The sequence below is a fragment of the Rhizobium sp. CB3060 genome (assembly GCF_025200735.1).
Classification (GTDB): domain Bacteria; phylum Pseudomonadota; class Alphaproteobacteria; order Rhizobiales; family Rhizobiaceae; genus Rhizobium.
On record NZ_CP104161.1, the window covers coordinates 173,015 to 276,058 of the forward strand.

The 103,044-nt window shown below is 58.9% G+C and carries 105 protein-coding genes, 1 tRNA gene and 5 pseudogenes (1 of these 111 running past the window's edge); 54 read left to right on the forward strand and 57 right to left on the reverse strand.

The genetic code is table 11. The annotated features are described in order from the left end of the window. The 3 genes in view from N2601_RS32960 to N2601_RS32970 are tightly spaced (at most 48 nt apart) and all read left to right on the forward strand, a layout consistent with a single transcriptional unit that may run on beyond the window. A protein-coding gene (locus N2601_RS32960) for a hypothetical protein (protein WP_260305880.1) crosses the window boundary here: on the forward strand, positions 1-181 show its 3' portion. Its footprint begins 437 nt before the window's first position; the window shows 181 of its 618 coding nt (coding positions 438-618); its start codon lies beyond the left edge, outside the window; its stop codon occupies positions 179-181. Between the two features lie 9 nt (positions 182-190). Then, a complete protein-coding gene (locus N2601_RS32965; protein ID WP_260305881.1) occupies positions 191-838 on the forward strand; it encodes a cytochrome b/b6 domain-containing protein in 648 nt (215 codons plus the stop codon). A gap of 48 nt (positions 839-886) precedes the next feature. Then, positions 887-1,639 carry a molybdopterin-dependent oxidoreductase gene (locus tag N2601_RS32970; RefSeq protein WP_260305882.1) on the forward strand — a complete coding sequence of 251 codons (753 nt, stop codon included), beginning with the start codon at positions 887-889 and terminating at the stop codon, positions 1,637-1,639. A 14-nt stretch (positions 1,640-1,653) separates the two neighbouring features. On the opposite strand, the pseudogene N2601_RS32975 reads toward N2601_RS32970, so the two are convergent. The 5 genes and pseudogenes from N2601_RS32975 to N2601_RS32995 form a co-directional block, all read right to left on the reverse strand. Continuing rightward, positions 1,654-1,901: pseudogene (locus tag N2601_RS32975) on the reverse strand (acetyl-coenzyme A synthetase N-terminal domain-containing protein); the annotation flags it as partial. 40 nt (positions 1,902-1,941) lie between these two features. Then, positions 1,942-2,670: a glutamine ABC transporter ATP-binding protein GlnQ gene (glnQ, locus tag N2601_RS32980; protein ID WP_260305883.1), complete on the reverse strand. Its 729-nt coding sequence runs from the start codon at positions 2,668-2,670 to the stop codon at positions 1,942-1,944. Then, positions 2,667-3,323 carry a glutamine ABC transporter permease GlnP gene (gene glnP / locus N2601_RS32985; protein ID WP_260305884.1) on the reverse strand — a complete coding sequence of 219 codons (657 nt, stop codon included), beginning with the start codon at positions 3,321-3,323 and terminating at the stop codon, positions 2,667-2,669. The genes glnQ and glnP overlap by 4 nt, the downstream gene beginning before the upstream one ends. Positions 3,324-3,413: 90 nt before the next feature. Continuing rightward, positions 3,414-4,145 (reverse strand): glutamine ABC transporter substrate-binding protein GlnH, encoded by a 732-nt coding sequence (gene glnH / locus N2601_RS32990; RefSeq protein ID WP_260305885.1) that lies wholly within the window; start codon positions 4,143-4,145, stop codon positions 3,414-3,416. A gap of 184 nt (positions 4,146-4,329) precedes the next feature. Beyond that, the gene (locus N2601_RS32995) at positions 4,330-5,676 is read right to left on the reverse strand and encodes an ArgE/DapE family deacylase (RefSeq protein ID WP_260306112.1); all 1,347 of its coding nucleotides are present in this window, start codon (positions 5,674-5,676) and stop codon (positions 4,330-4,332) included. A 146-nt stretch (positions 5,677-5,822) separates the two neighbouring features. Between N2601_RS32995 and N2601_RS33000 the strand changes: the two genes are divergently transcribed. Next, entirely contained in the window at positions 5,823-6,239 is a 417-nt protein-coding gene (locus tag N2601_RS33000) for an Lrp/AsnC family transcriptional regulator (protein WP_260305886.1), read from the forward strand. A gap of 153 nt (positions 6,240-6,392) precedes the next feature. Here N2601_RS33000 and N2601_RS33005 read toward each other — a convergent pair whose 3' ends face one another. Then, a complete protein-coding gene (locus N2601_RS33005) occupies positions 6,393-7,802 on the reverse strand; it encodes an aldehyde dehydrogenase family protein (protein WP_260305887.1) in 1,410 nt (469 codons plus the stop codon). Between the two features lie 148 nt (positions 7,803-7,950). Continuing rightward, positions 7,951-9,354 (reverse strand): aspartate aminotransferase family protein, encoded by a 1,404-nt coding sequence (locus N2601_RS33010; RefSeq protein WP_260305888.1) that lies wholly within the window; start codon positions 9,352-9,354, stop codon positions 7,951-7,953. A 177-nt stretch (positions 9,355-9,531) separates the two neighbouring features. Here N2601_RS33010 and N2601_RS33015 point away from each other — a divergent pair, with 177 nt between their 5' ends. Next, complete coding sequence (locus N2601_RS33015) at positions 9,532-9,999, forward strand: Lrp/AsnC family transcriptional regulator (RefSeq protein WP_260305889.1); 468 nt, start codon at positions 9,532-9,534, stop codon at positions 9,997-9,999. A gap of 81 nt (positions 10,000-10,080) precedes the next feature. Here the strand turns inward: N2601_RS33015 and N2601_RS33020 are convergent. The 4 genes and pseudogenes from N2601_RS33020 to pdxR all read right to left on the reverse strand — a co-directional run. Beyond that, positions 10,081-10,203, reverse strand: a pseudogene (locus N2601_RS33020) (XRE family transcriptional regulator); the annotation flags it as partial. Between the two features lie 42 nt (positions 10,204-10,245). Next, a complete protein-coding gene (locus tag N2601_RS33025; RefSeq protein WP_260305890.1) occupies positions 10,246-11,148 on the reverse strand; it encodes a dihydrodipicolinate synthase family protein in 903 nt (300 codons plus the stop codon). A 12-nt stretch (positions 11,149-11,160) separates the two neighbouring features. After that, positions 11,161-11,793, reverse strand: coding sequence for a LysE family translocator (locus tag N2601_RS33030; RefSeq protein WP_260305891.1), 633 nt, complete (start codon positions 11,791-11,793; stop codon positions 11,161-11,163). 119 nt (positions 11,794-11,912) lie between these two features. Beyond that, positions 11,913-13,352 (reverse strand): MocR-like pyridoxine biosynthesis transcription factor PdxR, encoded by a 1,440-nt coding sequence (pdxR, locus tag N2601_RS33035; protein WP_445945079.1) that lies wholly within the window; start codon positions 13,350-13,352, stop codon positions 11,913-11,915. Positions 13,353-13,428: 76 nt separating this feature from the next. Here pdxR and N2601_RS33040 point away from each other — a divergent pair, with 76 nt between their 5' ends. From N2601_RS33040 to N2601_RS33050, 3 genes are all read left to right on the forward strand, one after another. Next, positions 13,429-14,052 carry an FMN-binding negative transcriptional regulator gene (locus N2601_RS33040; RefSeq protein ID WP_260305893.1) on the forward strand — a complete coding sequence of 208 codons (624 nt, stop codon included), beginning with the start codon at positions 13,429-13,431 and terminating at the stop codon, positions 14,050-14,052. Between the two features lie 95 nt (positions 14,053-14,147). Then, positions 14,148-15,356 (forward strand): trans-sulfuration enzyme family protein, encoded by a 1,209-nt coding sequence (locus N2601_RS33045; protein ID WP_260305894.1) that lies wholly within the window; start codon positions 14,148-14,150, stop codon positions 15,354-15,356. 41 nt (positions 15,357-15,397) lie between these two features. Next, positions 15,398-16,564, forward strand: coding sequence for a M20 aminoacylase family protein (locus N2601_RS33050; RefSeq protein WP_260305895.1), 1,167 nt, complete (start codon positions 15,398-15,400; stop codon positions 16,562-16,564). A gap of 102 nt (positions 16,565-16,666) precedes the next feature. On the opposite strand, the gene N2601_RS33055 is transcribed toward N2601_RS33050, so the two are convergent. Beyond that, positions 16,667-17,290 (reverse strand): helix-turn-helix transcriptional regulator, encoded by a 624-nt coding sequence (locus N2601_RS33055; protein ID WP_260305896.1) that lies wholly within the window; start codon positions 17,288-17,290, stop codon positions 16,667-16,669. Positions 17,291-17,337: 47 nt separating this feature from the next. Between N2601_RS33055 and N2601_RS33060 the strand changes: the two genes are divergently transcribed. The 14 genes from N2601_RS33060 to N2601_RS33125 all read left to right on the forward strand — a co-directional run bounded on the left by N2601_RS33060 (position 17,338) and on the right by N2601_RS33125 (position 29,658). Continuing rightward, complete coding sequence (locus N2601_RS33060; protein ID WP_260306113.1) at positions 17,338-18,021, forward strand: B3/B4 domain-containing protein; 684 nt, start codon at positions 17,338-17,340, stop codon at positions 18,019-18,021. A gap of 181 nt (positions 18,022-18,202) precedes the next feature. Next, positions 18,203-18,985 carry an ABC transporter ATP-binding protein gene (locus N2601_RS33065; protein ID WP_260305897.1) on the forward strand — a complete coding sequence of 261 codons (783 nt, stop codon included), beginning with the start codon at positions 18,203-18,205 and terminating at the stop codon, positions 18,983-18,985. A gap of 31 nt (positions 18,986-19,016) precedes the next feature. After that, positions 19,017-19,778 carry a transporter substrate-binding domain-containing protein gene (locus N2601_RS33070; RefSeq protein WP_260305898.1) on the forward strand — a complete coding sequence of 254 codons (762 nt, stop codon included), beginning with the start codon at positions 19,017-19,019 and terminating at the stop codon, positions 19,776-19,778. A 64-nt stretch (positions 19,779-19,842) separates the two neighbouring features. Continuing rightward, complete coding sequence (locus tag N2601_RS33075; protein ID WP_260305899.1) at positions 19,843-20,565, forward strand: ABC transporter permease; 723 nt, start codon at positions 19,843-19,845, stop codon at positions 20,563-20,565. Between the two features lie 9 nt (positions 20,566-20,574). After that, positions 20,575-21,264 carry an ABC transporter permease gene (locus N2601_RS33080; RefSeq protein WP_260305900.1) on the forward strand — a complete coding sequence of 230 codons (690 nt, stop codon included), beginning with the start codon at positions 20,575-20,577 and terminating at the stop codon, positions 21,262-21,264. A 37-nt stretch (positions 21,265-21,301) separates the two neighbouring features. Continuing rightward, the gene (locus tag N2601_RS33085; RefSeq protein ID WP_260306114.1) at positions 21,302-22,507 is read left to right on the forward strand and encodes a trans-sulfuration enzyme family protein; all 1,206 of its coding nucleotides are present in this window, start codon (positions 21,302-21,304) and stop codon (positions 22,505-22,507) included. Between the two features lie 82 nt (positions 22,508-22,589). Further along, entirely contained in the window at positions 22,590-22,907 is a 318-nt protein-coding gene (locus N2601_RS33090) for a DMT family transporter (RefSeq protein ID WP_260305901.1), read from the forward strand. Between the two features lie 72 nt (positions 22,908-22,979). Beyond that, positions 22,980-23,264 carry a LysR family transcriptional regulator gene (locus N2601_RS33095; RefSeq protein WP_260305903.1) on the forward strand — a complete coding sequence of 95 codons (285 nt, stop codon included), beginning with the start codon at positions 22,980-22,982 and terminating at the stop codon, positions 23,262-23,264. 305 nt (positions 23,265-23,569) lie between these two features. Further along, positions 23,570-24,631: a homoserine dehydrogenase gene (locus tag N2601_RS33100; protein WP_260305904.1), complete on the forward strand. Its 1,062-nt coding sequence runs from the start codon at positions 23,570-23,572 to the stop codon at positions 24,629-24,631. After that, complete coding sequence (locus N2601_RS33105) at positions 24,631-26,049, forward strand: aldehyde dehydrogenase family protein (RefSeq protein WP_260306115.1); 1,419 nt, start codon at positions 24,631-24,633, stop codon at positions 26,047-26,049. The genes N2601_RS33100 and N2601_RS33105 overlap by 1 nt, the downstream gene beginning before the upstream one ends. Before the next feature lie 41 nt (positions 26,050-26,090). After that, complete coding sequence (gene dapA, locus N2601_RS33110) at positions 26,091-26,969, forward strand: 4-hydroxy-tetrahydrodipicolinate synthase (protein WP_260305905.1); 879 nt, start codon at positions 26,091-26,093, stop codon at positions 26,967-26,969. Positions 26,970-26,982: 13 nt separating this feature from the next. Continuing rightward, a complete protein-coding gene (locus tag N2601_RS33115; protein WP_260305906.1) occupies positions 26,983-28,410 on the forward strand; it encodes an aspartate ammonia-lyase in 1,428 nt (475 codons plus the stop codon). Position 28,411: 1 nt separating this feature from the next. Beyond that, positions 28,412-29,197, forward strand: a complete 786-nt coding sequence (locus N2601_RS33120; protein WP_260305908.1) for a phosphotransferase — start codon at positions 28,412-28,414, stop codon at positions 29,195-29,197. Positions 29,198-29,214: 17 nt separating this feature from the next. Continuing rightward, on the forward strand, positions 29,215-29,658 hold the full coding sequence (locus N2601_RS33125) for an Lrp/AsnC family transcriptional regulator (RefSeq protein WP_260305910.1): 444 nt from the start codon (positions 29,215-29,217) through the stop codon (positions 29,656-29,658). Between the two features lie 209 nt (positions 29,659-29,867). Here N2601_RS33125 and purU read toward each other — a convergent pair whose 3' ends face one another. The 4 genes from purU to N2601_RS33145 all read right to left on the reverse strand — a co-directional run bounded on the left by purU (position 29,868) and on the right by N2601_RS33145 (position 35,069). Then, the gene (gene purU / locus N2601_RS33130) at positions 29,868-30,752 is read right to left on the reverse strand and encodes a formyltetrahydrofolate deformylase (protein WP_260305911.1); all 885 of its coding nucleotides are present in this window, start codon (positions 30,750-30,752) and stop codon (positions 29,868-29,870) included. A gap of 37 nt (positions 30,753-30,789) precedes the next feature. Continuing rightward, the gene (locus tag N2601_RS33135; protein WP_260305912.1) at positions 30,790-31,719 is read right to left on the reverse strand and encodes an electron transfer flavoprotein subunit alpha/FixB family protein; all 930 of its coding nucleotides are present in this window, start codon (positions 31,717-31,719) and stop codon (positions 30,790-30,792) included. A 127-nt stretch (positions 31,720-31,846) separates the two neighbouring features. Next, entirely contained in the window at positions 31,847-32,596 is a 750-nt protein-coding gene (locus tag N2601_RS33140; protein WP_260305913.1) for an electron transfer flavoprotein subunit beta/FixA family protein, read from the reverse strand. Positions 32,597-32,627: 31 nt separating this feature from the next. Next, entirely contained in the window at positions 32,628-35,069 is a 2,442-nt protein-coding gene (locus N2601_RS33145) for a GcvT family protein (RefSeq protein ID WP_260305914.1), read from the reverse strand. Positions 35,070-35,161: 92 nt separating this feature from the next. On the opposite strand from N2601_RS33145, the gene N2601_RS33150 reads away from it, so the two are divergent. Next, on the forward strand, positions 35,162-36,106 hold the full coding sequence (locus N2601_RS33150; RefSeq protein ID WP_260305915.1) for a LysR substrate-binding domain-containing protein: 945 nt from the start codon (positions 35,162-35,164) through the stop codon (positions 36,104-36,106). Here the strand turns inward: N2601_RS33150 and N2601_RS33155 are convergent. From N2601_RS33155 to N2601_RS33200, 10 genes and pseudogenes are all read right to left on the reverse strand, one after another. Beyond that, positions 36,103-37,374, reverse strand: coding sequence for an NAD(P)/FAD-dependent oxidoreductase (locus N2601_RS33155; RefSeq protein WP_445945080.1), 1,272 nt, complete (start codon positions 37,372-37,374; stop codon positions 36,103-36,105). The genes N2601_RS33150 and N2601_RS33155 overlap by 4 nt on opposite strands. After that, positions 37,304-38,399: pseudogene (locus tag N2601_RS33160) on the reverse strand (aldo/keto reductase). The gene N2601_RS33155 and the pseudogene N2601_RS33160 overlap by 71 nt, the downstream one beginning before the upstream one ends. Positions 38,400-38,429: 30 nt before the next feature. Further along, entirely contained in the window at positions 38,430-39,164 is a 735-nt protein-coding gene (locus tag N2601_RS33165) for an aspartate/glutamate racemase family protein (protein ID WP_260305916.1), read from the reverse strand. 71 nt (positions 39,165-39,235) lie between these two features. Beyond that, positions 39,236-40,075, reverse strand: coding sequence for a substrate-binding periplasmic protein (locus tag N2601_RS33170; protein WP_260305917.1), 840 nt, complete (start codon positions 40,073-40,075; stop codon positions 39,236-39,238). Positions 40,076-40,099: 24 nt separating this feature from the next. Beyond that, positions 40,100-40,762, reverse strand: coding sequence for an amino acid ABC transporter permease (locus tag N2601_RS33175; RefSeq protein ID WP_260305918.1), 663 nt, complete (start codon positions 40,760-40,762; stop codon positions 40,100-40,102). Then, the gene (locus N2601_RS33180; protein WP_260305919.1) at positions 40,762-41,406 is read right to left on the reverse strand and encodes an amino acid ABC transporter permease; all 645 of its coding nucleotides are present in this window, start codon (positions 41,404-41,406) and stop codon (positions 40,762-40,764) included. The genes N2601_RS33175 and N2601_RS33180 overlap by 1 nt, the downstream gene beginning before the upstream one ends. After that, positions 41,403-42,167, reverse strand: coding sequence for an amino acid ABC transporter ATP-binding protein (locus tag N2601_RS33185; protein ID WP_260306117.1), 765 nt, complete (start codon positions 42,165-42,167; stop codon positions 41,403-41,405). Before N2601_RS33185 ends, N2601_RS33180 begins: the two co-directional genes overlap by 4 nt. 345 nt (positions 42,168-42,512) lie before the next feature. Continuing rightward, positions 42,513-45,776: an error-prone DNA polymerase gene (locus N2601_RS33190; RefSeq protein ID WP_260305920.1), complete on the reverse strand. Its 3,264-nt coding sequence runs from the start codon at positions 45,774-45,776 to the stop codon at positions 42,513-42,515. Continuing rightward, positions 45,776-47,290: a Y-family DNA polymerase gene (locus N2601_RS33195; protein ID WP_260305921.1), complete on the reverse strand. Its 1,515-nt coding sequence runs from the start codon at positions 47,288-47,290 to the stop codon at positions 45,776-45,778. Before N2601_RS33195 ends, N2601_RS33190 begins: the two co-directional genes overlap by 1 nt. Further along, on the reverse strand, positions 47,211-47,972 hold the full coding sequence (locus N2601_RS33200; protein WP_260305922.1) for an ImuA family protein: 762 nt from the start codon (positions 47,970-47,972) through the stop codon (positions 47,211-47,213). Before N2601_RS33200 ends, N2601_RS33195 begins: the two co-directional genes overlap by 80 nt. A gap of 351 nt (positions 47,973-48,323) precedes the next feature. On the opposite strand from N2601_RS33200, the gene N2601_RS33205 reads away from it, so the two are divergent. Further along, complete coding sequence (locus N2601_RS33205; RefSeq protein WP_260305924.1) at positions 48,324-48,692, forward strand: VOC family protein; 369 nt, start codon at positions 48,324-48,326, stop codon at positions 48,690-48,692. 112 nt (positions 48,693-48,804) lie between these two features. Here N2601_RS33205 and N2601_RS33210 read toward each other — a convergent pair whose 3' ends face one another. After that, the gene (locus tag N2601_RS33210) at positions 48,805-49,065 is read right to left on the reverse strand and encodes a hypothetical protein (RefSeq protein ID WP_260305925.1); all 261 of its coding nucleotides are present in this window, start codon (positions 49,063-49,065) and stop codon (positions 48,805-48,807) included. Between the two features lie 625 nt (positions 49,066-49,690). Between N2601_RS33210 and dinB the strand changes: the two genes are divergently transcribed. Continuing rightward, entirely contained in the window at positions 49,691-50,779 is a 1,089-nt protein-coding gene (gene dinB / locus N2601_RS33215) for a DNA polymerase IV (protein ID WP_260305926.1), read from the forward strand. On the opposite strand, the gene N2601_RS33220 is transcribed toward dinB, so the two are convergent. Further along, positions 50,776-51,273 carry an SOS response-associated peptidase family protein gene (locus N2601_RS33220; protein WP_260305927.1) on the reverse strand — a complete coding sequence of 166 codons (498 nt, stop codon included), beginning with the start codon at positions 51,271-51,273 and terminating at the stop codon, positions 50,776-50,778. The two genes, dinB and N2601_RS33220, sit on opposite strands and share 4 nt — an antisense overlap. 56 nt (positions 51,274-51,329) lie before the next feature. Between N2601_RS33220 and N2601_RS33225 the strand changes: the two genes are divergently transcribed. The 5 genes from N2601_RS33225 (at position 51,330) to N2601_RS33245 (ending at position 54,852) form a co-directional block, all read left to right on the forward strand. Beyond that, positions 51,330-51,920 carry an SOS response-associated peptidase gene (locus N2601_RS33225; protein WP_260305928.1) on the forward strand — a complete coding sequence of 197 codons (591 nt, stop codon included), beginning with the start codon at positions 51,330-51,332 and terminating at the stop codon, positions 51,918-51,920. 181 nt (positions 51,921-52,101) lie between these two features. After that, entirely contained in the window at positions 52,102-53,157 is a 1,056-nt protein-coding gene (gene ligD / locus N2601_RS33230) for a non-homologous end-joining DNA ligase (protein ID WP_260305929.1), read from the forward strand. Beyond that, a complete protein-coding gene (locus N2601_RS33235) occupies positions 53,154-53,354 on the forward strand; it encodes a hypothetical protein (protein WP_260305930.1) in 201 nt (66 codons plus the stop codon). The genes ligD and N2601_RS33235 overlap by 4 nt, the downstream gene beginning before the upstream one ends. A gap of 100 nt (positions 53,355-53,454) precedes the next feature. Further along, positions 53,455-54,678: a hypothetical protein gene (locus N2601_RS33240; protein ID WP_260305931.1), complete on the forward strand. Its 1,224-nt coding sequence runs from the start codon at positions 53,455-53,457 to the stop codon at positions 54,676-54,678. An 82-nt stretch (positions 54,679-54,760) separates the two neighbouring features. Then, positions 54,761-54,852, forward strand: a tRNA-Arg gene (locus N2601_RS33245). A 419-nt stretch (positions 54,853-55,271) separates the two neighbouring features. Here the strand turns inward: N2601_RS33245 and N2601_RS33250 are convergent. Genes N2601_RS33250 through N2601_RS33270 form a run of 5 tightly spaced genes read right to left on the reverse strand, consistent with a single transcriptional unit; the run spans position 55,272 to position 58,919 of the window. Beyond that, positions 55,272-55,871 carry a GTP cyclohydrolase II gene (locus N2601_RS33250; protein WP_260305932.1) on the reverse strand — a complete coding sequence of 200 codons (600 nt, stop codon included), beginning with the start codon at positions 55,869-55,871 and terminating at the stop codon, positions 55,272-55,274. Between the two features lie 55 nt (positions 55,872-55,926). After that, positions 55,927-57,525 (reverse strand): IS66 family transposase, encoded by a 1,599-nt coding sequence (gene tnpC, locus N2601_RS33255; RefSeq protein ID WP_104825542.1) that lies wholly within the window; start codon positions 57,523-57,525, stop codon positions 55,927-55,929. Positions 57,526-57,569: 44 nt separating this feature from the next. After that, complete coding sequence (gene tnpB, locus N2601_RS33260; RefSeq protein WP_104825480.1) at positions 57,570-57,923, reverse strand: IS66 family insertion sequence element accessory protein TnpB; 354 nt, start codon at positions 57,921-57,923, stop codon at positions 57,570-57,572. Further along, positions 57,907-58,341 (reverse strand): IS66-like element accessory protein TnpA, encoded by a 435-nt coding sequence (gene tnpA / locus N2601_RS33265; RefSeq protein WP_104825481.1) that lies wholly within the window; start codon positions 58,339-58,341, stop codon positions 57,907-57,909. Before tnpA ends, tnpB begins: the two co-directional genes overlap by 17 nt. A gap of 35 nt (positions 58,342-58,376) precedes the next feature. After that, positions 58,377-58,919 (reverse strand): DUF4231 domain-containing protein, encoded by a 543-nt coding sequence (locus N2601_RS33270; RefSeq protein WP_260305933.1) that lies wholly within the window; start codon positions 58,917-58,919, stop codon positions 58,377-58,379. A 309-nt stretch (positions 58,920-59,228) separates the two neighbouring features. Between N2601_RS33270 and N2601_RS33275 the strand changes: the two genes are divergently transcribed. The 5 genes from N2601_RS33275 to N2601_RS33295 all read left to right on the forward strand — a co-directional run bounded on the left by N2601_RS33275 (position 59,229) and on the right by N2601_RS33295 (position 66,221). Next, positions 59,229-60,341, forward strand: a complete 1,113-nt coding sequence (locus N2601_RS33275; RefSeq protein ID WP_260305934.1) for a phosphoribosyltransferase-like protein — start codon at positions 59,229-59,231, stop codon at positions 60,339-60,341. 3 nt (positions 60,342-60,344) lie between these two features. Continuing rightward, a complete protein-coding gene (locus N2601_RS33280) occupies positions 60,345-62,246 on the forward strand; it encodes a hypothetical protein (protein ID WP_260305935.1) in 1,902 nt (633 codons plus the stop codon). Continuing rightward, positions 62,247-63,353: a hypothetical protein gene (locus tag N2601_RS33285; RefSeq protein WP_260305936.1), complete on the forward strand. Its 1,107-nt coding sequence runs from the start codon at positions 62,247-62,249 to the stop codon at positions 63,351-63,353. After that, complete coding sequence (locus N2601_RS33290; RefSeq protein ID WP_260305937.1) at positions 63,350-65,290, forward strand: HAD hydrolase family protein; 1,941 nt, start codon at positions 63,350-63,352, stop codon at positions 65,288-65,290. Before N2601_RS33285 ends, N2601_RS33290 begins: the two co-directional genes overlap by 4 nt. Positions 65,291-65,354: 64 nt before the next feature. Continuing rightward, on the forward strand, positions 65,355-66,221 hold the full coding sequence (locus tag N2601_RS33295) for a PfkB family carbohydrate kinase (RefSeq protein WP_260305938.1): 867 nt from the start codon (positions 65,355-65,357) through the stop codon (positions 66,219-66,221). 6 nt (positions 66,222-66,227) lie between these two features. Here N2601_RS33295 and N2601_RS33300 read toward each other — a convergent pair whose 3' ends face one another. Further along, a complete protein-coding gene (locus tag N2601_RS33300) occupies positions 66,228-66,722 on the reverse strand; it encodes an NADAR family protein (RefSeq protein WP_260305939.1) in 495 nt (164 codons plus the stop codon). Between the two features lie 575 nt (positions 66,723-67,297). On the opposite strand from N2601_RS33300, the gene N2601_RS33305 reads away from it, so the two are divergent. Continuing rightward, on the forward strand, positions 67,298-68,752 hold the full coding sequence (locus tag N2601_RS33305; protein WP_260305940.1) for a caspase family protein: 1,455 nt from the start codon (positions 67,298-67,300) through the stop codon (positions 68,750-68,752). A 333-nt stretch (positions 68,753-69,085) separates the two neighbouring features. On the opposite strand, the gene N2601_RS33310 is transcribed toward N2601_RS33305, so the two are convergent. Next, positions 69,086-69,841 carry a DUF4145 domain-containing protein gene (locus tag N2601_RS33310; RefSeq protein WP_260305941.1) on the reverse strand — a complete coding sequence of 252 codons (756 nt, stop codon included), beginning with the start codon at positions 69,839-69,841 and terminating at the stop codon, positions 69,086-69,088. A gap of 228 nt (positions 69,842-70,069) precedes the next feature. Between N2601_RS33310 and N2601_RS33315 the strand changes: the two genes are divergently transcribed. After that, the gene (locus N2601_RS33315; RefSeq protein ID WP_260305942.1) at positions 70,070-70,282 is read left to right on the forward strand and encodes a hypothetical protein; all 213 of its coding nucleotides are present in this window, start codon (positions 70,070-70,072) and stop codon (positions 70,280-70,282) included. 168 nt (positions 70,283-70,450) lie between these two features. Here the strand turns inward: N2601_RS33315 and N2601_RS33320 are convergent, their stop codons facing one another. Both N2601_RS33320 and N2601_RS33325 read right to left on the reverse strand, forming a co-directional pair. Beyond that, positions 70,451-71,335, reverse strand: a complete 885-nt coding sequence (locus N2601_RS33320; RefSeq protein WP_260305943.1) for a hypothetical protein — start codon at positions 71,333-71,335, stop codon at positions 70,451-70,453. Positions 71,336-71,503: 168 nt separating this feature from the next. Further along, positions 71,504-72,565 (reverse strand): RHE_PE00001 family protein, encoded by a 1,062-nt coding sequence (locus tag N2601_RS33325; RefSeq protein WP_260305944.1) that lies wholly within the window; start codon positions 72,563-72,565, stop codon positions 71,504-71,506. A 122-nt stretch (positions 72,566-72,687) separates the two neighbouring features. Between N2601_RS33325 and N2601_RS33330 the strand changes: the two genes are divergently transcribed. The 5 genes and pseudogenes from N2601_RS33330 (at position 72,688) to N2601_RS33350 (ending at position 77,164) form a co-directional block, all read left to right on the forward strand. Beyond that, positions 72,688-74,337: a Mu transposase C-terminal domain-containing protein gene (locus tag N2601_RS33330; protein WP_104825316.1), complete on the forward strand. Its 1,650-nt coding sequence runs from the start codon at positions 72,688-72,690 to the stop codon at positions 74,335-74,337. Positions 74,338-74,342: 5 nt separating this feature from the next. Next, a complete protein-coding gene (locus tag N2601_RS33335) occupies positions 74,343-75,221 on the forward strand; it encodes a TniB family NTP-binding protein (protein ID WP_104825315.1) in 879 nt (292 codons plus the stop codon). Continuing rightward, complete coding sequence (locus tag N2601_RS33340) at positions 75,218-76,273, forward strand: TniQ family protein (RefSeq protein ID WP_104825314.1); 1,056 nt, start codon at positions 75,218-75,220, stop codon at positions 76,271-76,273. The genes N2601_RS33335 and N2601_RS33340 overlap by 4 nt, the downstream gene beginning before the upstream one ends. Positions 76,274-76,489: 216 nt before the next feature. After that, positions 76,490-76,627 (forward strand): annotated as a pseudogene (locus tag N2601_RS33345) (oxidoreductase); the annotation flags it as partial. A 282-nt stretch (positions 76,628-76,909) separates the two neighbouring features. Further along, complete coding sequence (locus N2601_RS33350; RefSeq protein WP_104825313.1) at positions 76,910-77,164, forward strand: DUF982 domain-containing protein; 255 nt, start codon at positions 76,910-76,912, stop codon at positions 77,162-77,164. A gap of 247 nt (positions 77,165-77,411) precedes the next feature. On the opposite strand, the gene N2601_RS33355 is transcribed toward N2601_RS33350, so the two are convergent. The 3 genes from N2601_RS33355 to N2601_RS33365 are packed head-to-tail and all read right to left on the reverse strand — an operon-like array spanning position 77,412 to position 78,715. Next, positions 77,412-77,960 carry an alpha/beta hydrolase gene (locus tag N2601_RS33355; RefSeq protein ID WP_260305946.1) on the reverse strand — a complete coding sequence of 183 codons (549 nt, stop codon included), beginning with the start codon at positions 77,958-77,960 and terminating at the stop codon, positions 77,412-77,414. Positions 77,961-78,017: 57 nt separating this feature from the next. After that, positions 78,018-78,197, reverse strand: coding sequence for a hypothetical protein (locus N2601_RS33360; protein ID WP_104825311.1), 180 nt, complete (start codon positions 78,195-78,197; stop codon positions 78,018-78,020). Beyond that, positions 78,194-78,715 carry an NUDIX hydrolase gene (locus tag N2601_RS33365; RefSeq protein ID WP_104825310.1) on the reverse strand — a complete coding sequence of 174 codons (522 nt, stop codon included), beginning with the start codon at positions 78,713-78,715 and terminating at the stop codon, positions 78,194-78,196. The genes N2601_RS33360 and N2601_RS33365 overlap by 4 nt, the downstream gene beginning before the upstream one ends. A gap of 309 nt (positions 78,716-79,024) precedes the next feature. On the opposite strand from N2601_RS33365, the gene N2601_RS33370 reads away from it, so the two are divergent. After that, the gene (locus N2601_RS33370; RefSeq protein WP_260305947.1) at positions 79,025-79,930 is read left to right on the forward strand and encodes a c-type cytochrome; all 906 of its coding nucleotides are present in this window, start codon (positions 79,025-79,027) and stop codon (positions 79,928-79,930) included. A 5-nt stretch (positions 79,931-79,935) separates the two neighbouring features. Here the strand turns inward: N2601_RS33370 and N2601_RS33375 are convergent, their stop codons facing one another. From N2601_RS33375 to N2601_RS33410, 8 genes are all read right to left on the reverse strand, one after another. After that, positions 79,936-80,265 (reverse strand): c-type cytochrome, encoded by a 330-nt coding sequence (locus tag N2601_RS33375; RefSeq protein ID WP_445945081.1) that lies wholly within the window; start codon positions 80,263-80,265, stop codon positions 79,936-79,938. Positions 80,266-80,329: 64 nt separating this feature from the next. After that, positions 80,330-81,241, reverse strand: coding sequence for a cytochrome c oxidase assembly protein (locus N2601_RS33380; RefSeq protein WP_260305950.1), 912 nt, complete (start codon positions 81,239-81,241; stop codon positions 80,330-80,332). Then, entirely contained in the window at positions 81,214-81,525 is a 312-nt protein-coding gene (locus N2601_RS33385) for a hypothetical protein (protein ID WP_104825306.1), read from the reverse strand. Before N2601_RS33385 ends, N2601_RS33380 begins: the two co-directional genes overlap by 28 nt. After that, positions 81,522-82,124, reverse strand: a complete 603-nt coding sequence (locus N2601_RS33390; protein ID WP_104825305.1) for a cytochrome c oxidase subunit 3 — start codon at positions 82,122-82,124, stop codon at positions 81,522-81,524. The genes N2601_RS33385 and N2601_RS33390 overlap by 4 nt, the downstream gene beginning before the upstream one ends. Continuing rightward, positions 82,121-84,034 carry a cytochrome c oxidase subunit I gene (ctaD, locus tag N2601_RS33395; protein ID WP_260305952.1) on the reverse strand — a complete coding sequence of 638 codons (1,914 nt, stop codon included), beginning with the start codon at positions 84,032-84,034 and terminating at the stop codon, positions 82,121-82,123. The genes N2601_RS33390 and ctaD overlap by 4 nt, the downstream gene beginning before the upstream one ends. Beyond that, the gene (coxB, locus tag N2601_RS33400; protein WP_260305953.1) at positions 84,031-85,029 is read right to left on the reverse strand and encodes a cytochrome c oxidase subunit II; all 999 of its coding nucleotides are present in this window, start codon (positions 85,027-85,029) and stop codon (positions 84,031-84,033) included. Before coxB ends, ctaD begins: the two co-directional genes overlap by 4 nt. Next, positions 85,026-85,631, reverse strand: coding sequence for a c-type cytochrome (locus tag N2601_RS33405; RefSeq protein ID WP_104825302.1), 606 nt, complete (start codon positions 85,629-85,631; stop codon positions 85,026-85,028). The genes coxB and N2601_RS33405 overlap by 4 nt, the downstream gene beginning before the upstream one ends. Before the next feature lie 26 nt (positions 85,632-85,657). Beyond that, positions 85,658-88,060 (reverse strand): FdhF/YdeP family oxidoreductase, encoded by a 2,403-nt coding sequence (locus N2601_RS33410; RefSeq protein ID WP_260305954.1) that lies wholly within the window; start codon positions 88,058-88,060, stop codon positions 85,658-85,660. A 390-nt stretch (positions 88,061-88,450) separates the two neighbouring features. Between N2601_RS33410 and N2601_RS33415 the strand changes: the two genes are divergently transcribed. The 3 genes and pseudogenes from N2601_RS33415 to N2601_RS33425 form a co-directional block, all read left to right on the forward strand. Continuing rightward, a complete protein-coding gene (locus tag N2601_RS33415; RefSeq protein WP_260305956.1) occupies positions 88,451-89,359 on the forward strand; it encodes a hypothetical protein in 909 nt (302 codons plus the stop codon). A gap of 136 nt (positions 89,360-89,495) precedes the next feature. Next, positions 89,496-89,993 (forward strand): YciE/YciF ferroxidase family protein, encoded by a 498-nt coding sequence (locus N2601_RS33420; RefSeq protein WP_260305957.1) that lies wholly within the window; start codon positions 89,496-89,498, stop codon positions 89,991-89,993. A gap of 84 nt (positions 89,994-90,077) precedes the next feature. Then, positions 90,078-90,383: pseudogene (locus N2601_RS33425) on the forward strand (catalase); the annotation flags it as partial. A 126-nt stretch (positions 90,384-90,509) separates the two neighbouring features. Here N2601_RS33425 and N2601_RS33430 read toward each other — a convergent pair. Then, a complete protein-coding gene (locus N2601_RS33430) occupies positions 90,510-90,755 on the reverse strand; it encodes a hypothetical protein (protein ID WP_260305958.1) in 246 nt (81 codons plus the stop codon). Positions 90,756-91,121: 366 nt separating this feature from the next. Between N2601_RS33430 and N2601_RS33435 the strand changes: the two genes are divergently transcribed. From N2601_RS33435 to N2601_RS33455, 5 genes are read left to right on the forward strand one after another with little or no spacing between them, the layout of a single operon-like run. Next, complete coding sequence (locus N2601_RS33435) at positions 91,122-91,502, forward strand: hypothetical protein (RefSeq protein WP_260305959.1); 381 nt, start codon at positions 91,122-91,124, stop codon at positions 91,500-91,502. Continuing rightward, entirely contained in the window at positions 91,499-92,716 is a 1,218-nt protein-coding gene (locus N2601_RS33440; RefSeq protein ID WP_260305963.1) for an Nramp family divalent metal transporter, read from the forward strand. Before N2601_RS33435 ends, N2601_RS33440 begins: the two co-directional genes overlap by 4 nt. A 1-nt stretch (position 92,717) precedes the next feature. After that, positions 92,718-93,083: a hypothetical protein gene (locus N2601_RS33445; protein WP_260305967.1), complete on the forward strand. Its 366-nt coding sequence runs from the start codon at positions 92,718-92,720 to the stop codon at positions 93,081-93,083. Then, complete coding sequence (locus N2601_RS33450; RefSeq protein ID WP_104825295.1) at positions 93,080-93,394, forward strand: hypothetical protein; 315 nt, start codon at positions 93,080-93,082, stop codon at positions 93,392-93,394. Before N2601_RS33445 ends, N2601_RS33450 begins: the two co-directional genes overlap by 4 nt. Positions 93,395-93,436: 42 nt before the next feature. Next, a complete protein-coding gene (locus N2601_RS33455; protein ID WP_104825294.1) occupies positions 93,437-93,610 on the forward strand; it encodes a BA14K family protein in 174 nt (57 codons plus the stop codon). Positions 93,611-93,678: 68 nt separating this feature from the next. On the opposite strand, the gene N2601_RS33460 is transcribed toward N2601_RS33455, so the two are convergent. The 4 genes from N2601_RS33460 to N2601_RS33475 all read right to left on the reverse strand — a co-directional run bounded on the left by N2601_RS33460 (position 93,679) and on the right by N2601_RS33475 (position 96,286). After that, positions 93,679-94,608, reverse strand: a complete 930-nt coding sequence (locus N2601_RS33460) for a DUF3618 domain-containing protein (RefSeq protein WP_260305968.1) — start codon at positions 94,606-94,608, stop codon at positions 93,679-93,681. Further along, on the reverse strand, positions 94,605-95,024 hold the full coding sequence (locus tag N2601_RS33465) for a phage holin family protein (protein ID WP_260305969.1): 420 nt from the start codon (positions 95,022-95,024) through the stop codon (positions 94,605-94,607). Before N2601_RS33465 ends, N2601_RS33460 begins: the two co-directional genes overlap by 4 nt. A gap of 19 nt (positions 95,025-95,043) precedes the next feature. Next, positions 95,044-95,604, reverse strand: a complete 561-nt coding sequence (locus N2601_RS33470) for a nutrient deprivation-induced protein (RefSeq protein WP_104825291.1) — start codon at positions 95,602-95,604, stop codon at positions 95,044-95,046. 448 nt (positions 95,605-96,052) lie between these two features. Then, positions 96,053-96,286, reverse strand: a complete 234-nt coding sequence (locus N2601_RS33475; protein WP_104825290.1) for a hypothetical protein — start codon at positions 96,284-96,286, stop codon at positions 96,053-96,055. A gap of 456 nt (positions 96,287-96,742) precedes the next feature. On the opposite strand from N2601_RS33475, the gene N2601_RS33480 reads away from it, so the two are divergent. Further along, on the forward strand, positions 96,743-96,970 hold the full coding sequence (locus tag N2601_RS33480) for a hypothetical protein (RefSeq protein ID WP_104825527.1): 228 nt from the start codon (positions 96,743-96,745) through the stop codon (positions 96,968-96,970). Positions 96,971-97,093: 123 nt separating this feature from the next. On the opposite strand, the gene scpB is transcribed toward N2601_RS33480, so the two are convergent. Further along, on the reverse strand, positions 97,094-97,786 hold the full coding sequence (scpB, locus tag N2601_RS33485; protein ID WP_104825289.1) for an SMC-Scp complex subunit ScpB: 693 nt from the start codon (positions 97,784-97,786) through the stop codon (positions 97,094-97,096). Between the two features lie 10 nt (positions 97,787-97,796). Continuing rightward, positions 97,797-98,750: a DUF1403 family protein gene (locus tag N2601_RS33490; protein WP_260305970.1), complete on the reverse strand. Its 954-nt coding sequence runs from the start codon at positions 98,748-98,750 to the stop codon at positions 97,797-97,799. 127 nt (positions 98,751-98,877) lie between these two features. On the opposite strand from N2601_RS33490, the gene N2601_RS33495 reads away from it, so the two are divergent. Continuing rightward, complete coding sequence (locus N2601_RS33495) at positions 98,878-100,005, forward strand: site-specific integrase (RefSeq protein WP_260305971.1); 1,128 nt, start codon at positions 98,878-98,880, stop codon at positions 100,003-100,005. Between the two features lie 175 nt (positions 100,006-100,180). Next, a complete protein-coding gene (locus N2601_RS33500; RefSeq protein ID WP_260305972.1) occupies positions 100,181-101,002 on the forward strand; it encodes a recombinase family protein in 822 nt (273 codons plus the stop codon). Here the strand turns inward: N2601_RS33500 and N2601_RS33505 are convergent. Both N2601_RS33505 and N2601_RS33510 read right to left on the reverse strand, forming a co-directional pair. Then, positions 100,989-101,279: a hypothetical protein gene (locus N2601_RS33505; RefSeq protein WP_260305973.1), complete on the reverse strand. Its 291-nt coding sequence runs from the start codon at positions 101,277-101,279 to the stop codon at positions 100,989-100,991. The two genes, N2601_RS33500 and N2601_RS33505, sit on opposite strands and share 14 nt — an antisense overlap. 500 nt (positions 101,280-101,779) lie before the next feature. After that, positions 101,780-101,986: a cold-shock protein gene (locus N2601_RS33510; protein WP_260305974.1), complete on the reverse strand. Its 207-nt coding sequence runs from the start codon at positions 101,984-101,986 to the stop codon at positions 101,780-101,782. Between the last annotated feature and the right edge of the window lie 1,058 nt (positions 101,987-103,044).

Sequence of the window (103,044 nt, forward strand, 5' to 3'; positions counted from 1 at the left end):
TGATGCCGAACGGAAAGTCTCAGTGCCGGCGGATGTTCCTGTCGTCAGCATGGAACCTGCAGATCAAACAGCTCTGTCAGTGGGTTCCAAAGCCCTTTTGCTGGCGGTCAAGGAAACGGACGGTTCATCCTCTGCCCGTTTCGTGATTGTTGGCAAGGACGGCCTCGCCCCTCCGATGTGAGAACATGAAATGCTGCCGAACCGCCCGCTAGCCAAGTCTCATAGCCATCCCATTCTCGTTCGAGCAACTCACTGGTTGAACGTGATTGCCATGGTCCTGCTGGCTATGAGTGGGATGGGCATCTACAATGCGCACCCTATTCTTCCCTTTGCCTTCCCCGAGGTTGTCACGCTCGGGGGGTGGCTGGGGGGCCATACGGCCTGGCATTTCGCAGCGATCTGGTTGCTGGTCGGAAATGGGCTCCTCTATATTTTTCATGGTATCGGCAGCGGATCATTGCATCGTCGCTTGTTACCCATTCGGCTTGGAGACGTTGTTCGTGAAATCAAGTTGGCTTTGGCGTTTCGCCTCCAGCACGATACCGGCTCCTACAATGCCACCCAAAAGCTTCTCTACATCACGGCCCTACTCCTGGGCGCCTTGATGGTCGCTTCCGGGTTAGCGATCTGGAAGCCAGTGCAATTCTGGTGGCTCACAAAGGCCTTCGGAGGCTTCGATTTTGCACGCGTAGTTCATTTCGCCGGCATGGCTTCCATGATGGCCTTCGTGGCGCTGCACCTGGTCATGGTCCTCCTTGTGCCGAGAACACTGCTATCGATGACGATCGGACATCGCTCGAGATCCGAAGGGCGCTGCAGCGACGAAGAGAGGCCCTGATCACATGCTGATGCCAAGAGCCTTCACGAGAGCAAAGGATCGCCGAACATGGTGAAACGCAAAGCTATAGATATAACCGATCACCGAAGAGAACTCGGGAGTTTGCAGCGGCGGCTCTTTCTTCGCGGAACGCTGTCGCTCGGGGCGGTTTCGATGCTGTCTGGTTGCAATCTCCAAAACGGAGATTCTGTCGACAGAGTCCTGTGGGCAATGTCGCGGTGGAATGACCGAGTGCAGGCGTGGCTATTTAGCCAGGAAAAGCTCGCTCCGACATACACTGAAGCTCAAATCACACGGCCCTTTCCATTCAATGCTTTCTACCCTGAAGACAGCGTTCCGGAAATCGACGGCGCCGATTACAAGCTCGAGGTCTCGGGCCTTGTCGATAACAGGCGTTCCTGGAGTCTCAGTGAGTTGCGACGGCTTCCCCAAGTTTCGCAGATTACGCGGCACATCTGCATCGAGGGCTGGAGCGCGGTGGGCCAATGGGCAGGTGTGCCACTGGGCACTTTCCTCAAAACGATCGGAGCAGATTTGACTGCTCGCTACGTCGGCTTCAGGTGCGCAGATCGCTACTATACGAGTCTCGACATGGCGACCGCTCTTCATCCGCAGACCATCCTCGCGCTCGATTTCGGCAAGGACCCTCTACCAGAAAAATATGGTTATCCTCTGAAGTTAAGAGTTCCGACCAAACTCGGGTTCAAGAATCCTAAACATATTGGAGCCCTGTTCGTGACGAATGATTACCCAGGCGGATATTGGGAAGATCAGGGCTACAATTGGTTCAGTGGCCTATAAGCTATTGCGACTTAGATGGTGAAGCGATCGCCCTTCTTGATGCCGTGCTCCTTCAAGACGCTCGCCATCCGGCAGAGATGGCGGTCGATGCAATTGTAGGAAACGTTGGTCTGGCCGTCCCTCGAACCACTTTGATCGAAACCTTGCCGGTAAAGGAGGCGTTCTTGACGGCGCTTTCCTCGTACCATTTCAGCTAGTTTTCCTTATTGATCAGGGCGCGCGCCTTCATCGGTTTGGTCATCGGATAAATCTTCTCCGACATAAGGCACGCGTTTTATGTCGTCTGATAAAACGAATGTCGCTTAGTGGACATGTTGGAGGAAGTCCCTGAGCCTCGGGTTCTCCGGATTGTCCAGCAGCACCTTCGGGTCGCCATCAACGGAGATTTTGCCACCCTCCATGAAAATCAGCCGGGTGCCAACTTTTCTTGCGAACCCGATTTCATGGGTGACGACAACCATCGTCATGCCTTCCTCCGCCAGCGACTGCATCACGCGAAGGACCTCGTGCCGAAGTTCCGGATCGAGAGCTGAGGTCGGTTCATCAAACAGCATGATCTTTGGCTTGACGGCCAGTGCGCGAGCAATGGCTACGCGCTGCTGTTGTCCGCCCGACAGTTCTGCTGGAAAATGATCCGCCCTTTCGAGAAGCCCCACCTTTTTCAACAGGTCGCGGGCAAGTTCTTCGGCTTTGCGTTTCGGTACACCTCTGACCCATCGGGGGCCGCAGGCAACATTCTGTAGCGTAGTCAATTGTGGGAAGAGATTGAATTGCTGGAACACCATCCCGGCTTCCTGCCTGATCAACCGCACCTTGTTCTTGCCGTCATGGACACTGATCCCATCCACGATAAGATCGCCTCCGTTTATTCTCTCCAAAGAATTGATGCACCTCAGGAGGGTCGATTTTCCTGATCCCGAGGGGCCAATGAGAACCAGGACTTCACCCTTGTGGATTTCGAGATCCACATTTGTCAGCACCTTTATGCTGCCGAACTCCTTGGTCACATTCTTAAACTGGACAATACTCATAGCACGCGCATCCTTTTTTCCGCGACCCGCAACAGGAATGACAGCACACCGGTCATGATGAGGTAGATGACGGCCACGGCGCTCCAGATTTCCACCGCTCTGAAATTGGTCGCCATGATTTCCTGGCCCGCCCTTGTAAGCTCGGCGACACCGATTACGATAAAGAGTGATGTGTCCTTGATACTCACAATAAACTGGTTCCCGAGCGGTGCTAAAACACGCCGTAATGCAAGCGGGCCGACGATATTTGTGAGAACCTTCCAGCCCGGCATGCCCAGGGCCAAGCCGGCCTCGGATAGTCCCCTGTTGATTGAAAGCAGGGCGCTCCTGAAAATCTCGGCAATGTAAGCGCCCGAGTTGATGACAACGGCGATGACCGCAGCAATGAACGGATCGATTCGGATGTCGACCAGCAGCGGCAAGGCGAAATAGATAAACATCACCTGCACCAGCATGGGCGTGCCGCGGATCACCTCGATATATACGAATGCGATCGCGTTCAATATGACACCGCCATAGACGCGGCAGAGGCCCGCCGCGGCACCGACAGCTGATCCGCCAAAGAGGCCTATGAGTGCGATGACGATTGTAATTCGTGCACCCGCCAGAAGTTCTGGCAACGCTGTCGCTACGACAGACCAATCAAGTTCCATTTCTCCCCCTGTGAAGTGTCATGCGGAGCCTGCTCCGCATGACATCTTCCTTGCTCCAGAAAATTCAGCCGTCTCTACAGCCGCTGAGCTTCAGTTGAACCACTTCTTGTAGATTGCGTCGTAGGTTCCGTTGGCCTTCAGCTTGGCGAGCGAAACATTCACCTTGTCGCAAAGTTCACTGCCCTTGGGGAAGGTGATCCCATATTCCTCGGACTGCTTCGCATCGCCGATGGCTTTGACCTTGCCCTGGCCATTGGTTTTGATGAAGTAGAGAATGTTCGGCTTGTCATGGAGTGCAGCGTCGGCCCTGCCAGTCACGACTTCCAAGAACATGTTGTCACCATTCGGGAACTGCCGAAGCTCCGTCTTCGGAAGGTTTTTCTTGGCATAGGCCTCGCTAGTCGTTCCCGTCTTGACGGCAAGAACTTTCCCTTCCAGTTCCGCCGGACTGCTGATCTTGCTATCGGCGGGCACCATGAATGTCAGATCGCTGGTGTAGTAGCCGTCAGAAAAATCGATGACCTTTCCCCGTTCCTTGGTGATGGTGATGCCAGCAATCCCGACATCGACCTGCTTTGTCTGAAGCGCAGGCAGGATCCCGTTGAAGTCCATCGGCTGCAGCTTGTATGTGATCCCGATATCCTTTGCGATGGCATCCCAAAGCTCGATATCGAAACCCGTATATTTGTCGCCGTCCTTGAATTCGAACGGTACGAAGTCGGCGACCGTGGCGACCGTTACATCCTCGGCAAACGCCGGAACCGACAATGACATCAACGAAACGAATGCGCCGGCGCATAGCGCAGTAATAAAGCCCTTCATTTCTAATCCTCCCATTCAGGTCAGGTTGGGTGGTGACATGAGCACGCCCTCCAGAGTGCCCGGTATAAGAGGAGCGCCGACACAACAGCCCTCCTCGCCGCAAGTGCATTGCGGCTGAGTTCGATAATCAGCAATGTCGGATGGATCTGATCACAGCCGTCCGGGACAGCTGGGTGGTCAGATATCAAGCGTCCTCAACGCCGCACCAGGCCGCTGCAAATAAGGCGATCGTCTTGGTTACGTGCTTGAGGGATGTCAGGCTGACGCGCTCATCCACGGCATGGATGGCCTCGGCAACGGGGCCGTAGACAAGACTGGTCATGCCGCCATGTCGGGCAAAAACGGAAGCATCGAGATAGCAGGGCATCACGAACCTTTCGAGAGGCCGGCCCTCGCCATCAGCCATACGTTGGGCCATCGAGAGGCAGGTCTCGGCCTGCGAACCCGGCTCCAGTACGAATCCACCTTGCTTGACACCTACCCATTCGATCTCGGGACGCGGACATCCGGCGAGAAATGCGTCCGTCTGAAAAGCGCTCTCGACGAATTCCTCGAACTCCTTCGCGCGTACCGAGACATCTTCATGAGGATAAAAACCAATTCGGCCCTCGAAGCGGCATTCGCTGGGCACTGATGCAAGCCATTCGCCCCCAGAGATCGTGCCGATGGTCAATGCGATCGGATTGTCAACGGCATCGAACAGCTCGCCGGCTGCCGAATGCTGGCTCTTCCATCTGCTTTCCAGAACACGAAGTTGTTCTATCGTCTGATAAGCGACATCGATCGCGCTTCTACCCCGCGCAACCTCGAAGGGATGCGCCGGCACGCCCTGTACCGTGATCGCGAATTTCATCACTCCTGTATTGGCAGCGACCAGCTTCTCATCCGTGGGTTCAGAGATCAGAATTGCGTCGGCCTTGTAGCCTGCGGCCAGTACCATTGCGGCACCGTTGCCGGTCACTTCCTCTTCTATCACGGACTGGATTTGCACCTGGCCGTTGAGTTTGAGTCCGGCTGTATCCAATGCGTCCAACGCAAACAGATTGGCACAGAGCCCAGCCTTCATGTCACCGGCACCGCGACCATAGAGCCAGTCGCCTTCACGCTTGGCAGAATATGGCGGATACTTCCAACGCTGCTCGGGACCGGTTGGCACGACGTCGACATGAGCGTTCAGCGCCAGCGACCTGCCGCCTCCTCGCTCCGGCTCGCGGATGCCAACAACGATCCCCGTGTCCCCAAGCTGGATGTTCATCGGCGAGAAAGCCGCATCGACACCAATCAGGCCTTCATCGATGGCAAACCGATCCACCTTGTAGCCACGTTCGGACAATGCATCTGCAACGATCTTCTGCACGCCCGCCTCGTTTCCCCGGAGAGAGGGCGATTGGACGATTTCCACAAGGAAGGCCACTTGGCGTTCGAACCCCTCGTCCACCGCTTGCAGAATCTTATGCACCCGAGCTGGGTCCAACGCCTGCGTGGGAAAGGAGCCGTCCATACCGGTAAGCGAAACCGCGTTTTCCTGCATTGTCACCAAGACCTCCCTCCAATCCTTTGAAGGTAAGAATAGCCTTGCGGTTTGCTGACCGTAAAGCGCACATGTGCTAGCTAAACGCTTCTTTTTCTGATCATAACGCTATATGGTGAAGCGCAAATTGCCGCACGAGGCACGAAATGGACGATTTGGATAGGAAGCTTATCGCGCAGCTTCGACTAGATGGGCGGATGCCAGTAGCGATCCTGGCGGCCAAGCTCGACGTGTCGAGAGGCACCATTCAAAAGAGGTTGGACAAGCTCATAAGCTCGAATGCCATCCGGGGGTTTACGGTGCGCACACGCGAGGAAATCGACGCGAATGTTCTGCGTGCGATGATGAATATCAAGACTTCGGGCAAAAAGCCTGCAGCCCTCATAAAGGCGCTGAATGGATTGCCGGAGGTCGTCGCTCTCTACACGACAAATGGTGTATGGGATTATGTGGCAGAACTCCGCGCTGAAACGCTGGCGGATTTTGACCGGGTACTACGCGAAGTCCGAAGCATCGATGGAGTAGCGACTACCGAAACTAGCATATTGCTTGGTTCTGTTTGACGCGTTTTACGGCACCCAACAGATCATATTCAATGAGACGGTCGCTCGAGACTTATCCTCGAGGGGGATGCACTCGCCCTCCACAGGGTTAGTTGAGGACCCGTGCGGTCTGTCGCGAGCTGCAGGCTGACGGAAAAACCAGTGCGCGATCGCTCACCCGCGATTGATGCAAACGACCTTCGGCTGCGTCATTTCCTCGTAGGCAAAGCGAACACCCTCCCGGCCCATGCTCCCATATTTTGAGCCGCCGAAGGGCATGGCGTCAAAGCGGTAGTCGGAAGAATCGTTGATCATCACCCCGCCAGCCTCAATTCTGCCCGCAGCCTCGAGCGCGACACTAAGATTGCTGGTGAAGATGCCAGCATGGAGGCTGTATTCCGGATCGTTCGCCATTTCGATAGCCTCATCGAGCGTCTCGAACGGGGCAAGCATAACCACTGGCGCGAATACTTCCTCGTGCCAGAGGCTACAGGTCGTGGGGGTGCCTTCAAGTACGGTCGGGTGGTAGAGCGATCCCTGCCTGCGGTGCCCACAGAGCAGTTTGGCTCCGGCCGCGATTGCGTCATTGACCGCGATTTCCGTGCGTTCGGCTACTTGTCTAGAGATCATCGGGCCCACGTCAGTATCCTCGCGCAACGGATCTCCCGCCTTCAGCTTCTCTGTTGCTGTGATGAATGCACTGCGAAAGCGATCATAGATTCCAGCTTGTACGAGTATGCGCTGCGCACCGATGCAATTCTGTCCTGCAGCCCAGAAAGCTCCGGAGACGCAAGCTTCGACAGCCTTGTCGAAGTCGCAATCGCCCATGACGATGACGGGGGCATTGCCGCCAAGCTCCATCGCCAGCTTCTTCAAGCCTGCCGTGCGGCTGATGGCTTCGCCAGTGGCAAAGCCGCCGGTGAACGACACCATTCGGACATCGCGCGCAGCGACCAAAGCCCTACCAAGATCGGTTCCACCTACCGCCACTGTAATAACATCGTCGGGCAAGCCCGCTTCGCGAAGTGCGTCAACAAGATTGATTGCCGAAAGCGGCGTCAGCTCCGATGGCTTCAGCAGCACGGCATTCCCGCCGGCGATCGCTGGACCGAGCTTGTGAGCGACAAGGTTCAGCGGGTCGTTGTAGGGTGTAATGGCGGTTATGATACCGAGTGGCTCGCGGGTGAACCAACCGTGGCGCTGCTCGGATCCGGCGTAGGCGTCGAAGGGTACTATCTCGCCGGCGTTGCGCTTGGCCTCTTCTGCCGACAGCTTCAGAGTGTTAACGCAGCGGAGAACCTCCTTGCGTGCCTGGATAATTGTTTTTCCAGCTTCGCGAACAATGGTTTCTGCAAAGCGATTGCGGCTGCCTTCGATGATCTGCGCAGCCCCTTCGAGAATGCTGGCGCGCTGATGCCTTGCAAGCCCGCGCGACAACTCGGCGCCGCGACGGGCGCGTGCAAGAAGAGCGTCGACTTCGCTGGCGTCTGTGGCCTCGACCTTTCCTACCACGGACCCGTCGAAAGGACTTTGAACGGCAATCGACGCCAGGCTTGTCGTGACATGAAGTTTGGCAGCGGTCATAGCCGGCTCTCTATTCCTTGGTACGCCTCCTTGTGGAGGACGAGTTCATCCATCGAGGCTGGCTCAATGAGCCAGCCCATCCCCAATTCGATTCTAATGATATCTTTGCGGCCTGAATGGCGTCGCGGCAGGTGACGGCCGTGCTCACTCAGATCTTTTGGCCGTCGCGGACCAGTTCGTCCATTACCGAGCGGACTGCCTTCTCAGCAATAGAGACGATCTCGTCCACTTCTTTTATCGTTGTGACCAACGGTGGTGCAAAGCCGAGGATATCTCCATGTGGCATGGCGCGGGCAATCAGGCCGCGGTCGCGGGCCGCCTTGGAGACGCGGGCACCAACCTTGAGCGACGGATCGAACCGCTGCTTGTTCTCCAGATCGCCGACAAACTCGATAGCGCCCATCAAGCCGACGCCGCGCACTTCGCCGACGATCGGCAGCTGTGCGAACTTCTCCTTGAGTTGGGCCTGAAAATAGGCGCCGACCTCGCGGGCATTGCCGGGCAGGTTTTCCTTCTCGACGATGTCGAGCACCGCATTAGCGGCGGCCGCACCGATTGGGTGTCCGGAATAAGTATAGCCGTGCGAGAAAGCTCCAACCCTGTCAGCACCGTCTTCGAGTACCCTGTAGACCTTCTCACCAACGATCGATGCGGACAGTGGGAAGTAGGCCGATGTCAGGCCCTTGGCGACGGTGATCAGGTCAGGTTCGATCCCGTAATGCTGCGACCCAAACATCGAACCAGTTCGGCCGAAGCCGGTGATCACTTCGTCTGCGATCAGAAGGACGTCGTGCTTCTTGAGGACGGCCTGTATTGCTTCCCAATATCCTTCCGGCGGCGGCGTAATGCCACCGGTACCCAGCACCGGCTCGGCGATGAAGGCGCCGACATTGTCCGGACCCAGGGACTCGATCATTTCATCGAGTTCGGCAGCACGGCGGGCCGAGAATTCGCGTTCGGTTTCGCCGGGGTTGGCGCCCCAGTAGTGGTGCGGAACACCGGTATGATCGATCTGCGGTAGAGGCAGATCCATATGGTCGTGATAGAAGCTCATCCCGGTCATCGAGCCAGAGACCACGCTGCAGCCGTGATAGCCGCGCTCGCGCGAGATAATCTTCTTCTTCGTCGGCTTACCGCGCAGGTTGTTGTAATACCAGACGAGCTTGGCCTGGGTCTCGTTGGCATCCGAACCGGACATGCCGTAGAACACCTTGCTCATCTTCCCGGGAGCCATCTTCACCAGACGATCCGACAGGATCGCAAGCTCGTCGGTCGTGTGGGCGGCATAAGAATGATAGTAGGCCAGGCGATAAGCTTGACGCGAGATCGCTTCCGCGACCTCCGTGCGGCCATAACCGACATTGACGCAGTAAAGACCAGCAAAGCCGTCGATCAACTCGTTGCCGTGCGCATCCTGGATGCGGATGCCTTTCCCGGACTCAACGATTGTCGGCTCGCCAAGCTTGCCAGTAGCGAAATCCTTGAGCTGCGTGAAAGGATGCAAGACGCTATTGCGGTCTTTCTCGGCGATGTCCTTGATGCTGATGGTCACTTTGGCGGCCTTTTCTGTCGTCGCTTTCGGGATATAAGTGGATCGCCGACAGCCGAGGTGGCGACGAGATCCTGATAAACACACAGTCTAGGCATTTGTGGGGTTGTTTGACAGCGATGGTGATGGATAGTACGCAGGAATCCTGCAATAATAAAAGCCAATGCGCAGGATTTCTCCATGACTTACCTTGACCGCGCAGATACCGCCTTGCTGGACGCTGTTCAAAAGAACAATCGTCTGACATCAGAAGAGCTTTCCGAGTTGGTAAATCTGTCGCCCACGGCTTGCCAACGCCGCTTGAAGCGGCTGCGGGCTGAAGGCGTTATCGAAGCAGACGTTTCGATTGTCTCTCCTAAGGCGGTGGGGCGATCGGTTACAATGATCGTTCTGGTTTCGCTTGAACGTGAGCGTGCCGATATTGTCGACCGCTTCAAGACTGCAATACGCAATACGCGCGAAGTGATGATTGGCTACTACGTAACTGGCGATGCTGATTTCATTCTCGTTGTGACCGCCAAGGACATGGAGGGCTACGAGCAATTTACCCGGCGTTTCTTCTACGAGAACCACGACATCAAAGGGTTCAAGACCCTGGTGGTCATGGACAGAGTCAAAGCAAGCTTCGCCCTTCCGATCGACACTTAATCTTTCCGCGCGAGGCCACGGAATTAGCTGACGTCACATGAGCATGTTGGAAGACGGCCGCGTGTCAATCGCTTGCTTGGCGACGCGCGAAACACCGAGCAGGTCCGCAAACGCTTCAGCGCTCAACATGTCGTCCTCAGCGAGAATCTCCGCCACGCGGCGCTGGCCGCGTTCCCGTGCGGCAGCCAACGCAGCCTGGAGCTTAACTACCTGGTAGATTGTCCAGGTGTCGTCGAGTTCAACACGTCACAGGCCTTGCCGAACGCGCAACTGGTCGATTGCTGCGGCGACGCGCTGACGCGCCTCGTCGCTGAGCGGCAGAACCGGACGCGGCGGATCGACTTTGCACAGGTTGAGCAGTTCCGCGATGACATACATCACCCGGAAGCTGCCGAACTCCTTGAACAGCGTCCAAAGCGGCTCGAAGGCAGCGTCAATCTGCTTTACCCTGTCCGCGTCACCGGCCCGAGCCGCGCGCGTCAATGCAAGGGTCTCCGCGGGTAGCAGTCCTGCCACGACCGAGTACCATGCGTCTCCCCCTGCTAGCAGGGAAGACGCGCCACCCCAATCGCCGCTGTAGCCGACACGAAATTCGGACGGCGTCGTCGCTCGAATTGCGCTCAATTCTCCCGCGTAGTCATCGTCGGACGGAAGGGGCATCTTGACGGCAACGATGTTTGGAACATTGGACAGCCGGGAGATGAGGTCGCGCGAAAACGTAAACCGCGTGGTCCCCGGATTGTTGTAAATCGCGAGCGGCAACTGCCCCGCATCAGCGACCGCTGCGAAGTGCTCATAAACCTCCTTGTCGCGCAGAGGGACATAGGATACCGGGGCCAGAAGAAGACCGTCGGCTCCTGCCGCCTTTGCGTCACGTGCGAGCGCCTGCGCGTCGCTGGTTCGCAGCGCCCCAACCCCGACAATGATCGGGATTTCGCCGCCGACCGTTTCGACCGCCGTCTCGACGGCTCTTCGCCGCTCCTCCCGCGACAAAAACGCATAGGCGCCTGTGCTGCCAAGCAAACCTATCGAATCCGCCCTAGCATCCTTGATCTGCACCAGGATGTGGGCGAGAGCGGCGGTGTCCACCCCGCCAGAGGGATCGGCCGGAGTAATGGGAAATGCGGACAGACCTTCAAACAGCGACATGGCAAGAACCTTTCAAATTCGCGATAGGAGGAGTTTCACCCCGGCAAGGCCGAACGATAGGGCAAGCGTGCCTTCGATCCACCGTCGCGCGCGCCGATAGAGCCGGACCATCGGTCCAGTCGAAAAGAGGACGGCATACCCGCAGAAAATCGAGACACTGAGCACCGCACAGCCAACCAGAATGATGACCACTGTCGCAGTGGACGCATCAGGCCCAAGGCCAAGCGTCATGAGGGCGATCCAGGCAAGGATGGATTTCGGGTTCATCAGATGCATGAGCAGGCCGCGTCGGTAGAGCGCCAGCATCGATGATCGCGCACGATCGTCCTCGACCGTCGCTGCCTTGTCCGGTGACGTCGCAGCTTTCGCGGCTTTAAGCGCCAGGAAGATGAGGTAGAGCCCGCCGAAGATCTGCAGGGCGACAAGCGCGTCGGGATAGGTCTTGAGAACAGCCGACACGCCGGTTGCAGCCATGAGGCCCCAGAAGATGGACCCGCTGACAACGCCAGATGCCAGCGCCAGCGCTGCTCTTCGCCCATCGTTCATTGCCACGCCCATGATCCGCATGTTGCTCGGTCCGGGGCTTCCAGCAGCGATGATATAAGCCGTGAAAACGATCAGGAACTGATGGATATCGGCAGGCATAATCAAATCCATTTCCGTAAGTAGCGGGATTGCGCCGCGGCCTGAATACGCCTTTCTTCTGGCAGATCGGAAGCGCCAGTTTCGATAGATTTCTCTGGGCCAGTACGGGCTCGCTGAATCTAAAGGGCAAGCACGCTATGAAGCAGCTTCACCCCATCCGCGATCTTGTGAAGTGCGATTGAAGCATAGCCGAAGACGAAGCCGGCGCGGCGCTCGTTGTCACGTAAAAACAGGCGGGATATCGGGTAAATCCCAATGCCAGCCTCAAGGGCGGTCGCTGCAAGCCTTTGCTCTTCCAGGCGATCGATACCATTGAACCAGACGACGACGTGAAGGCCGGCCGACGTGCCGACGATCTCGACCTTTTCGCCAAAGGCCTGTTGCATGGCGGTGAGGAACGCGATCCTCCTGGTCGAATTCAACCGTCTCATCTTGCGCACGTGGCGCTCGTACGCACCAGATTCGATCAGCGATGCGAGCGCCTCCTGCTCGAAGGTGGCGCCGTGGCGATCGGCGATCTGCTTGCAGCGCACGAATGGCTCAACCAGCGCCTCAGGCAGGACCAGGTAGCCAAGCCGCAAGGTTGGTGAGAGCGTTTTGGAGACGGTACCGATGTAAACGACCCGATCGCGCCCTGACAGATAAAGAGGCGGTATCGGGTGCACGTCATAGCGATACTCTCCGTCATAATCATCCTCGATGATGTGGGCGTCCGCAGCCTCGGCCCACGCCACCAGCTGACTGCGCCGACCGACCGAAAGAACGCCGCCGAGAGGAAACTGGTGGCTTGGTGTGACGAAGGCCAAGGCGTGGCCGAACGGATCGGGGAGCATGTCGGTATTGAGGCCATCAGCATCGCAGGGAACGAGTGTCGTGTGCGCGCCGAGCGTCACGAAGACATTTCTGGCCATCGCATAACATGGTTCCTCAAGCAGGACACGGTCGCCCGTATTGACCAAAACCCGCGCACAGAGGTCGAGCGCTTGTTGCGAACCGTTGGTGACGACGATCTGCTCGGCCTGGCACCGGATGCCGCGGGCCCGCCACAGATATCCCTGCAGCGCTTGACGAAGTTCGATGCTTCCTGCCGGGTGACCATAGCCGAGACGCGCTCGACGCGCGATGACCGCCGTCGTTAGCGCTTTGCGCCATATCAGCTTGGGAAAATCGTCAGGCGCGACATCGCCATATCTGAAGTCGTATTTGAGGGTCGTTGTGCCCGGCAAATGGGCCGGAAGCTCCATGGCTCGCATCGCGTATGCCGACAGTGTCTTCGCCGCCGCCCGCGGCGCCTGTACCGGCGGGTCAAGCACGTTCGGTGCGTTGCGTGCCACCGTCGCCTTCGCGCCCTGGCGCACAGAGACATATCCTTCCGATATGAGCTGTTCGAAGGCGGCCGTGACCGTGGTTCTCGAAACACCGAATTCTTCTGCCAGGGCGCGCGTCGATGGGAGGCGATCGCCCGGCCGATAGACACCACCTGCAATCTGCTCGCGCAGCCCGAGATAAATGCTCCTTGCTGTCCCGGCCTTCGGCACGCTCACCCCCAACTGGACCAGATCGGTTCTCAGAAACTGGTCCTCCAATTTAAGCCAGTTGCCTGCGATAAAGCCGATGAGTCAAGGGAGAAGCGCTATGTACACGCCACCCGCCTTCGTCGTCGAAGACAAAGCCGAAATCTACGAGATGATAAGGCAATGTCATCTCGCCAACTTCATTACGGCAACGCCTTCCGGGCCGATGTCTACCCCCGTGCCGATGGTCCTGGAGGAAAACGAAGGGACGCTTGGGGTGCTTTATGCGCATTTGGCAAGACCAAATCCGCAATGGGATTGCGCGGTGATCGGCGAGGGTCTCGCGGTCTTCATGGGTCCGGATGCCTATGTCACGCCCTCCTGGTATCCGTCGAAGGCGGAGCATGCCAAAGTGGTGCCGACTTGGAACTACACCGCCGTTCAGGTCTCCGGCCCGGTCGAGTTCTTTCATGAAGCCGACCGGCTTTTCGAGGTGGTCAGCCGGTTGACCCGACGTCACGAAGCCGATCGGACATCACCCTGGGCGGTGACGGACGCCCCGGAAAACTTCATCAGCGCCCAGCTCCGGGGTATTGTGGGCATTCGAATGCCCATCACCAAAATCGCCGGCAAGCGGAAGATGAGTCAGAACCGATCGCAAGCGGACCGACAGGGTGTGAGGACCGGCCTGACGGAACGCCAGCGCATGCATGACCCGGCCGTTGCTGAAATGGTTCCCGACTGAATCCGAAACGGATGTCTTGGGGATCAATCATTCGCCGCGGTGGAGAGCGGCAGTTGGCCGAACCAACCGGCGACAAACACCACATAGAAAGTAGCATGACTAAAGACTTGTTAAACGATGACGATCGCGAAGAGGCCGGTTTCGATCTTGGTTTTGCCACACGAGCCATCCGAGGGGAGCTGGAACGCGCTTCTGCAACCACGCCTGGCAGACCCGTCCCCCTTTGCGGCCGTCCGATCAACCAGAATGACCGCATCAGGTCGTCTTTTGGCCAAGAAGACGACATCTCTGTCGTAACCAATGAAGGGCTGGCGGCAAACCTTGCTGGTCTTGAGGGTGCTGAAGCGGGTCTGGTGTTGGGATCGGGGCCTTCGGCACTCACTGCGCTTTTTCGCGCGACAACATCGCCTGGCGATCGCATTCTCGTGCCGACGTCCGCTTGCACCGCGACCACAGCCCTGATGCAGGCAATTCTTTCCGGCTTGGGGGTGGAAATGGTCGCGGTGGATTTTGCCGGCAACGCCAATCTACGAGAGGCTGTCAACAGCCGTACGCGGCTCGTCTATCTCGAGACACCCAGCAATCCACTCAATGGGATCGTCGACATTTCCGCGGCGTCGGCGGAAGCGCACAAGCGCGGACTGATCGTCGCGGTGGACAGCACGTTCGCGTCCCCGGTCCTTCAGCGGCCGATCGAACATGGCGCAGATGTCGTTTTCCACTCCTTCGCAAAATACATCAACGGACATGGCGATACGATGGGCGGCGGCCTTTTCGGCGACCGCGATCTGATTTCTCGCGTGCGAGCCGTCGCAACGGCTGCCGACAACAGGCAGACTCGTCTCAATCTCGATGCGGCGCATCTAATCCTTCGCGGCCTCAAGACCTTGGCGCTTCGCATGGAAAAGCACAGCACCACAGCCCATGCGGTTGCTCTGACGCTGGAATCGCATCCGGCGGTCAAATGGGTCCGCTATCCATTCCTGTCATCCCATCCGGACGCAGATACCGCAAAGCGCCAGATGTCGGGCGGTTCCGGCATGATCGCCCTTGGCCTCAAGGCCGGCGAAATCGGAACCCGTCACGTCGTCGAAAGGCTTCGTCTCTTCAGCGCGTCGCTCTCGTGCGGCGAGGTGGGAAGTCTTGTCTGCACCTCTGCCGATCTGTCCACCGCCCGCCGCATTTCGCTCCAGGCATCAGAGCTGTGCGAGACGCTGGGCGAAGACGTTATCCGGTTGTCCGTCGGTCTCGAAGACGCCGAGGATCTCATCGAGGATCTTTGGCATGCCCTGTCGGGCGTTTGAACGACCGCTCCAGCCCTCACCTCATCCAAGGCATTCACGTGATGCAGCATCCTGACTTCAGCCCTATCAGGGCAAAGCTCCTCGAGTTTCGACACCACCTCCATGGTATTCCCGAGCTCGGGCTGTCGGAAATCAAGACGCCTGCATTCATTGCCGAACAACTGGAATCCTGGGGCTACAAAGTCCACCGTGGAATAGCGACGACAGGGCTCGTGGCCAGCCTCGAACGAGGCCGGCCAATGGAGGCTATCGGATTTAGAGCCGACTTCGATGCGCTCCCGATGAGCGAAGAGACGGCCGTTCCCTACGCCAGCGAGCATCCGGGCGCCATGCATGCCTGCGGCCATGACGGCCACACGACGATGTTGCTCGGTGCGGCATGGGCGTTGGCGCAAGACCGCTCCTTCGACGGAACCGTGCACTTCATTTTCCAACCCGCCGAAGAAAACCTCGGCGGCGCCAGGCTGATGATCGATGACGGGCTGTTCGACAGATTTCCCTGCCAACGCATCTTCGCACTTCATAACCTTCCCGGATTGGAGGTCGGAAAATTCGCCACGCGCGCTGGTGCGATCGCCGCATCGATCGATGTGGTGACGATAACGGTCAAGGGTAAGGGTGGGCATGGTGCGCTGCCGGAAACGACTGTCGATCCTGTCGTCGTCGGCTCGAGCATCGTGATGGCGCTACAGACGCTGGTCGCGCGAAACGTTTCTCCACATGAGCGATCCGTCGTTACCGTCGGTTCTTTCCAGGCGGGTTCGGCCGCAAACATTATACCGGACATCGCGGTGCTGGAGATCAGCATGCGCGCGACCAATGCCGCTGTCAGGGCGGAGCTCCAAAGACGCATCGAAGAGGTCGCGGCCTTTCAGGCAAGGAGTTTCAATGCAGAGGTCGACTTCGCATGGGAGGTGGGCTACCCCGCCACGATCAATGCGCCGGCCGAGGTCGATCGAGCCGCGGCATCCATCTCAAGGCACTTCGGCGCGGATGCCTTCACCTGGCTGGACTCCCCCATGATGTTCAGCGAGGACTTCTCGTTCATGCTTGAACGTGTCCCGGGTGCCTATATCCTGATTGGCAACGGCAACAGTTCGGGCCTGCATTCTAAGACCTACGACTTTAACGATGCGATACTCGAGCGCGGCGCGGCGCTGTTTTATCACCTTGCGAAAGACGCCGATCGCTTGCGGACGGGACTGTAGAGGCTGCTTGATCACCTTTCTGACAGAGGCCAATCCGTTTGCAGGTCCGGCATTACTTGCGCAAGCCGGAGCAAAGGCTTGCATCGGGAGGTTGTGCCTCCCTTACAGGGCAATTCGACTTCGCGGGCGCTGCAACTCGGCAACGGCCATCACGAAGCGCAGCTCCCCCTTACCCTTATTGAGGTATGCATGCGGGCTTTCAGTGCGCGCAAGCACCGACGAGTTGGCTTGGACGACCTGTTCAGTCTCTTCGAGCCGGAAGGTTAATTCGCCGATCTCGACGTTCAGAAGTTCAAGCGTGCCGGGAGAATGGCCGGGAGATTCGAATACCTCACCGGGAAACATCGACCACCGCCAGAGCTCAATTTCGTCAGGACCGTTGGTGCCGACCAAAAGCGTCGCACTTCCCCCGTTCGGGCCACGCCATAGCGTCGAGGCGTCTTCGGGCGGCACGATACGCACCGGGACGCTGGAGGCGACACCGACGAAATCGGCAACTGAGACACCGAGCGCGGTCGCAGCACGGCAGAGCGTCGCAATGCTTGGATTGGCCGTGCCTTTCTCGATTTCGACCAGCATGCCCTTGCTGACGCCGGAGCGCCGCGAAAGTTCGTCGAGCGAAAAACCGCTCTCGCGCCGGAAGAGTTTGAGGTTTTGCGAGACTGTCGCGCTGACGCGCTCGACATCATCGACCGATGCGGTCGGTATATTGACTTTGTTTTCCATGGTCGGTATTATAGACTAAATCGGTCAATGAGAGCTAGTGGGTGAAAATGGATTTTGTGATCATCGACAACGAGATCGCGGGGATCGCGCCGGATTTTCGCGCAGTCAGCATTCTCGTTGATGCGACCAATGCCACATCGGGCACGATGGCCCGACAGGTCCTGGAAGAGGCATGCGATTTCGTTCGAAATGGCGGCCCTCCATGGAGCGAGGCCCACCTCGCCAGCTGGGCGGACGTCTATTCGAAGTTTGGCGCAAAGCCGAACAGGACGCCGTGTTCGGCGCAGGCGCTCAGGAAGCGTGTGGAGAAGGACGGACGGATCCCAGCGATCAATCCGCTTGTCGACCTCTACAACGCAGTCAGCCTTCGTTACGCGATCCCGGTTGGCGGCGAAAACTTCGATGCCTATGTCGGAAACCCGCGGCTGACCGTGGCTGATGGAAATGAAGAATTCGACACGGTCATGAACGGCGAGCGAGTTATCGAGAACCCTTCAAAGGGCGAGGTCATCTGGAGAGACGACCTCGGCGTAACCTGCCGTCGCTGGAATTGGCGGCAGGGAACGCGAACCCGCCTGGACGCTGTAGGCGGCCGGATGTGGTTCATTCTCGAAAGCCTGGGAACAATGTCCGAGGATGCACTGGATGGGGCAGCCGACATGCTCGTCGCTGGTCTCAGACAACTTGCACCGGGATGTGAGATTCTGAGGCAGAAAGTCAGCCCCGGCTGATCGAGGCGAACGGAACCCGGATAGGGTCAAGACAGATCACCTGCGGCGCGTGGCCGCCGGAACGACTGTCCTTGGGCGGCGACCAACGGAAGACGACACGTTTTTGCGCTGCATAACGCGGCGATGGCGGAGCTATGCCTGCGGAGGAGCAGGCGCTGCCGCATAGCATTGGGAGGATTACATGCGCCTAGAAGCTGCCAAGCCCGCTCTTGTGGTCAAGGACGTCCATAAGAGTTACGGAACGCTCAAGGTTCTGAAGGGGATCTCTCTTGAGGCCTCGAAAGGTGACGTCGTTTCGATCATCGGGTCCTCGGGCTCCGGAAAGAGCACGTTTCTTCGCTGCATTAACTTCCTCGAAATTCCCGATCAGGGAAGCTTTCATATCAACGGCGAGGATGTGGAATTCCGCACGGGCCGCGACGGGAAATCCCACCCATCCAATCCGCGTCAAATCGAACGCCTGCGCAGTGGTCTTGGCATGGTGTTCCAGAGCTTCAATCTCTGGCCGCACATGACGATCCTTCAAAATGTCATCGAAGCGCCGGTGCATGTGCTGAAGGTCGATCGGAAGACTGCAATCGAGAAAGCCGAAGCGCTGCTCGCCAAGGTCGGCCTTTATGAAAAGCGTGCCTCCTATCCTGCATTTCTCTCCGGCGGACAACAGCAGCGCGCGTCGATTGCCCGCGCGCTCTGCGTAGACCCCGCCGTGATGCTCTTCGATGAGCCAACCTCGGCCCTTGATCCTGAACTCGTCGGCGAGGTGCTGAAGGTCATCCGCGGCCTAGCGGACGAAGGCCGCACGATGATCATGGTGACCCACGAGATGAAATTCGCACGCGATGTCTCCACGCGCGTCATGTTTTTGCACCAGGGCCAGGTGGAGGAGGTCGGTCCTCCTTCTCAAGTCTTCGGCGCACCCACGAGCGCTCGCTGCAAGGAGTTCATTGCAGCTGGTTCGCACTGACCACAAACCCAATAGCAACAGGGGAACTGATATGAAGCACTGGGGTAAAGCACTTATCCTGGCAGCAATGATGCTTGCCGGAAACGCACAGGCCGAAATCCGTTTCGGCATCGTGAACGAAGCCTATCCGCCCTACACCACCAAGGACGCATCCGGAAAATCAGTCGGCTGGGAAATCGATCTGATGGATGCCGTCTGCGCGGAACTGAAGGAAAAATGCACCATCGTCGACGTTGCCTGGGATGGCCTGATTCCGGCTCTCGAGAGCAATAAGATCGACGTCATCTGGTCGTCGATGTCGATCACCGACGAGCGCAAGAAGCGCATCGATTTCACCGACAAGTACTACTCGTCCCTCGCCAGCATGGTTGGCCCGAAAGACGGCGTGCTCGGCGTCGGACCCGAGCAGCTGAAAGGCAAGACCGTCGGCATCGCCGTTTCGACGACGCAGTCGGCCTATTTCAAGAAGCACTTCGCAGATATCGCGACCGAGAAGAGCTATGCGACGGTCGATGAAGCCTACCAGGATTTGTCCGCGGGGCGGATCGACTACAGCTTCTCCGATACGGGTCCGCTCAAGGAGTTCCTGAAAACCGATCTCGGCAAGGAGTGCTGCGAGTTCAAGGGAACCGTGCCCGCGGATGACGCCGTCCTCGGCGCCGGTGTCGGAGGCGGCGTCCGCAAGGGTGACAACGAACTGCGGGAAAAGCTGAACGGCGCCATCAAGGCCATCCGCGCCAACGGCAAATATGCCGAGTTCAACAAGAAGTACTTCGACTACGACCCCTATTGATCGCCGGATCGATCCCGGCTTGCCAGATCATGGCAAGCCGGGCACCACGCTTGGAAGGCTTCCCATGAACTCGTCGACATCAATTTTCGAACTCCTCGCCGTTTCGCCTCCCGGCTGGGGCGGCGTGCTGCTGACCGGGGCGCTCGCGACCTTATTCATTTCTTTTGGGGCCTACCTTGTAGGAATGGTCCTTGGGTTGTTTGGGGCGCTCGGAAAGCTCAGCGGAATACAGACGGTCCGCTTCGCCTTGGACAGCTATACGACGGTGGTCCGGGCCGTTCCGGAGCTCGTCCTCATCGTCGCCCTCTACTACGCCGGCACCAACGGGCTGAACCGCGTTCTGTCCTGGGCCGGAATCGGACCGATCGAAGTGAATGGCCTCGTCGTCGCCATCGCCGTCTTGGGGTTCGTGCAAGGGGCCTATATGACCGAGGTCCTTCGAGGCGCGATCGTTTCGATCCCGGTGGGCCAACTCGAAGCCGCCAAGGCGTTCGGCATGCGGCCAGCCTTGCGGTTTCGTCGGATCATCCTGCCATCCCTTATCCCCAACGCGCTGCCCGGGTTTGCCAATTTGTGGCTGTCGGTCATCAAGGACAGTGCCCTGATCGCGGTCGTTGGTTATCAGGAGCTGGCTCTGGCCGCGCGTGTCGCAGCGAGCAACACCAAGCAGTACATGCTGTTCTTCCTGGCCGCGGCCGCGCTCTACCTGGCAATCACGATCATCTCCAATCTGCTCTTTACTGCGCTCGAAGCTCACTTCCGCCGCGGCCAGCGACCCATACACTAGGAGGCCGACATGGATTTCAGTTGGATCATTCCCTACCGCGAACTCCTGCTTCATGGCGCACTGCTCACCTGCGTGCTGCTGGTGATCTCGGTCGTGCTTGGCTTTGGTATCGCAATTGTCCTTGCGATCGCTCAAGTCGGTAAAAACCGGATCCTCAAGGGCCTCGCCAAGAGCTATTGCACGTTTTTCCGGGGAACCCCTCTCCTGATCCAACTCTGGCTGATCTACTACGGCTTTGGCTCCTACCTGCCTCACATCCCGGGCCTTCGGGGAAGCTTCCTGTGGCCGATCATGCGCGAAGGGATTTTCTTTGCAGCGGTCGCTCTAACCCTCAACTTCGCGGCCTATCAGGGGGAAATTCTGAGAGGAACGCTTCTTGCCGTTCCCAAGGGCGAACTAGAAGCCGCAAAGGCGGCAGGAATGCGTCCTGGCATGGTGCTCCGCCGGATCTGGCTGCCAAGAGCGATCCGCATTGGTCTTCCGACCTTTGCCGGAGAAGTCATCCTTCAGCTGAAGGCGACACCGATCGTGTTCTCCGTGACCGTCATGGACCTTTACGGCGCTGCTTACAAAATCCGCCAAGATACCCTTCTTGTTTATGAGCCCTTGATGCTCGTGGCAGCGTTTTATGTGACCCTGACCTTCATCATTACCCAGATCTTCCAGCGTTTCGAGAACGCCCTTCCGACGCGCCGCTAAACCACCCGTGATCAGCAACAAACTGAAAGCCAAGACCATGCCAAATCCGGACAAACATTCCCTCTCGTCCCTCTCCTTCGCCACGCTGGCCGTGCACGGTGGCAATGAGACCGACAAGACCTCGGGCGCAATCCGCACCCCGATCGTCATGGCGAATTCCTATGCCCTGCCCTATGACCCCTCGACGATGGACTGGTCGGATACCGAGGAGCCTTCCTATACACGCAACTCCGGACACAACCAGATTTGCCTGCAGCGCAAACTGGCTGCGATGGAAGGCGGCGAAGATGCCGCCGTCTTCGCAACCGGTGTCGCGGCGTTGCACGCCGTGTTCTTCACGTTCCTGAAATCCGGCGATCACGTCATCGTCGGCGACGTCACCTATGAGGCCGTCTGGAGACTGTTCGCCGAACTCTTGCCCCAGCGCTACAATATCGAGGCAACCTTCGTCGATATGGGCGATATGGAGGCTGTTCGGGCAGCTGTGCGCCCAAATACCAAGCTCATTCACACAGAAACGGTCGCAAACCCCACCACAAAGGTCGCCGATATCGCCTCTCTCGTTTCGATCGCCAAGAAGGCGGGCGCGCTGCTGTCAGTCGACTCGACCTTCACCCCACCACCGTTCTTCCGTCCGCTCGAGCTCGGCGTTGACCTCGTCATCCACTCGTTGACGAAGTACATCAACGGCCACGGCGACGCGATGGGCGGTGTCGTGATCGGCTCCAAGAAGCTCGTTCACCACATCAAGGCCGACGCGCTCGTCGATCTCGGCGGCACGATCTCCCCATTCAACGCATGGCTGATTATGCGCGGCTCGGTCACGCTCCCCCTCAGACTAAAGCAGCAGTTCTCGACGGCCGAAATCGTCGCCAGATACCTCGAGAACGAGAAGCGCCTGGCTTTCGTCACCTATCCGGGTCTTGAGAGCCATGATCAGCATGCCCTCGCCAAGGCGCAGTTCGGCGGCAAGGGTTATGGGGCGATGATGGCGTTCGCCGTCGATGGCGATCCTGACACCCAGAACCGCTTTGTTTCGAACCTGAAGGTCATCACGTCCGCCGTGTCGCTCGGCCACGACGAGACTCTCATCGTCCATGTCGGCGGCGGCGGGCGCGGCGGCGCTGAGAGGTATCCGTTGAACTTCCAGAAGTTCGGCCATTTGCGTCTGTCGATCGGCCTGGAAGACCCCGAAGACCTCATCGCCGACATCAGGAATGCACTCGGCCTTACGTTTGCGTGAAACGCCAACCCTTGGTGACGGGATCGGCCCCTGCTGGGGACCCTTCCCTGCCGATGGATTCAATCATCCGGAAGAAAAAAACATGTATTGGTTCGTGCTCTTCGTCGCAGGGCTTCTTGAGGTCGTCTGGGCCTATTCCATGAAACGCTCAGAGGGTTTCACAATCCTCGTCCCGTCCGCCGTTACGGTTGGGGCCATGATTGCCAGCGGCGTGCTATTATCCTTCGCCATGAGGGTCCTGCCGCTCGGCACCGCATATACGGTCTGGACGGGGATCGGCGCGGTCGGCTCGTTCGCGGTGGGTCTGGCCGTCCTCGGAGAGCCCGCGGCGCCGATGCGCATTGCTGCCGCCGCCCTGATTGTCGCGGGCATCCTGATGATGAAGCTGTCGAGCGCCTGAACCTCGGAGCCGATGCGCGGAAATCGACGGCGCCAAGAATGACGGGCATCTACACATTGACGGATACAGCCTATGTTGAATTACCTGGCTCTCGAGGCCCTCGACGCGGTCATTCGAACCGGAAGCTTCGAAAAAGCCGCGATAGCTCTGAGTATAACCGCGTCAGCCGTATCTCAGCGGATCGCCAAGCTGGAGAGGCATGTTTCCGCGCGTCTGATCGTCCGCGGAACCCCTTGCAAGGCGACCGATGAGGGAGCCATCCTGATAAAACACCTCGAGAAGGTTCGGTTGATGGAACGCGAACTAGCGACTTACGCGCCTGAGATCGCCTCTCTGTTGCAAGCCGGAGATAGATAGTCACAGGGTTTTCTTTTATGAAATCAGGCAATCCTTCTCGAAGAGCCTTTCCCCGCCACGTAGCAGACCGCGTAATCTGAGCCCTCAAATGCACCGCGCCCAGGACACCTCCGGGCCACTCGACCCGAGGTGTTCGCTTGTCGATGCGCGGGGCGGCTTCCTGCAATTGGCGATCAGCACAGCAGCCGGCAATGCAAACCGGATCAAAATTGCGCAAAATGCTCCGTCATTTGGTCCAAATGTCTCGTTCCGACAGTGCAGGTTGCCCGTCACTATCGCGTCATTTCAAACACCGGAGGACAACCATGACAGTCTACAATATCGCACTCATCGGCTTTGGCGGCGTCAACCGCGCACTCGCGGAATTGATCGCTGCGAAGAACCAGCTTTGGGAACGGGATCTCGGCTTCCGTTTGAACATCGTAGCCGTCAGTGACCTGTACCTTGGGTCTGTCATCTCCCCGAACGGTCTGGACGCAAAGACCCTCGTTGAATCCAAGTTCGCCAGGGGTGGTTTCGGCCAACTCTCCGGCGGGAATGCCGAAGCCGACAATGAAGCTGTCATAAAGGCCGCTCCGGCTGACATCATCGTCGAAGCAACTTTCACCAACCCAAAGGACGGCGAGCCCGCCGTTTCGCATTGCCGCTGGGCTCTCGAAGGCGGAAAGCACGTCGTCACAACCAACAAGGGTCCGGTCGCGATCGCGGCGCAAGAACTCAAGGCCCTTGGGAAGAAAAACGGTGTGCGCTTCGAATACGAAGGTTCGGTCATGAGCGGCACCCCGGTCATCCGCATGGCAGAGAAGACCCTGGCAGGCGCCGAGCTGAAGGGTTTTGAAGGCATCCTCAACGGAACGTCGAACTTTGTTCTCGGCCGCATGGAGACAGGCATGGACTTCTCCGCCGCGGTCAAGGAAGCCCAGGAACTCGGTTATGCCGAAGCCGACCCGACCGCCGATGTCGAGGGCTTCGACGTGCGCCTCAAGGTCGTGATCCTCGCAAACGAACTGCTCGGCGCGCACCTCACGCCGGAAGACGTCACGCGCAAGGGCATTTCCGGCCTGACGGCCGCCGACATCGATGCCGCCACGAAGTCCGCAAGCCGTTGGAAGCTCATCGGTTCGGCTGTTCGCAACGCCGACGGTTCGGTGACTGGCAGCGTCGAGCCCAAGTGCCTTCCACTCGAGCATCCGCTCGCCGCAATCAGCGGTGCCACCAATGCCGTGTCCCTGAACACCGAGCTTCTCGGCTCCGTGACCGTTACCGGCCCGGGCGCCGGCCGGATCGAAACCGCCTACGCGCTCCTTTCCGATATCGTCGCGATCCACAACGCCGCCGGCGCGGTCCTGAAGAAGGAGGCCGCATGATGAAGAGCGCAGCCCGTTCAATTCAGCCGCAGGCAGACGCAATCGTCGTGCGCGACCCCTTCAGCGGAGCAACCCTTGGGTCGGTGACCGAGACGAGTGCGGACGCCGTTCCGCACCTGCTTGATCGCGCCAGGACCGGCGCCCGCGTCGCCCGCGCCCTGCCCCGCCACCAGCGCTCAGCCATCCTCGAAAAGGCCGCATCGCTGATAGCCGCCGACAAGGATGATTTCGCGACCCTGATTGTGCGTGAAGCCGGCAAGACCATCACCCAGGCGCGCAAGGAAGTCACCCGCTGCATCAATACGCTCAAGCTCTCGGCCGACGAAGCCAAGCGCAATGCGGGCGAGGTCATCCCGTTTGACTCCTATGCCGGCTCGGAATCGCGCCAGGGCTGGTACACCCGCGAACCCCTCGGTATCATTGCGGCCATCACGCCCTACAACGATCCCCTGAACCTCGTGGCCCACAAGCTCGGTCCGGCGGTCGCCGGCGGCAACGCGATCCTCCTGAAGCCATCGGAACTGACCCCGCTTTCGGCCATCAAACTGGTCGAAACCCTCATAACGGCCGGCCTTCCGGAAGACGTCATCACCGTTGCCATCGGCGGCGCCGAACTCGGCAAGGCGCTTGTCTCGGCAAAAGAGGTCCGCATGATCTCGTTCACCGGCGGCTTTGCCACGGGCGAGGCGATCTCGAAGAGCGCGGGCATCAAGAAGCTTGCCATGGACCTTGGCGGCAATGCCCCTGTCATCGTCATGGAGGATAGCGACTTCGACGCGGCCGTCGAGGGTTGCGTGTCGGGTGCCTACTGGGCTGCCGGCCAGAACTGCATCGGTACACAACGCATTCTGGTCCAGCGCCCGATCTATGAGCGTTTCCGCGACACCTTCGTCTCCCAGACGCTCAAGCTGAAGACCGGAAACCCCTTGGAGACAGACACCGATGTCGGCCCGATGATCACGGAAAGGGCCGTCGCCCGCGCCTGCGCAATGGTCGAGCGGGCACTCCAGGCAGGTGCCACCCTGCTCTGCGGTCACCTGCCTTCCGGCAATCTCTATCCGCCTACGGTTCTCGAAAACGTGCCCGCAACCTGCGATGCCTGGAGCGAGGAAGTGTTTGCACCGATCGTGATCCTAGAGCCGTTCGACAGCATCGAGGATGCCATCGCGCTTGCCAACAGCCCGGAATACAGCCTCCATGCGGGTATCTTCACCAACGATCTCGAAGATGCGCTCGACGCGGCTGATCGCATCGATGCGGGCGGTGTCATGATCAACGACTCCTCCGACTATCGCTTCGACGCGATGCCATTCGGCGGTTTCAAATATGGCAGCATGGGCCGCGAAGGCGTCCGCTTCGCCTATGAGGATATGACGCAGCCCAAGGTCGTGTGCATCAACAGGCTGAAGCGCTCGTAATCGTCGCCAGCAAAAGCCATCAGCATCTACGGAGTTTAAAGGTGTTCAAAGGTTCCATTACCGCGCTCGTCACGCCGTTTGCCGATGGCAAGGTCGATGAGGCTGCCTTGCGCAGCCTCATCGAATGGCAGATTTCTGAAGGATCTTCCGGCCTGGTGCCTTGCGGCACCACCGGGGAAAGTCCCACGCTGAGCCATGCCGAACATAAGCGGATTGTCGAAATCACCGTCGAGACGGCCAGGGGCCGTGTCCCCGTCATTGCCGGCGCAGGCTCCAACAGCACCGAGGAGGCGATCGATTTCGTCCGTCACGCCCAGCAGGCCGGCGCCGACGGGCTCCTGATCGTGGCGCCCTATTACAACAAGCCCACCCAGGGCGGCATCTACGAGCATTTCAAGGCAATCGATGCCGAAGCATCGCTTCCGGTCATCGTCTACAACATTCCCGGCCGAAGCGTCATCGACATTCAGGTCAAGACGCTCGCGCGCATCTACAACGACTGCAGACACGTCATCGGCGTGAAGGATGCGACCGGCAACATATTGCGACCGTCGCTCGAACGAATGGCGTGTGGCAAGGACTTCAATCTTCTGTCGGGCGAAGACGGTGCGGCACTCGGCTATATGGCCCATGGCGGACATGGCTGTATTTCAGTGACCTCGAACGTCGCGCCGCGCCTCTGCGCCGAGTTCCAGAGTGCCTGCCTTTCAGGCGACTACGCAAAAGCACTCGACCTGCAAGATCGGCTGATGCCGTTGCACCGCGCTCTCTTCATTGAAACGAGCCCGGCTGGCGCCAAATACGCGCTTTCGCGCCTGGGACGCATTCGGGCGGATCTGCGGCTTCCGCTCGTCGAGGTCAGTGAGCCCGTCAAAAGGGACATCGATGACGCCATGCGTCATGCCGGACTTTTCGCGTAAGGAGGCCGGCAAGATGACAGTCGAACGCATCGAAACCGATCTCATCGGACCGCTCTCCATCCCCGCAAACGTCCTTTACGGCGTTCACACCCGCCGGGCGGAACTCAATTTCGACGTTTCGGGCATGCGGCTCAAGGACTATCCCGAGCTCATCCAATCCATGGCGATGGTCAAGAAGGCCGCCGCCCTGGCGAATTTTGATCTCGGCCTCATGTCCGAGGACAAGTGCCGCGCCATTGCCGAGGCCTGCGACGATCTTATCGAGCTTAAGGAAATCGACGAGAACTTCCCCGTCGACATGATGCAGGGCGGTGCCGGCACGTCGACGAATATGAATGTCAATGAGGTGGTGACCAATATCGCTCTGCGCAAGCTGGGCGCCACCGTCGGCGACTATGCCACGCTTCATCCCAACGACCACGTCAATCTCTCCCAGTCCACCAACGACGTCTACCCGACCGCTCTGCGGCTGACGATCCTGCGGGCCTGCGAAGGGCTGATCGCATCTCAGGTCGACCTGCGGGATGCATTCCGCGCCAAGGCGTGTGAACACAAAAGTGCTTTGAAGGTCGGTCGCACCCAGTTGCAGGATGCGGTCCCTATGACCGTCGGGCAGGAGTTCGAGGCATTTTCGGAGCTGATCGACGAGGATATCGATCAGGTCAACGCGGTGTGCCGGTTGTTGAAGGAAGTGAACCTCGGAGGGTCTGCAATCGGAACATCCATCAATGTTCCGGCCGGCTTCACCAACGTCGCCTGCAATCATTTGAGCCGCGTGTCCGGCGTCCAGGTCGTTCCCGCGCGCAATCTCATTGAAGCCACATCCGATACCGGCGGATTTGTCTCGTTCTCCGGTGTCTTGAAGCGGATTGCCGTGAAACTGACGAAGATCTGCAACGACCTTCGCCTCCTCAGCAGCGGCCCGCGCGGCGGGTTTGGCGAAATCAGGCTGCCGCCGGTCCAGGCCGGTTCGTCGATCATGCCGGGAAAGGTCAATCCGGTCATACCCGAGATGATGAACCAAATCGGTTTCCAGGTAATCGGCAACGATTTGACCGTGACGATGGCGGCCAGTGCGGGACAGCTCCAGCTCAACGCCATGGAACCGGTTATCGTGCTCAACATCCTGCAGTCGATGCGGATGCTTACGCGGGGCATGGAGATCTTGCGGGTACGGTGCGTCGAAGGGATCGAAGTCGATGTCAATCGCTGCAAGTCGCTTCTCGACCAGTCGCTCGTTCTTGCGACCCCATTGGCGGTGCTGATCGGCTACAGCAAGGCGGCCGCACTTTCCAAAAAGGCGCTGGTAGAGAACCGCGCGCTACGCGAGGTGGTTGAGGAAGACGGTATTTTGACGCCAGGCGATGTGGAGCGTGTCTTCGAACGTGCCGCCGAATTCGCAGATATCACATTAAGCCCGTCGGGCACGCAAGGAAGATGAAATGGCTGTGTTCACCGAACTGTCAGACGCAGACAGCACCGCGATAGCATGCACGTATGCGATGGGGAAAATGCTGTCCGTGGTCGGTATTGCCAATGGCGACACCGAGACCACCTATCTGTTCCGCTCGGCGGCAGGCGAATTCATCGTCACCCTGTTTGAAAACGGTGCAGAACCGCTCGACCTTGATCAGGCATTCGACACGATGGATGCGCTTTATGCCAATGGCGTTCCCTGCCCGAAACCGCGACGAACAGTCGATGGACAGGCGACTTTCAATGCCGCGAACCGACTGGTCGCCGTCGTCGATTTTCTCCCTGGCTCCCCGACCAAGCGCGTCAGCATCGATCAATGCGAGGACCTCGGCCGGGTGATGGCCCAGATCCACACGACGCTTGCCCGAAAACGAAAGCGCAAGACGTCCGTCCTTCCGACGGGCTCCATCCATGGGGCACTTGTGCAAGACAACATCTTCTTCCTGGGAAAAGTAGTCAGCGGCGTCATCAATTTCCGGCTACGCCATGAAGATGTCCTGATTTCAGAGATCGCGGACGTTCTCATCCGCTGGACGCTCAATCTCACCGGCCAGATCGATCCGGACCTTGCCGGCGCAATTCTACGGGGTTACCAGGCGGTTCGTACGTTGACCGCTATCGAGAAAACAGCTTTACCGGGCTTTGTCCTTGCCTCCGCTGCCAGACATTACGCGGGTGGCGACGAACGACACCACCTGTTGGAGCCGGCGATTGCAGCCTATAAGTCCATGACGGCGGATATGTTCGACTAGCCAATGGTACCTCTTGCTTGACAAAATCTCTTGATCGCATCGACGAGCTCCTTCTGGCCGAATTGAAAGCCAACGCGCGGGCTTCGCACGCTGACCTGTCCGCGAAGGTCAACCTGTCGCGAAATGCAGTCAGGGTTCGCATCGAACGTCTGGAGCGCGACGGCTTTATCAAGGGATATACGATCATCACGGGCGATGGCGACGTCGGCCAGAACCTTACAACCGCCCTGATGTTCGTCTACCGGCACGATCGCATGCGCGGTGGCGATGTACTTCACGCCATGCGAAAGATTCCGGAAGTGGTCGCATGCGATGTCATGACGGGAGACTTCGACCTTGTCGTTCGCGTGGAGTCGGACAAGGCCGACCGCATTAGACAAATCTGGCAGCAGATCGCTGAAATGCCGGGGGTTCGAGATACATTGACCGCCTTTGCCCTCTCGTCCGTCATTCGCAAGTGAGGGAATCGCGACTGGGGAACCTAGCGATTCCCATGGTCTGATTCATTGCTGGCGGACTGAGCGGTCGCATAAAGACCAACCGCCTTGAAAGGATGGGAACCGTCGACCTTCAGATTGCGAGATATCGCTTGCGAAGAAAACCTGACCTCGCTCGCGGCCCGCCAAATCCTCAGACGCTTTCCGTCGATCACTGTCGCGATAGGCATGATTTACCCCATGCGTTCGGACGCGTATGAGCCTGGGCTTGCCGGGAAGACGATGGTGCGGTTGCCGTTGAGGAAGGTGCGGTAGTGGATGTGGGCATGGATGGCCCGCGCCAGCACCTGGCTTTCGACATCGCGGCCGATCGAGACATAATCCTCGGCCGACTGCGCATGCGTGATGCGGGCCGTGTCCTGCTCGATGATCGGACCTTCGTCGAGATCGCCGGTGACGTAATGTGCCGTCGCCCCGATCAGCTTCACGCCGCGCTCATAGGCCTGCTTGTAGGGATTGGCGCCCTTGAAGCTCGGCAGGAAGGAATGGTGGATGTTGATGATCTTGCCCGACATCTTCTTGCACAGCGCGTCCGACAGCACCTGCATGTAGCGGGCGAGCACGATCAGTTCGGTGCCGGTCTGCTCGACGAGGTCCAGCAGTTGCGCTTCGGCCTGCGGCTTGTTGTCCTTCGTCACCTTGATGTGGTGGAAGGGGATGTCGTGGTTGACGACCACCTTCTGGTAATCGAAATGGTTGGAGACGACGCCGACGATGTCGATCGGCAGCGCGCCGATCTTCCAGCGATACAGCAGGTCGTTGAGGCAATGGCCGAAGCGCGACACCATCAAGAGCACCTTCATGCGCTTCTGGGCATCATAGATCTCGGCATCCATCTCGAATTTCTCGGCGACCGGCTTGAAACCTTCGACCAGCGCCTCCTGCTTGACCCCTTCCTCGGAGATGAAGGAGACGCGCATGAAGAACTTGCCGGTGTCGAGATCGTCGAACTGGCTAGAATCGACGATGTTGCAGCCCTGCTCGGCCAGGTAATTCGAGATCGCCGCAACGATCCCCCGCGTCGACTTGCACGTCACTGTCAATACATAGCTCGTCATGATTGATCCAAGCTCCAATAGCCGGCCCAATGCCTGTTTACGACGCCTTTTGCAATTCCGGCAGCGCTTCGAAGAGGTCTGCGACGAGGCCGTAGTCGGCGATCTGGAAGATCGGGGCTTCCTCGTCCTTGTTGATGGCGACGATGACCTTCGAGTCCCTCATGCCGGCCAGATGCTGGATGGCGCCTGAGATGCCGGCGGCGATATAGAGCTGCGGCGCCACCACCTTGCCAGTCTGGCCGACCTGCCAGTCGTTCGGCGCATAGCCGGCATCGACGGCCGCACGGCTGGCGCCGACGGCGGCACCGAGTTTGTCGGCGACTGGAAGGATGACTTCCTTGAACTTCTCCGCCGAGCCGAGCGCTCGGCCGCCCGAGATGATAATCTTGGCGGAGGTCAGCTCCGGACGATCCGAGGACGACAGCGCGTCGCCGACGAAGGAAGACAGTGCCGGGTCGGCAGCCGCCGAGACCGTCTCGATCGCAGCCGAACCGCCTTCGGCAGCGGAGGCAAACGAGGCGGTGCGCACGGTGATGACCTTCTTGGCGTCAGTCGACTGCACCGTCTGGATGGCATTGCCGGCATAGATTGGCCGTTTGAAGGTGTCGGCGGAGACGACTTCGATGATTTCCGAAACCTGGGCGACATCGAGCAGGGCTGCGACCCGCGGCAGCACGTTCTTGCCGACCGAGGTGGCAGCGCCGATGATGGTGTCGTAGGAACCGGAAAGCGAAACGATCAGCGCCGCCAGCGGTTCGGCGAGATTGTTGGCAAGACTTGCATCCTCGGCAACCAGCACCTTGGAAACGCCGGAAAGCTTGGCGGCCTCGCCGGCCGCAGCCTGGACACCGACGCCGGCGACCAGCATATGAACATCGCCGCCGATCTTGGTGGCAGCCGTCAGCGCCTGGGCGGTCTGCTCGGAGAGGTGGGCATTGTCGTGATCAGCCAGAAGAAGAATGGCCATGATGTCTAATTCCTCGTTCGGACTAGATCATTTCCGCTTTTCTTCGAACTGCGGAAACGCTCTATCTTTTTTCTATACGCATTCCGGACGGAAAACCGCTGCGCACTTTTCCTGAAAATGCTCTGCGTTACAGGACGCCGGCTTCGGTCTTGAGCTTCTCGACCAGTTCGGCAACCGACTTGACCTTGACGCCCGCCTTGCGGCCGCTGGGCTCTTCGGTCTTCAGCACCTTCAGCCGCGGCTCGGTCGACACGCCAAAATCGGCAGGCGACTTCTTGTCGAGCGGCTTCTTCTTGGCCTTCATGATATTCGGTAGCGAGGCGTAGCGCGGCTCGTTGAGGCGCAGGTCTGACGTGACGACAGCCGGGAGCTTGACCTCGATCGTCTGCAGGCCGCCATCGACTTCGCGGGTGACCTGTGCCTTGCCGTCACCGATCTCGATCTTCGAGGCGAAGGTCGCTTGGGCCGAACCCAGCAGCGCCGCCAGCATCTGGCCGGTCTGGTTCGAATCGTCGTCGATCGCCTGCTTGCCAGTAATGATGAGGCCCGGCTGCTCGGCATCGGCCACCGCTTTCAGGATCTTCGCGACAGCCAGCGGCTCGACCTGATCCTCGGTCTCGACCAGGATGGCGCGATCCGCACCCATGGCGAGCGCCGTGCGCAGCGTTTCCTCGGCCTTGGCCTGCCCGATCGACACGACCACGACTTCCTCGGCCTTGCCGGCTTCCTTGAGCCGCAGCGCCTCTTCGACCGAGATCTCGTCGAACGGGTTCATCGACATCTTCACGTTCGAAAGCACGACGCCAGAACCATCCGGCTTCACACTGATCTTTACGTTGTAGTCAACGACCCGCTTAACGGGAACGAGAATCTTCATGGTGTTCTCTCCTGAACTCGATCTTGACGACTCACGTGCGACCGCGCAGTGCATCGGGATCGTAGGGTGACTCAGCAATCACACGCGCCCTGCGCATTTCCCCGAGGATCGGCACCTCGAGTTCGATCCCGGGCTTGCCAAGCTCTGCAGGAAGCAAAGCGAAAGCGACGTCGCAACCAAGTGTATAGGCGTAGCCGCCGGAGGTAATGCGGCCGGCGAGCTTGCCGCCATAATAGACACCCTCATGGATGAGCGAGCTTGCTCCATCCGTGTCGATGGAAATCGTCACCGATCGCTGCTTGACTCCCTGCTCTTTCTGCCGAACCAGGGCCTGCCTGCCGATGAACTCGCCCTTGTCCAATCGAATGAAGCGATCGAGGTTGCTTTCCCAGGCTGTCAGCTCCGGGTTCATATCGCGATACATCGCACGATAGGATTTCTCCAGCCGGAGGGATTCCAATGCCTGTAGACCAATCAAACGCAGGCCGTGTGGCTCGCCCGCTGCCAGCAAGGCTTCGAGCAGATGCCGCTGATAGCAAAGCGGGTGATAAAGCTCCCATCCGAGTTCGCCCTCATAATTCACGCGCAACAGCCGGACGTCAGCGGCAAGACCGACCGTGCCTGATTTGACCCCGAACCAGGGGAAGCCCTCGTTGGACAGATCGAGTTCAGTGAGTCCCTGTAGCACCTCGCGCGCCTTGGGTCCGACGATGGTGAAGCAACCGCGCTCGTTGGTCACATTGCGCAGGTGAACCGTTCCGTCCTTCGGCAGGAGCTTGGAAAGGTCGTCGAAATTCCAGCGCTCGGCGCGTGGCGTCGAGATCAGGTAGAACGTGCCGTCCTCAAGCCTTGAGACTATATACTCCGCCTGCACGCCACCGTTCTTCGTCAGATAATGGCTGAGATTGACGCGACCGACTTTCGGCAGACGATTGGCGAGAATGCCGTCGAGCCATGTCTCGGCACCTGGACCGGAGACCTCGAACTTCGTCATCGGTGTCATCTCGACGAGGCCCACGGCATTGCGCACCGCGTGGACCTCTTCACCGACATATTTGCCCTTTTCCGTCCAGCGCCAGCTGTATTGATCCTTGGCTTCGACGCCTTCCGGCGCGAACCAGCTCGGCATTTCCCAACCGTTCAGGACACTCCAGACTGCGCCGCGCTTTGTGAGGATATCATAGGAAGGCGCCGTCTTCTGGGGTCGGGCGGCCGGCATGTCCTGGCCCGGATAATGCAGCTCGGCATGGGTGCCCCAGCTTTCACGCACCTTCTGCCTCGTCCATTCCTTGTTGGCATAATCGCCAAAGCGGCGCGGATCGAGTTCGGATGTATCGAGACTATTGGCGCCTTCGACAATGCGTTCCGACAGATAGTAGCCAATAGCGCCGCCCCATAGGATGCCGCCCGGCACGCCTTCAGCGATCCAGACATTCTCCAGGCCCCAGGCCGGGCCAACCAGCGGCAGCTCATCGGCCGTCATCTGGAACGGGCCGCGCACATTCGCCTTGATGCCGGCTCGACCGAGAGCCGGAACAAGTTCCATGGCGCGCTCCCAGTTCCAAGAGACTGAATCGAAATCCTCCTCCAGCAAGTCGGCGCCGAACCATTCCGGAACACCATTCTCCGCAAAGAGCTTCAGATGCTCGGTTTTCTCATAAGGCCCAAACATCAGGCCATCACCCTCCTCGCGCAAATAGCCCTCGAAGCCCTCGTCGCGCAGGATCGGCATTTCCGGCAGACCCTGCCGCTTGCGCTCCACCACTTCCGGCACTGTGTCGGTGATCCAGTATTGATGAATGATCGGGATTGCTGGAATCTCAAGACCGAGCATGGCGCCTGTCTGGCGTGCATAATTGCCGGTCGCCGATATGACATGCTCGCAAATAATCTCGCCATTGTTGGTGAGAATCTTCCACTCGCCGCCCGGCATGCGCTCGAAGCCGCGCACTTCCGTGTTGAGGTAGATCTTGGCACCACGATCGCGCGCGCCCTTCGCCATCGCCTGGGTCACATCCGCCGGCGCGATGTGGCCGTCGTCGGGGTGGTAGAGTGCGGCCAGCATGTCGTGATTGTTTTCAAGGAGCGGCCAGAGTGCGCGAGCCTCCTGCGGCGTCACGAGTTCGGCACGGATACCCTGAACGGCGGCGACGCTGATGTAGCTTTTGTATTCGTCCAGCCGATCACGCGTGTTGGCAATTCGCAGTTGTCCGCATTTATGCCAGCCGACATGCTGGCCGGTTTCCGCTTCCAGACCCTCATAGATCTCAATGGTCTTCGCAATCATCCGGCCGATATTGAGGCTGCGGGCATAAGACGGAATAAGGCCGGCGGCATGCCAGGTGGAGCCAGCGGTCAGTTGCGTGCGTTCCAGAAGCGCGACATCCGTCCAACCCCGTTTGGCGAGACCATAAAGAATGGCGGCGCCGACACAACCACCACCGATGACAACGGCGCGAGCATGAGTTTGCATGGAGAGTTCCCGAGTTGATTTCGGGCGAGACTACCGATGACAAATAGAGTTGTGACGTTGCAAAAAAATGCAAAGGGGCATAACTTCAGATTATGCACAGACTGCGATCGCTCGTTCCTTCCGCCAACTATCTGTTCGTCTTCGAGGCCGCTGCCAGGCGACGAAGCTTCACAGCCGCCGCCGAGGAGCTGAATGTCAGCCAGCCAGCCGTCAGCAAGACGATAAAGTTGCTGGAGGAGGCAACGGGATTGAGACTGTTTCGCCGCGAACACACGCGGCTGGAGCTGACCGCCGAGGGACAGAGGCTCTACAGGGAAACTCAACAGGCATTCGATCATTTGCACATGGTGCTGACATCCTTGCGCACCAAACACTCGAACGACACCGTCAGGGTGTCGTTCTCGGCTTCCTTTGTGCAGCTCTGGCTTCTTCCGCGCCTCAAGGATTTCAAGCTACGGCATCCCGACATCGCGCTACGCATCGAGGAAAGCAGTCGCGACGATCAAGATCTGGATGAGGAGAATATCGACATTTCAGCCCGGCTCGGGGCGGGAAAGTGGCCAGGAATGCATGCATGGCATTTCGTCACCGAGGAGGTCATTCCAGTTTGCAGCCCCGATTATCTCCGGGAGAGCAGACCCATCAATGAGCCTGCCGACTTGCTCAATCATAAGCTTCTGCATTTCGAAGAACGGCATCGTGTCCGGCTCGGCTGGCATGATTGGCTCAGCCGCCATTCAGTTCCCGTCGTCCGGCTTAATCAGGATTTCGTTTTCACCGACGCGTTGAGCTCGATTGAGGCTGCCGTTCTCGGGCAAGGCATAGCGCTCGGTTGGAAACACCTCGTTCATGATCATGTAGAGGCTGGTCGGCTGGTCTACCCGCTGGAGGCGGTGCATCGCACCGGTCAGACTATTTACATCGTCATGCCGGCGCAAAGGCCGGCAAAACATGGTGCCATGCTCTTCCGCGATTGGCTGCTCGAGCAAGGTGCCGACGAGCCCGTCTTCGTGGCGGCCGGGACGCAGTCGACCTAGAACCTCCCTCCGGCAAAGTGCGCGATTTGGGCTCCGACCTCATAGTAGGATTCCTTGATGATCCTGAAGGGCTGTTCGCTCACGTCCGTGATCGGCAGCGGCAGATCGACCTCCTGCAGTTCCCCGAGGATATGGCGAGCCAATATCTGCCCGAAAACGGTCCCCGGCGCTATGCCGCGACCGCTATAGCCGGAAAATCCCCCGATGTTCCGCTCGAAGCGATGGAAGCGCGGCAGGGCATTATCCGTCATGTCGATCTTGCCGTGCCACTCATATTCGAACTCAATAGGCCCTAGCCGCGGAAAGAGCCGCGCAAGAGCGCGTTTTGCCCAACCGACATGGATCGCCGTTCCCGAATTACGCAAGGCGCCGACGCTGCCGACTATCAGGCGGCCGGCCTTGTCCATCCGGAAAGACGAAAGGATTTCCTTCGTATCCCATGCCCCCTCCCGACCTGGAAGGATCGAGCTCTGCAGCTCGGATGGCAACGGCCGGGTGGCAAGATTGAAATATGGAAGATGGACTTGCTCGCGGCGAACCTTTGCCCAAGGTCCTTTGCTATAGGCATCGCTCGCGACTACAACCCATTCAGCGCATACGGAGCCACTCACGGTTATGACTTTCCAGCCGGTTCTCTCGGGCACGCATGAAAGTACAGGCGATCCGGTATGCAACACGGCACCGGCGCGCAGCGCCGCATGCGCCAGCCCACGCACATAGGTAAGCGGCTGAAGCGTGCCCGCACGCCGATCAAGAAGCGCACCGGTATAGGCCGTCGTGCCGATCCGGGTCGCTGTCTCAGCCGCATCCAAAAGCTCAACGGGTGCCCCACGTTTCTGCCATTGCCTCGCTCGCTCGGTAATCTCGGCCAAGCCGGATTTGCCAACCACGCAGTGCAAGGTGCCGTTGCGTTGGAGCTCGCACTCAATGCCGTGCTTGTCAATGATGGACATGACGACCTGCGGACAATCGCCGAGAAGCTGGAGCAGGCGCTCGCCATGGATGTCGCCGAGTTCTCCAGGCAGGTCGTCCGGTATCACCCACATGCCGGCGTTGATCAGGCCGACGTTGCGACCTCGACCGAAGCCGATTTCAGCACCCTCGAGCACGACAACGCTTCGCCCGGCCTCGGCAAGATGCAGGGCTGCCGAAAGCCCGGTAAAGCCGCCACCAACAATTACGACATCCGCGGTGAGCTCACCACTCAGGGGACATGTCTGAGGGGCCGCGATGGCCGTTCGGCTTATCGCCGACGCACACACCGCTATTCAATATCGCGGCCTGATAGGCGTCCGCAAACAGGGCATAGGGATAGGGCGCATCAGGGGCAGTTGCGCTGTCGAATTCGGATCGCAACTCGGAAGGGATCGTGAAATCCAGTGCGGCCAGATTGTCGTCCAGTTGCGAAAGCCGGCTCGCACCGACAATTGCGGAAGAGACACCAGGACGGTTCACGCACCAGTTGAGCGCGACCTGGGCCATGCCGCGGCCCATCTCGTCGGCGATCCTCTTCAGCACGGCGAGGATGCGATTATTGCGCTCGTTGAACAATCCGAGGCCGCCGCCGGACGTGTCCTGGGAAAGACGTCCCGCGTCCGCCGCGCCTGCTCGATATTTTCCCGACGGGAGCCCCATGGCAAGCGGGCTCCAGGCGGTGATGCCGAGACCAATTACTTCGGCGAACGGCACGAATTCATGCTCGATGCTCCGCTCGACCAATGAATAAGGCAATTGGGTTGGGTCAGTGCATGCGCTTCCGCCCATGCCTGGGCACGGGCCGCATACCAGCCCGGGACATCGGAGAGCCCGGTATAGCGGATCTTTCCGGCGCGCACGAGATCGTCAAACGTGCGCATGACCTCTTCTACCGGCGTCATGCGGCCCCATGTGTGGAGAAGATAAAGATCGATGTAATCGGTCTTCAAACGCTTGAGCGAGGCATCGACAGCTTGCATCATCGCCTTGCGACCGTTTCCACCGGCATTTGGGTTGCCGGGAGAAAGACTGTTGGAGAATTTCGTCGCGATAACGACGTCCTCGCGCAGGCCCTTTTCCGCCACGAAGGTGCCGAAAGTTTTTCGCTCAGCCCGCCGGCGTAAGAATTGGCAGTATCGATGAAGTTCCCGCCGGCGGCGATATATCGGTTAAAAATCGCTCGTGCGGATCCTTCATCCGCACCCCAGCTGCCGCCGATACCGCGAATGCCACCATTGCCGAAGGTCATGGTGCCGAGTGCGATACGGCTGACGCGCAGCCCCGAGCGTCCGAGCAGATAATATTGATCAACGGACATGATAGACCTCCCGTTTGAAGGGGCGACGTGTCACATGCAGCCGATATAAGGCTGGCGCGCAATGCTCTGCTGGACGTAGTTGATCATCGTGATGAAATCAAAAACCGGGCACCCCGTGGCGGCTTGCACCGCATGTGCATAGGGCGGCAAATCGCTGCACTCTAGGAGGATGGATCTCACATGCGGATTTTCTGCTACCAGGCGACGGGCAACCTCAGTCACTTCGCGCTCGATCGCAGCAGAATCCAGTGTCCCCCTTTCGTCGAGGATCGCCTCGCGAAATTCCTTCTGATCCTCCATCCCGGCAATCGCCAGGGAAATGCCATCCGGCACGTTGCAGGCCTTGAAATGGCGCGGAGTGAGCCGCGAGGCATTGGCCGTTATGACCCCAACGCTGCCGCCGCAAAGAGCATGCATGAACGGAATTTGCATCAAGCTGGAAAGAAAGACGGGAATGTCGAGCGCCGCCGCGACCTCTTCTTGAAAATAGGCCATGAAGCCGCAGGCACCGGTAACGGCCTTGACGCCCCTACTCTGCAATTCCAGGGCCGCTTCCACGAAAGCCTCTTTCAAGGCTGGATCACGCTGATTCAAAAGCCTGTCGATGGATGCACCCCGCACCTCCTGAAAACGGACAGGATAGGTGTAGGTGGTGGCATTGCCGACATTGCCGGGAACGCAGGGATAGGCAGCATCGAGGATCAGAATGCCGATCTGCTCTCCGTACCATGACTGCGTCTTGCGTGTGACCGTATAGACCGTCATCACCAGTGTCTCCCTATATCCGATCGTAGAAAAACGGGGGGAGGATCGCCTCCCCCGCACGACAAGAGGTTTTACTGAACCAGGCGCGGAGCGCCCGTCTCGCCAGCCGTTCCATCAAGACCGTAGGCCTTGAGGATCTTCACGATCGTCCCATCCTTGTGCATCGCCTCGATATTGCTATCGAGCGCGTCGCCGAATTCCTTTGCCTTCATCGAATAGGGAAAGGCAGCCTGGGCCGCTTCCTTGGTCGCCTTCACGCGCGGGTCGGCGGCCGCGACCGCGACCTTGACATCCTTCAGTGCGCCCTTCTGCGCAGCGACAACGCCCGTCGAGTAGCCGTCGACGGCGACATCGATGCGGCCGGCGAACAGATCCTGCTGCATGTTGACGGAATTCGGATAGAGCTTCAGCGACCCGCCGAGCAGCGCCTTGAGATCCGCGACCCAGAGATAGCCCTGGACGGTACCGACTTTTTTGCCCTCGAGATCGGATATATTCTTGAAGTTCTGTTTCGAATAGATCGCCATCTGGTCCGTGTAGAGCGGCGCAGACAGGTTCATGGCTTTGGCCCGTTCGGCGGTGCGATACCAGTCGCCCGTGGTGATATCGGCCTGGCCGGAAAGAACATATTGAATCGCGGCGGCAGGATCGACGGCAACGGCCTTGACCTTCAGGCATTCACGCTTGGCGAATTCAGTAGCGATATCGCCGTCAATCCCCTTCATGTTGCCGCTGTCATCGAGGTAGGAATGCGGCGCGTACGTCGTGACGGCGACCGTCAGAGTGCCCGGCTCGATGGTGGTGAATTTGTGCTTTGGCGTACAATCGGCAGCGTGCGCGATCTGGGTTGACAGAAGCATGCCGGCAATGGCGGGCAGTAGGAAGTAAGTCTTGGACTTGAATGCGGGCATGCCGAAATTCCTTTCTGTGGACGGTTAACGTTGAGCGTAGAGACTTGCGCGCTTCTCGACATGGCTGACGAGGAGAGCCGCTGGTATCGAAATGCAGGCATAAAGGGCACCTGCGCAGAGCAGAGCCGGGAAGTAGCGGAAGGTGTTGGAGCCGATCTCGTAGGCGCGGCTGACAAGCTCCGGCAGGGCGATCGCAAAACATAACGATGTGCCCTGGAAAATCAGGATCGAGAAGCCGAGAAGCGCCGGCAGCGCGACACGCAGACCCTGCGGAAGCAGGACGAAACGCAGCTCGTCGGTCCGGTTAAGGCCAAGCGCCTGGGCGGCTTCGCGCTGACCATGCGCGATTGACTGCAGGCTCGCCCGGATGATCTCGCTCGTGTAGGCACCGGTATTCCAGGCAAGAGCGATCACCGCCGCCACAAAGGACCCGATCGTCAACCCGACGCTTGGCAATCCGAAATAAATGAATTGCAAAAGTACCAGCGCTGGCGCTCCACGCCCGACCTCGACAAGAATAAGTGAAACGGCCCGGAGCGCCCTATTGCGCGCCAGCACGCCTAAGGCCAGCAAAAGCCCAAAGGGTATACCGAGCAGCAGGCTGAGCGCCGTGACCTGAAGGCTGATGGAAAGACCGCTGAGAAGGTCGGGCATCCAGGAGAAGATTTCCTCATAGGTTGGAAGCATCAGCGGGCCACCTTGGATCGGAGATGCGCATCGGCCATGCGCGTCAGCCAAGCCACGGGCAGGCTAAGTAAGATGTAGAAAAGTCCGACAATGGCGAAGATTTCCAGACCGCGGAAAGTCAGCTGCGAAAGCTGATTGCCCTGATAGACCAGTTCGGTCACGCCGATGGTCGAGGCCACTGCCGTCTCTTTCATCAAGCCGATGAGATAGCTTGCAGCCGACGGCAGAGCCACTCGGAACGCCTGCGGCGCCACGACATCCCTCATCGTATACCATCGACCAAGGTCGAGCGCTGTCGAGGCCTCCCATTGACCATGATGAATCGAGTTGAGAGCGCCGCGATAAATTTCTGTCATGTTCGCGGCGGCGATAAGGCCAAGGCCAGCGAGTGCCGCGACGAACGGGCTGATCGGAAAAAGGCTTATCCCGAGACCAAAGAAGATAATGAACAGCCAGAGGATCGGCGGAATGGCACGGATGATCTGAATTAAGATGGATGCGAGGAGGCGCACCGGGAAAAATCGGCTTCGGCGCGCTGCCAAAAAAGGTATGGCAAGCGTAGCACCGATCGCAAAGGAACCAGCGGTCAAAGCAATGGTCCAGGCGAAGCCACGAACAAACATGACGAGGTCGGCGGCGTTCATCGATGATGCACCGCGCGAAGGAAGCGGCGCGTCCGCTCATGCTGCGGATTGCGCATGACCTCGGCCGATGGGCCTTTCTCGACGATCTGGCCATCCGCCATGATCATCACCGTGTCGGATACGTTTTCGGCAAAACCCATCTCATGGGTGACGACGATCATCGTCATGCCGCTTGCGGCAAGCTCCCGCATAACAGCCAAGACCTCGAGCCCCAGCTCCGGATCGAGCGCGGATGTCGGCTCATCGAACAGTATCACCTCTGGATCAAGCGCTAGAGCTCGGGCAATGGCGATCCGCTGTTGTTGTCCACCCGAACAACGGCCGGGATACTGCGCTGCCTTGTCGGTCAGGCCGACGCGACTTAGCAGTTGCATGGAGCGCTCATCTGCTGCGCCCCTGCTCCGGCCAAGCACCCGTTCCTGTGCAAGGCTGACATTGCGTAAAACAGACATATGAGGAAAGAGATTAAACGACTGGAAAACCATGCCGACACGCCGACGCAGGCCCGAAAGCTCGGCACGAGATACCGGCTGCGCCGCGTTAATTGTGGTGGGACCAATAGTTATCGTGCCGCCCGACGGAGGCTCGAGATAATTAATGCAGCGAAGCAAAGTGCTTTTGCCTGAACCGCTGGGGCCAATGATTGCGAGAACCTCACCTGAACAGACGTCGAGATCGATCTTGTCCAGAACGGTATGCGTTCCGTAATGCTTGCTGAGCGAGTGCAGACCAATGAGAGTTGTACCGGTAGCGGCCTTCATTTCCGACCACCCTCGACACTTGCGTTGGAGCGTAAGTCTCGAACCATCGATATCGCATGCGATGTCACCAATACCGTCCACTCCCGATGAAGCGCACGCATCAGCGAGGGCGCGAACGGCCCGGCTCATAGCGTCGTGAATTTCTGCTTTGTTGATTGCTTCCTTTCGGAAGCGCCGTGTTCCCACTTTTCTTGGCCAGACTCTAACAGTCATGCATGGGGATGGCAGGCGAAAAAAAATAGCTACTTAGATAACTTGAGGTTATGCCAAGATGCAAATTGTGCGCCTTGATGGGGTTCGAAACCAGCGATCTCATGATTGCAGCGACCAACGAGCGGAGCCGCTCTACTGAAAATTCCGGCTTTTCACCTTCAGCGTATCGATATGAAGGTCGGGCGTGAACATATCCCTCGCCCGGACTCCCGGAGGCGCTTTTTCGCGTGAATCGGGACTGCCGGGAGAGCCATGGGCGAACTCGTCACCGCGCCCGGTGGTGGCACGAAACGTGCCGTCGCGCCCCGCAAGACCTGACAGATCGTCCGAGAAATCGAAGAGCTGCTGCGCGACCAGGTGAACCACCTCACCTTCGCGCTGGATCCTGCCGTTGATCGCCATCATGCTGGCGCCGAGCACCACGCGGCGCGAGCGCTCGAACAGCTTCGGCCAGACGACGACATTGGCAATGCCCGTCTCGTCCTCGATGGTGATGAACATCACGCCCTTGGCCGAACCCGGTCGCTGGCGCACCAGCACCAGCCCGGCCGCCATCAGCCACTTTCCGTCGCGCGCCTTCATCGCCTGCGCACAGGTGACGATCCGGCGCTTATTGAGATCGGCCCGCAGGAACCGCAAGGGGTGCTCCCGGAGCGTCAGCCCGACGTGACCGTAATCCTCGACGACGTTATGCCCGTCAGTCATCTGCCTGAGTTCGACGTTCGGCTCCTGCTGCTCGGCGATCGCCCGCGCCTCGCGTTCGGCCGCGGCGGTGAACAGAGGCAACGGCTCGTCGCGCAGCGCCTTGATCGCCCAGAGCGCATCGCGTCGTTCGAGCCGCAAGGCCGGCAGGAACGCGTCGGCTTCGGCGAGCTCGACGAGGGAAGCGGCCGGCACGCCCGACCGCCGCCACATGTCGTCCACCGATTTGAAGGACTCGTCGGCACGCGCCGCGACGATGCGGGCGGCGTCGGCGGTTGCCAATCCGCGCACCAGCCGCATGCCGAGCCGCACCGCATGCCGGTCAGTGCCTTCGACCCCCTCGAGCGTGCAGTCCCAACGCGACCGGTTGATGCAGACCGGTCGCACCTCGACGCCATGTTTCCTCGCATCGATGACGATTTGGGCCGGGGCATAAAAGCCCATCGGCTGCGAGTTCAGGAGAGCCGCGCAAAACACATCTGGGAAATGACATTTGATGTAACTGCTGGCATAGGCGATCAGCGCGAAACTGGCAGCATGGCTTTCGGGGAAACCATAGGAGCCGAAGCCTTCCAGTTGGCCGAAGGTGCGCTTGGCAAACTCCGGTGAATAGCCGTTGCGGATCATGCCGGAAACGAGCTTGTCCTCAAACCTGCTGACGCCGCCGGTGAACTTGAAGGTCGCCATGGATTTCCGCAGTTGATCGGCTTCGCCACCGGTGAACCCGGCACAGACCATCGCCACTTTCATCGCCGACTCCTGAAACAGCGGCACGCCGAGCGTCTTGTGGAGGACCGCCTCCAGTTCGGGCGTCGGATACTCGACCTTTTCCTTGCCCTCGCGGCGGCGCAGATACGGATGGACCATGTCGCCCTGGATCGGCCCGGGGCGCACAATCGCCACCTGGATGACGAGGTCATAGAAGGTCTCCGGCTTCATCCGAGGGAGCATCGACATCTGTGCCCGGCTCTCGATCTGGAAAGTGCCGAGCGTGTCGGCCTTGCAGATCATCGCATAGGTAGCCGCGTCCTCCTGCGGGATGGTGGCGAGGTCGAGATCCTGATGCCTGTGCTCGCCGATAAGGGCGAAGGCCTTGGCCATGCAGGTCAGCATGCCGAGCGCCAGCACATCGACCTTCATCATTTTGAGCGCCTCGACGTCATCCTTGTCCCATTCGACCACCTGGCGGTCAGCCATCGCCGCCGGCTCGATCGGCACGAGATGATCCAGCCTGTCATGGGTCAGGACGAAGCCGCCGGGATGCTGGCCGAGATGCCGTGGCGCGCCCATCAACTGCTGGGCAAGTTGCAAGGTCAGAGCCAGACGGCGATCCTCCGGATTTAGGCCCAGGGCACGAACCTGGTTCTCGCCGACCGTTTCCGACCAGGACCAGATGCCGGAGGAAAGCGCCTTGATCAGGTCTTCCGGTAGCCCGAGCGCCTTGCCGACATCGCGAATGGCGCCCTTGGCCCGATAGCGGGTCACGGTGGAGCAGAGGGCCGCCTTATCGTGGCCGTAGGTCTTGTAAATCCACTGAATGACCTCCTCCCGCCGCTCATGCTCGAAGTCGACGTCGATGTCGGGCGGCTCGTCGCGCTCCTGGCTGACGAAGCGCTCGAACAGGAGATCATTGGTATCCGGGTCGATCGAGGTGATGCCGAGCACATAGCAGACGGCGGAATTCGCCGCCGATCCCCTCCCCTGGCAGAGAATGCCCTGCGATCGGGCATAGCGGACGATCGAGAACACCGTCAAAAAATAGGGGGCGTATTTCATCGTCTCGATCAGAGCGAGTTCATGCCGGATCGTTTTTTCGACATGCGCCGGCAGGCCTTCGGGATAACGCGTCTTCACGCCTTCCCAGGTGTAGTGCTCCAGCGATTGTTGCGCCGTCATGCCGGGGATCAGCGCTTCCTCGGGATATTGATAGACGAGCTCCTCCAAGCTGAACCTGCAGCGCTCGACGATTTCCATCGTGCGTGCGAGCGCCTCAGGGTAGCGCGGAAACAGACGCGCCATTTCTTCCGGCGGTTTAATGAAGCGGTCGGCATGCCGCTCGCGCTCGAAGCCGACGTCATCGATGGTCGTGCCGGTGCGAATGCAGGTGACGACATCCTGCAGCTGCCGCCGGCCGGGCTTGTGAAACAGCACGTCATTGGTGACGACCGTCTTCACCCGGTGCTGCGCCGCCAGGTTTGACAGCTCGTGCAGCCGCAACTGATCGTTGGGACGCCGGCGCAGGCAGAGCGAGACGTAGGCGCGGTCGCCGAAAATCTCGGCCATCTTCCTCAGCTGCACGGCGCAACCATCGTCCGGCATGTCCGGGACCAGGACGCCAATCAGGCCTTCGGAATAGAGCCTGACATCCTCGAGATGCAGGATGCAGTTGGCTTTGCCGCCGCGGCCCTTGCCCAAGGTCAAAAGCCGCGTCAGCCGCGAATAGGCGGTGCGGTCGGTGGGATAGACGAGGATCGACATGCCGTCGGCGAGATCGAGCCGGCAACCGACGACCAGCCGCAGGCCGGTGGCGCGCGAGGCTTCGAGCGCCCGAACGATGCCGGCCAGGCTGTTGCGGTCGACAATGCCGAGCGCCTCGATGCCCATGAGCTTGGCCGTCGCGAAGAGTTCTTCCGCCGAGCTTGCGCCCCTCAAGAACGAGAAATGCGTGGTGACCTGCAGCTCGGCGTAGCGCATCAGGCAAACATCCCATGCAGGAACCATTTGTGCGATCCGGTGTCCGCATCGACCCCATCGCCGGAGCGGAAAATCCAGAAGCGCTCGCCGGCATCATCCTCGACGACGAAATAGTCGCGAACCGCGACCCATTCGGAGCTGCGCTGCCACCATTCACCGAAAATCCGCTCCGGGCCGTCGGCGCGTTTCACCCGACGCCGCTTGCCGCGCCAGATAAAGGAGACCGGCGGATGATCGGGCAACAGCGCAATCACCTCAATCGCTTCCGGATGTGGCAAGAGCCGCGACGGCCGCGGCCAATGGAGCGGCCAGGTGGCGCCGACCTCGTCCGCCGTCGGTGCGATCCGCTGCACACTGCGCTCGGGCACGTCGCTTGCCACCGGCGCGACACGAAAAATCCGCTGACCGCCGCGGTTTCCCAGCACGTCGATGAGCGGCGTCACATCGGTCACATGTTCTTCGATCAAAGAGGAGGCCGACTGCACCTCGACGAGCGGCTCGGCGATGATGGCCGCGAGGCTCAGCTTCTCGATCCCGAAGCCAGGCTCGATCTTCTCGATCCGGTCGCGGAAGAGTTTCGCCAGCCAGGCGATGTCGCGAACCGGCTTGGCCGTTCCGGCCCGGAGCGACTGAATTGTGTTGTCGACGCGGTGGACGATGAGGTCGGCACGCCGCACGCCAAGGCCGCGCTTCTCAAGCTCCAGACAGAGCTGCCGCACCAGGCGGCTCACATATCTCTCGATCGTCTCCGCAGCTCCGATCGGTTCGGCAAAGGATTTTTGGACCTCGACGAGATCCGCCGGTCGGATCGGGTCGATGGGCTCGGCGAGCCGGCCGTACATCTGATCGAGCCGGCGCCCGACCTCGGGCCCGAAACGCAGCGTCAGCGGCGCCCGCGGCGTCACTGCCAAATCGCCGACGGTGGCGAAGCCGAGGGTTCTGAGGCTCGCGACGATCTCGGCCGGCAGCCGCAGCGAGGATAGCGGCAAACGGTTTACGGCCTTGGCGGTCTCGCCGCGCCGGACGATGACCGTCTCGCGATCCGTGGACCGGGCAAGCGCATGCGCCGCACCCCAGGTGTCGGCGATCGCCGCGCGCGCGGCAAGACCCCGGGCGCGGAAGCGGTTGACGAGACCGGAGAGCATCAGGTCCTCGCCGCCCTGCAGATGATCTGCGCCTTCGGTATCCATGACGATGCCATCAGGGGGATCCATGGCGACTACGGGAGAATATTGCGACAGTGCCCAAAGCGTCAGCCGTTCGAGTGTCGCGAGGTCGGCCGCCGGATCGGCATCCACCATCGTCAATCCCTGAACCAGCGCCTGCGCCCTGGCGGCCGGCATCCCGACGCGTAAGCCCAGTTTTGCAGCGGCCCGGTCGGCCGCCGCCACCCATCGCTTCGACCCGCTCTTGGCGATCGCCACCAGCGGCGTGTCAGGATTGAGCGAAGGATCGGCGCGCCTGATCCGATCGGTCGGCAGCGTCGGAAGAAAGACAGATACGACCCTTGCCATCACATGCTCCGATAATGAATTGTCCTCCCTCGCCTGACCTGACCCGCATGAGCTCGGCCAGCCACCGCGCCCGCCCGACGCCCGGCACGGGCAGCGGCTCGGACGGCAGCACCGAGATCCGCCAGCGGGTTACAGCTGCCGTCGGCATCCCGAAATCGGAGGCTTCCGCCTGGCGCCGCCATCGGCGGATCACCAGCCCCAATGTGCCGGACTTTTCCGCCGCAAGCTGCAGCCGGCGCGAAGCCGTCATCGGCAGGCGCACCAGTTCGGCGACGACGGCGCCGAGGCCGCCATAGCGCAAAGCCTCTTCGAAGCTCGCGAGCACCGTCTCTTCCTTGTCGCATTCGACGAAGATGACGCGATCGGGGTGAAGTCCAACCTGGGCGAGCGCGGGAAAGAACAGATCGAAGCGGGTGAGGCACCAGACCACCTTGCCGGTGGTCCGGGCCGCGATGCCTCCAATGAAGAGCGCCGCGGCCGCGCCGTCGATCGCACCATTCCCGCCGCCGGCGACTTCATGCAGGGCACCAAAGGCCAGGCCACCTCCCGGCAGCTGCGCATCGATCTCGCCGACCCCGAACGGCAAAACACTGCGGCGGCGCATACCCGCTCCTTCCAGGCTGGCGATTTTCTCGCGCAACTCGTCGAGAACGGCATTCGAAGTGGCGACTGATGTGGTCATGATCTCCTTACGGCAACCCGTCTTGACTTGCGAAAATGCGATATGTTCTTTATTTGTTCTCAAAGCGAAAACGAGTCAATGCGCGCCGGACGCGTTCAAGTTGAGCGGGGCGTGGACCTGACGGATTCCATAAACGGATTCAATTCGATGGCTGAATTGGGAATTTTTTCACATGACCCCTAGAAGCGATCGGCATCTCAAAGCGAATAACGTCGTTTTCCAGAATGCTACGTCCACGAAAGCATCCGAGCTACACAAGAGTATTCTCACTTTGACTAGTGTTTGTTTTGTTTTCGCGCGAAATCCGCGTGGTACAGGGAGTGACGACATTTGTCTGATGTGGAGTTCTCTATGAATCTTCGACTCGAGCTTTTCGTTGCGAGCGTTAGAAAATCTGCTGATTTCTATTGCCGGTTCCTGGGCTTTCAAATCAGCGGGCACAGCTCAGACGGTTACACAAAACTGATTAACGGCGACGCGGTGATCGGTATCAATAGCGTGGAAGCTCTCGGCCAAGATCATCCGCTGTATGCCCATCAAAATGAGAGACTCGGTCGCGGCGTTGAAATTGTTCTCAGTGTCGACGACGTCGATTTCGCTTATGAAGTCGCAAGGAAAGAGCAATGTGACGTCTCCGATCTCGCTAGCCGCCCATGGGGTCTTCGAGACTTCCGCGTGACCGACCCTGACGGCTATTACATCAGAGTGACCAGCCGCTAGGCTGCAGGCCAATGTTTGCGGTCACCAATTTCGCCTTGAACCTATCCTTCTTGCCGCGGCGTGGCGGGTGCTTTGATTGCGCTCCCTGGCTCCAAGCCGTGGAGGCATAGGCTCAAGCACGCAATGCCCGCAACTCGTAAGATGGCACGCGCCGGCGCTTGCCGTCATCATCCCGATAAGCGGCAACCCTGCTCAAAAGAGGTGGAATAAAATCCACTTCCTCGAAGGTTACGGGGACCGTGTAGAGGATGGCGGCATTTTCGTTCGCCCATTTCACCTCACGCCTTGTGATGGATGGAGGCGCAACGCTGAGCAGGACACCGAGCGCGGATAGCGCCATCGTCAAAGTGAGCAATGCGAATTCAACTGTCATGACGAACGGCGGAAGCGGTCCCATCAACGCACCAAGGATTGCTCCAGCCAGAAAAACCACAGCCGGAGCAGCCATAGACCAGATTGTTATCGGTGAGCGGAGCACATAATTCAACATTGCTACAACCATTCCTGCCGTTTGATTTTGAAAGAATATCGATCAGAGCGGCGACTGCGCAAGCAGCCAATTCCACGACGATGGCCCACACTTCCAGGCGACCGTCAAAGCGTGACCTCATCGATTCTGACAAGATCGGCGCCTAACGAGTGTGTGCCTTAAGCTCATTCGTTCGTTGACGGCGGCCCTAGCATTTTCGACCAGATGAACCGATCAGCGACCTGACGAGCCAGCGGAGGACCGTCTCTTGCAGCCTGAGTATAGAGGACGCAGCGATCTTCGACTCGCGCCGAGATTAATAGGAGGTGGCATATGGCCTCCCCCTCACCCGCCATTTTGGCGTTTCCTGCTGTTGATTTCCACGGGATGAGAACGCTGCCGGCGGCCGGTAGCTGCGACGGCCAGGGCTAAGCGCCGATCGAAATGGTTGATATCGCGCCGAAGCCTGCTATGTTCTCTTTTTGTTTCGGCAGTGAATGCCGATACAATCGCGATCGCCGAAGCCGCCATGAATGACATGAGCACGACCCCCGTCCGAAAAATCGTCCATGTCGACATGGACGCGTTTTATGCGTCGGTCGAGCAGCGCGATAATCCGGAACTGCGAGGCAAGCCTATTGCCGTCGGTGGATCTGCCGCTCGCGGCGTGGTCGCGGCGGCGAGCTACGAGGCGCGCAAATTCGGCGTTCACTCAGCGATGCCGTCGGTCACCGCCAAACGCAAATGCCCCGACCTGATCTTCGTGCCGCCGCGCTTCGATGTCTATAAGGCGGTGTCGCAGCAGATCCGCGAAATCTTCGCCGAATACACGCCAATGATCGAGCCGTTGTCACTCGATGAGGCCTATCTGGATGTCACGCACAATCTCAAGGGCATGGAGATCGCCACCGAGATTGCACTGGAGATCCGCGCCAGGATCAAAGCGGTCACCGGCCTCAACGCCTCGGCCGGCATCTCCTATAACAAGTTCCTCGCGAAGACGGCGAGCGACCTCAACAAGCCCAACGGCCAGGCGGTCATCACCCCGAAGAACGGGCCGGCCTTCGTCGAAGCCCTTCCCGTCAAGAAATTTCATGGCGTCGGCCCGGCAACGGCGGAAAAGATGCACCGGCTTGGGATCGAAACCGGCGCTGATCTCAAGCAGCAGACTCTCGAGTTTCTAGTCGAACATTTCGGAAAGTCCGGACCCTATTTCTATGGCATCGCGCGCGGCATCGATGAGCGCCAGGTCAGGCCGAACCGGGTGCGCAAATCCGTCGGCGCCGAAGATACATTCTCACAGGATCTCCACGCTTACGAGCCGGCCCGCGAAGGGCTTCAGCCGTTGATCGAAAAGGTGTGGGGTTATTGCGAGGCCAATGGGATCGGCGCCAAGACGGTGACGCTCAAGGTCAAATATGCCGATTTCAACCAGATCACCCGCAGCAAGACTGTTCCCACTCCTCTGGCCGCGATCGCCGACCTGGAGGAGATCGTCGGCCTGCTGCTGGCGCCGATCTTTCCGCCCCGAAAGGGCATTCGCCTGCTCGGCGTCTCGCTGTCGTCGCTCGAAAGGCGCGCCGCCGGAACGGAACCGCAACTGCGGTTGGCGCTTTAGACCGCCAGCATCGGCTGGGCAGGCTCGCCGGCGCGACGCTTGACCCGGAAGGTGCCCGCCGGCAGCGGCCGGAGGATTTCCTCTTCGTGGACAAGTCCATCCAGCCAGGCCATGCGCTGGTCGCGTGCCAGCACCGCCATCTGCCGATCGTGAATAGGCGCGATGTCGGCATTCGCCTCGATGGTGAGGATGGCATAGGCCTCCGGCCAATTCTCAGACGCCGGCCGCCAGATCCCCGCGAAATAGAACCAGTCGCCATTGGCGAGCGAAAAGCTGAAGCTTTTATGGCGAAACTCCGAGGCCGGCACTAGGCAGCGGTGGGTCGGAAACGTCCGTCCTTCCGATCGGACGACGTTGACGGCGCGTGGACCGCCGTCCCGCGGGCGCAGTCCCCACGGCAGCTCCACCATCTCCACATCGCCGTCATGGCGTCTTATGATGACGCGGCGCTCGTCGAGCGGGGCGTCGGACTGGAAAACCTTCGCGCTCATCATAGATAGAACATATCAGGAACAATTTTTCGAGGCAACCAACCTGAAATGAGGGACGTATGTGCAATGATTATCGGCTGATGGTGGATGCTGCTTCGATCGCAAAGGACTTCGCCGATCTGAAGATCAAGATCCGCTTTGGTGAAGGCATACCGAACCTCGAGGCGCGGGAGGACATCAAGATCACCGATGTCGGCCCCATCGTCCGGACGATCGATGGAGCCGGCGATGAGGCCGAGCTCGTCCAGCGGCGCTGGAGTTGGCCGGGACCGAACAAGCGCCCGGTGTACAATTTCCGGTCGGAAGGTCGGGAGTTCACGTCAAATCGCTGCCTGATCATTGCCGACGGCTTTTACGAGTTCACAGATCCGAAGGACCCGAAAAAGAAGCGAAAGGACAAGTGGCTGTTCACGAAGAAGGACGAGCCGATCTTCTGCATAGCCGGCATCTGGCGCGAAACGCCGGAGGTGGGCCAAGCCTTCACGATGCTGACGATGGCGCCGGGTCCGGACATCGCGCCATACCACGACCGGCAGATCGTTATCCTCGATCGCAAAGCATGGGCGGATTGGCTCGATCCGTCGGTCTCGGCAAAGTCGCTGATCGGGCCGCTTTCCGCGGGCACCCTCGCCGTGGAACAGGTTGGGTAGTCCCCGGGGGCAGCGATATCGCCTCGCTCCAAGGGTTTGTTTTCGGGTTTGGGAAAGCCGTACAGACAAGCGCTGGCGCCAGCGATACCGGTTTCGTCGCACCGGCATTGCGTGAGTAATCCCCTGCGATCACTCGACTGAAGGACTCGACTCTTCAGATCCACTCTGATGCATTGTCAGCATGATCAAGCCACCAGGAAAGAAGACGCAACCGCTGTTGGGCGCCGCGGAAGCACCCCTTCGAAGCCGCGCGCGAAAACCGCGCGACCCAAAGCAGCCGATATTGCCGTTTGATCCAATGCCAGATCGTGTCGAGCCATGCCTGGCGCTCCCCGTGTCGAAACCGCCCAAAGACCCGCAATGGATCTACGAGGTCAAATGGGACGGGTATCGTCTCGCGATCCACGTCGAGCCAACGAGAGCCCGCGTCCTTACTCGCGGTGGCCACGATTGGACGCATCGGTTCCCCTCCATCGCGCAGGCCGCGTCCTGGCTTGGCGGAACGATGATCCTCGATGGTGAGGCCGTCGTGCTCGATGAACAGGGCCGCTCCGATTTCGGCGCCTTGCAGCAGGCCCTCGGCGGCCGCGGCGGCAAACGAAGTGCCGGGGAAGCGATCTTTTTCGCCTTCGACGTCATTTATCTCGACGGGCATGATCTCCGGGGCATGGCGTTCTCCGAGCGCCGGCAGATGCTCGAGAGCATCATTCCGGCAGACAGTTTCGGCGCCATCCGGCTTTCCGAAGCGATCGAAGCCGATGGTGACGAGCTGTTCGCGTCAGCCTGCGAGCACGGGCTCGAGGGGCTTATCGCCAAGAAGCTCGATGCGCCCTATCGATCAGGCCGTCTCGGTGACTGGCTCAAGATCAAATGCGTCCGAAGCGACAGCTTTTTCATCATCGGCTATGAACCTTCCGCGGCGGCGCTGGGCGGTATTGGCCGATTACTGCTCGCCGCTTATCGCGGCGACGATCTCGTCTATGTCGGCGGCGTAGGCACCGGGTTCAAGGAGAGCGTGACAATCCGTCTCCGGCAGGATCTCGATAAGATCAAGACGGCGAAACCGCCCGTCGAGCTTAAGCGCAAAGGCGCGATCTGGGTTCAGCCGACCCTAATCGTTGAAATCGAGTATCGAGCTTGGACGCATGACGGAAAACTTCGGCACGCCTCATACAAGGGCCTGCGTGAAAGACAGGATAACGCGGCAGTCTATCGAATTGGCGGGGAATCGACATGAAGGGCATTTTCGAAAACATTAGTGATCCGGATAGCGCCGCAGAAGCTGCGGTCGAGTTGTTTGGCGCAAAAGCCGCGACCGCTGTCGCCTATTGCGCTCTTCAAGCTCGAACTGACCAACGAAACGAAGACTACAAGTTTTGGTTTGAGACTTTCTGTCGTCTGACCGGGCTGCCATCAATGCACATCGCACATTAGCCGGTTGTTCGTTGCGAGCGCCTTGATAGGAGTGGAACCAACAACCCTGTTGTTACAAAATTCCCTCTCTCCAAGATACGTAGGCTATGCGGGAACCAAAATGAGCCGTGAGCAAGTACATTTAAACGAAGTTGCCCGACACCTAAAAAGAGGAGAACAAATTCCGCATGACTTGATGAACTCGGCGATCAACGAGATCACAGATACATCTTTCAGTAAAAATGAAAGAATTGCTGCCTCGCAGATATCCGAGAGCGCCGGGAAACATCTTGAATCTTGGGCATTACTTAACTTCATAAGCGCAAAATATAGCAAAGAAGAGGTAAATGCGATCATAGAGACGAGAAAAAAACTCGTCTCTCGATTAGCAATCGTGCTTCCCTCAATAATTGACATATTCAAATTAACGGACATTCGTGACATATCGTCCGCAATTCATCAAATATATGATTGCGCTGGAGATTATCCCGTAATTGAGAAATCTCAATTTTCGTCTCAGCAACGAAAGAAGGCAGTCCAAGGGATCAATTCGATCATACAATTGGCAGAGCAGTTGGATGAAGTATTGGATCAAGCTTCAAGGCACGTAGATAGCGAGTTTCATCACCACAAAGACGCGATTGCGCGTTTCTATGAAACCGAACACGAATTGAGGCATATTGAAAATCTGCGCCGTGAGCTAATGGCATTGCGTTTTGCTTCAAGGCTGACCCTATATCGCGACAGTGTAGGCGAGCGATCATTCTATGTAGGTGACAACAAAGCGAAAACTCATGTTGTCGAATGTGCGTATCGACTAGCTTTGCAGTTTGGTGCGCCGGCTCTTAAAACAACGCCAGGATCAGACTTTTCGAACCTTTGCAGCCTCATTCTTGAGCTTGCGACGGGGATACCGCACGAAAGCTTGGCAGGTGCCATCAACAAGTTTGCTCGCAGCCCCGAAAGACGAGAGATAGATGAAGAGGAAAAAATTCACCGCTATGAAAATAGTGACGAGGGCATGGCAGAGTATGAATCTGACAATTTTTCCGGCGTGAAAGCACGAATAATATCTTTGGAGGCGGAAGAAGCTTTCTGGCAAAATATGCTGTCTTCGCAGTCATGGGATGAAAAATCGATTCAGCAAATTTCGATACGTATGCTGGACGTCATCCAGCAAAAGCAAACAGCTATGAAAGAACACGGTCCCTTCATTGTGTGGGCAAGCCAAATGAGCCGCACCACGTTAGACGAATGGCGACAAGAATCTGAGCGGCACGAAAATAAGATGTTGTCTTTGGCTGTCGAACTCGGCCAGAGAGTCCGTAACCGCCGCGCTGATTGACCTGCTTTTTCGAAATTGTCTCAAGGTTGGTCAACAATACGATGCCGAAGCAACATACAACAATATCGTTCGCTCCTAGAGCGACGGTGTAGCTTAATGGATAGAGCCCTTACTTTCGACAGCCCGACTATTCGGCTGGGTAAGGAGGTGCAGGTTCGACTCCTGCCGCCGTGACCGAACATGGGGAGATTCGAATCTCTCTCGCGGCTTTCGCTGCTTTGCGGCCGTCGTGGTCTTGACCATCAATTGCGGCCCGGTCTGAACCTTCTTGCCGGACCGGTAGAGCTCTGGAACTGTCGAATGCGATCGGTGCGGAGGCGGCGAGCCTGTCCGCTTTTGGTGGAAGGACTCGGCTGTGTGAATGACCGAGATGAGGGCGCGAAGCCGCCGATGAACGCATTCATCGCAATCCTCATTAAACCCCATCAGTGAAGGAGCTTTTCGCCTTGAAGGGAATCGAACCGAAGACATGTTCGATTGCCGCGTGACATTGCGACAGATTTTAAGCGGGCGCTGGGCCTGATGTTCATTCCGATGGCGGATCCGTCGGTGGCCCGACAATTCGGTGAGGGTCGGGGCGCAATGGCAAGGGTTTAGTCGTCTGTCCCGAACGGCTTCATGAGATGTCCGAGCTTCATCGCCTTGGACCTCAAATAGGCCTCGTTCGCGGGAGTTGGCTTACTCATGTGGGCAATACGTTCAACCAGGATTCCTTCAGATTCAATGCCGTTTATCTTCCGAGGATTATTCGTGAGCAGCCTGCATCGGGTTATCCCAAAGTGCTTCAGGATAAATCCGGCGCGTTCATATTGGCGCGGATCGAGCGGAGACCCGAGAGCCTTGTAGGCGTCAGCCGTGTCGAGCCCCTGCGTAGCTGTGATGTTCATTCCGCGTATCTTCGTCAGCAGGCCGGCACCCCGACCGTCGCACAGCATGTAGATGAAGATGCCGCCCTCCTCCTGAATCCGGTGAAGAGCGGTTTCCAGCTGCCAATGGCAGTCACAGTCAGTGCTTTCGAATATCTCGCCAGTATAGCAAGCACTCTGAACACGGACGAGCGGAATCCCGTCGCCATAGTCCGAGACGAGGGCAAGCACGTTATCTTGCTCGTTTTGGGACCACGCAAAGTCGTAGAGGTCGAATGTTCCGAACTTCGTATTCAGAGGTGACTTAGCTATTTCCGGTAGGCTCATCTTCATTCGTAAGCGCGCGTTTCATTGCACGTGGTAAGCGGCTTGAAGGGGCAGCTCAGGCTGGCTGGCTTTTGAAGTTAAAGGGCAGCAGGTCGTCGATATCGACATCGTCGGGGCGCTGCGGCAGTTCGGTGAGGACGTGGCGTAGCCATGCGAATGGTTCGACACCGCAGGCGCGACAGGTCAGCATCAAGCTGTAGATGACGGCACTGGCTTTGGCCCCCTGGACTGTATCGCTAAAGAGCCAACTCTTTCTTCCAGTTGCAAAAATCCTGATGTCGCGCTCCAGCAAATTGTTGTCGATCGGCATCCTGCCGTCATCGGTATAGCGGGTCAGATAGTCCCATTGGTTGAGCGTATAGGAAACGGCATCGCCAAGCTTGGTGTCGGGCACGACCTTTGGCGCGATTTTGTCGAGCCATTCCTTGAGGGCGGAAAGAACCGGAACGCTATGTTTCTGGCGAAAGCGACGCATGTAATCGGCCTGCGTTTCGCCGTCATCGGGCTTTTCGTCCCGCACCTGCCTTTCGATCCGATAAAGCTGGTCGAAGAACTTGATGGCCTGTGCCGGCGGCCCACCGGGTTTCTTGCGCGCCTTGAGAGCCTCGACAAAGCGCCGCCTGGCATGGGCCATGCACCCGACATGCGTGGCACCTTTCAACGTGCGCCAGGCCTGATAGCCGTCACTCATCAAGATGCCGCGGTAGTCGCCAAGAAAGGCCTGCGGATGCTCTTGTCCGCGGCCGGCCTGATAATCGAACAGCACGATCGGCTGTTTACTGTCTTCGCCACTACGATAGGCCCACATGTAAGAGATGCTGGTGGGATCCTTGCCCTCTTCCTTCAGCACCTGGACTGTGGTCTCGTCACCATGGATGATCGTCTGCGATTGGAGCCGCAGTTTCAGCGCGTCATAGATACGAACGAGGTGTTTCTCGCTCGAACTGATCACCCAGTGGCCGAGAGCGCCGCGGCTGACAGGAACGCCTGCACGCTCAAAGGCCTGCGCCAGACGATAGAGCGGTGTGCCATCGACATATTTATGGACGAGCGCGAAGGCCAGCGTCGAGGCCGTGGCTATGCTGCCGGGCAAGGGCTGCTTCGGCATCGGCGCGATGACAACAGGCGTATTGATCCCGGTCCGGTCGCAGTTGCGGCATGCATATTTTGCTCGGACATTCTGCAGAACCTTCGCCTTCACCTCGATGTGAAGCTGTTCTGTGACCAGTTCGCCCATGCGGTGCATCTGATGGCTACAGCACGGGCAGACCTTCTGATCGTCGGCAAGGTCATATTCGACGCGCTGGCGCGGCAGGTTTTCCGGCAACGGCCTGCGACCAGGTTTCTTGCGTTCCGGCTTGTCGGTCTGCGGCAATCCCGTGTCCGGAAGATCGATGGTATCCGCCTCGTCGGCGAGGTCGCAACCCTCGTCCCCCTCAAGGACGCTCTGCTCGGCTTCGTTGAAGATGCGATCCACGTGCTTTTCACTACGCGGCGCAAAACGATGCAACTGCGCCAGCGCCAGCTCTTCCTCGAGCTTGAAGACGCGCTGCGCAAGGGTATCTTTCTCAGCCTTCAGCGCGGCAATCTCGGCAGCATTCGCCGCCAAAAGCGCCATCAATTCTTCAACGGTCGGGGTACCGGTTCGAGTCATCGCATTTTTGAATCTGAACCGCTCCCCTGCGTCAACCGCCAAATTCACCCGACAAATTCATATTGTCGCACCGGATGGCGAACCATCGCGTCGAGATCAATGCCGTCGAGCAGCCAGTGCAATTGCTCGGCATCAAGCGACACCACAGCCTCCTGTCGCCGAGGCCAGCGGAACTTATCTTCGGTCAGCGCTTTCAAAATTAGCACAAAGCCCGATCGATCAAAAAACAGCAATTTCATCCGGGTTCTGCGACGGTTGCAGAAGGCAAATACCGCCCGCTCGAACGGATTGAGGCCCATAGACTGCTCGACCAAAATCGCGAGGCTGTTGATCCCAGCCCTAAAGTCGATCGGTTCCCGGTGAAGATAGACGCGCAGATCATCAGCCAGCCGGAACATCGCAACGCCCCAACGCTTCGATCATCGCCGACAGAGCCTGCGCATCCGCATCTTCAAGCTCAAGCCGCACGCCGTTCGGTAGCGATGCCTTCAAGCGCATCCGTGGCGATGTCGGAGCCGACGGGGCCGGCGGTCGTCCAGTCGGCGATGCCGCAACCACCGGAACGAAGGCCGACGGCGCGCAAGGCATAACCGTCAACGCCTTCTCCGCCTGCCGGCGCTGATGCAGCTTGATCCAGTTGCGCAACTGATTAGCATTCACCCCGTACTTCAGCGCAAGCCCTGCAACCGATACCCCCGGCTCAAGGGCCGCGTCGATCAAGCGTTCCTTCTCGACCGGATCAAACCGCCGCTTGCCATTGCGAAGAACCTTGACGACCCGAAGCTCCCCTGAAATTCCCGCGCCATCCAATGTCATTGTATCCACAGTCTCCGTTGTGGACACAGATTCGCTCAACACTCCGCCAATGAACAGGTGCAGCGATTTGCGCGCTTACCTTCATTCCGCTGGTCCGTCAATTTCTTTCCTTTGTTGCCCATAAGCATTTCAGGTTCAGGAACCATGCCTTCCCAGAGATCGTGAACCCACTTCGCAATCCCAGTCACCTTGCGGGCAAGAAGCTGGTCGGGATTTTCGGCGTCAGCAAATTCACCATCTTTGAAATCGTAATTCGCCTTGTGCTCCTCAAGTTCACGCTGGGCGCGGCGATAGATGACCCACAATTTTTGCGGCTTGCGCAGTTGTAGCCAGCTCGTGAGGCCGGCCGCCGTCACCGAAAAGACGGAGGGGACCACCTTCGCGAGAAAGGGGCCTTCACCGAGCGTAACGAACAACGGCGCTATAAGCGTGCATGCGATCACTGCCGCAAAACAGCCTTGCGCTTCAAGCTTATTGTGATTGGCTTTTTCTCGCATCCCGCGTCGGACGGACGCGTAATACTCAAGAGCGGATTCAAACTTGTCTTCTGGAAGTGTTGTGTCCTTGCGCCAACCCATATTCGCCCCCTACAGCACTTCAGCCATAAGTAATGACGAAAGCCTGCCTTTCCAAAAACACCTGCATCGAGAGAGCCGATCCGGGTTAGGCAACAACAGGCCAATGGAAACGTTGCTTGAAACGATAGCCTGCCTCCGGGCGAAATTTAAAGATCAAAAACTCACTCAAAAACTCATGGAAAGGTGTGGTGCCAGCGCAACTTTGGCTAGAGAACTAAGCGAATCCGTGTAAGATTTTGCTCGGGTTGGGGAGTTTGCCGAGTTAACAGCGTCAGCGCGGTATTCTCCGTATGAGTGAGCGCAAAATAGATGATCAGTACCCTTGGACTAAGTCTTATTGCAGAGCTTATGCAGTGGGACAATGATGAAGCGACGGCTGAGTATGGCTGGCTTCAACTCATGTCCTCAATCAAATACGATGGCTATGCCGACTTCAGAGCCGGAATTCGCTTCTTTGAGAGTTTGGCCACCTGGCTACGTCAATTCAAACAAGATGACCGCAAGACCGCCTACGCCTTCATCCGCCAGCGATTGGTCTACATCTCGGCAGCCGAAATGCAACGTGTCATCGAAATCTTCGTTCCAGAAACGGTCACCCCTTCCCTGCGAAAAGCCGCGGCGATCGAAGCGGGGATCAAGCCCTACGAAGTTTGGGGACGAAAGGAAGGTGTCGAGGCGTTCAATCGCGTCCTGCGTCGCTCGCTGTTTATTGGTTTGAGTGACGGCAGCCGCATCGACGTATTGCGCAGAGCGAACGCCGGCCGCCTTTCGCAAGAACAGATTGTTCCCATGATGAATATCGGACGAGAGAAATGGGACGACCTCGGCAAGGAATTGCGCAAGGAGCAGGGTGAAGACGCCCGCTTCGACAATGTCTACTTGATTGATGATTTTACAGCATCCGGAACGACGTTCATCCGGCAGGTCGATGGCGAATGGAAAGGCAAGCTGAAAAAGTTCAATGACATGATTTGCGACGCCCGTAAGCATGACGGCTTTCCGATCGCCGACAACTACCGGCTTCATATCCATCACTACGTCTCGACGGATCAGGCGCGGATCGCCTTGAGAGACCGCGTCACTGACGCCTGCGCGAACTGGGAGGAGAAATCGTTCGCCGACGTCGACATCTCGGAGGGATGTCTGCTCCCCAGCCGTCTGAGGCTCGGCCAGCCTGATGACGCTGCCATGTTGAAACTCTGTGAGGACTATTATGATGACCAGCTCTACCTTCGGCTAAAGAAACACTGCGATGAAGCCGGACAGAGTCACATGAAATTCGGGTATGCCGATTGCGCCATTCCCCTCGTCCTCGAGCACAACACCCCCAACAACAGCCTTTCGATCCTCTGGGCTGAAACGAGCGGCAAGCTCGGTCACGCGATGGAGCCATTGTTCCGGCGTCGAGATAGGCACGGGTGAGACATGGCTAATCCATTCCTTCGCCGAGCAACGGAATATGTGCGTGACGACGCCTCGTTCCTGGCGATTGTCAGCCCCGCGCCTCTGACGACCTTTCTCGCCAGAAGCGAACATAAGGAGGCGATGTTCGAATTACCCGTCCGCATAATCGGGGAGCCCGGTAGCGGAAAAACCATGCTTGCGACGCTTGCCGAATTCAAAATGGTGGAAACGATCATGCGAGATCTTTCCACGGACAACCATCGCGGGCTCGCCACGGCGCTTGCTGATGCCGGTTTCCTGCAGGACGGGAAGCCGCGCGTTGCGGCGGTTCGAATCCCAATGGAGTCGGACTATCGCGACTTCTGGGAACTACCCTATGAGCCGGCAGTCAAGACCAAGCTCGCGCTCTGGCTAGTTCAGGCCCGTGCGATGCTTGCCCTGTTGCGCAACCTGACGGCCAACCGGCGTCGGGGGCTCGACGATATCCGCTTCGTTGCGCGGGAATCGTCCGAAGCACAGATAGAGCAAATCGGCGGCTTGACGGCGCAAGGCATCCGCGACCGCGCGCTCGAGGTTCAGAAAGCGATTTATTCGATCGCCGCAGGCCTGCGGCCGCCGCCACTCGCAAATCTTCCGATTGCGGCGACCTCGCCCTATCAGCCTTTCGAAGCTATCCGAGCAGTCGAGATCGAGTGGCAGGGCGAGATGCTGTCACTGAGCCCTCTCGTCATGCTCGACGACGTCCATGCGCTCCATCCTGACCAGCGCGACGATATTTTCGCGGCGTTGTCGCGGCGTGAGATCCGTTTCGGCCGGTGGTTGATGATGCGGCTCGATGCTCTCAGCCCCGGCGCCGTGCTCGGCGCGCCCGGGAGCCAGGAAACCCACAACCTGGCAACAGGACGGGACTTTGTCGACATCCGAATGCAGGGCCATTCAGAGCGCGGCGCCGAGCGTCGACAGTTCCGCGCCATGGCACTGGACATGGCCAACCGTTACCTGCCGCTCGTCCAGTCACTGAAGAACCGCAACGCGGATTTCGCGGCCTTGCTTCCTAGCGAACCGCCGGCGCTTGCACCCGGGCGTTTGAGGGAGCTCTCTCTCCAGATTGAAAGGGAGCAAATCAAGCTCGGAATCACCAATGCCAGGCGTCAAGAGATCGATACAATCGTCTCCGAACATCTTGCCGGCTCGCAATCATATGATAAGCGCGAGGAAGTCCATCTTTCGATGGCGCGCATTCTTCTGCATCGGTACGCAAACCGCGTACAACATATGACCCCGTCGCTCTTTGAGGATTTCGATCCGGATCCGAAATCGCCGTTGAAGGCTGACGCCGGCGTTGCCGAGGCCGCGCGGTTCCAGCTGAGTGACGCACTGAAGCGCCCCTATCATTACGGCATTACTGATCTTTGCGACGCGAGCAACGAAAATGCCGAGCTCTTTCTCCAGTTCGCGGGCGCGCTGGTCGCGCGCATGGAGACGCGCGTTATCCGCGGCAAGAGCCCAGGCCTTAGTGCCTCGGCACAGGAAAGCGCACTTGTCGAAAAAGCGCGGTCGATCATGGACGGTTGGTCCTTCGCCTTTGCAAGACGCGTGCGGCTCCTTGTTGACGCCATAGCAGTGGAGTGCCTTGAGGTTTCCCGCTCACCAAACGCAAGGCTTGGAGCAGGAGCGAACGCGATCGGGATTCCGGAAGACGAAATCCAGGATCTCTTGCGCTCGGAGAACGAGCTCGCTCTCGTCTTGAAGCATGCACTTGCCAATGGCGCGATCGTCGTTCGACGCAATTACGGTCAGGGCGGCCGGTCTTGGTGCCTCATCGAACTTTCGGGGACGGTATGCCTTGTTCATGGGCTGACCTTCAAACGCGGTGGCTTCCTTGAGAAGCGGATCAGTTACCTTCAGGAAGTGAGCAATTGAATGAGGAACCACTGGAGCAATTGCATCACGCATTTCGACGATGACGTTGGCGGCTTCATCAAATCCTATTTCGGCGAGGAGGACCGTCGTTGCCTTCTCGTCGGAGCTGCCGGCTTCGATCCGCGGTCTCAGCGCATCGCCAGTATGCTCGCCAGCGTCCTCGGACCGAGCCTGAGCGGGATCTTCATTCGCGAGGAGCGCGGCCAGCCTGATCCGGAACTTCTCGCGCGGGCAGATGACAACGCGTCGGCGCTTAAGCAGCTTGTCCCAGACTGCGAATTCCTCCATGTAGATGTCTTCGGCGATGATGGCGCGGCGATCGGTGGGCCACGCATCGCTGCCCTGCTTAGCGCCTACACCATCGACGAAGAGATCACGGATATCGTGCTCGACATGAGCGCTCTCTCGATCGGTATTGGATTTCCGGCCGCCAAGATGCTGCTTTCGGAGTGCGAGACCGTCGGCCGATCTTTCCACCTTCTGATCGTGTCGAATCCGGAACTCGACGACAACATCGTCAGCGAGCCAGCCGACCGGCCGATGCCCGTCAAGGGGTTTTCCGGCTCGGAAGCTTTGGACGGCCTGCTCGATCCCGCGCGGATCAGGATCCCGCAGCTCGCCAAGGGGCGAAAGGCTGCACTCACCAAGATCGGGCTTTCGGTCGGGGAGTGCTACAAGATCTGCCCGGTCCTGCCATTTCCGGCTCGCGACCCCCGGCGGGCCGACGGGCTGATAAGCGAATACGAGAACGAACTCGTCAATGAATGGCAGGTCGATCCGCGCGATCTCGTCTATGTCTCGGAACGCAATCCGCTGGACTGTTATAGGACCTTATCGACGCTCAAGGAGCGCTACAACAAGACGGTCAACGGCACCTTCGAACCGAGGGTCATCCTCTCGCCGATCGGCAGCAAGGTTATGGCGGCAGGCGCTTTGATGGCCGCCATTGAGCACGACCTGACGGTTCAGTATCTTGAGACGGTACGCTATGAATTCAATGCTCCGGAGAACCCCGGGCATGAGACGGAGGATATGATGGTGCACGTGCTTCTGTCCGGCCCCGCCTATGGCGATTACGATGCGCTCGTGCGCACGGAAGAGATATGACGGGCCGGTTTAGCGAGAAACTAGACAGGCTTGCGGAAACAGCAGCCCTTGCCGCTGCGCGCGACGCAAGGATCATGGCGAAAGCGCTCGATGAGGGCAGGACTCGCCCGACGATTGCCATCGGGTCCGGGGGATCGGCGATCGCCGCAGATTATTTCGCGCGTTGCCGCGAAACCCTCTTTTCCGCGCGGACCTTCGTAGAGACTCCGATGCAATTCGTGCTCGGCGCATCGAGCCTTGCCGAATACGACATCTGGCTGTTTTCGGCCAGCAGCGACAATGCAGATGTCATTGCTGCCGTTGAGACGGCCATCAAGAGGCGAGCTCGCTCCATCCATCTCATCACCCGCAATCCCGAGGGCCTCGCCGCTCTGAAGGCGACTGCCGCAGGTGGTCTGGTCCACGCAGTCCCTGTGGCGGACCTAAAAGACGGCTATCTGGCCACCCATTCCCTGGTTGCGACGACGTCTGCCCTGCTGATCGCCTCTGACCTTGTGAGCGGCGCGCCTGTGGGCGCCGAGCTGGTGGGGAAGTATTTGACCGGTGTCGCAGAAGGGCTTTCCAGATCCGCGCGCGAGAATACGCGCGATCGCTTCCGTTCGTTGGAGTCTGGACACACGTTGCTTATCCTCGCTGACCCCCAGGTCCGGCCGGTCGCCACCCTCATTGACACTTCGCTCTGGGAATCCGGGATCTGCCCTGTCCAGACGACCGACTTTCGCAACTTCGCTCATGGCCGGCATGCATGGATCCACCAACGGACCCCGTCGTCGATGGTGCTTGCGCTCACAGGAGAGGACAGCCGTGGCGTCTGGCGGTCGCTGAAGGACAATCTACCCGATGCGCTGCGATCGGTTGAGGTCGACCTGGGTCGCTGCGGGCGTCTCGCCAATGCCCTCGGGTTGATCGACGCGCTGGTATTGGTCGAGGCGATGGGGGCTGCGGTCGGCACTGATCCGGGTCGTCCACCGATCGGGGCCAACGCGAAGGACATCTATGAGAACCCGGCGCTTTTGTCCCTGTCTGCCGATCTGCCTCCCCCCATCGAGCATAAGCGGGCGGCAGTGCTGAGGCAGGACGATCCGTTGTCGCAACACCTCCTTTTGGTCGAGGCACGGAAAAATTGGCTGAACGGACTGGCCGAGGCCGTCTTCGGCGGAATTGTACTCGATTACGATGGGACGATTGTCCGTACTGCTGACCGATTCTCTCCGCCTGGCGACGACCTAATCATAGAGATCGAGCGCCTGCTATCGCATGGGATGAAGGTCGCGATCGCGACGGGCCGCGGCAGCTCTGCGGGCAAAGACTTGCGAAAGGTCGTAAAGCCGGGCTTTCACGCTGACGTAACGATCGCCTATTACAATGGCGGATATATACGCACACTCGATATCGACACGAAGATTGAGCGCCCTTCCGCCGATGCGTCGATCGAGGAGGCGATCGCCTGGCTTTCAGCCAACAAGCGCCTCTTCGTCACATGGTCTGTATTTGAGCCGGGCGTTCAGATCACGATCCAGCAGGACGATCTTGCGAACCCCGAGACGTTTGCGGTCGATGTCAGCACTTGCCCGCCGATCGCCGACGGGCGGGTTCGCCTGACGCGATCGGCCCATAGTTTCGACTTGATACCGTCGACAACGACTAAGCTTGCTGCTGTGAGAGCGATCACCGAGGAACTCGACGAGGGGTTCTCGGTGCTCTGCGTCGGGGACAGTGGCTCGCGAAGCGGCAATGACTATGCGATTTTGGCAACGCCTCATGGTATAAGTGTAGGAGACGTCTGCGGCTTGGCCAATGGATGCTGGTCTTTTTTTGGAGATCATCTATTGGGACCTGACGCGCTCCTGGAACTGTTGCGTGCATTGAAGCCTTTCGGATCCAAAGGGATGAAGATTGATGTCGCATCGCTCACATTCGGCCGGAACTGGACATAGACAAGCGGCAGGCTCTAGCGCCGGCCTCCAACGCAAGGCCGACGTTGTCGGTACCGGCTTTACAGTGCTCGACAGGCTTTACCAGGATGGGCGCTTCTCCGATGAGAGTCTGGGAGGATCGTGCGGCAACGTCCTCGTCTCGCTCGCGATGCTTCACCGAGCGGTAGCGCCTGTCCTGCGGCTAGGGCTCGATCTCGAAGGCGACCGGTTAATTACGGAATTTTGCGAGGCCGGCGCCATTGTATCCCATATCCACCGCAGCCCCAATTTGCGCTCGCCCGTGCTTGCGGAGAAGCTGGATACGGCATCGGGTGTCCACCGCTTCTCGTTCAAGTGCCCCGAGACCGACGCCGACCTTCCCCGATACGAACCGATCGGCGAGCCCGAGCTCACCGAGGCGCTGCCGCTCCTTGAGGAATGCGCAATCTTCTATGCCGACCGCTTGTCCGAAAGCATCCTTGAGGCGATGCGAACAGCGCGGGCGGGCGGGGCGATAGTATTTTTCGAACCATCGGAGATCGGCGACAGCACACTCTTCGAGCACGCTCTCGCGCTGGCGACGATCGTGAAATACTCTAGCGACCGCCTCGACGATGAGCTCGAGGAAATGGCCGCCAACTGCATCAAGATCGTCACACATGGCTCATCTGGACTTGAGGTTCGCGACGGCTCGTCGAAAATCTGGTGCAACGCCATAAATGCGAGCGAGGTGCGCGACACCTGTGGCTCCGGCGATATGGTAAGCGTCGGGATCATCGACTGGCTGCTGACCGAGGAATTGTCACTTGGTGAACTGAATGGCCAGGAACTCATCGCGGGGGTGGTCGCCGGCCAGCGGCTCGCCGCGGCCAATTGCGCCTATGCCGGCGCTCGCGGATTGTTCAAGCATCGGGGCGCGTCCTACATTCGGTCGCTACTCCACGCCGAGTGATCTCGATTACTCGGCTGCCTCGAGGCGCGCCTCGGCTGGTTCGGCACGCAACCGTTCGCGCAGTTCCATGAGCAGCACGCCGAGCATGTTCTTGCCGACACCATTGACTTCACCCCACAGGCGATTGACTTCGTTATCGACCGTGGCCGCTTCGATGAGACGCGCTTCCCCCGTCGAGAGCAGCAGAGCCCTGAGATCCTCATGCTGGGTGAACTTGGCGTAGAGGACGGCGCGCATTCTGTCGAATTTCGTCCGGGACCAACCGGGGCTAACGTCCCAGTAATAGAGGCCATGGGCGGCCATCGCGAGTAGCGCCGGGCTTGGCGCCTGCATGAGCCATTTTCGAACGGCAGGCTTGCGAGCCTTGCCGGCTTGATAGGCATGTTCGGACGTCGCAAAAACCTCGCCTTCGAACGAAATGCTCCGACGATAGAGATTGCTGAGCGGCCCGAAGGGCTTTTCATTTGCGCGATAGAAGCGGATTTCCGTTTGGTCAACCATGTTCCCACCTTGCTTGAAAAACCCTACGATTGAGTATATGTGATTTTGCATGAAACTCAACCCCGCCGAGCAGAAGAGACTGGTGGCCGCCATTGAAGATCGTCGGCACGAAATGCGGCTATCGATAGCCGCTCTCTCGCAAATTTCTGGTGTTGAGCAGAGCCAGACGAGCCGAATATGCATGGGGCAGTTTTCCTCGGTCAGCTCGAATGTGATGCAAATTTGCATGACCTTAGGGCTTCATCCCCAGCCTGGCGGGACTTTTTTGAGCAATTCCCTCGCGAGCGGGCTTGCGTCGCTTTGGGACGGAAGCAAGGAAGACGAAAATAGGCTCCTTACGCTTTTGGAAGCGATAGGGTCTCTCAAGGAGAGGAGGCGCTCGTAAACGAGGGCCGGCCATAAACAATTCAAAGAGCTCTCGAGACCCGAACCTGTGCCCATCGTGTTCATCGGCGACGTTCGGCCGCTCCGTTGCGAAAGAAATAGAGGTTCGCCTTGTGGCCGTATGACTACGGTGCTCGAATAGCCGTCAATCGGAATCGGCATATAACTGAGTGAAACGCATGGGAGACTTCATGGCCCGCATGAACGCGCTGGTGATCGGAAATTCGAACTATGACAACGGTGGCAATCTCAAGAATCCCATCAATGACGCAAACGACATTGCACGGGTGTTGGCCGACGGCGGATTTAACGTGACAAGGATCACCGACGCATCCTTCCGCGAAATGAAACGCGGGATCAAGGATCTGGAGAAAGCCGCGAACGACGGCGGCGAAGTCTCCCTTTTCTTCTTCGCCGGTCACGGCGTGGAAGTTGATGGGGAAAATTACCTGATCGCAACCGATACTGAGGCGGACGATAAGACAGACGTCGAAGTAGGTGCTCTCTCGCTTAGCGAGGTGATCAAGCGGTTGGAGCCCGATGACGAGGCAATGCGTACGAACATCATCATTCTCGACGCTTGCAGAGATAACCCCTTCGAGCGTAAGTGGCGCGGAAAGCTGCGGGGCCTCGCTCCCGTGTATGCGCCCCGCGGAACGCTTGTCGCCTTCGCCACCTCTCCAGGGCAGTTCGCCGCCGATGGACGCGGCAGGAACGGCGAGTACACCGCAGCTCTTCTCAGGCATATCGAAGAACCGGACCTGCCGATTGAGGCGATGTTCAAACGCGTCCGAAACACCCTCGGCGCGGCGACGAAGCAGAGGCAGATCAGCTGGGAGCACACCTCCCTCGCCGGGGAGTTCTATTTCAATATCAGTGTCGCAGCGAGCATCGACAACTACAGCGTGGCGTCCATAAAGGACAAAATATTCGTTTTAGACGACAGCAAATTCTCCCATCGAGCTATTCGCGCGCTCAAGACACTAAACTGGTATACTCAGAACCCCGCCGTTGACGGCCTGACTGTCGAAAAACTCAACAAAATGGCGGCTGACAATCTGTTCGTGCTCGGTCGCAACATCTTGCAGGCAGCCAGTGGCTCGGCGAATTCGGCAGCGGAGTTCATTATTGGCTTCCGCGAGCGTACCACCGGATCCAAGGCCGAGAAACGCAAAGCTCTTCTGGACGGCATGTTGTTTGAGATTTTCTTCGATTCCGACGGCGAGCTGAGAAAGAATCCAAAGACGAATTTCTTTAACGAAGTCTTCGATCTTGAGCAGTTTGAGGAGTTCAAGGAAAGCTTCGACTTTATCGCTGGTGCACTTTCGAACAACGCAAGGCATCTCTTCGCCGTTCCTGGAAAAGGACGTACGGTAACTGTCGATGTGCAGATCGAAGACGAGAATGTAGTTTCCGGAATCTATGTGGGAGGCAAGAACTATCTCAGCCACGAGGAAGATGAACTCGGATTTGGTGGGGACGGAAAAAAAGCCATCTATAAGGCGCGCTCCCGGGATGTTTTCGAGAGCCAACTTTCGCAGCAAATGCTCGTACCTTCCAGACTCTTGAATATTGTCTACAGCGGGAAGAAAGAAGGACCCATGACACTGAAGATGCCGCTCGACGCAAAAATCGGCCGTCCTTAGCTGTCGGCGCGAAGGGCGACGGACATTGTTAGCGCAGCAGGAATGCGATGGGAACTGACTCGATTTGGCTCTGATTGGGTGGACGCCCCCCCAACGGCACCGTGACGACCCTATCCCGCTACATGCACCGGTGCGGCGGCATGAAAATATCTAATGTCATGGGATGGGATATTCTCTAGGGCCTTTGCCCGTGAGGATTCCACCAGCAGATTGACCGGCGCCGCCTTGCAGCAAAATATCCGCCGCGACCCCGCTGGAGACATCGCCACGAAGCTAATATGCCGTCGGTTTGAGCCGGGACAACAACATCTTCGCCTATCGGATTATGAACCGCTAGGGTTTAGGCTTGGTGTTCTCGTCATTGATCCGCTTTGCGATAGCATTGAGCCGCTCCCTGCGGTGTTCCAACAGCTCCACCATCGCATCTTCGAGCAACTCGTAGCAGTCGAGTACATCCCCGATATCCACCACACCATGATGGCTTCCAGCATTACCGACGTAGCGCAGAGCGTTCAGAGCATGTTCGTGGCCGGGCCGAGCATCGCCAAGCCGCGCGATACGTGCCGCCAGATCGAGATGTTTGGGGCCTTTCTCGCCCGGCGCCTTCGCACGCGGGATGCCCAATTGATCGAGCAGGACTTCAACCACGATACGCAAGCGGTTGGCGCACGCCGCCATATCGACCCAGAAGAGCTCGAACGACACAAGCAGGTGCATGGTCGGCGGCCCGGTAAGACTCTTCGGCCAGGTTATGATGTGCGGCGCCGGATGCATGCTGTTCGGCCGAAACGTGTCATCCCAAGACATTTCAAGCTGCCCGGTCGGTCCGTAGTCGACGGTAGCGTGGCTCTCATAGTCGCCAGCCACCGCAACGATTTCGCCGCAGATGCGGTTGCTGCAAGCCAGCATGGCAACGAAGCGGCCTTCCGAGTCCTCGCCCTGCATTTCGTGGTCGCGAAGCTCGATTGTGACGTGCTTTGGCTCGCGCTTGTATTTGTCTTTCGTGGATTTCAGGTTGCCTTTACGGCATCGCGGGCATAGGAATTGGGGGAAATACCCGTAGCTCCGTTTCCAGTGCTTTCGCTCCATAAAGTCTCCTACATGCGCCCTTGCATTTCACAAAACGCCCGCTACGGTGATATCGAATCCGATGCGATGAGGCGAAAATAACGAGAAACCCGATAGAACAAAATAGTATTGCTTTTTTCTGTTGTCCGATCTCCCGCGCGCCAGTGTTCTTTATTTGTTCCTGATGAAAAACGTAGTTGCGGCAGCCATCCCGGTTGCAAGCTGCACGTCAGTTCGAAAGGAACGACTATGACCAAGAAACCCACCCCTTCCATCGACCATGTTCAAGAGCTGATCGCGCGGTACGGCCTGCGGCCGGGCGATGCTGTCCCGCAAAAGGGGCGGCTCCACTACTCCACCAACTACCGCATCGGCTATGACGACCTCACCCGGCTGCTCGATGCCGCTGTGACGGAAGGCGTTCTCGAACATCGTGGCGGGGACAGCTACTTCGTCCGGTGAAAGGGAGTGACGGCGCGGTGAGTGGACAACCGCCATCTGCATTTCGTGCTGGCAGATCTTGAACTCTGCCAGCACTCGACGAGCCAACCCACCATCGCCGCAGTATTCCGCAACGAGAGAAACTGTCGAACGTCGATATCGTCGACCGCCTGCCTGATTTGCAGCACGCTAAAATGGGAGCTTAGGTACAACTTGGGCGATCTCTGTGCTGAACTTCGACTCGATGTTATTCACCAGCTCGCCAATGTTTTTGCGAACGTCCACGATATAGGCAGCGTCAACCTCTTCAAGAACAACACCGTCATTGTCCTTGCCATCGCGATGGACACAATGGTGGCGATTGATCATTGCTGCCTTGAGAAACGTCATGCTGGCTTCGTCCACGAACGGCGTGCCGCCCAGGGCGGCGACGTACAGCTTCTCGACTTCATCCAGTTCGTGATAAAGTTGACCCTTCAGGAACGAAACTGTCTTCTCGTTCATCAGGTTGGAATTGCCAGCAAAAGCGGACATTGGATATATCTGCTGGCTCAGACTGGGATAGCCGAGGATAAGATTTTTGCGAACCTCGTCGATTGCGACAAGCGTGATGAGCCTGTCGCACAGGTATGCTTCCATCATTGCCACGTGCTGCAGCAACATCATTCGATGGAACATCGGATACCTCAGTAAAACGCCTGCGTTCTTCAGCATCTCGTCCAGAAGCTCCAGCGAATGCTCGTAGCGTTCAAAAGGCTCCTTCGGAACATATGACTTCAGATATTCGTCATAGTCGTAATCATCGTAGTCTGGCATCGACGGCACGTCCAAGTCCACAGTGATACTCGCGTCCTCTACAACTTCGGCATCATACTGGCCAAGCATGTTGCTGATTTCGACAGTGTACGTTTTATGGCAAGTAGGACATTCGACATCAACATCCTCAGTTCCGCGACCTTCCGAGTGGACTTCGGCACTGTAGTCGTAGCCGGGCAGATCGAAGCCATCGACCTCAGTCAACTCCCCGCATCGGCTGCATTCAAAGCTCAGTGAAGGAGATGTCTGTAAGCCCATTGATTCGCTCCTGTGTCACTTGATTTCAGCGCAGGGCATCTCGAAGTCAAACGGCCAATTTCGGCGCTGTTTTGTTGGTGCGAAAACGGGCGCAATGGTGCGCCCAGGGAAAAAGAGCCCGCAGATCCGAGGCGACACAAAACTTGATCTTTCCAGAAGGCCTTGAGGCTACATAACTCCCCACGCGCGAAACCTCCCCCTGCCCGTCATCTCACGGAGCCCCAATTCCTCGACGATCCGGAGCGCCGCCCGCGGCGTCACCTTCAGCGCCTCGGCGATCATGCCGGCCGAGACCAGCGGCCGCGCGATGACGAGCTCGATCAGCTCCGGCAGATTTGACGATGATCGCCGGCCGACCAGACGCCGCTCCATCATCTGTTTTGCCAGCGCCAGCCGGTCATGCTCCTTGAGGCCGAACTCGGCGGCCGCGATGATGCCATTGACGATCGCCAGCAACCTTGTGTCGCGACCGCGATGCCGGCGGCGCTCGACGGCGATGGATCTGAGGCCGAGATTGACCGCGGCGAGATGCGCGGCCGTTGTGAGGCCCGCTTGCCGCAGCGTTTCAGCCGCCAGCAGCCGGCCGAGCCAGGGCGCGTGCTGCAGAACCTGCAGATCGTTCCAGGCGTCGAGGGCGATGATCGCCTGCAATACCGGTGGCAGACCATCGGTCTCCAGGAGGACGGCGCGCCACTCCTCGACGCGTTCATCCTCGTCCCAGTCCAGGTCGTAGACCAGTGGATCCTTATCCCGGGCCCGAGCCGGACCGGGCAACTTGGCTGCTTTGATGGCCGCCTCGGACCGGGCCAGTACCGCGTCGATGGCGGTAAGCTCGGCGTCGAACGGACTGGGAACGGCAGACACGTCCTCTCCCTCCCCTTCCCCATAGGTCGCGGCATTCGTCACGGTGGCATTGCTCTCTACCGTGCTGGCGAGATCATCTGATGCTCCAGGCCACGCCTGGCCGCGGAGCGCGCGCAAGCCATCCGGACTCAGTGCCCAACCGGACGGCTGCGCTGCAATTCGCCGGCGGCTGCGCAGCACATCGCGGGCAATCGTCAGCTCGTGGGTCGGGGCGCGAATATCGGCGCCGGCGTCGTGCAGCACGAGGTCTTCCAAATGGACGAGCTCGCCGTCGATCCACAGCGAGGCGCAGGCGTCGGCAAAATGGGCGCGTTCGATCCAGCCCGCACCGACCGGCGAACGGGCGATGCGCTCATCGAGCCGCACGAGCGCGGACGCCGCTGTGGCTTCTACTTCCCAATTTCAAACCGCAAAATGTCATATGGTAGTTAGATTTAGCCGGTAATTTAGAGCCGATTTTCCGCTAACGATTTCAATGAAGCTCGCTTTTGACAAAGCAATTGCGCGATCGAACAGCCGCAACTCGACCGATTCCGGACGAGCAGTGGTCGACCGCGCGTCGCATCGCCCGTGAGTTGGACAAGATTCTCGATGGCGGCAGTCCCAAGCAGGCTGCCATCACACGCGCCGCAGCCGAATTGCGGCTAACAACGCGGCAAGTCTACAACCTCCTCGCCCGTTATCGCGTGGATCGGACGGTGACAGCCCTGCTGCCTCGCGCCGCCGGCAACCGGCGCAAACGGCTGCCGCAACAGGTCGAGGAAATCATCAACGCAACATTGCGCGAGCAATGGCTGACGCTCGAGGCGCCCCCACTCGCTCCTGTTGTTGCCGAGATCCAGGCGCGTTGCGAGGAAGCCGGTCTTACCGTGCCAACCTATGTCACAGTCGCCCGGCGCGTTCCTGCGTTGTTTTCGCCTGAAGAGATTGCGAAGAAGCGCTCCGCCAATCCGAAGCACCTGCTTCACCTGAAACCGCGGCCCGGCTATATCCACGCGTCGAATCCGCTCGACGTCTGCCAAATCGACCATACGCCAACCGACATCAATTTCGTGGAGGTTGTCGGCGGGGCTGGCCTGTTCGTCGGCCGTCCGTATCTGACAATTGTTACCGATGTGGCGACGCGGGCGATCCTCGGCTTCTGCCTCACTTTGGAAAAGCCGTCGGTCCTGTCTGTCGCGCTTTGTCTTGCCCAAGCCATCTGCCCGAAAGATAGATGGCTTGCCACGCGCAATCTCAATCATGCCTGGCCAATGTCCGGCCGGCCGCGGCTGCTCGTCACCGACTCGGCCAAGGAGTTCAAGAGTGATGCCTTCCAACGCGGCTGTGACGACTATGGTATTCGGATCCGTTATCGCGATCGCGGCCGGGTCCATCAAGGCGGCGTCGTCGAGCGACTGTTGGGCAAACTTAACGGGGTTCTTGCCACATACCCAGGTTCATCCGGGCGCTCGGTCGCCGATCGCGACGAATACCCGGCGGAGCGGCGTGCCTGCCTGAGCTTCGCCGATCTGGAGCGCTGCATTGCCCTGGCGGTCATCGACCACAATCTTCAGGAAAATCCCAAGACGCTGAAGGTGCCGTTCACGGAATGGCACCGCGACGCTGCGGCTCCGCCTGAGCACGGCGACAATCCGCAGCGTGTTCTGTTGTCGTTTTTGCCGGGGGCCGAACGGCGATTGTCGCCGCAAGGCATCAGCATGTTCGCTCAGCACTACTATGCGTCCTGGCTCGGCATCTTCGTTCCAGAGCGCGATCGACTCGGAAAGCTGCAGGTGCGATACGATCCCCGCGACATCAGCCATGTCTACGTCCGCGACCCGGAGACCCGAGTGTTTCGGCCGGTCGAACGACGTGACGGCCAGTGGACGCCGCTGACGCTTTGGGAACATGAGGCCGGGCGCGCGCGTCGGCGGGCGATGAACCAGCGATCAAGCGTCGAGAAGGTGGCATTTCGGCGTGAGATCGCGGCCATCGCCGAAGCGACAAAGCCTTCCAGGCGCCAGCTGCGCGACGCCGTGCGCAACGCCCATGCTGCCGCAGCGCAGAAGCCTTACGCCTCCGTTGAAGCGCATGTGCCGGCTCCCAGGGAACATGCGGCTCGCCAAAAGAAACCGCTGCCGGTGGAGGACTGGTAGTCCGCATGGCGGATCATCTGCTTGACCATGTTCGGCCATATCTCGATCGTGATCGGGAGGAACGCATCGCCTATATTCGTGCGCCACGATGGATCGGTCATCATGTTGCAAAAGACAGCCATCGGCGGCTGGCCGATCTTATGTCGCGACCTCCGTCATTGCGAACTCAAGGCCTGATATTGGTCGGCCCCTATGCCAACGGCAAGACGATGATCGCCGAGCGGTTCGCCGTCGAACACCTGCGATCCTCGCCTCAGCAAAAGGTGTGGATAGCCCAGACCCGCGAGGGCGCCGGGCTCGGTCACTTCTATGCCAGTATTCTGCAAGCTCTGCGAGCTCCGGGCGGCGATATGTGGGACGTCGGCCGTAAAGCGGCGCAGCTGGATCACTTGCTGGCGAACCTCAAGCCAAAGGTACTGATTTTCGACGAATTCCATAATGCGTTGCGAGGCCGGGCGCGGGACGTCGAAGCCGTCTTTGCTTTCCTGCGGCGGATCGGCCGCCAGTATGATATCTCGCCAGTGCTGATCGGCGAGGTGGCCATCTTTGATTTTATCCACGCCACCAGCGAGATGGCGAGCCGCTTCGACCTCGTAGCGGTCCCTCGGTGGCAATATGACGAAGCCTATCTCATGCTGCTCGACAGCCTCGAGGCCGCTTTGCCCCTCGCAAGAAGCTCGGATTTGTCGAATGAACGATTGGCCCGGCGGATATTCAGCCTCTCGGAAGGCTTGATCGGAGAGATCGTCGCCATCGTCACGAAGGCGGCTGTCGCGGCGGTCAGATCCGGGACCGAACGCATCACCAAGGCCGGCATAGATGCATTGCATCATGTGCCGATCTCGCAGCGGCGCAACTCGGCTGTGCGTGAGAGCCTGCTATGAGGGCGACCGGCACCCCGGCGCTCACAATCAGTATTCGCGAACGATATCGCGACGTCGTTTCTGATCAGTGGCCCGCCATCGTTGCGCCGCAACCCGACGAGTTGCTCTCGAGTTGGCTTCACCGACTTGCCTACTCCAATGGTGTTGCTCCGCGATCCTTCGCAAGCGTGCTGGGGCTTGGTATCGGCATGTGGTCGCCAGCGCTTGACTTCCGGCTTCCGAGCGATGTCACAAGACTGCTGTGCGCAAACGCCGGTGTTTCGCCCAACCAGCTCGCGGCGATGGAATTGTCGCACGTTCTGCCGAAGCAACTTTTGCTGCCGCTTCGCAACAGCGGCCGGCGCGATCGTTCGACTTGGCTGCAGTTCTGCTCTCGATGTCTTGCCGAGGATGCACAGCCCTATTTCCGGCGGCGATGGCGACTGGCGACGCGGGTTTCATGCACGAAGCATGGCTGCAGATTGCGTGACCGATGCCCTTCCTGCAGCAGCCGCATTGCGGTTTTCGACCAGAGCGAACTTGTCCCGCAACATTATTGTGTCCGCTGCGGCTACGATCTGCGTCGCGCATCGACGATCGCCGTGAGCTCGGCCGCGAGACAGCTCGATCGTTGCATCGACGAAATTTGCGGATTGGACTCGCTTAACGGCTCGCCATCCAGCGGAGCGCTCATTCGGCGCCTTTTAAACATACCCAGTCTTGTCGCAATTTATCCGCAGGCGACCTTAAGCAGCTTGTCCACATCGGCGCGCACGCGCTGTATCGAACGGCTTGCATGTGACCCCAATCATTGGCTGATCTATGATTATGATGACATGGCCTTTGATCAGCGGCGGCGTTTGGTTCCGCCAGCGGATGGCCACAGCGCGTTAATCGGGCTGCTTGCAAATGCTCTCATGCGAAAACGGGGGAGGCCGAGTGCTGGGAATGGGGAACGGCCGGCTGTAAACGTCGCTCCCCTGCTCAGAACTTATGGACAGATGTGTAGGTCCTCGCCGTCCATTGACCAACGCTGGAAATTATCGGTGCGTAGCGAAAGTTGCGAGAGCTAGAAACTCCTCGAGCACCTGGGGTTCTGAAGCACAGAGCCGATCCGCACCACCGCTGTCAATATTCTACGATTTTGTCTCGCGCTCGTTTTCGGTCGTTTGGTCAAACAAGAAGCGATCCGAAGACCACACGAGTGAATTCAACCAGCGGTGCGTCGCTCTTCTCCACCCGCATCCGCAGCAAGGCGCCTTCTCAACTGTTAAGGATGCCCCGCTTCTGGTCAGGGCTATTCCGCCACCCCTGAGATCCATTCCGCCGAGCAAATCGAGGGGTGGAAAAAAGTTACCGACGCTGTTCACGCCAAGGGAGGCATCACCTTCCTGCAATTGTGGCACACCGGCCGGTCGCCCCATTCTCGGTGATAACTGCGTCATAAGTGCACGGGCTAGGGTCAACCAGCGCCCCCTCTCGTCAACCCTAGCCACCGGAATCCCGTCTGGGAGCGGCAACCAAATCAGCTCACACCGGAGGGGCCGGTGTCAAATTCACATAATGGTCCTGATGACTATCCCAAAGAAGGGGGCGAGAGGAGAGGCACCTGCCCTACCACCCTTCAAGCCACCAAACAATGGAGCAACTTGAGCGTTGACAGGAACAAAGCTCCCCATTGCTGGTTCGGATTATGGAGGGATATAGCTATGGATAGACAATGGTGGGACCATCCTCTGATGCTCGCAACGAAACGCCTTGGCCGAGTGGTCAGGATCAACAGCACCGAGCACGCTGCTGGATTTCTTCTGAACGAATGGCCGACCGAGAAAACCGGACAAGCCTACGAATGGGCAAAGCAAGCGCTTCTTGATGCTGTGGAGGGGAGAATCACTACCGAGGCAGCCCGCAGTGCAATGATTGCGGCGGCGCGAGAGGATGGCGTATTCGTGTACGGGGAATAGGGTCATGTGGCCCTCGCGAATATGTGGAGAGACAACGGTGGTTTTTACAGCCGTTGTCGCGATAGGGATCCCGCTGTGCCGCCGGCTATTCGTGACGCACCCTCGGCTTCCAATTGGCTATTCCCCCTTAACGACCAGCAAAATCGGCAATAACCCAGACCAATTCTGCATCCGGCCCGCAAAACCATGGTGTGCGCTGAAGCTACATGGATTGCCTTCCTCGCTCCCTCCGCTCAATCAACTCACTTCAACCTTCGACCCGGCCCAGGATTTGAACGGCACAGCGTCGTGGCAGGAACGCTGACTTGCCGAGGATCTCTGTGACACACTTGGCCGGACCGGGTGCGTTGCTGAGGAAGCCGGAGGTCAGCACCAGCTTGTCCAGACGCGCACCTTGGCGTAATCCTTCCGCCGCACGCTGCGTTCCCTTGCTCGTGGCGACAATGATAACGGGGCGCTTGAGGCCGGCCATGAAATCCGTGGCTGCGTTGAGATTCGTTCCCACCTCGACGAGCAGCACGTTAAAGCCTTTGTCTCGGAACGCATCACGATTGTGGATGAGAGCGTTGGTCGCGCCATCGCTAAAGCGGGCGCCCGCACTCACATTCCGCCGGCCATCGCCACCGGTTAGCAACAGAATGCTTCCTTTCGGCTGATCGGCGTGCATGAGAATGTTCTGCGTGGTTCCGATGGTGACAGTCTCGCCGCTGTTCACAGACTGCCAATCTTGTGCCATTGCCGGCGCAGAGGTCGCAAGAAGGACAGAAACACACCAGACTCCAAGTGCTTTAAACATAGCGGCCCTCACCGGCCCGCTCCTTATTCCGAAGACGGAATATGCTTCTCGATAAATTCAACCGCCGATCTCGACATCCCAGCCGTCGCGTTGGCTCGCGCCGGATGTAACCCAGAGGGCCGATCGTCGAGCACAGGCAGCATTGCCATCCATGATCCAATTTGAAGCCGGCTTTTCGCACCGCTGCGCCCGCAAAGCGATCTGCGCCTTGGCGTGGACAGGGATGGTAGGGATCACGAACGGCTTTTTCTCCTGTCCATTTCGGCCACGACGTTTTCGATCGGAAAATGCATCAAGCGCACCAGCAGGCCCTTCAATTCGGGCTCCTGCACTCTTTTGGCAGCTTCCAAAGGCGAGAACCATTCTGTGGTGCGTTCTTTACGTTCCGGAAATTTGGCACATAGCTTCTGGACTCGTAGAAGATGAACCTCGACCATTGATGGCGTCGCGTTTTCCGAATCGAAGATCTTTAGATAGGTGTAGTAACCAAAGGGTTTTTTCTCGGCCTTGCCTTTGACACCAGCCTCTTCCCAAGCCTCGCGCTCTGCAACCTCGTTCGGCTTCAAACCTTTGATCGGCCATCCCTTGGGAATAGTCCAACGATGCGTTTCGCGCGTGGTGATGAGAAGAACTTCGATAGTCCCGCCGGCGCCGAGACGTGAACAGATTGCGCCGAATTGTTCAGCCATCTCGCCATTCATCATTATTTCCGCATAGGCTGCGAGGCGTGCAAGATGGGGTTCGTACTTGTTCATGGGTCCCGCCAGATTCCTGATTAAAACGGGCGTTTGCTTTTCGACAACCAGTCGACTTTGGCCGAGCTGTGCAATGCAACTCCTTTGGCAAAGTCTGGCTACCTCGCCACATCAAACCGCCGCATTCAGCGTTTGTTCCCGATAAGCCGGCGAAGAACAGGCAACGGCAAAAGAGCTTGAAGTCGCCCAAAGGCTCCTGCTGCCGCAGGAAGGAAGAGCTACCACCAGCGTTTAGAGCGGAACGGATGGCCCGATCGTCAGTTCTATGGGAGCGCCTCCACGAGTTCCACCGGATCAGTCGATAGAACCATGCGCATTCTGATTTGGCTGTGCCTGGCGGCCCTAGCGGTTGCCGCTGCGATCTGGTTCGTGACGGGACCCACCGTGCCCTTTGCGGCAGATGATCCGCGCCTTCAAGGCAATGGTGATCCGGCTCGGGGGCAGCTTATCTTTGCCGCCGGCGACTGCGCGTCCTGTCACGCCACCCCTGGCCAACAGGACAGATTGCGATTGGGCGGCGGCATCGCGCTCGCGGCGCCCTTCGGCACGTTTCGCGCTCCCAATATCTCATCCGACCCCGTTGATGGCATCGGAAGATGGAGCACGGTTGATCTCGCCAACGCCATGATCGGCGGGGTTTCGCCGCAACGTCGGCACTATTATCCGGTGTTTCCCTATCCGAGCTATACGGGCATGCGGCTCGAGGACATCAAGGATCTGCGGGCCTATCTGAAGACGTTGGCTCCGGTTTCCGGCCAGCCGCCCCCGCATGATCTGTTTCTTCTGTTCCGCATACGCCGCCTCTTGGGCTTCTGGAAGCTGTTGTTCTTCCATGAAGGGCAGACCTCGGTATCGGTCGGCGCCGATCCCGTCTTGGCGCGGGGCGGCTATCTGGTCGAAACCATAGGCCACTGCGCGGAATGCCATTCGTCACGCAATTTTTTCGGTGCCATCAAGCCCGAAACCCGGTTTGCCGGCGGCACCGATCCCGAGGGCACGGGCTTTATTCCCAACATTACACCAAGCCGGATCGGACATTGGTCAGAAGCCGATATCGCGGAATTGTTGAAGAGCGGCAACACGCCGGACCACGGCCGTGTCGGCTCGTCCATGGCCGAGGTCGTCACCAACACGGCGATGTTGCCGCAGAGCGATCGCGACGCGATCGCGCGCTATATCAAGGCCTTGCCGCCTCGTCCGACGCCGCATCCTTGAAGGGCTTAATGAGTGTAGAGATAGGCGGCAAGATCGCGCGCCTCCGCTTCCGAAATCCCCGTTTTCGGCATCGCCGAATTGGGAGAGAAGATCTGCGGCGATACGATCCAATGAACGAGGTTGTCGCCGGTATTGTTGATCACGCCGGCGATATAGACGCGCTTTTGAAGGCCAGACAAAGCGCCGCCCACTTGTCCGTCCGCACCCGCGATTCCGGGGATTTGGTGACATCCGGTGCAGCCATATCGACGAAAGATCGGCGGTGCGCGGGAAGGATCGCCGCCCTGGGTGAGCAGGCGCGCCGCCTGTAGCCGCTGCTGCGAGTCCTTTGCCATGTCCGTGCCGATCAGAACGCAGAGCAATGCAATGGCTACCGCGCCCAGCCAGGCGCCGCGATTTCTATAAAGGACGGATGCGGTGAACATGGTCCACTCCCCTGCCCGCGCTGGCGATCCATAGCGCAGCCATTACGAGTGCCGCCCCGGCGTATATCGTCCCGGCTGGAATCCACATAACCATGCCGGCGAGCTGCTGGTCCTCCAGCGGCGTAAGCCCCCATGCTGCCGCGGCATGCGTCTGCTCGACGTAAAGAACGCGGGGGGCCAGCGCCATCAGGGCGCCGAGCGCGCCCATGTGCAGCATGGTCAGGAAAAGATGCCACGCAGCGACGCCATGATTGCTGCGCCAGAAGACCGACCACCAGAACAGCACGGCAGTGGCGAAGAAGCTCAGATGCTGCAGACGATGCAGTGCGACGTCGTCGACGGCGGCATCGAAAAGGGCCGGCGCGTGCCAAGCCCATATGGCGACGGCATACAGCAGAGTGGCATTGGTTCCGCCGCTCAGCCAGCGCCAGACTGATCGCACCGTGCCTCGCCGCATGGCCCTGCCCGTCCAGCGCCTCAGTCGTTCCGGCATGCCCCATAGGAACAAACCCGCAGGCCGCGCTATGACAATCATCGGAGCGGAGACCGCCATGATGATCTCGTGCTCGATCATGTGAAAGGTAAAAACTTGCTCTCCGAGCCAGTGCAGCGGCGACAGCAGTGCGCCCGCAAGCGTCAGCCAGCCTGCCCAATAGCAAATGGCGCGTTTCGCCATAACGGGCCGGCTCCTGCCGGCGCGCCGCCACAATTTCCAGGAACCCCGGCCATAAAGAAAAGCGATGATCGCTAACGGCGTTCCGATCCACGGATCGATTGTCCAGATCGAATGAAACAAATGCGCTTCCGCGCCGTGCGCTGCCGCCTGCCGCGCCATCATCAGCAGAAATATCAAAGCGCCTAGTGTTCGCATGCGTTCAAGAGCCATGCGGCTCCCCCTTGCAGAACAAGCGCGACGGCGAAAACGAGCCCGACCAAGACGCTGAGATGGCGGATGAACAGCCCCGTTCGCGCCTCCTTCGGCCTCGAGCCGGCTTGCGGGACGACCGTACTCGCCAGCGCAAGAAGGACAGCCACGGAAGATGCGAGAAGCGACCAGTGCATACGATGGCTGCAATCGACATAGGGGAGGATTTGGCCGAGCTGGGTATTGATGGCCCAGACGACGGGAGCAAAAATCAATCCGCCATATTTTGCCGCTGCGGTCATCATAGGCGTGGCACCCAGTAAATGCATGCATAGAGGGGAATCCAAGCCACTACGACAAAGTTCCAGTACATCGCATTATCCTCGACATCGCCGAAGCGGCGCGGGTTGTCGGCATGCCCTGTAAACATCAGGCAAGTCAGCACCAGCGTATCGATGAGGTCCGTGATGATGTGGGTCGTATGGAGCCCCAGCATGGTCCATATGATCGAGCCATAGGCATTGTCATCCCAGCGCACGTGGAGGACGGCGAATTCGAAAGCGCGCAAGACCAGGGGTATTGCCCCCAGCACCGACATGACGACGAGCCCGATCCGCACCTTGCGCAGATCTCTTTGCCGCGCCCAGCGGGACAAGAGGACATTCGGCACGACACTCGCCAATAATATGACCGTCAGAGACGTTCCGGGTATAAGGCCGGGCGCGGGCGCATTGGTAGGCCATTGCGGCGCGATGCTCATCAGATAGAAATAGACTGCGATGGCCAAAGCGAAGCCGGAACCTTCAATGAGCATGAAGGCGCAGGTTCCCCACCAAGTCGGGCTTGCCGTACCCATACCATGGGGCGGCAACTTCGAAACGTCGAGTACGATGCGTTCCTTCACGATTCGTCCTCCGGCGTCTGTTTGGGCCAGAACCAGCCGGTTAACGTGATGCCGATGGGAATTGATCCCCATACGACAGCCCATGGCGAGAAGATCGACCAAATCAGCGTCACCGTGGTGGCAAGAGCCGCCCATAGCGGCCAGATCGAATTTCGCGGCGAAGACTCGTTGGCTTCCGGCTGTGCCTCAACAACGCTGCTGACGATCAATTCACGCCGGTCGGTGCGCAGCCCGGTCGCAACCGCAAGCTCGTCGGGCTGCGTCCACAACGGGTCGCGATCGCCGACCACCGGAATGCGGCGGAAGTTGAAGCAAGGTGGCGGCGACGGCATTGCCCATTCGAGCGTCGACGCGCCCCATGGATTATCGCCTGCGATCGGACCCGATCGAGCGCTGCGGATGACATCGATGAAAAAGACGAGGAACCCCAGCGCGAGGATGGCGGCGCTCAGGCTGACGAACATATTCATGCCGGCCCAAGGCATTTCCGGCTGATAGGTATAGATGCGCCGCGGCATGCCTTCGAGGCCCAGAATATGCATTGGGAAGAAGGTCAGGTTGAAACCGGCGAAGATCAGCCCGAAGGACCAGCGGCCGAGCGTCTCGCTCATCATCCGGCCGGTCATCTTGGGAAACCAATAATAGATGGCGCCTAGCAAGGGGAAGACCGCGCCGCCGACCAGGACGTAATGGAAATGCGCCACGACGAAATAGGTGTCGTGCACCTGGGTGTCGAACGGCACTGAGGCAACCATGACGCCGGTCAGTCCGCCGATGACGAAGGTCACGATGAAGCCGAGGACAAACAGTATCGGCGTCTTGAACACGGGTTGCCCACCCCACAGCGTCGCCAGCCAGCAAAATATCTGCACCCCGGCGGGAATGGCGATCGCCATGCTGGAGGCGGTGAAGAAGCTCTCGCCAAGGCGCGGCAGCCCAACGACGAACATATGATGCACCCAGAGGCCGAAAGCCAGGATTCCTGTGGCGATTAGCGCCATCACCAGCGGCAGATACCCAAATACGGGGCGGCGCGAAAAAGTCGCTATTATCGTCGATACCATGCCGACCGCCGGCAGGAAGATGATGTAGACTTCCGGATGCCCGAAGAACCAGAACAGATGTTGCCACAGCAGTACGTCACCGCCTTCGGCGGGATTGAAAAACTGCGTTTCGACCAGCCGGTCCAGGATGAGCGATGAGCTGGCGAGCATGATCGCCGGCATGGCCATGATGACGAGGAAGGCCGTGACGACCATCGACCAGACGAACAGCGGGATGCGGTCCAGCGACATGCCGGGCGCACGCTGCTTGAAGACGGTGACGACAAGTTCCACCGCAACGGCCAATGCCGAAACTTCCGTGAAAGTGATCATCTGCGCCCAGATATCGGCGCGCTTGCCGGCGCCATATTGCGGGCCGGATAGGGGCACGTATGCAAACCATCCGACGTCGGGCGCAGTATCCAGAGCGAACGAGGTCCACAACAGCAAGCCGCCTGACAGAAACATCCAATAGGAAAAGGCATTCAAGCGCGGAAAGGCGATATTGCGGGTGCCAACCATGAGCGGCACCAGATAAACCGCCATGGCTTCCATAACCGGCACGGCAAATAAGAACATCATATTCGCACCATGCATCGTGAAGATCTGATTGTAGCGATCCGGACCAATAAAACGCGCTTCCGGCTGTGCCAGTTGCAGGCGCATCGCCAGCGCCAGGAGCCCGCCCATCGCGAGAAAGACGAATGCGGTAGTGATGTAGCGGCGGCCGATGATCTTGTGATCGACAGTGGTGAGGGCGCCCCAGACGCCGGCCGGCGTCATCCAGGTCTGTGCCAGCCGCCGTTCGAGCTCGTCGTCGCCAAGCGTTGAATCCGTCGTTTGAGTTGGTTGGCCATCCTTCGTCATCTGAGGCTTGCCATATAGGCAGAAAGCTGCCGCAGTTCGTCGCTGGAGAGCGGAACCATCGGCATGTTATTTCCGGGTTTCAGCGTCTGCGGATCGGCGATCCATGCGGCGAGCGAGCCGCGCGTATTGTCGAGCAGGCCCGCCGCAATCGTTTTGCGGCTACCGACATGGGTCAAGTCCGGCCCTGTCGTCCCCGATGCGTCCGTACCCCGTATAGTGTGACAGGCGGCGCAGGGCTTGCGCATGAAGAGAGCCTTGCCGGCAATCGCCTCGGGGTCCGACGGCGCTACGCTAATGCCGCGCTGTGAAGCAGCCCAGCGTTGATAGTCGGGCATGTTCTCGGCGATGACGAACAGCGCCATGTGACTGTGCTGAAGTCCGCAGAATTCCGCGCATTGACCGCGATAGACGCCGGGGCGATCCGCTCGAATGCTTATGGTGTTCTGTCGGCCGGGAATGAGGTCGCGCTTGCCGGCAAGGCTCGGCACCCAGAAGGAATGAATGACATCTATGCTTTCGAGCTCAATGCGAATATCCACGTCGACGGGAATATGCATCTCATTGGCTGTCTGGAATGACTTGGCCGGATCGGCATCGTTGTAGATGAATTGCCACCACCATTGCTGGCCGCGCACTTTGATCGTGATGCCGGCATCCTGAGCCGCGCCGAGACCGCGGGTTGCATAGAAGCTCGCGATCGTCAGGCCGGCGATGATGAGCACGGTCGCCGCCACCGCCGCCGCTACTAACTTTCCCATCCGCCGCTCGCTCTCGGAGCTTGGACGTTCCCGCTGCGTCCTCGATCGCAGCAATGCCAGGATCAGAACGATCATGACCAGCGCCCACACCGCCGAGCAGACGATCACGATCGCGATGATCAAATGCTTGAGCTGAACGGCCGCGGCACCCTCGGCATTCAAGGCCGACTGTGCGCCGTTACATCCTGCAATCAGGATTGCCGACAAAAGCAGGAAAACGGCAACACCCGCTTTCAAGGCGACGGCCCCTGCGCGGCGTTCATCCCGGCAGGGCCTTCTTCGAACAGGATTGCCGCCGGCGCGCGGTTTTCCGCCGGGCGCGTATGCTTGTCGTCATTGCGACTGGGCGCAGTGCTCTTCGCTTTATATGCGCCGATCGTGTGGACATAGCCCGCGAGCTGCCAGATCTCATCGATCGTCATCTTGTCGCGAAAAGGCGGCATTCCGTGTGGGCGGCCATCGCGGATAGAGGCCGCGATCGACACCATTTCCGGACCATAGAGCCACCAGCCATCCAGGAAAGAGGGACCGGCCGCACCGCGTCCGTCCCCGTGACACGCCCCACAGCCGAACCAGGAATAGAGCCGTTTGCCCTGGCTGAGGTCGTAAGCAGTTTTCTCGTAAGGCTTGCCGAGGGCGAAGTAGATCTCCGGCGGAGCACCGCCGATACCGTTCGGCATCAGTCGCAGCTCGTCCAACGCGGCTCCGACAGGAGGATCCGTTCGATATTGCCGTGCTTCACGCGCACCGCCGATCAAGGCGGCCGCGCCGAGGGCCACCAGAAAGGCGGCGATCGGGAACGCGCGATCCAGGAATTCTCTGCTGACCACCCACGCCATGTTCGATGTTCCAACCTGTGCAGGCTTCAATTCGCGGGCACGGTGCCGGAACGCATAAGGTGCACCGGCAACAGCTTGTAGGACGGAGTCTTCGACTTGGCGTCATGATGATCCAATGGAAACAGTGGATTGGCCTCCGGATAATAGGCGCCGCAACATCCTTCCGGAATGTCATAGGCGACGATGGTGAAGCCTGAAACCCTGCGCTCCGTCTCTTCATCGATCGCCGTCATCAGATCGACGACTTCGCCATTACGGAAACCGAGGCGCGCAATGTCGGCTGCATTGACGAAGACCACCCGCCTCGTTCCCTCGACACCGCGATAGCGGTCGCTAAAACCATAAATCGTCGTATTGAACTGGTCGTTCGAACGCAACGTGGCGAGATGAAGGACATCGTCACCTTGAGCGCCGAGAGAAAACTCCGGAAACAGGCGGTCGGGGGTGATGAAATTGGCCTTGCCGTTGCGGGTGACCCACTTGCGCTCCCGCGCCGGCAGCGGTCTTGGAATGCCGCCTGGTTGGAACATGCGCTTGTTGAAGTCCTTGAACGTCTCCGGGTAGGTTTGTTCGATGGCGTCGCGAATCTTTGAATAGTCGGCAACCCAGCGATCCCATGGCACGACCCCCTTGATCAGCGTCGCTTTTGCCATGCCGGCGATGATCGCCGGTTCCGAAAGCAGTTCCGGACTGGCCGGCCGGGCTCTTCCGCGCGAACCATGAAAATGCGCGACCGAGCTTTCCACCGAGACGGCCTGCGGTCCGCTCGCCTGTTCATCGATCTCGATGCGACCGAGGCATGGCAGGACATAGGCGATTTCGCCGTGAATAACGTGGCTGCGATTGAGCTTGGTGGCAATCTGGACGGTCAGGCGGAGGTTTCGCCACGCATTTTCCATCGCGGCAGTTTCCGGGATAGCCCGCAGAAAATTTCCGCCGAGACCGATAAACGCCCGCGTCTCGCCGTTGAGGATCGCTTTGCAGGTCTCGACCGTCGTGTGGCCGATCCACTCCGGCGGCTCGAATTGATAAAGGGCGGCCAGCTTGTCCAATGGCACGAGGCCCGGCTTTTCGGTGATGCCTACCGTGCGCTGGCCCTGAACATTCGAGTGGCCGCGTACCGCGCAGATGTTGGCGCCGGGCTTGCCGATATTCCCGCGTAGAAGCGCAAGATTGACGACCATCTGCACATTCTGAACGCCCATGAGGTGCTGCGTAAGGCCCATGCCATACACCAGCAAAACTGCATTCGAGTTGGCATATGTCGAAGCGGCTTGCTGCATCTGTGCCCGCGTCAGGCCGGAGACACGCTCCAATTCCGCCCAATCATGGTTTCGCGCAGCAGCAGCGAATTCCTCGAAACCCGCTGTATGCTGCTGGATGAAATCGTGATCGAGGACATGTTTCTTGTCGGCAGCGGCCATCGCTGCGGCAAAGGCTACCGTTCCTGCATCGGAAGGATCGTCCGGGATCGCATCGGTTCCCGTAACCTTGCTGGTCCCGGATGCCTTGAGCGCATCGTCGGCCTCGATCAGTGCCTTGCAGACGCCGAAAAGTGCCGCGATATCACCGCCATTCCTGACTTGATAATATTCCGACGAGATCAGCGTTTCCTTGCCCGTGAGCATCTGACCGGGCATCTGGGGATTGACGAAGCGCTCCAATCCAGGCTCGCGAAGTGGATTGAAGGTGACGATCTTGGCGCCCCTGTTGACGGCATCTTGCAGGTCGTGAAGCATTCTTGGCGAGGACGTGCCAACGTTCTGTCCAAGATAGAAGATGCAGTCGCAATTTTGGAAATCGGACAGGATCGCCGTGCCGATTGAAGCGCCAATGCTTTCCGGCAATGCCGCGGATGAGCCTTCATGGCACATGTTCGATGAATCCGGCAGATGGTTGCTGCCGAATAAGCGGGCGAACAATTGGTACATATAAGCCGTTTCGAGCGATGCGCGACCGGAGGTGTAGAAATCGACCTGCTCAGGGGATAGCGCTCTCAATTCACGGCCGATCTCTTCGAAAGCGTCCTGCCAAATGACGGGTACATATTTGTCCTTTTCGGCATCCCAACGCATGGGATGCGTCAATCGTCCCTGTTCTTCGAGATCATGGTCAGGCCAGGTTTCCAGCTCGGCGAGCGTATGTGCCGCGAAGAACGCCCGATCCGCCCGCCGGTTTGTGACTTCCCAACTGGTGGCCTTGGCGCCGTTTTCGCAGAACTCCAACGGATGGGGCTTGGCAGGCTTGCCCCACGCGCAACTGACGCACATGTAACCGTCGGGCTTGTTCTGATGCGCCAACAGGGATGGGCCTGATATCGGGATATGCTCCCGAAGAAGGATCCTACTCACCGACTTTGCTGAACCCCATCCGCCTGCTGCAGGTTTGCCGGATGTTTTCGGTGGTTCGTTTCTCGGTTGCGTAGCCATGATGAAGATCCTCAATTCCCACAAAGAACCAACGACAAGCTCTTCTGTTCCCGGTCGGCGATGACCGCCGATGGCAATGGCCTCAGCCGAGGCCGCCGCTAAAGATTGATGAGCCCGTACGGCTTGCCGGTGGGTCTCTCGATGAAGGCCGCGACATTGAAAAACCGGCGCTTCGGCGGCGGTGCTACGCTCATCATGTTCACTCCAGCCTGATGACGATTACAGGTCACCGCCAAAGGGTGCAGGAACAAAACACAACCCTCAGAGTTGGGATTTCCGCAAATCTTTGTGGAGGTTTTTCAAATGGGTCGCGGCATCCTACTCTGGCTTCTCGGCATACCGTTGCCGATCGTCATCCTACTTGTTCTGTTCATGCGTTAGGAGGCTGTCATGTCTCCACGCGAAGATACGTCGACGGATATCCTACCAATCGAATCCTCCAGGTCCGCCCTCGCCTGGGGGCCGATTATTGGCGGCGCCGTTGCGGCGACGGGTGTCACGCTCATCCTCCTTCTACTCGGATCGGGATTGGGTCTGACAATGGTATCGCCGTGGTCCGGCGAGAGTAGTTCCGCAGCCACTATTGGCGCGACAGCGGCGATCTGGCTCGTGGTCGTCCAATGGCTGTCCTCCGCTCTCGGCGGCTATTTGACTGGACGGCTGCGCACGAAATGGACAGCAGTCCATACGGACGAGGTATTCTTTCGCGACACCGCGCACGGTTTCCTCAGTTGGGCCTTGGCCACCGTGTTCGTTGCCGGATTCCTGGCATCGTCGCTGACATCGCTTGCCGGTACCGGCGCGAGTGCCGTCGGCAGCGTCGCTAGTACCGCCGGTGTCGTGGGTGCGACGACGGCCGCTTCGAAGGAGGGCGCGGACCTCTCTACCGCCTACTTTACCGATGCATTGCTTCGGCCACAACGCGCAGGCGACCGGGCGCGCAACGACGACGGAGCGGCGGCCACAGAAGTTTCCCGCATCCTGCTTCAAGGTGCTGCAAATGGAGGAATTCCGGATGGCGATAAGGCATATATTGCCGGCATCGTTTCCGCACGGACGGGCCTGTCCGAAACAGATGCCCGTGCTCGGGTCGATACCGTCCTGAAGCAGATCAATGATGCCAAGGTCGCCGTTCAGGCCGCCACCGACAAGGCAAGGAAGGCGGCTGCAACAACAGCGCTCCTTGGATCGCTCTCGCTTGTGATCGGGGCGTTCATCGCCGCGGCGGCCGCCGCTCTCGGTGGAAAGCAACGCGACGAGGAGGAAGACCTGCTGGTCACGGACCGCCGCACAGTTTGACGCCAACCGAAGGCGCTCCGTCACATGCGAGCGCCCTCTGCCAACAGCTTGCAACGCTCTGACCCGAGACACCTCCCGGAACATTCAGGTGCTTTCCATGTTCGGTGACGACGCAATCAGGCGCCAGGAGGATCTAATGGCTACAGAGAAGACGCTGAACGACTTATTCCTTGATACCGTTAAGGACATCTATTTTGCCGAAAAACAAATCCTGAAGGCTTTGCCGAAAATGGCCCGGGCCGCCCAGCTCGAGGAAGGCAAGGCAGGATTCATGAAGCATCGTGACGAGACGCAGGCCCAGATCGAACGCCTTGATCAAGTGTTCGAACTTTTGGGCAAGCCAGCCCGCGGCAAAACCTGCGAAGCGATCCAGGGCATCATCGCCGAAGGTGAAGAGATCATGGAAGAGTATAAGGGCACGAAGGCTCTCGACGCTGGGCTCATCTCTTCGGCACAGGCGGTCGAACATTATGAGATCGCGCGCTACGGCACATTGATCGCATGGGCCAAGCAGCTTGGCCTCAAGGACGCCGTGCCGCTCCTGCAAGCGAGCCTGGTTGAAGAAGAGGCCACGGACAAAAAGCTGACGCAACTTGCGCAGTCCGCGGCCAATCCTAAAGGCAAGGCCGCCTGAGACCAACGCAGGTCTCACAAAAAGCCGCTCGACGAGCGGCTTTTCCACGTAGCTGCTTCACATATTACCTTACGGGATAACACCATGGCCAAGAGGACCTCTAAGGCCGCCGGACGTGCTGTCGCCACAGTTCATGACCAAAAACTTTTTCGAGATGAAGGAGGCGAACTTCATCAATTTGCGGAACATTGGCAACCGGTCTTGACGACTGCTCAGGGCGGTCCAGTTGCCGATGATCAGAACAGCCTGCGGGTCGGGGCACGTGGTCCTGCTCTTATCGAAGACTCTCATTTAAGCGAAAAACTATTCCATTTCGATCACGAGCGCATTCCCGAACGCGTCGTCCATGCGCGCGGATATGGTGCGCATGGTTTCAGCGCGAAGTACGACCCCGTAAAAGGAAGAGGGTGGACCGCGCAGGTGGCAACAGGGCTGGCAGGAAGGGACTAAATCTACGCGATCCACCTATCAAACCAACATCCCTGTCTCAGGTTCCCGCTCGAAATAAATAGCGATTTAGCCTCGATATTTGCCTTCGTTCATATCCGCGGGATCGTAGTTCAGATCCCAGTCCTTTGCCGGTTTCTTCTCGGCAGGCGGCCTCTTGTTCACCGTTGCGTCGGCCGATCCAGTAATGACCTTCGGTTTGGCGCTGGCGACACCGTTGTTGCGGCTTTTCTTAACGAGCCGGCGATATTGGCCCCTCGCGTCCTTGCAGATGTCGGCCGCATCGTTGTTGCCAGGATCATCCGATCTCGACATTTGTTCTCTGCTGCCGCTGAACTCTGTTGTGACGAGTGGGCCGTCGTTCAAACATTCAATTCGCACCTATTTGAGCAAAGCGTCTGGTGCCGATTGGTTCCTAGCCTTCGAAGATTTCGTCAGAATTCCAGGGCCGTCGCGCGCGAGGATGAACTGCCCGCGCAGGTCCAGAACTCACGGTTCCGAAAGGACACGGAGATCCCTGAATCTTCATCGGCATCACGTTTCTTCATCGATCCCTCCGTAGGCCACAGGGCTTGAATTCTCACGGATCGAGAGGCTTAAGCACTTGGCATCGGGAACCCTACAGCCGCCATTCGATTATATTACGGAGATCGAGCTTGGGCATTCCGTGAGGCCACTGTGTTGAAGCTTTTCATCATCGCCCTGCTGCTTGTGAGCATGACCGCTTGCTCGGATGAACAGCAGACCAAACGCCAAATTCGTGCGTTGCTCTCCTGGACTGCGACGGCGGACATGGCCCTGGACGGACGAGCAAAAATGCTTGTCTCGAACAGCTTTACAGCACTCACCATGGAGCGATGCGGAAAGGAGATCGGCAGCCTGTCGAAGGAACTTCCGACCTCTCCCCAGGACTTGACCACACTGGCTGGCCGGTTGAACACGATTATCGGTGCCACGCATGACGACATCGTCAATGACCGAATAGGTACGGTTTCGCAGCATCTCGAAGATTTGCGAGGCGTCGAAGCTGAGTTGAAAGCAAGCGCCGGAACAGCACAATGAAAAAGCTGCTGCAGATATCGCTTGGTGTCGTCACGAGCATCGGCGGCTTTCTTGAAACGGGGAATATCGCAACGGCAAGTCAGGCGGGGGCGGCTTATGGATTCACCCCTCTGTGGGCCATCGTGCTCGGGACGATCTGCGTGATTTTCCTCGTCGAAATGTCGGGGCGGTTCGCAATTGCGAGCCATTATACGATCGCCGACGGAATTCGAGCCCGCTTCGGCTCCAACATTTTTCTTCTGACGGTAGCCATAGCATTTATCGTCAATCTTCTCGTTCTTGCCGCCGAAATCGGGGGCGTATCGCTTGCACTGCAGTTTCTGACCGGCGTGAAATTTCAATGGTGGTCGTTGCCGGTGACATTTGCTGTCTGGCTGTTGCTCTGGCGAGGCACATTCGGCCTGATTGAGAACGGCATATCGTCTTTGGGGCTGATAGCTCTGTCATTCGTCGTTGCAGTCTTCGTCATGAGGCCACCATGGGACGAAGTCGCGAAAGGCATGGTGCCGACATTGCCCCGCGAAGATCCGCTGCACTATAGCTTCATCGTCGTCGGAATATTGGGCGCCCTCATCTCTCCCTATCTCCTCTACTTCTATTCTTCGGGCGCCATCGAAGATAAGTGGGACAAGAGCTACTTCGGCGCCAACCGCGCGATCGCAATCATCGGCATGAGCTTCGGCGCGATTATCACCGCCGCCATCATGATACTGGCTGCGATGATCTATCCCGCTGGAGGGATCGAAGACATCGAAGGATATGAGCAGATTGCCATGATCCTCACTCCCGCCTTCGGAAAATGGGGGCTTTATCTCTTTGCAACGTCACTCGGGATCACCTGCTTGGGCGCGACCCTCGAAGTGGGCCTTGCGCAGGCCTATCAGGTTGCGCAGGGCTTCGGGTGGAATTGGTCGGAAGACGCAAAACCGAAAGATAACCCGGCATTCTGCCTCGTCTATACGGCTTCGCTTCTGATTGCCATGATCCCGATAGCCGTCGGCATCGATCCGCTGAAACTCACCATCTTCTCGATGGCGATCACCGCCATCAGCCTGCCGTTCGGCGTGGTTCCTTTCCTCATCTTGATGAACGACCCGATTTACGTGGGAGAACACAGAAATGGGTGGGTCGGCAACGCTGCCGTCGTCTTCATCGTCGCGATGGCATTCGTACTTTCGATTGTAACCACACCCCTGGAAATCCTCGGAGCCTGACATGTATCTTGTTCGCGATGTTCTGGATAAGCAGGTCGTCGACCGTCGGCAGACTCGTATCGGAAAAGTCGACGGGATCGTGCTCACCGCAGAAAATGGCAGCCAGCCCAAGGTTGCCTTCATCGAAATGGGGACCTCGATGCGGATCCGAAGGCTGAGCCAACGGCTGAATCGTTGGATGCTCGCCTTTGCCACGACATCGCGAGCGGTCGAAGGTCAGCATCCCTATCGGATCCCATGGTCAAAAATCACGGATGTCGGCGTCGATATCGAAGCCGATGTCGACAAAAGCGAAACGCCGCTCGAACAATCGCAGGAATGGCTGAGGCAACATATCCTTCGCTACATTCCGGGAGGACTGTCGTGACGGAGATCCACCTGGAACTCCTGCTTGGAATGCAGGTTCACGACACAAATGATCGGCCGGTCGGGCGATTGGAGGAAATCAAGGCGGCAGCCGATGGAGAAGATTTCGTCGTTGTCGAATATCACCTGGGCGCTCTTGGATTGTTCGAAAGATTATCGGCAACCACGATCGGTCATGCCATCCTGCGTCCCTTCGGCTTCAAGGAGCGGCCAAGCGGCCATATCGTGCCATGGGACAAGCTCGATCTGACGGATCTCTACCATCTGAAACTCAGTTGCTCCGTCGCCGAGCTTGAAACAAGAACTCTATGAACATGAGCTTTTCCGCAGGTAGATCCGTGGGCCGCTTTTTCTATGGACGAAGGCGCCGGGGCCGGATCATCGATATCTGCACAACCAGCCGATTGGTGTGCAAGCCGCTATACGTCGTCCTATCGTCGAGAGGACAATAGCTATCAGCCCTTCGACGGGCCACGTCGGGCAGGTCAGCCGCCTAGCGAAACGGCTGAACTCATCGCTAGCAGGTAATACTGCTGCGGTACGAAACAAACAGTCGTGGGGGAGAAGCCCACTCTTTTGCTTTTTGACACCCCAATTTACGCGGGATCGTATTTTGCGCTGGTGTCTCCCACCTTGTCTAGGACCTCTCGTGCAGTTCCGATTGCTTCGCTGGCCGCTTCAGTCGTCCTTGAGGTGATATCCCTGCGTAGCTGCTCAGAAACTTCGCCCACGGCATTGTCCTCGAACTCCGTATAAGGTAGCGCCGCTCCAATCGCTGCGCCGACTGCAAATGCGAGCGCACCGCCGACGAGCGGCTGATCGCGAAAACGCCTGAGAATAGCTTCGCTAAGCTGCCTGCTTTGATTTTCAAACGATTGCGCTGCACCTTGAACACTGCCAGCAATAGAACTTCCGGCTTGCGCAATCGACCCCGTCAGCCGGTCGGCAGAGGTGTTGATCTGTCGCCAAGTGTCAGACGCCCAACCGGAAGCCTCATCGAACAACGCGCCGGCCTCGTCACGAATGTCTTGGATCTGTTTGCCGGTCGCGTCGGTAAAACCGCGATAAGCTTTCCCGCTCTGGTCGACAAAGTGGCCGGCCCGTCGGCCGGCGGCGTCCGTCATCGCCCTGAAACGATTACCCCCTTCATCCGTGAAGTTGCTATACCGTTCGCCAAAGCTTACCTCTATGGGACCCATACGTCTTATGGCGCCCGTCACGATCGCCAGAGGGTATTCCTCCTCGGCGTCACGCCGCTCGGTGCGGGCGCCAGGATTGGCGAACAGCCAGGCGAGGCTCACCCCCAGCAAAGTGACGGGAATAGGGTTGGTCCTAACCGCCTTGCCGAGATTATTGACATATTCAGCGCCGCCGCTCTCCCTCGCGTAATCGAGCAGTTCGTCTACGAGTTGGCCGGGGGACATGCGCTCCTCGATGGCATGGAGCTTTTCCTCGATCCTCTGCCGATCCGCCTCGATCTCTCGCTGCAGCTCGGCAGCCGAGTGGGAGTGAGAATTGTCGTTCATTGCACTCTCTCCTTTACGACGTCCACGTCCCGCCGCAGCGACGTCGCCGTTCTATCCAGCTTTAGGTTGCTGCCACGCAGCGTGGAAATCCCGCGCGCTACCATTGCCCAGGCAAGGCCCGCGACGATGACGCCGACAATAAGCGCCGAAAGCGTGTCGGCATTCGGCTCAGCTATGTTCCGTGCGACGAGAAAAGCGGCTAGGCCTTTGACGGCCGCGGCCAACAACACGCCGATGGCACCGATTGCGAATATGACGCCAATGAGCAGGGTTTCGATGCCTCCCAGCGCGCGGTTCAGATTCTCCGATGCCTCCGCCTTCGCCAGGTCGATTTCCTTGCGAAAGAGCCCGGTTATATCGGTCACTAGGCCGGCCATGAGTTCGGTCAGAGAGCGGTCATCCCAATGATTTGCCATTGTCGCGATCCTTCTGGTACTACCCGTTTTTGAGGGGCTCGACACCTGCAGGCATTGAAGGAGTCGAGGTCCGGGAATCCGTCGGGCTGTTCCGACGGTGGGCTGAGGCCGTGAGCAGCCGGCTGGCTGTCAGGCCGGCAATCGCCGCTATGCCGAGAAAGGCAAGCGGCTGCCTCCGCCCGAAGTCTTCAACCATGCCCGCGATTTCCCCAAGATCACGACCCTCCATGTCGTGCGCGAAATTCTGAAGGGAACCGCCAATTTGCTTGGTGTATCGGCCGACGGCCTGTTGGTTCGATCGTTCGAGTTCGGCTCCGATTTTTTCGAATGCCGATGCGATACCGTCGAGTTGGCGTGCAGCAAGATTCTTCTTATCTGCGGCCGCGTCGCTGACGGCGGTTTTCGCTTTCTCTGTTTGCTCATCGGTAAACTGCCGTAGCTCCTGTAAATTCTGCCGGATTGCTTCTTCCGAACCGTCCGTATTCGGTTTCTGGCTCGTCCCCGCTCCTATGCCTGGGCGATCGTCTGCATCTCGAGACGTCAGATCCGCAGGGCTTGGATCATCAGATTGAATGTTCATTTCGGCTCTCCAGTAGGAATCGCTAGATCAATTCCTAACTGAGCAATCGAAGCATGGTTCCTTGTTCGCAGGAGCCATAAGGATAACGTTCGCAAATGCTTACGGAGAACCTTCTGCCATTCCGTGGATCGGAATGAACAATGCAGGCGCCGGACCTTCGCTCCGGCTCACAATTGACGGTTCGATATGAGCGGTGGACAACAACGTGATAATTTTTGGCGGTCTTACGCGCGGGAACGTCTGGATACCTGCTGTCGGCTTGCGTACCATAGCCGAGCTCTGCCCTTGGCAACCCGGTCATCCAAGCATCCACAATCAGCGCCAATCGCGTTGCGTTATATTGTATCGCAATCGGCAAGCCGTCACGAACAGCCCAAAGAGTTGAGAGCGTCTCTCCACTGCGCCATTTGCAAATCAACCGACCATATGCGTGCCGCCGTTTGGTGCGCTACCCCGTAGCAGGGCGATGGCGATCGTTAATGCCGACGAGATCGACGAGCTGTTGCTCATCATGAACTCCTTCCCTGAAAAGTTCGATGATCATTGCTGCCACTAGCTCGCCTTCTTCACTTTCGCGCTCGATGTTCCTTTTCAGCAAAATGGCATCAAAGGCGCGTTGACAGGTGTCCAAATCAACTGAATCTAGAGCCAAATCACGCTTGCTGAGATACCTGCGGATCATTCCTTTCCTGCCTCCTCTTTTGGATTTGCCGACTGAAAATGATGTAATTTTCAGCTATTAAATTTCAAGAATTTGCCGCGGAACCGGAGGCCGGAAGTAACGTTTTCAAGTACCCTAAGCCACTTACACTAGACTGAACGTCGCCCTTTTTGCCTTAGTTCTCGGCGCGATCCTCCCAGACAGATTTCCCGCCACCATATGGTGGCGGGTTCTTTGCCTGTTTGGCGCAATGGCCAATCCCGACGATCCGAACCGTCGCGTTCTAACAATCTTCTTCAATTTCAAAAGGATGCACGGCGGGTGAAATGTCTGTTATAGTGCTGCCCGGCACATCCCGATCAGGATGTGCGGTCCCGCTTTCGAGAACGACTTGCGTTCGGGCGAGTCGCAAGGGACAGCGACAGGAAGACATAATTTCGATCGCTGTTCGTATTGTCGAAGAGTTTGGAGGTTGCCGTGATCGCCAGGTTCGTTCACGAACGGGACATCCCTTTAGGCTCCGAAGCGCTTGGGACCTGTCAAGTCGCGTTTGATGCCGTTCTGGCTGCGCTAGAAATCAAGCGGGAACATGAAAAGGCTGACGTCGTCGCGGCGTTGATCGTGAACCTCTACCAGCAGGGCATTCATGACGGAGAAAAGTTGTTCGAGCTGGTCATGACTGCAAGCGCCAACCTCAAAATATAGCCGAAGCCTGGCTACTTCGATCCGTCGGAATTAGGGAACGATAGCGCGCCAGTTTCATTGTCTGGGTTTTCCATATCGCACAGTTCCCTCGGATCTTTCGACCACGCTTGCTCCACGACGGGATTATCGCTCACTTTGTTCTTCCTCCAAAAATTCCGGGTCCGCCTGTGAGCCGGATGTCTGGTCTCGCCGACTGAACAAACCCGCGTCCTCGAGCGCCTCGATATCCGGCAGGTCGCGCAGCGTCTCCAGGCCGAACGCCGACAGAAAATGCTTGGTCGTCACATAGGTATACGGCGCGCCTGGCGTCGGGCTGCGCGGTCCGGAGGCAATGAAGCCGGCGTCGCGCAGACTAGCGATCGTGTCGCGGCTGACCTCCTTGCCAAAAATCTTGCTGAGGTCGGCACGCGTGACCGGCTGGAAATATCCCACCGCCATCAGCACCATCGCCTCGAACTCCGACAACATTGTTGTCGCGCCGCGCGTCGGAGCATTCGAGGCCCGGATCGCGTCCGCGTAACGCGAACGCGTTCGATGCTGCCAGCCACCGGCGACAGACACCAGTTCATAAGGCCGGTCGCGCAGTTCTTCGATGAGGTCGTCGATGAGCAGGTCGACACTGCAGTCTTTTCCGACGGCCCGCACCAACATCTCGCGGCTGACCGGTTCGACGGAGGCGAAGATGACGGCCTCGACCCGCAGCATCCATTCGCGCCAGCGCAGCTCCGGCGGCAGATCCTCGAGCTCTCGATCAAACAGGACATCGTCCTGGGGAATCTTTTTGGTGTTGCGGCGTGGCTGCGTCGTCGCGCTCATACCGGCCGCCTCACAATCCAAATATCCGGAAGGAGGATCGGCCGGACAGTTCGCGCACTGCGCCCAAACCTTCCAGTCGCTCGAACAGCCGGGCGCTCGCCCAGCGGGAGAGAGGAGTACCGGGCGCCGACGGCGACAGCGCGTCCTCCTCAAGCAGTTTCCGGATAACGGTCTCGGCGCCCTTGGTGCGCAGCTTTGTCGCCGACGTCAGAAGAGTGTCGGCGCGGCGAGCAATGACGGTGGCGGAACACAGTGCAGACGTCGTGCCCTCGACCATGGCCAGGCACACCGCACGCGAAAAACCCGGCTCACCGGGCCGGACCCGCCCTCGCCCGCCAATCGTCTTGAAGGCCGGACCATAGCGCTCGGCCATCAGCAATGGTACGGCGAGCTGCCATTCCAGCATCGTTGCGACCAGCAGGTCAGCCAGCGCCCAGGCGAGCGGCTCGGCATCCGGCCGATCGGCGACAACCGCTGTCACCAGTTCCGCCGCGGCCAACGGCGCGGCGCGGCCGGACTGCAGCGCGGCATCGATGTGGTCGACCGCACCCGCAAGCCGGTCATTCCAGACCAGGCCAAACAGATCCGCCAGACCGGCCACGCCGATTGAGGACAGATCGGGTTTGCGCAGAGCCAATCGCTTGTAGGCCCAAAACACTTTTCCAGCAGGGCCGCAATCATCACCCGGCGCGGTGAGTAGTACGGCGTCGCGCAAGTCTGCTTCGGTCTCGCCGCGGCCGACAAGCCGAACAGCCGCCGCGGCGCTTTTCAAGGCCTGGCGGGAGCGCCAACAGCCGGCCCAGACCGGGTCGGTGCGAACGAGATCGTCGAGCGATTTCAGGGCGATACCGGCGGCAAAGGCGGCGTCCGCTTCGGAGGGATCGCGACCGCGCGGCAGCGTCCAGCCTGGCAGCCGGGGCATCCAGGCAAGGGGCATCGAAGCTGTACTGACGGGCGAATCCATGGGACGCAGCATAAATCGGACGTGCGGTTTATGCCAGAAATATCACCACGAACCGCACAACCTGTCGCCAACTAATTACGTCCGATAACCTTCCATTACCGGACATATCGTGATAGGCTCCCGAACCATGGAAAATCCCCCGGCAAACACGCCCAAAATCGACGACGGCGACCTCCCCGACGGCGTCGATATCGGCAGCGAAATCGGTGATTCAGTCCCCGCTCCGCAGCCGGCAGCCCGTGTCCCGGCGCGGCTGGAAGCCCTGGTCAAGACCGCCACAGCCTATGCCAATGCCGCCAGTTCCGAAAACACCCGCGACGCCTATGCCAAGGACTGGCGGCATTTTACCGCCTGGTGCCGCCGCGAAGGTTTTGAGCCCACGCCGCCGTCAAGCCAGGTGATCGGCCTCTATATCGGCGCCTGTGCCTCGGGCAGCGTCGTTGACACCGCTGCCGGCAAGCCGAAGCGCACCGCCCCTACCCTCTCGGTCGCCACGATCGAGCGCCGCCTTTCCGGCCTTGCCTGGAATTTTACCCAGCGCGGCATGCCGATGGATCGCTCCGACCGGCATATTGCCACGGTGCTCGCCGGCATCCGCCGCAAGCACGCCAAGCCACCGCGACAGAAGGAGGCCGTGCTTGGCGAAGACATCAAGGCGATGGTCAACACCCTCGGCCATGATCTCAGGGGCCTGCGCGACAGGGCCATCCTGCTCCTGGGCTTCGCCGGCGGCCTGCGGCGCTCTGAAATCGTCGGTCTCGATATCGTCCGCGACGACAAGAGCGACGGCCATGGCTGGATCGAGATTTTTCCCGACCAAGGCGTCCTGGTGACGCTGCGCGGCAAGACCGGATGGCGCGAGGTCGAGGTCGGCCGCGGCGCCTCCAGCGACACCTGCCCGGTGGCGGCCCTCGAGAGCTGGATCCGCTTCGGCCGGATTGCCCGCGGGCCCCTCTTCCGCCGCATCTTCAAGGACAACAAGACGGTCGACGTCGAGCGGCTGTCCGACAAGCATGTCGCCCGTCTGGTCAAGCAGACCGCACTCGCCGCCGGCGTCCGCTCCGATCTTCCGGAAGGGGAAAGGGCGTCGCTGTTCTCAGGCCACTCTCTGCGCGCCGGGCTTGCCTCCTCGGCCGACATTGAGGAACGGTACGTTCAGAAACAGCTGGGCCACGCCTCGGCGGAGATGACGCGTAAATATCAGCGGCGGCGCGACCGCTTCCGCACCAATCTGACAAAGGCGTCAGGGCTTTAACAGGCCCCTCCCCTCACCCGGCATGAAATCGTTAGGTCAAAACTGTGTGCGGGAGTTTTAGCTTAGCGCTTCAATTGAAATCGGGAAGTAAAAGCCACAGCCGCGTCCGAAATCGGCCGCAGCAGAGTGGTTATGGGCAATTTCGACAACGGACGACCAGGTCCACGATGCCCAGATGGACGAGCTGCGGGCCGCCGGCTGTGATCGGATCTACCAGGAGCACGGCTCCGGGGCATCACGCGCCCGACCAGTCTTAACGCGGCTGCTCGGCGAGTTGGCCCCGGGTGACGTCCTTGTGGTCGTCCGCCTCGATCGGTTGGCTCGATCGGTGAGCCATCTCTTGGCCGTGATCGAGGACCTCGAGCAACGCGGCGTTCATTTTCGATCGATCCGCGATCCGATCGACACCTCGACTCCACAGGGCATGTTTTCCCTCCAGGTTCTCGGTGCGGTCGCGCAGCTCGAGAGGGCGCTGATCGCCGAGCGCACCAAGGCCGGCATTAAGGCAGCGAAGGCGCGCGGCAAGCTTCCTGGAAACCCCGGCCTGCGAGAACGACGACCGGAGGCAATCAAGGCAGTCTCAGACGCACGCGAGAAACTCTATCTCGATGAGCTCATTGCGTCCGCGCAGACGTGGCTGCCGACGGTGCGGCAACTCCGGCCCCAGCATAGTTGGGACAATGTCGTGCGGGTGCTCAATCGCCGCGGCCACGACTGGACCGTCGAGCGCCTTCGTCGCGCCGTTCATCGCCTGGTCCGCGAAAAGCTTGCAGAAAGAGAACTCTTGGCCCGCTCCCCTCGCCGCGCTCCTGAAGACCATCTGATGAAGCTGGTGGCGGCGATCGCCATTGCCGATCCCGATCTGTCGCTTCGCGACATTGCCGCTCAACTGGACCAGATGGGAGAACGGCCGGCGCGAGGCGGCAAAAAATGGCAACCCTCCTCCGTCCGGGATCTGCTGGACGAGGCGCACCGGTTTGGTCTCATCCGCCGCTGAGGGCACGGTTCATCAGACGGCCGATCACGCGGTTCTTTTTCCTGCCGCTGCTCGCCGGCAGAGTCTTCCAGGCTTGGCTATTGAGAATCTGCAGCGCTAGGCGACGGTAATCGCCATCACTCCGTAGTTTCAGCTCGGCACTTTCATCCTCGGTCGCGGCAGCGGGTTCTTCCGCCTGCTGGCCCTCCCCTCTCCGGATCTTCCTGAAGGCCTCGTGCACGAAGGCCGGGACGGTTCCGAATTCACGAGACTCGACCAGGCCCGCAAGGTCAACCATGGCATCGATAGAGGCCGCCCGTCAGGTGAGACAGCGTGGATAGCGGCGCTGATACGCTTGGTGATGGCCCCGACCTCCCAAATGGAAGCGAAAACCCGAGGTAGATGGTATAGAGCGATCCGTGCAACTGCGCGGCCAAGAGAAACCGGCTAGCCGCCGTCAAAGCATCGAGCTGCATGCCCTTGCCGTTAATCGCACGACTGATCGCTGACATCGGTTCCAGGCGCCCTGCCCTGCGGCGATCGTTTGCTTGCGCAACAAAAAAGCTCGGCGCAGGGGGAGGTGCGCCGGGCTTCGATAAGGACTGACAGCTTGGGAGGAGGAGTGCTGTCCGTCGGACCGAAGCGGCTCGGGAGGAGGTAAATCGCTACGGTAGCCAGAAGGTAGTGTTGCGCTGCAGCAAATTCAAGCCGCGCAATTGCACCGATGTCGCATACCTCGATCTAAAAACAGAGCAGGCCGGCAAACCCGGCCCTCCGACGGTCGCATCGCAATCAGGCTCAGGCCTGGAGGTTGTCCGCCGACATCTTGCCGGACTTGCGATCCTTCACCAGCTCGTAGGTGATCTTCTGGCCGTCATTCAAACCGCGCAAGCCGGCCCGCTCCACCGCGGAAATATGAACGAACACATCCGTGCTGCCGTCATCCGGCTGGATAAAGCCGAAACCCTTCGTCGCATTGAACCATTTTACAGTGCCAGTCGCCATTGTCGGCTCTCTCCAGTTGTAGTCTCCGAGGGCCCACGCCGACGGAAGGATGTAATATAGGAAGCGCTGGAAAAACAGCCATGACCCTGTGCTGCATTTTGAATTTCGCGTCGGATTTACCTTCCCTACAAAGAAGGTGGCTTGTGCGAATTGGCCGGTCGGCGGCTCAGTCGACTGACGTGTCGAGGCGGATGATTTCTCCTCTCGCCCAACCTTCGGCGAGCCTCATCAGAGAGTCCAACTCCTTTTTCAGGGTTACGGTCCGGATCACATCTCCCGAATGTTCGCTGTTGCTACGAACATGATAAAATTCGCCGACTCCCATTCCCGCTGCTTTACGCTTCTCCTCTAGCGACGCCTTCAAGACGGCGAGTTATTCCTTAATAGTGAAATAACGCCGCATAACGGCGATCAAATGTTGGTCGTTGTCTACAGTGTCCATTAGCGTCTTCCAAAATGCATCGCTTCTGAAGAAACAGATTCGTGTCGTGCTGTCACGCATCTCCAGGCAAGGGCCGCTTCGGCTTCAGCAAGTATGCGGGAACCTATAGCGTGCAATATCTGCCGCGATCGAAATCCCCGGTCGTCATCCCTGCATTGCGGAACAGTACTCCGTAAATGCAACCATGATCTGAACGCCGAATAACTGCTGGAAGTAAACGAATTAACCGACATCAGCTCCGCCGTCGCATTAGTCGGGCCGCGCCAAGTCTATGCAGTGATGCTCCACAGGAGGTTGGGCTAGCGCAGTGATCCTAAGCGTCGGGAAAGGTGATTCGCTCACTTTTGAGCAGTGAGAGCGGCTTCGCCGGCCTGTAGCGTGTCGAATTCCCAAGATTCTTGGCCGTAGGCTTCGAGAAGGATCTGCGCTCACAAACGCTTGTTTCGCTAGGGAATTGTTCCTTCGGCAGCGCGTTTGTCTTGAGAAACCAGTGGCTTCGTTAAGGTTCTGTTTACCATAAATAGCTTGCCGAGCCGACAGAATCGGGGCTTATTGCAACAGCGTTATAGATCGAGTTGATCGCCACAAAGCGCTGTTTTGAGAAATCGGGCTGAAA

Bases quoted from the DNA above. Each gene is read 5' to 3' on its own strand.
- tnpB (WP_104825480.1), bottom strand. From the start codon at position 57,923: ATGTTCCGGCTGGCTGATGATCTGCGCGTCTATCTTCACCGGGAACCG.
- N2601_RS33365 (WP_104825310.1), bottom strand. From the start codon at position 78,715: ATGAACAAGTACGAACCCCATCTTGCACGCCTCGCAGCCTATGCGGAA.
- N2601_RS33370 (WP_260305947.1), top strand. From the start codon at position 79,025: ATGCGCATTCTGATTTGGCTGTGCCTGGCGGCCCTAGCGGTTGCCGCT.
- N2601_RS33470 (WP_104825291.1), bottom strand. From the start codon at position 95,604: ATGAACATTCAATCTGATGATCCAAGCCCTGCGGATCTGACGTCTCGA.
- dinB (WP_260305926.1), top strand. From the start codon at position 49,691: ATGAATGACATGAGCACGACCCCCGTCCGAAAAATCGTCCATGTCGAC.
- N2601_RS33495 (WP_260305971.1), top strand. From the start codon at position 98,878: ATGGAAAATCCCCCGGCAAACACGCCCAAAATCGACGACGGCGACCTC.
- N2601_RS33000 (WP_260305886.1), top strand. From the start codon at position 5,823: ATGGACGATTTGGATAGGAAGCTTATCGCGCAGCTTCGACTAGATGGG.
- N2601_RS33050 (WP_260305895.1), top strand. From the start codon at position 15,398: ATGCAGCATCCTGACTTCAGCCCTATCAGGGCAAAGCTCCTCGAGTTT.
- N2601_RS33005 (WP_260305887.1), bottom strand. From the start codon at position 7,802: ATGACCGCTGCCAAACTTCATGTCACGACAAGCCTGGCGTCGATTGCC.
- N2601_RS33055 (WP_260305896.1), bottom strand. From the start codon at position 17,290: ATGGAAAACAAAGTCAATATACCGACCGCATCGGTCGATGATGTCGAG.
- ctaD (WP_260305952.1), bottom strand. From the start codon at position 84,034: ATGACGAAGGATGGCCAACCAACTCAAACGACGGATTCAACGCTTGGC.
- N2601_RS33135 (WP_260305912.1), bottom strand. From the start codon at position 31,719: ATGGCCATTCTTCTTCTGGCTGATCACGACAATGCCCACCTCTCCGAG.
- N2601_RS33100 (WP_260305904.1), top strand. From the start codon at position 23,570: ATGACAGTCTACAATATCGCACTCATCGGCTTTGGCGGCGTCAACCGC.
- N2601_RS33475 (WP_104825290.1), bottom strand. From the start codon at position 96,286: ATGATCCGCAGGTATCTCAGCAAGCGTGATTTGGCTCTAGATTCAGTT.
- N2601_RS33385 (WP_104825306.1), bottom strand. From the start codon at position 81,525: ATGATGACCGCAGCGGCAAAATATGGCGGATTGATTTTTGCTCCCGTC.
- N2601_RS33505 (WP_260305973.1), bottom strand. From the start codon at position 101,279: ATGGTTGACCTTGCGGGCCTGGTCGAGTCTCGTGAATTCGGAACCGTC.
- N2601_RS33225 (WP_260305928.1), top strand. From the start codon at position 51,330: ATGTGCAATGATTATCGGCTGATGGTGGATGCTGCTTCGATCGCAAAG.
- N2601_RS33165 (WP_260305916.1), bottom strand. From the start codon at position 39,164: ATGACGGTCTATACGGTCACACGCAAGACGCAGTCATGGTACGGAGAG.
- ligD (WP_260305929.1), top strand. From the start codon at position 52,102: ATGATCAAGCCACCAGGAAAGAAGACGCAACCGCTGTTGGGCGCCGCG.
- N2601_RS33490 (WP_260305970.1), bottom strand. From the start codon at position 98,750: ATGGATTCGCCCGTCAGTACAGCTTCGATGCCCCTTGCCTGGATGCCC.
- N2601_RS33375 (WP_445945081.1), bottom strand. From the start codon at position 80,265: ATGGCAAAGGACTCGCAGCAGCGGCTACAGGCGGCGCGCCTGCTCACC.
- N2601_RS33085 (WP_260306114.1), top strand. From the start codon at position 21,302: ATGCCAAATCCGGACAAACATTCCCTCTCGTCCCTCTCCTTCGCCACG.
- purU (WP_260305911.1), bottom strand. From the start codon at position 30,752: ATGACGAGCTATGTATTGACAGTGACGTGCAAGTCGACGCGGGGGATC.
- N2601_RS33355 (WP_260305946.1), bottom strand. From the start codon at position 77,960: ATGTTTAAAGCACTTGGAGTCTGGTGTGTTTCTGTCCTTCTTGCGACC.
- N2601_RS33340 (WP_104825314.1), top strand. From the start codon at position 75,218: ATGAGGGCGACCGGCACCCCGGCGCTCACAATCAGTATTCGCGAACGA.
- N2601_RS33070 (WP_260305898.1), top strand. From the start codon at position 19,017: ATGAAGCACTGGGGTAAAGCACTTATCCTGGCAGCAATGATGCTTGCC.
- tnpC (WP_104825542.1), bottom strand. From the start codon at position 57,525: ATGACTCGAACCGGTACCCCGACCGTTGAAGAATTGATGGCGCTTTTG.
- tnpA (WP_104825481.1), bottom strand. From the start codon at position 58,341: ATGACATTGGATGGCGCGGGAATTTCAGGGGAGCTTCGGGTCGTCAAG.
- glnH (WP_260305885.1), bottom strand. From the start codon at position 4,145: ATGAAGGGCTTTATTACTGCGCTATGCGCCGGCGCATTCGTTTCGTTG.
- N2601_RS33190 (WP_260305920.1), bottom strand. From the start codon at position 45,776: ATGCGCTACGCCGAGCTGCAGGTCACCACGCATTTCTCGTTCTTGAGG.
- N2601_RS33240 (WP_260305931.1), top strand. From the start codon at position 53,455: ATGAGCCGTGAGCAAGTACATTTAAACGAAGTTGCCCGACACCTAAAA.
- N2601_RS33500 (WP_260305972.1), top strand. From the start codon at position 100,181: ATGGACGAGCTGCGGGCCGCCGGCTGTGATCGGATCTACCAGGAGCAC.
- N2601_RS33175 (WP_260305918.1), bottom strand. From the start codon at position 40,762: ATGCTTCCAACCTATGAGGAAATCTTCTCCTGGATGCCCGACCTTCTC.
- N2601_RS33115 (WP_260305906.1), top strand. From the start codon at position 26,983: ATGACAGTCGAACGCATCGAAACCGATCTCATCGGACCGCTCTCCATC.
- N2601_RS33040 (WP_260305893.1), top strand. From the start codon at position 13,429: ATGTACACGCCACCCGCCTTCGTCGTCGAAGACAAAGCCGAAATCTAC.
- N2601_RS33090 (WP_260305901.1), top strand. From the start codon at position 22,590: ATGTATTGGTTCGTGCTCTTCGTCGCAGGGCTTCTTGAGGTCGTCTGG.
- N2601_RS33025 (WP_260305890.1), bottom strand. From the start codon at position 11,148: ATGTCGCTGTTTGAAGGTCTGTCCGCATTTCCCATTACTCCGGCCGAT.
- N2601_RS33060 (WP_260306113.1), top strand. From the start codon at position 17,338: ATGGATTTTGTGATCATCGACAACGAGATCGCGGGGATCGCGCCGGAT.
- N2601_RS33455 (WP_104825294.1), top strand. From the start codon at position 93,437: ATGGACGAAGGCGCCGGGGCCGGATCATCGATATCTGCACAACCAGCC.
- N2601_RS33250 (WP_260305932.1), bottom strand. From the start codon at position 55,871: ATGAGCCTACCGGAAATAGCTAAGTCACCTCTGAATACGAAGTTCGGA.
- N2601_RS32995 (WP_260306112.1), bottom strand. From the start codon at position 5,676: ATGCAGGAAAACGCGGTTTCGCTTACCGGTATGGACGGCTCCTTTCCC.
- N2601_RS33270 (WP_260305933.1), bottom strand. From the start codon at position 58,919: ATGGGTTGGCGCAAGGACACAACACTTCCAGAAGACAAGTTTGAATCC.
- N2601_RS33460 (WP_260305968.1), bottom strand. From the start codon at position 94,608: ATGAACGACAATTCTCACTCCCACTCGGCTGCCGAGCTGCAGCGAGAG.
- N2601_RS33290 (WP_260305937.1), top strand. From the start codon at position 63,350: ATGACGGGCCGGTTTAGCGAGAAACTAGACAGGCTTGCGGAAACAGCA.
- N2601_RS33280 (WP_260305935.1), top strand. From the start codon at position 60,345: ATGGCTAATCCATTCCTTCGCCGAGCAACGGAATATGTGCGTGACGAC.
- N2601_RS33105 (WP_260306115.1), top strand. From the start codon at position 24,631: ATGAAGAGCGCAGCCCGTTCAATTCAGCCGCAGGCAGACGCAATCGTC.
- N2601_RS33220 (WP_260305927.1), bottom strand. From the start codon at position 51,273: ATGATGAGCGCGAAGGTTTTCCAGTCCGACGCCCCGCTCGACGAGCGC.
- scpB (WP_104825289.1), bottom strand. From the start codon at position 97,786: ATGAGCGCGACGACGCAGCCACGCCGCAACACCAAAAAGATTCCCCAG.
- N2601_RS33410 (WP_260305954.1), bottom strand. From the start codon at position 88,060: ATGGCTACGCAACCGAGAAACGAACCACCGAAAACATCCGGCAAACCT.
- N2601_RS33310 (WP_260305941.1), bottom strand. From the start codon at position 69,841: ATGGAGCGAAAGCACTGGAAACGGAGCTACGGGTATTTCCCCCAATTC.
- N2601_RS33335 (WP_104825315.1), top strand. From the start codon at position 74,343: ATGGCGGATCATCTGCTTGACCATGTTCGGCCATATCTCGATCGTGAT.
- N2601_RS33200 (WP_260305922.1), bottom strand. From the start codon at position 47,972: ATGACCACATCAGTCGCCACTTCGAATGCCGTTCTCGACGAGTTGCGC.
- N2601_RS33275 (WP_260305934.1), top strand. From the start codon at position 59,229: ATGATCAGTACCCTTGGACTAAGTCTTATTGCAGAGCTTATGCAGTGG.
- N2601_RS33075 (WP_260305899.1), top strand. From the start codon at position 19,843: ATGAACTCGTCGACATCAATTTTCGAACTCCTCGCCGTTTCGCCTCCC.
- N2601_RS33210 (WP_260305925.1), bottom strand. From the start codon at position 49,065: ATGACAGTTGAATTCGCATTGCTCACTTTGACGATGGCGCTATCCGCG.
- N2601_RS33305 (WP_260305940.1), top strand. From the start codon at position 67,298: ATGGCCCGCATGAACGCGCTGGTGATCGGAAATTCGAACTATGACAAC.
- N2601_RS33320 (WP_260305943.1), bottom strand. From the start codon at position 71,335: ATGGGCTTACAGACATCTCCTTCACTGAGCTTTGAATGCAGCCGATGC.
- N2601_RS33140 (WP_260305913.1), bottom strand. From the start codon at position 32,596: ATGAAGATTCTCGTTCCCGTTAAGCGGGTCGTTGACTACAACGTAAAG.
- N2601_RS33405 (WP_104825302.1), bottom strand. From the start codon at position 85,631: ATGGCGTGGGTGGTCAGCAGAGAATTCCTGGATCGCGCGTTCCCGATC.
- N2601_RS33180 (WP_260305919.1), bottom strand. From the start codon at position 41,406: ATGAACGCCGCCGACCTCGTCATGTTTGTTCGTGGCTTCGCCTGGACC.
- N2601_RS33420 (WP_260305957.1), top strand. From the start codon at position 89,496: ATGGCTACAGAGAAGACGCTGAACGACTTATTCCTTGATACCGTTAAG.
- N2601_RS32965 (WP_260305881.1), top strand. From the start codon at position 191: ATGCTGCCGAACCGCCCGCTAGCCAAGTCTCATAGCCATCCCATTCTC.
- N2601_RS33030 (WP_260305891.1), bottom strand. From the start codon at position 11,793: ATGCCTGCCGATATCCATCAGTTCCTGATCGTTTTCACGGCTTATATC.
- N2601_RS33170 (WP_260305917.1), bottom strand. From the start codon at position 40,075: ATGCCCGCATTCAAGTCCAAGACTTACTTCCTACTGCCCGCCATTGCC.
- N2601_RS33465 (WP_260305969.1), bottom strand. From the start codon at position 95,024: ATGGCAAATCATTGGGATGACCGCTCTCTGACCGAACTCATGGCCGGC.
- N2601_RS33380 (WP_260305950.1), bottom strand. From the start codon at position 81,241: ATGGCTCTTGAACGCATGCGAACACTAGGCGCTTTGATATTTCTGCTG.
- N2601_RS33080 (WP_260305900.1), top strand. From the start codon at position 20,575: ATGGATTTCAGTTGGATCATTCCCTACCGCGAACTCCTGCTTCATGGC.
- N2601_RS33300 (WP_260305939.1), bottom strand. From the start codon at position 66,722: ATGGTTGACCAAACGGAAATCCGCTTCTATCGCGCAAATGAAAAGCCC.
- N2601_RS33015 (WP_260305889.1), top strand. From the start codon at position 9,532: ATGACTTACCTTGACCGCGCAGATACCGCCTTGCTGGACGCTGTTCAA.
- N2601_RS33430 (WP_260305958.1), bottom strand. From the start codon at position 90,755: ATGTCGAGATCGGATGATCCTGGCAACAACGATGCGGCCGACATCTGC.
- N2601_RS33065 (WP_260305897.1), top strand. From the start codon at position 18,203: ATGCGCCTAGAAGCTGCCAAGCCCGCTCTTGTGGTCAAGGACGTCCAT.
- glnQ (WP_260305883.1), bottom strand. From the start codon at position 2,670: ATGAGTATTGTCCAGTTTAAGAATGTGACCAAGGAGTTCGGCAGCATA.
- N2601_RS33095 (WP_260305903.1), top strand. From the start codon at position 22,980: ATGTTGAATTACCTGGCTCTCGAGGCCCTCGACGCGGTCATTCGAACC.
- N2601_RS33045 (WP_260305894.1), top strand. From the start codon at position 14,148: ATGACTAAAGACTTGTTAAACGATGACGATCGCGAAGAGGCCGGTTTC.
- N2601_RS33205 (WP_260305924.1), top strand. From the start codon at position 48,324: ATGAATCTTCGACTCGAGCTTTTCGTTGCGAGCGTTAGAAAATCTGCT.
- N2601_RS33285 (WP_260305936.1), top strand. From the start codon at position 62,247: ATGAGGAACCACTGGAGCAATTGCATCACGCATTTCGACGATGACGTT.
- N2601_RS33440 (WP_260305963.1), top strand. From the start codon at position 91,499: ATGAAAAAGCTGCTGCAGATATCGCTTGGTGTCGTCACGAGCATCGGC.
- glnP (WP_260305884.1), bottom strand. From the start codon at position 3,323: ATGGAACTTGATTGGTCTGTCGTAGCGACAGCGTTGCCAGAACTTCTG.
- N2601_RS33315 (WP_260305942.1), top strand. From the start codon at position 70,070: ATGACCAAGAAACCCACCCCTTCCATCGACCATGTTCAAGAGCTGATC.
- N2601_RS33195 (WP_260305921.1), bottom strand. From the start codon at position 47,290: ATGGCAAGGGTCGTATCTGTCTTTCTTCCGACGCTGCCGACCGATCGG.
- N2601_RS33120 (WP_260305908.1), top strand. From the start codon at position 28,412: ATGGCTGTGTTCACCGAACTGTCAGACGCAGACAGCACCGCGATAGCA.
- N2601_RS32970 (WP_260305882.1), top strand. From the start codon at position 887: ATGGTGAAACGCAAAGCTATAGATATAACCGATCACCGAAGAGAACTC.
- N2601_RS33445 (WP_260305967.1), top strand. From the start codon at position 92,718: ATGTATCTTGTTCGCGATGTTCTGGATAAGCAGGTCGTCGACCGTCGG.
- N2601_RS33235 (WP_260305930.1), top strand. From the start codon at position 53,154: ATGAAGGGCATTTTCGAAAACATTAGTGATCCGGATAGCGCCGCAGAA.
- N2601_RS33145 (WP_260305914.1), bottom strand. From the start codon at position 35,069: ATGCAAACTCATGCTCGCGCCGTTGTCATCGGTGGTGGTTGTGTCGGC.
- N2601_RS33185 (WP_260306117.1), bottom strand. From the start codon at position 42,167: ATGAAGGCCGCTACCGGTACAACTCTCATTGGTCTGCACTCGCTCAGC.
- N2601_RS33415 (WP_260305956.1), top strand. From the start codon at position 88,451: ATGTCTCCACGCGAAGATACGTCGACGGATATCCTACCAATCGAATCC.
- N2601_RS33150 (WP_260305915.1), top strand. From the start codon at position 35,162: ATGCACAGACTGCGATCGCTCGTTCCTTCCGCCAACTATCTGTTCGTC.
- N2601_RS33510 (WP_260305974.1), bottom strand. From the start codon at position 101,986: ATGGCGACTGGCACTGTAAAATGGTTCAATGCGACGAAGGGTTTCGGC.
- N2601_RS33350 (WP_104825313.1), top strand. From the start codon at position 76,910: ATGGATAGACAATGGTGGGACCATCCTCTGATGCTCGCAACGAAACGC.